Source organism: Sinorhizobium sp. Y406 (assembly GCF_058732025.1).
Genome location: NZ_CM178975.1, coordinates 113,317 through 228,659 on the forward strand (window position 1 = coordinate 113,317; position 115,343 = coordinate 228,659).

Annotated in this window: 92 protein-coding genes, 4 pseudogenes and 1 riboswitch (2 of these 97 only partly in view); of the genes and pseudogenes, 51 read left to right on the plus strand and 45 right to left on the minus strand. The window is 61.4% G+C overall.

Translation table 11 applies throughout. The features are described from left to right. The 5 genes from AC4P1R_RS17550 to AC4P1R_RS17570 form a co-directional block, all read right to left on the minus strand. Positions 1 to 995, minus strand: the 5' portion of a protein-coding gene (locus AC4P1R_RS17550) for an efflux RND transporter periplasmic adaptor subunit (protein ID WP_069460098.1). Its footprint begins 205 nt before the window's first position; the window shows 995 of its 1,200 coding nt (coding positions 1-995); its start codon is at positions 993 to 995; its stop codon lies beyond the left edge, outside the window. Between the two features lie 3 nt (positions 996 to 998). Next, entirely contained in the window at positions 999 to 3,362 is a 2,364-nt protein-coding gene (locus tag AC4P1R_RS17555) for an ABC transporter permease (RefSeq protein WP_069460099.1), read from the minus strand. 4 nt (positions 3,363 to 3,366) lie between these two features. Further along, positions 3,367 to 4,086, minus strand: a complete 720-nt coding sequence (locus tag AC4P1R_RS17560) for an ABC transporter ATP-binding protein (protein WP_069460100.1) — start codon at positions 4,084 to 4,086, stop codon at positions 3,367 to 3,369. A gap of 193 nt (positions 4,087 to 4,279) precedes the next feature. Further along, positions 4,280 to 5,110, minus strand: coding sequence for a universal stress protein (locus AC4P1R_RS17565; RefSeq protein ID WP_069460101.1), 831 nt, complete (start codon positions 5,108 to 5,110; stop codon positions 4,280 to 4,282). 76 nt (positions 5,111 to 5,186) lie between these two features. After that, positions 5,187 to 5,714: an Hsp20/alpha crystallin family protein gene (locus tag AC4P1R_RS17570; RefSeq protein ID WP_069460102.1), complete on the minus strand. Its 528-nt coding sequence runs from the start codon at positions 5,712 to 5,714 to the stop codon at positions 5,187 to 5,189. A gap of 285 nt (positions 5,715 to 5,999) precedes the next feature. Between AC4P1R_RS17570 and ppsA the strand changes: the two genes are divergently transcribed. Next, on the plus strand, positions 6,000 to 8,384 hold the full coding sequence (ppsA, locus tag AC4P1R_RS17575) for a phosphoenolpyruvate synthase (RefSeq protein ID WP_069460103.1): 2,385 nt from the start codon (positions 6,000 to 6,002) through the stop codon (positions 8,382 to 8,384). A gap of 73 nt (positions 8,385 to 8,457) precedes the next feature. On the opposite strand, the gene groL is transcribed toward ppsA, so the two are convergent. Together groL and AC4P1R_RS17585 are read right to left on the minus strand one after the other, a co-directional pair. After that, a complete protein-coding gene (gene groL, locus AC4P1R_RS17580) occupies positions 8,458 to 10,080 on the minus strand; it encodes a chaperonin GroEL (RefSeq protein ID WP_492178364.1) in 1,623 nt (540 codons plus the stop codon). A gap of 200 nt (positions 10,081 to 10,280) precedes the next feature. Beyond that, a complete protein-coding gene (locus AC4P1R_RS17585) occupies positions 10,281 to 11,468 on the minus strand; it encodes an IS701 family transposase (RefSeq protein ID WP_151614010.1) in 1,188 nt (395 codons plus the stop codon). Positions 11,469 to 11,788: 320 nt separating this feature from the next. Here AC4P1R_RS17585 and AC4P1R_RS17590 point away from each other — a divergent pair, with 320 nt between their 5' ends. Together AC4P1R_RS17590 and AC4P1R_RS17595 are read left to right on the plus strand one after the other, a co-directional pair. Next, on the plus strand, positions 11,789 to 12,616 hold the full coding sequence (locus tag AC4P1R_RS17590) for a universal stress protein (protein ID WP_069460105.1): 828 nt from the start codon (positions 11,789 to 11,791) through the stop codon (positions 12,614 to 12,616). Between the two features lie 66 nt (positions 12,617 to 12,682). Next, positions 12,683 to 13,690 (plus strand): hypothetical protein, encoded by a 1,008-nt coding sequence (locus AC4P1R_RS17595; RefSeq protein ID WP_273360601.1) that lies wholly within the window; start codon positions 12,683 to 12,685, stop codon positions 13,688 to 13,690. Here AC4P1R_RS17595 and AC4P1R_RS17600 read toward each other — a convergent pair. Then, positions 13,673 to 14,650: a ribose-phosphate pyrophosphokinase gene (locus AC4P1R_RS17600; protein WP_273360603.1), complete on the minus strand. Its 978-nt coding sequence runs from the start codon at positions 14,648 to 14,650 to the stop codon at positions 13,673 to 13,675. The two genes, AC4P1R_RS17595 and AC4P1R_RS17600, sit on opposite strands and share 18 nt — an antisense overlap. Positions 14,651 to 14,728: 78 nt before the next feature. Here AC4P1R_RS17600 and AC4P1R_RS17605 point away from each other — a divergent pair, with 78 nt between their 5' ends. Next, positions 14,729 to 15,463: a CBS domain-containing protein gene (locus tag AC4P1R_RS17605; protein WP_492178365.1), complete on the plus strand. Its 735-nt coding sequence runs from the start codon at positions 14,729 to 14,731 to the stop codon at positions 15,461 to 15,463. A gap of 9 nt (positions 15,464 to 15,472) precedes the next feature. Further along, entirely contained in the window at positions 15,473 to 16,417 is a 945-nt protein-coding gene (locus AC4P1R_RS17610) for a 1-phosphofructokinase family hexose kinase (RefSeq protein WP_069460109.1), read from the plus strand. Between the two features lie 55 nt (positions 16,418 to 16,472). Here the strand turns inward: AC4P1R_RS17610 and AC4P1R_RS17615 are convergent, their stop codons facing one another. Continuing rightward, positions 16,473 to 18,758 (minus strand): heavy metal translocating P-type ATPase, encoded by a 2,286-nt coding sequence (locus tag AC4P1R_RS17615; protein WP_245314709.1) that lies wholly within the window; start codon positions 18,756 to 18,758, stop codon positions 16,473 to 16,475. A 218-nt stretch (positions 18,759 to 18,976) separates the two neighbouring features. On the opposite strand from AC4P1R_RS17615, the gene AC4P1R_RS17620 reads away from it, so the two are divergent. Next, entirely contained in the window at positions 18,977 to 19,984 is a 1,008-nt protein-coding gene (locus tag AC4P1R_RS17620; protein ID WP_069460110.1) for a serine hydrolase domain-containing protein, read from the plus strand. A 117-nt stretch (positions 19,985 to 20,101) separates the two neighbouring features. On the opposite strand, the gene AC4P1R_RS17625 is transcribed toward AC4P1R_RS17620, so the two are convergent. Continuing rightward, positions 20,102 to 20,761, minus strand: coding sequence for a peroxiredoxin (locus AC4P1R_RS17625; protein WP_069460111.1), 660 nt, complete (start codon positions 20,759 to 20,761; stop codon positions 20,102 to 20,104). A 184-nt stretch (positions 20,762 to 20,945) separates the two neighbouring features. Next, positions 20,946 to 21,048: riboswitch (TPP riboswitch) on the plus strand. Positions 21,049 to 21,113: 65 nt separating this feature from the next. On the opposite strand from AC4P1R_RS17625, the gene thiD reads away from it, so the two are divergent. Next, complete coding sequence (gene thiD / locus AC4P1R_RS17630) at positions 21,114 to 21,929, plus strand: bifunctional hydroxymethylpyrimidine kinase/phosphomethylpyrimidine kinase (protein ID WP_069460237.1); 816 nt, start codon at positions 21,114 to 21,116, stop codon at positions 21,927 to 21,929. A gap of 102 nt (positions 21,930 to 22,031) precedes the next feature. Next, on the plus strand, positions 22,032 to 22,244 hold the full coding sequence (locus tag AC4P1R_RS17635) for a hypothetical protein (RefSeq protein WP_069460112.1): 213 nt from the start codon (positions 22,032 to 22,034) through the stop codon (positions 22,242 to 22,244). A 301-nt stretch (positions 22,245 to 22,545) separates the two neighbouring features. On the opposite strand, the gene AC4P1R_RS17640 is transcribed toward AC4P1R_RS17635, so the two are convergent. From AC4P1R_RS17640 to exoX, 10 genes are all read right to left on the minus strand, one after another. After that, positions 22,546 to 24,915: a polysaccharide biosynthesis tyrosine autokinase gene (locus tag AC4P1R_RS17640; RefSeq protein WP_069460113.1), complete on the minus strand. Its 2,370-nt coding sequence runs from the start codon at positions 24,913 to 24,915 to the stop codon at positions 22,546 to 22,548. A gap of 51 nt (positions 24,916 to 24,966) precedes the next feature. Continuing rightward, complete coding sequence (locus AC4P1R_RS17645) at positions 24,967 to 25,872, minus strand: UTP--glucose-1-phosphate uridylyltransferase (RefSeq protein ID WP_069460114.1); 906 nt, start codon at positions 25,870 to 25,872, stop codon at positions 24,967 to 24,969. Between the two features lie 4 nt (positions 25,873 to 25,876). After that, a complete protein-coding gene (locus tag AC4P1R_RS17650; RefSeq protein ID WP_273360609.1) occupies positions 25,877 to 26,887 on the minus strand; it encodes a glycosyltransferase family 2 protein in 1,011 nt (336 codons plus the stop codon). Beyond that, the gene (locus tag AC4P1R_RS17655; RefSeq protein WP_273360611.1) at positions 26,884 to 27,810 is read right to left on the minus strand and encodes a glycosyltransferase family 2 protein; all 927 of its coding nucleotides are present in this window, start codon (positions 27,808 to 27,810) and stop codon (positions 26,884 to 26,886) included. Before AC4P1R_RS17655 ends, AC4P1R_RS17650 begins: the two co-directional genes overlap by 4 nt. Beyond that, positions 27,807 to 28,796 (minus strand): glycosyltransferase family 2 protein, encoded by a 990-nt coding sequence (locus AC4P1R_RS17660; RefSeq protein WP_069460117.1) that lies wholly within the window; start codon positions 28,794 to 28,796, stop codon positions 27,807 to 27,809. Before AC4P1R_RS17660 ends, AC4P1R_RS17655 begins: the two co-directional genes overlap by 4 nt. After that, positions 28,793 to 30,013, minus strand: coding sequence for a glycosyl transferase family 1 (locus AC4P1R_RS17665; protein WP_273360612.1), 1,221 nt, complete (start codon positions 30,011 to 30,013; stop codon positions 28,793 to 28,795). The genes AC4P1R_RS17660 and AC4P1R_RS17665 overlap by 4 nt, the downstream gene beginning before the upstream one ends. A 100-nt stretch (positions 30,014 to 30,113) precedes the next feature. Next, positions 30,114 to 30,908: an endo-1,3-1,4-beta-glycanase ExoK gene (exoK, locus tag AC4P1R_RS17670; protein WP_273360614.1), complete on the minus strand. Its 795-nt coding sequence runs from the start codon at positions 30,906 to 30,908 to the stop codon at positions 30,114 to 30,116. Between the two features lie 883 nt (positions 30,909 to 31,791). Continuing rightward, entirely contained in the window at positions 31,792 to 32,286 is a 495-nt protein-coding gene (locus AC4P1R_RS17675) for a thermonuclease family protein (RefSeq protein WP_245314710.1), read from the minus strand. A gap of 239 nt (positions 32,287 to 32,525) precedes the next feature. After that, positions 32,526 to 33,551 (minus strand): glycosyltransferase family 2 protein, encoded by a 1,026-nt coding sequence (locus AC4P1R_RS17680; protein ID WP_492178366.1) that lies wholly within the window; start codon positions 33,549 to 33,551, stop codon positions 32,526 to 32,528. Positions 33,552 to 33,696: 145 nt separating this feature from the next. Next, the gene (gene exoX, locus AC4P1R_RS17685) at positions 33,697 to 33,993 is read right to left on the minus strand and encodes an exopolysaccharide production repressor ExoX (RefSeq protein WP_069460122.1); all 297 of its coding nucleotides are present in this window, start codon (positions 33,991 to 33,993) and stop codon (positions 33,697 to 33,699) included. 770 nt (positions 33,994 to 34,763) lie between these two features. Between exoX and AC4P1R_RS17690 the strand changes: the two genes are divergently transcribed. Genes AC4P1R_RS17690 through AC4P1R_RS17705 form a run of 4 tightly spaced genes read left to right on the plus strand, consistent with a single transcriptional unit; the run spans position 34,764 to position 39,083 of the window. Further along, positions 34,764 to 35,444 (plus strand): sugar transferase, encoded by a 681-nt coding sequence (locus tag AC4P1R_RS17690; RefSeq protein WP_069460123.1) that lies wholly within the window; start codon positions 34,764 to 34,766, stop codon positions 35,442 to 35,444. A gap of 54 nt (positions 35,445 to 35,498) precedes the next feature. Next, complete coding sequence (locus AC4P1R_RS17695) at positions 35,499 to 36,761, plus strand: polysaccharide biosynthesis/export family protein (RefSeq protein ID WP_492178367.1); 1,263 nt, start codon at positions 35,499 to 35,501, stop codon at positions 36,759 to 36,761. A gap of 8 nt (positions 36,762 to 36,769) precedes the next feature. Beyond that, entirely contained in the window at positions 36,770 to 38,050 is a 1,281-nt protein-coding gene (locus AC4P1R_RS17700) for an O-antigen ligase family protein (protein ID WP_069460125.1), read from the plus strand. A gap of 25 nt (positions 38,051 to 38,075) precedes the next feature. After that, positions 38,076 to 39,083 (plus strand): acyltransferase family protein, encoded by a 1,008-nt coding sequence (locus AC4P1R_RS17705; protein ID WP_492178368.1) that lies wholly within the window; start codon positions 38,076 to 38,078, stop codon positions 39,081 to 39,083. Between the two features lie 33 nt (positions 39,084 to 39,116). Here the strand turns inward: AC4P1R_RS17705 and galE are convergent, their stop codons facing one another. The 4 genes and pseudogenes from galE to AC4P1R_RS17725 form a co-directional block, all read right to left on the minus strand. Further along, positions 39,117 to 40,097 (minus strand): UDP-glucose 4-epimerase GalE, encoded by a 981-nt coding sequence (galE, locus tag AC4P1R_RS17710; protein ID WP_083265401.1) that lies wholly within the window; start codon positions 40,095 to 40,097, stop codon positions 39,117 to 39,119. Between the two features lie 275 nt (positions 40,098 to 40,372). Then, positions 40,373 to 40,831, minus strand: a pseudogene (locus tag AC4P1R_RS17715) (IS630 family transposase); the annotation flags it as partial. 333 nt (positions 40,832 to 41,164) lie between these two features. Beyond that, entirely contained in the window at positions 41,165 to 41,578 is a 414-nt protein-coding gene (locus AC4P1R_RS17720) for a hypothetical protein (RefSeq protein WP_069460128.1), read from the minus strand. Between the two features lie 383 nt (positions 41,579 to 41,961). Further along, a complete protein-coding gene (locus AC4P1R_RS17725) occupies positions 41,962 to 42,117 on the minus strand; it encodes a hypothetical protein (RefSeq protein WP_492178369.1) in 156 nt (51 codons plus the stop codon). Between the two features lie 26 nt (positions 42,118 to 42,143). On the opposite strand from AC4P1R_RS17725, the gene AC4P1R_RS17730 reads away from it, so the two are divergent. The 6 genes from AC4P1R_RS17730 (at position 42,144) to AC4P1R_RS17755 (ending at position 51,255) form a co-directional block, all read left to right on the plus strand. Then, on the plus strand, positions 42,144 to 44,237 hold the full coding sequence (locus AC4P1R_RS17730; RefSeq protein WP_083265402.1) for a GumC family protein: 2,094 nt from the start codon (positions 42,144 to 42,146) through the stop codon (positions 44,235 to 44,237). A gap of 161 nt (positions 44,238 to 44,398) precedes the next feature. Continuing rightward, on the plus strand, positions 44,399 to 44,959 hold the full coding sequence (gene nusG / locus AC4P1R_RS17735; RefSeq protein ID WP_083265403.1) for a transcription termination/antitermination protein NusG: 561 nt from the start codon (positions 44,399 to 44,401) through the stop codon (positions 44,957 to 44,959). Positions 44,960 to 45,396: 437 nt separating this feature from the next. Next, positions 45,397 to 46,836: a hypothetical protein gene (locus AC4P1R_RS17740; RefSeq protein WP_492178370.1), complete on the plus strand. Its 1,440-nt coding sequence runs from the start codon at positions 45,397 to 45,399 to the stop codon at positions 46,834 to 46,836. A gap of 250 nt (positions 46,837 to 47,086) precedes the next feature. Continuing rightward, entirely contained in the window at positions 47,087 to 48,235 is a 1,149-nt protein-coding gene (locus AC4P1R_RS17745; protein WP_069460239.1) for a glycosyltransferase family 4 protein, read from the plus strand. Between the two features lie 119 nt (positions 48,236 to 48,354). Continuing rightward, positions 48,355 to 49,797: an exopolysaccharide biosynthesis polyprenyl glycosylphosphotransferase gene (locus tag AC4P1R_RS17750; protein WP_273360623.1), complete on the plus strand. Its 1,443-nt coding sequence runs from the start codon at positions 48,355 to 48,357 to the stop codon at positions 49,795 to 49,797. Positions 49,798 to 49,875: 78 nt separating this feature from the next. Next, a complete protein-coding gene (locus AC4P1R_RS17755) occupies positions 49,876 to 51,255 on the plus strand; it encodes a polysaccharide biosynthesis/export family protein (protein ID WP_273360624.1) in 1,380 nt (459 codons plus the stop codon). Positions 51,256 to 51,273: 18 nt separating this feature from the next. Here AC4P1R_RS17755 and AC4P1R_RS17760 read toward each other — a convergent pair whose 3' ends face one another. Continuing rightward, positions 51,274 to 51,507, minus strand: a complete 234-nt coding sequence (locus tag AC4P1R_RS17760; RefSeq protein WP_131820493.1) for a hypothetical protein — start codon at positions 51,505 to 51,507, stop codon at positions 51,274 to 51,276. Between the two features lie 890 nt (positions 51,508 to 52,397). On the opposite strand from AC4P1R_RS17760, the gene AC4P1R_RS17765 reads away from it, so the two are divergent. From AC4P1R_RS17765 to AC4P1R_RS17795, 7 genes and pseudogenes are all read left to right on the plus strand, one after another. After that, a complete protein-coding gene (locus tag AC4P1R_RS17765; protein ID WP_273362018.1) occupies positions 52,398 to 54,113 on the plus strand; it encodes a type I secretion system permease/ATPase in 1,716 nt (571 codons plus the stop codon). Between the two features lie 26 nt (positions 54,114 to 54,139). Then, on the plus strand, positions 54,140 to 55,459 hold the full coding sequence (locus AC4P1R_RS17770; protein ID WP_069460131.1) for an HlyD family type I secretion periplasmic adaptor subunit: 1,320 nt from the start codon (positions 54,140 to 54,142) through the stop codon (positions 55,457 to 55,459). 79 nt (positions 55,460 to 55,538) lie between these two features. Next, a complete protein-coding gene (locus AC4P1R_RS17775; RefSeq protein WP_069460132.1) occupies positions 55,539 to 56,417 on the plus strand; it encodes a sulfotransferase family protein in 879 nt (292 codons plus the stop codon). Positions 56,418 to 56,518: 101 nt separating this feature from the next. After that, positions 56,519 to 58,018, plus strand: coding sequence for a lipopolysaccharide biosynthesis protein (locus AC4P1R_RS17780; protein ID WP_083265407.1), 1,500 nt, complete (start codon positions 56,519 to 56,521; stop codon positions 58,016 to 58,018). A 285-nt stretch (positions 58,019 to 58,303) separates the two neighbouring features. Next, positions 58,304 to 60,946, plus strand: a complete 2,643-nt coding sequence (locus AC4P1R_RS17785; protein WP_273362014.1) for an Ig-like domain-containing protein — start codon at positions 58,304 to 58,306, stop codon at positions 60,944 to 60,946. A 150-nt stretch (positions 60,947 to 61,096) separates the two neighbouring features. Beyond that, positions 61,097 to 61,624, plus strand: a pseudogene (locus AC4P1R_RS17790) (Ig-like domain-containing protein); the annotation flags it as partial. Between the two features lie 2,817 nt (positions 61,625 to 64,441). Beyond that, positions 64,442 to 65,590, plus strand: a pseudogene (locus tag AC4P1R_RS17795) (metallophosphoesterase family protein); the annotation flags it as partial. Positions 65,591 to 65,796: 206 nt separating this feature from the next. On the opposite strand, the gene AC4P1R_RS17800 reads toward AC4P1R_RS17795, so the two are convergent. The 9 genes from AC4P1R_RS17800 to AC4P1R_RS17840 all read right to left on the minus strand — a co-directional run bounded on the left by AC4P1R_RS17800 (position 65,797) and on the right by AC4P1R_RS17840 (position 75,743). Continuing rightward, positions 65,797 to 66,069, minus strand: a complete 273-nt coding sequence (locus tag AC4P1R_RS17800; protein WP_273362010.1) for a hypothetical protein — start codon at positions 66,067 to 66,069, stop codon at positions 65,797 to 65,799. A 90-nt stretch (positions 66,070 to 66,159) separates the two neighbouring features. Beyond that, a complete protein-coding gene (locus tag AC4P1R_RS17805; RefSeq protein WP_069460136.1) occupies positions 66,160 to 67,161 on the minus strand; it encodes a nucleotidyltransferase family protein in 1,002 nt (333 codons plus the stop codon). Next, positions 67,158 to 68,318 carry an aldolase gene (locus AC4P1R_RS17810; protein WP_069460137.1) on the minus strand — a complete coding sequence of 387 codons (1,161 nt, stop codon included), beginning with the start codon at positions 68,316 to 68,318 and terminating at the stop codon, positions 67,158 to 67,160. The genes AC4P1R_RS17805 and AC4P1R_RS17810 overlap by 4 nt, the downstream gene beginning before the upstream one ends. 67 nt (positions 68,319 to 68,385) lie before the next feature. Then, complete coding sequence (locus AC4P1R_RS17815) at positions 68,386 to 69,642, minus strand: cation:proton antiporter (RefSeq protein WP_492178371.1); 1,257 nt, start codon at positions 69,640 to 69,642, stop codon at positions 68,386 to 68,388. 61 nt (positions 69,643 to 69,703) lie between these two features. After that, on the minus strand, positions 69,704 to 70,204 hold the full coding sequence (locus tag AC4P1R_RS17820; RefSeq protein ID WP_492178372.1) for an adenylyl-sulfate kinase: 501 nt from the start codon (positions 70,202 to 70,204) through the stop codon (positions 69,704 to 69,706). A 90-nt stretch (positions 70,205 to 70,294) separates the two neighbouring features. Continuing rightward, complete coding sequence (locus tag AC4P1R_RS17825; protein WP_069460139.1) at positions 70,295 to 72,475, minus strand: pyruvate kinase; 2,181 nt, start codon at positions 72,473 to 72,475, stop codon at positions 70,295 to 70,297. Between the two features lie 82 nt (positions 72,476 to 72,557). Continuing rightward, entirely contained in the window at positions 72,558 to 73,595 is a 1,038-nt protein-coding gene (locus AC4P1R_RS17830; RefSeq protein WP_069460140.1) for a hypothetical protein, read from the minus strand. Then, positions 73,592 to 74,335 carry an AAA family ATPase gene (locus AC4P1R_RS17835; RefSeq protein WP_165614738.1) on the minus strand — a complete coding sequence of 248 codons (744 nt, stop codon included), beginning with the start codon at positions 74,333 to 74,335 and terminating at the stop codon, positions 73,592 to 73,594. The genes AC4P1R_RS17830 and AC4P1R_RS17835 overlap by 4 nt, the downstream gene beginning before the upstream one ends. 109 nt (positions 74,336 to 74,444) lie before the next feature. Further along, positions 74,445 to 75,743 (minus strand): O-antigen ligase family protein, encoded by a 1,299-nt coding sequence (locus tag AC4P1R_RS17840; protein ID WP_069460142.1) that lies wholly within the window; start codon positions 75,741 to 75,743, stop codon positions 74,445 to 74,447. Between the two features lie 889 nt (positions 75,744 to 76,632). Between AC4P1R_RS17840 and AC4P1R_RS17845 the strand changes: the two genes are divergently transcribed. Together AC4P1R_RS17845 and AC4P1R_RS17850 are read left to right on the plus strand one after the other, a co-directional pair. Further along, positions 76,633 to 77,529, plus strand: coding sequence for a universal stress protein (locus AC4P1R_RS17845; RefSeq protein WP_069460143.1), 897 nt, complete (start codon positions 76,633 to 76,635; stop codon positions 77,527 to 77,529). Positions 77,530 to 78,242: 713 nt separating this feature from the next. Further along, complete coding sequence (locus AC4P1R_RS17850) at positions 78,243 to 78,428, plus strand: hypothetical protein (protein ID WP_069460144.1); 186 nt, start codon at positions 78,243 to 78,245, stop codon at positions 78,426 to 78,428. Between the two features lie 121 nt (positions 78,429 to 78,549). Here the strand turns inward: AC4P1R_RS17850 and AC4P1R_RS17855 are convergent. Next, positions 78,550 to 79,024 (minus strand): annotated as a pseudogene (locus AC4P1R_RS17855) (IS21 family transposase); the annotation flags it as partial. Positions 79,025 to 79,796: 772 nt separating this feature from the next. On the opposite strand from AC4P1R_RS17855, the gene queC reads away from it, so the two are divergent. The 4 genes from queC to AC4P1R_RS17875 all read left to right on the plus strand — a co-directional run bounded on the left by queC (position 79,797) and on the right by AC4P1R_RS17875 (position 82,038). Beyond that, positions 79,797 to 80,507 carry a 7-cyano-7-deazaguanine synthase QueC gene (queC, locus tag AC4P1R_RS17860; protein ID WP_492178373.1) on the plus strand — a complete coding sequence of 237 codons (711 nt, stop codon included), beginning with the start codon at positions 79,797 to 79,799 and terminating at the stop codon, positions 80,505 to 80,507. Then, positions 80,507 to 80,863, plus strand: coding sequence for a 6-carboxytetrahydropterin synthase QueD (queD, locus tag AC4P1R_RS17865; protein WP_492178374.1), 357 nt, complete (start codon positions 80,507 to 80,509; stop codon positions 80,861 to 80,863). Before queC ends, queD begins: the two co-directional genes overlap by 1 nt. Then, the gene (gene queE, locus AC4P1R_RS17870; RefSeq protein WP_492178375.1) at positions 80,860 to 81,597 is read left to right on the plus strand and encodes a 7-carboxy-7-deazaguanine synthase QueE; all 738 of its coding nucleotides are present in this window, start codon (positions 80,860 to 80,862) and stop codon (positions 81,595 to 81,597) included. The genes queD and queE overlap by 4 nt, the downstream gene beginning before the upstream one ends. 192 nt (positions 81,598 to 81,789) lie before the next feature. Continuing rightward, on the plus strand, positions 81,790 to 82,038 hold the full coding sequence (locus AC4P1R_RS17875; RefSeq protein WP_069460148.1) for a helix-turn-helix domain-containing protein: 249 nt from the start codon (positions 81,790 to 81,792) through the stop codon (positions 82,036 to 82,038). A gap of 71 nt (positions 82,039 to 82,109) precedes the next feature. Here the strand turns inward: AC4P1R_RS17875 and AC4P1R_RS17880 are convergent, their stop codons facing one another. Together AC4P1R_RS17880 and AC4P1R_RS17885 are read right to left on the minus strand one after the other, a co-directional pair. Then, on the minus strand, positions 82,110 to 82,508 hold the full coding sequence (locus AC4P1R_RS17880; RefSeq protein ID WP_492178376.1) for a response regulator: 399 nt from the start codon (positions 82,506 to 82,508) through the stop codon (positions 82,110 to 82,112). A gap of 1 nt (position 82,509) precedes the next feature. Continuing rightward, a complete protein-coding gene (locus AC4P1R_RS17885) occupies positions 82,510 to 85,230 on the minus strand; it encodes a PAS domain S-box protein (protein WP_273361544.1) in 2,721 nt (906 codons plus the stop codon). Between the two features lie 206 nt (positions 85,231 to 85,436). On the opposite strand from AC4P1R_RS17885, the gene eglC reads away from it, so the two are divergent. Beyond that, positions 85,437 to 86,834 carry an endo-1,3-1,4-beta-glycanase EglC gene (eglC, locus tag AC4P1R_RS17890; protein WP_069460151.1) on the plus strand — a complete coding sequence of 466 codons (1,398 nt, stop codon included), beginning with the start codon at positions 85,437 to 85,439 and terminating at the stop codon, positions 86,832 to 86,834. A 154-nt stretch (positions 86,835 to 86,988) separates the two neighbouring features. Here eglC and AC4P1R_RS17895 read toward each other — a convergent pair whose 3' ends face one another. Further along, the gene (locus AC4P1R_RS17895) at positions 86,989 to 87,978 is read right to left on the minus strand and encodes a sugar-binding protein (RefSeq protein WP_069460152.1); all 990 of its coding nucleotides are present in this window, start codon (positions 87,976 to 87,978) and stop codon (positions 86,989 to 86,991) included. Positions 87,979 to 88,023: 45 nt separating this feature from the next. After that, positions 88,024 to 89,004 (minus strand): NAD-dependent epimerase/dehydratase family protein, encoded by a 981-nt coding sequence (locus AC4P1R_RS17900; protein ID WP_069460153.1) that lies wholly within the window; start codon positions 89,002 to 89,004, stop codon positions 88,024 to 88,026. 176 nt (positions 89,005 to 89,180) lie between these two features. Between AC4P1R_RS17900 and AC4P1R_RS17905 the strand changes: the two genes are divergently transcribed. Together AC4P1R_RS17905 and AC4P1R_RS17910 are read left to right on the plus strand one after the other, a co-directional pair. Further along, on the plus strand, positions 89,181 to 89,954 hold the full coding sequence (locus tag AC4P1R_RS17905) for an ATP-binding cassette domain-containing protein (RefSeq protein WP_225191013.1): 774 nt from the start codon (positions 89,181 to 89,183) through the stop codon (positions 89,952 to 89,954). A gap of 60 nt (positions 89,955 to 90,014) precedes the next feature. Then, a complete protein-coding gene (locus AC4P1R_RS17910; RefSeq protein WP_069460154.1) occupies positions 90,015 to 91,013 on the plus strand; it encodes an ABC transporter permease in 999 nt (332 codons plus the stop codon). A gap of 27 nt (positions 91,014 to 91,040) precedes the next feature. Here the strand turns inward: AC4P1R_RS17910 and AC4P1R_RS17915 are convergent, their stop codons facing one another. Further along, positions 91,041 to 92,243, minus strand: coding sequence for a S41 family peptidase (locus tag AC4P1R_RS17915; RefSeq protein ID WP_069460245.1), 1,203 nt, complete (start codon positions 92,241 to 92,243; stop codon positions 91,041 to 91,043). 267 nt (positions 92,244 to 92,510) lie between these two features. Here AC4P1R_RS17915 and AC4P1R_RS17920 point away from each other — a divergent pair, with 267 nt between their 5' ends. Next, positions 92,511 to 93,002 (plus strand): hypothetical protein, encoded by a 492-nt coding sequence (locus tag AC4P1R_RS17920; protein ID WP_069460155.1) that lies wholly within the window; start codon positions 92,511 to 92,513, stop codon positions 93,000 to 93,002. Here the strand turns inward: AC4P1R_RS17920 and AC4P1R_RS17925 are convergent. From AC4P1R_RS17925 to AC4P1R_RS17940, 4 genes are all read right to left on the minus strand, one after another. Continuing rightward, positions 92,999 to 93,496 (minus strand): anthrone oxygenase family protein, encoded by a 498-nt coding sequence (locus AC4P1R_RS17925; RefSeq protein ID WP_492178377.1) that lies wholly within the window; start codon positions 93,494 to 93,496, stop codon positions 92,999 to 93,001. The genes AC4P1R_RS17920 and AC4P1R_RS17925 overlap by 4 nt on opposite strands. A gap of 67 nt (positions 93,497 to 93,563) precedes the next feature. Next, positions 93,564 to 94,691, minus strand: a complete 1,128-nt coding sequence (locus AC4P1R_RS17930; protein ID WP_069460158.1) for a site-2 protease family protein — start codon at positions 94,689 to 94,691, stop codon at positions 93,564 to 93,566. A gap of 105 nt (positions 94,692 to 94,796) precedes the next feature. Continuing rightward, complete coding sequence (locus AC4P1R_RS17935) at positions 94,797 to 95,096, minus strand: hypothetical protein (RefSeq protein ID WP_069460246.1); 300 nt, start codon at positions 95,094 to 95,096, stop codon at positions 94,797 to 94,799. A 293-nt stretch (positions 95,097 to 95,389) separates the two neighbouring features. Next, entirely contained in the window at positions 95,390 to 96,427 is a 1,038-nt protein-coding gene (locus AC4P1R_RS17940) for a LacI family DNA-binding transcriptional regulator (protein WP_069460159.1), read from the minus strand. A gap of 133 nt (positions 96,428 to 96,560) precedes the next feature. On the opposite strand from AC4P1R_RS17940, the gene AC4P1R_RS17945 reads away from it, so the two are divergent. The 16 genes from AC4P1R_RS17945 to AC4P1R_RS18020 all read left to right on the plus strand — a co-directional run bounded on the left by AC4P1R_RS17945 (position 96,561) and on the right by AC4P1R_RS18020 (position 114,772). After that, positions 96,561 to 97,592, plus strand: a complete 1,032-nt coding sequence (locus AC4P1R_RS17945; RefSeq protein WP_083265409.1) for a Gfo/Idh/MocA family protein — start codon at positions 96,561 to 96,563, stop codon at positions 97,590 to 97,592. An 8-nt stretch (positions 97,593 to 97,600) separates the two neighbouring features. Continuing rightward, positions 97,601 to 98,503 (plus strand): sugar phosphate isomerase/epimerase family protein, encoded by a 903-nt coding sequence (locus AC4P1R_RS17950; protein WP_069460161.1) that lies wholly within the window; start codon positions 97,601 to 97,603, stop codon positions 98,501 to 98,503. Positions 98,504 to 98,565: 62 nt separating this feature from the next. Continuing rightward, a complete protein-coding gene (locus tag AC4P1R_RS17955; RefSeq protein ID WP_273361551.1) occupies positions 98,566 to 99,798 on the plus strand; it encodes a sugar ABC transporter substrate-binding protein in 1,233 nt (410 codons plus the stop codon). A gap of 132 nt (positions 99,799 to 99,930) precedes the next feature. Further along, the gene (locus AC4P1R_RS17960; RefSeq protein WP_273361552.1) at positions 99,931 to 100,833 is read left to right on the plus strand and encodes a sugar ABC transporter permease; all 903 of its coding nucleotides are present in this window, start codon (positions 99,931 to 99,933) and stop codon (positions 100,831 to 100,833) included. Further along, positions 100,830 to 101,657 carry a carbohydrate ABC transporter permease gene (locus AC4P1R_RS17965; RefSeq protein WP_069460164.1) on the plus strand — a complete coding sequence of 276 codons (828 nt, stop codon included), beginning with the start codon at positions 100,830 to 100,832 and terminating at the stop codon, positions 101,655 to 101,657. Before AC4P1R_RS17960 ends, AC4P1R_RS17965 begins: the two co-directional genes overlap by 4 nt. After that, positions 101,654 to 102,787 carry an ABC transporter ATP-binding protein gene (locus AC4P1R_RS17970; RefSeq protein WP_273361554.1) on the plus strand — a complete coding sequence of 378 codons (1,134 nt, stop codon included), beginning with the start codon at positions 101,654 to 101,656 and terminating at the stop codon, positions 102,785 to 102,787. Before AC4P1R_RS17965 ends, AC4P1R_RS17970 begins: the two co-directional genes overlap by 4 nt. A 287-nt stretch (positions 102,788 to 103,074) precedes the next feature. Next, positions 103,075 to 104,088, plus strand: coding sequence for a biotin synthase BioB (gene bioB, locus AC4P1R_RS17975; RefSeq protein ID WP_492178379.1), 1,014 nt, complete (start codon positions 103,075 to 103,077; stop codon positions 104,086 to 104,088). Continuing rightward, positions 104,085 to 105,230 carry an 8-amino-7-oxononanoate synthase gene (locus AC4P1R_RS17980; protein ID WP_492178381.1) on the plus strand — a complete coding sequence of 382 codons (1,146 nt, stop codon included), beginning with the start codon at positions 104,085 to 104,087 and terminating at the stop codon, positions 105,228 to 105,230. The genes bioB and AC4P1R_RS17980 overlap by 4 nt, the downstream gene beginning before the upstream one ends. Next, a complete protein-coding gene (gene bioD, locus AC4P1R_RS17985) occupies positions 105,227 to 105,865 on the plus strand; it encodes a dethiobiotin synthase (protein WP_492178382.1) in 639 nt (212 codons plus the stop codon). Before AC4P1R_RS17980 ends, bioD begins: the two co-directional genes overlap by 4 nt. Next, positions 105,862 to 107,130 carry an adenosylmethionine--8-amino-7-oxononanoate transaminase gene (locus AC4P1R_RS17990; protein WP_273363740.1) on the plus strand — a complete coding sequence of 423 codons (1,269 nt, stop codon included), beginning with the start codon at positions 105,862 to 105,864 and terminating at the stop codon, positions 107,128 to 107,130. The genes bioD and AC4P1R_RS17990 overlap by 4 nt, the downstream gene beginning before the upstream one ends. Beyond that, entirely contained in the window at positions 107,127 to 108,116 is a 990-nt protein-coding gene (gene bioZ, locus AC4P1R_RS17995) for a 3-oxopimeloyl-[acyl-carrier-protein] synthase BioZ (protein WP_492178384.1), read from the plus strand. The genes AC4P1R_RS17990 and bioZ overlap by 4 nt, the downstream gene beginning before the upstream one ends. Before the next feature lie 128 nt (positions 108,117 to 108,244). Beyond that, positions 108,245 to 109,006 carry a GGDEF domain-containing protein gene (locus tag AC4P1R_RS18000; protein WP_492178386.1) on the plus strand — a complete coding sequence of 254 codons (762 nt, stop codon included), beginning with the start codon at positions 108,245 to 108,247 and terminating at the stop codon, positions 109,004 to 109,006. Positions 109,007 to 109,300: 294 nt separating this feature from the next. Next, a complete protein-coding gene (locus AC4P1R_RS18005) occupies positions 109,301 to 110,662 on the plus strand; it encodes a TolC family outer membrane protein (RefSeq protein WP_492178787.1) in 1,362 nt (453 codons plus the stop codon). A gap of 34 nt (positions 110,663 to 110,696) precedes the next feature. Next, positions 110,697 to 112,871: a type I secretion system permease/ATPase gene (locus AC4P1R_RS18010; protein WP_273363434.1), complete on the plus strand. Its 2,175-nt coding sequence runs from the start codon at positions 110,697 to 110,699 to the stop codon at positions 112,869 to 112,871. Continuing rightward, positions 112,868 to 114,160, plus strand: coding sequence for an HlyD family type I secretion periplasmic adaptor subunit (locus tag AC4P1R_RS18015; RefSeq protein WP_492178388.1), 1,293 nt, complete (start codon positions 112,868 to 112,870; stop codon positions 114,158 to 114,160). The genes AC4P1R_RS18010 and AC4P1R_RS18015 overlap by 4 nt, the downstream gene beginning before the upstream one ends. 39 nt (positions 114,161 to 114,199) lie before the next feature. Then, entirely contained in the window at positions 114,200 to 114,772 is a 573-nt protein-coding gene (locus AC4P1R_RS18020; protein ID WP_273363466.1) for a ribbon-helix-helix domain-containing protein, read from the plus strand. A 16-nt stretch (positions 114,773 to 114,788) separates the two neighbouring features. On the opposite strand, the gene AC4P1R_RS18025 is transcribed toward AC4P1R_RS18020, so the two are convergent. Then, positions 114,789 to 115,343, minus strand: the 3' portion of a protein-coding gene (locus AC4P1R_RS18025) for a transglutaminase-like cysteine peptidase (RefSeq protein ID WP_245314714.1). Its footprint extends 354 nt past the window's final position; 555 of the gene's 909 nt are visible here — the last part of the coding sequence; its start codon lies off the right edge, out of view — the gene reads right to left on this strand; the stop codon is at positions 114,789 to 114,791.

The window sequence follows — 115,343 nt, forward strand, 5'->3', positions numbered from 1 at the left end:
CGGAGCACGTCGCCTTCGAAAAGGATAACCTGAACGTCGACGCGATAGCCGTGGCCGAGGGGAGTCCAGCGCTCCGGCGGATCGGCAAAGTCGAGTCTCACGTCCACCCGCTGCTCTTCGATGCCGAGCGCCGAGACCTCGGTCACGGCGAACGGCTCGATCCGCCGCACGGTCGCCTTCAGATCCGGGCCGCCCCAGCCGGTAACGATAGCGTCCTGCCCGGACCTGATCTTGACCGCGTCCTCCGAGAGCATGTTGACGACGATTTCTAGATCCTTGGGATCTCCGATCTCGAGCAGGGGCGTACCGGCTTCCACGACGCCTTCGCTACGGCGCATGACTTGCAGCACAACGCCATCGACCGGTGCCGTCAGCGGAACACATTCACAGTCCCCGCTGCGGCTCCTGATCTCTTGGCGGGAAAGCAGGCGGGACTGGGCCTGTTGGAGCTCGTGGCGCCTGACATTGAGCGCCGCTTCGGCCGTAGCAAGATTGGCTTCCGCGACACTGAACGCGCGTTCGGCGTCGTCGAGCGCCCGCTGCGAAATCGTGTTGCGCTGGATCAACTGACGGGCGCGCGCACGATCGCTCTGCGCAAAGGTCAGGTCGGCCCTGGCTTTGTTGAGTTCGGCTTCGGCAAGGTTGTAGGCCGCTCGCGCGGCTTCGACCGCCGCCTGCTGCTCGGCTTCCGTCCGAGCATCGAGGAAAGCCGGTGCCGCAGGCTCGATCTGCGCCAATTGCGTTTCTCCTGCCTTCACCGCGTCCCCTGCATCCATCGTTATCCGATGCAACTGGCCGCGCAGCGGAGCGTGCAGTGTGTAGACATCGCGTACCCGAGTTTCGCCTTCCTCGTCTATGGTCACGCGCAGCATGCCGGTCGTGGCCGTCGTGAGATCGACCGGGATCGGCTGGGGCCTCAATGCGTAGGCGATGGCGGCTGCCAGCACGCCCAGCAAGCCACCCCAGATCACCAGTCTGCGTTTTGCCACGCTCAAAGGCTACTCCCTCGTTTTCAGCACCGCGATCAGGTCCAGGCGGTCCAGCCGGCGGCGCACGATAGCGGCGCAGGTCAGCGCGGCCGCAAGCGCGATCAGAGCGGCCTTGCCATAGGTGGCGTCATGAAGCACGAGCGGAACGCGGTAAAGTTCCGTCTCGAAGGCGCTCGTCATGTACCAGGCCAGACTGAAGCCGATGACCCCGCCGAGCGGGATGGAGATCCAGGTCAGAATGCCGACCTCGCCGAGAAGAATGTAGGATATCTCCCAACGACTGAAGCCGAGAACGCGGAGCGTCGCGAGCTCGCGCGCCCGTTCCGAAAGGGCGATGCGGATCGAATTGTAGGTGACGCCGACGGAGAGCGTCAGCGAAAAGGCAACGAAGAAGCCGATGAAGATGAAGATGGTTTCGCCCATCGTCTTGTAGAAGGTGTCGATGGCGGCCTGCCGGAAAAGAACCGCCGCGACATTGGGGATGTCCTTGAGCCGAGTCAGCAAGGCCGCGCGGCTTGGCGCATCGACACGGATATGCAGTCCGCTGACGACCCGGCCGTCGCCGGCCAAGCGGTTGAGCGCGGCCATGTCCATATAGGCGGGCGTACCGATATAGGTGTCGAAGATCTGCGCCACCGGCAGGTTCACGCGATGCTGGCGCCCTTCCAGCATTTCAATGGCGACGGTGTCGCCGGTTTCGACCTCGAGGAGTTCGGCAAGCTTGCGCGAGAGAACGAGCCCGTCGGGCGGGACCTCGATGCGACCGCGCTCGTTGTCGAAAACCGGGCTCAAAATTGCGCCCTGCGGTACACCGATAATGCCTTGTCGCTCGACAAGGTGTCCGTGACCAATGCGTGTCGAAACATAGCGGTAAGGCTCCGCAGCCAGCACTCCAGGCAGGTTCTCGAAGCCCCTGACCGTGTCGATCGGTTGCAGGTCGCTAAAGGCTACGGATGCGTCCTGATGCTGCCCTCGCTCGAAGACGGTTTCGACGAGGGAGTCGATGGCGTCCACCCATTGCAGCGCCATGATCAGCACGGAGATGGACATGGCGAGGCCGAGACTTGCCAGGAATGCCCGCGCCGGCCAGCGGATGATGCGCCGCAGGATCATCCGCGACGGTTCGTCCAAGGCACCCGCCAGCGCAGTTCGCGAGGCCCAGCTGCGCCGATAGATCGGCGGGGAGGGTGGCAGCATTGCCTCTGCCGGCGGCAGGCGTACGGCGCGACGCACAGCGAAGAGGCTGCCCGCCAGCGCGGCGGCAAGGCTGATCGCACCGGCGATCACGAAACCGTCGGGGCTCGGCCGATAGAGAAGGAAGGGAAAGCGATAGAACTGCGTATAGAGCTCGGTATTCCAATGGCCGAGCCAGGCGCCGAGAATGGACCCGATCAGGATGCCGAGCGCTCCGATGGCGAGGACCATCTTGGCGTAATGCCAGCCAATCGCCAGGTTGCCGTAGCCAAAGGCCTTCAGGAGACCGATTTCCCGGCGCTCGGTCTCGATCAGACGCGCCATCACCATGTTCGTCAGGAAGGCAGCGACCGCAAGGAAGATGGTCGGCATGATCTTCGACATGTTCTTCTGCTGAGCGATCTCGCTCTGGAGGAACCAGTTCGAAGTCTGGTCGGCGCGCCCATAAGCTCCGATGCCGCCGAAGGGGGCCAGCAGGCTGTCGAGACGCCGGATGACGTCCCTGGGGTCCGCGCCCGGCAGCAGGCTCACGGTCACGCTGTTGAAGGCAGATTGGAGGTCGAAGGCGGCCGCCAGCGCATCTCTCCCCATCCATAGAACGCCGAAACGCTCGTCGTCCGGCATGAGCCCACCCGGGGCGATGGCATAGACGAATTCCGGGCTCAGCGCAGTGCCGACCACCTGGAGCCTGCGTTTGTTTCCTCTGAGGATTGCGTCGAAAGTGTCGCCGGGCTTCAATCCATGCGCATCGGCGAAGGGCTCGCTGACGACCACCTCGTCCGGCCGGTTCGGGTCGACAAGACGTCCGGAGCGGATCACCAGCGCGTTCAGGAGCTGCGGCCCGTGCTCGGGGAGCGAAATCAGTTGGGCGACGACCGGCTCGGAATAGCCGGGCATGTCGAGGAGGGCGCCATCGACGATACGCGTTTCGGCCAGCCGCACGCCCGGCATTTCGGCGATGTCGCGTCCGAGATACTCGGGAGCGCGTTTCGCCCGGGCGAAGACGTCGGCGAAACGGGTCCGTTCGTAATAGGCGGTGGTGGTCTCTTCGAGCGCTTCAATGGTGGTCAGCGCCATGATGAGCAACGCCGTGCCTGAAGCGATCACGAGAGCGATCGCCAGGACCTGGGCCTTCAACTGCCAGAGGCCACGGAGGAGTTTTTGGTCGAGACTGCTCATGATACTACCAGGAGAGTTCGGCTGGCGCGCGCTGAACGGTGTTTCGCCGCGTCTCGACGATGCGCCCGTCGGCGAAGTAGAGCACGCGATTGGCAATCTCGGCAATCACCGCATTGTGGGTTATGAGCGCCGTGGTTGTTCCGAGCTCCCGATTGATCCTGAGGATCGCATCGAGCACGAGAATGCCCGTCTTGCTGTCAAGTGCACCCGTGGGTTCGTCGCAAAGCAGCAGGTCGGGCCGCTTCGCGATGGCGCGGGCGATGGCGACCCTCTGCTGCTCGCCGCCGGAGAGCTGTGCGGGAAAATGATCCATCCGGTCGGCGAGGCCGACCATAGCCAGCGCTTCGCTCGGCGGCATCGGATCTCTGGCGATCTCAGTCACCAGCGAGACGTTTTCGCGCGCGGTCAGGCTCGGAATGAGATTGTAGAACTGGAAGACGAAACCGACATGGTTGCGCCGGTAGAGGTTCATCGCGCGCTCCCTGCCAAGCAAAAGGGCACGGTCGCGAAACAGGACCGTGCCGCTTGTCGGCGTATCGAGGCCGCCGAGAATGTTGAGGAGGGTCGATTTGCCGCTTCCGGAGGGCCCAAGCAGCACCATCAGCTCGCCCTCACGGAGCTCGACGTCGACGCCGCGCAACGCATGGACCTCCACCGTTCCCATGCGATAGGTCTTGGTGAGATCGCGCGCCTCAAGGGCTATGGCCGGTGTCTCGTTCTCCACCGATACTCCCTGGTTGGCAAGGCATCGCGGCTACTCATGCCTCCTGGAATTGACCCTGGGTTAAGGACAAAGACATGTGTCTGTTTGGACGCGCGGCGCTGCAGTCCACGAATTCGCATCCGGGTGTCGTGCAGAGAGATAGCGCCCCATCTCCGAAATGGGAGATTTCAAGAGGTTCTTTGTTTCTCAGCGCTCACCGCGCCATCAAGACGGGGAGTTTCGTTTCATCGAGCATCGATCGGGTTACGCCACCGAAGATGAATTCACGCAATCGGGAGTGGCCATAGGCGCCCATCACGATGATATCGGCGGACACATCGACCGCGTGCTGCTGGAGAACCTGCGCCACCGTCTTTCCGCCGCTCGGCAATGCATCGACCGTCACATTGATGCCCTGTCGGGCGAGATAGGCGGCAACATCCGCACCGGGTTCATCGCCGCTCCCCCTGAGCGATGCCGTTGGATCGACCATCGTGACGTGTACGGAATCGGCCTTGGTCATCATCTCCAGCGCTTCCCGCGCAGCACGCGCGGATTGCGCCCGTGAATCCCAAGCCAGCAGCACGGTCTTAGGCTGCAGCGTCGGCTTTGTGTCGGGCGGGATCAGCAAGAGCGGGCGACCGGACTGAAGCGGCCCGCCGCCGACAACCTGTCGCTTCAGATCTGCATCGGCAAAGGCATCGGGGCCAACCAGGAGGAGATCGCAGTAGATCGACCGTTCGCCTATATCGTAGTCAGCTGCCGCAACTTCCGAATAGACGCTGTCGACATCGTAGGAGATTTCGCGCCGGCCGAGCAGGTCGCGTGCCTGCCTGACGCGTTCCTTTAGCGCCTGTACGCTTCGGTCGCGTTGCTCCACCCATGCCGGGGTCATTGTCGGATAGCGCCCCATCGGTTCTGGCGCCCACGCCGCGACGAGCACGCTCAGATGCGCGCCGGCCTGACCGCAGAGATCGGCGGCAATCCGCAGGTCCTCGTCGCCGCGCGAGGCGCCGATGACCGCGAGTATCGTCTTGAAAGACATGGGTTTCCTCCATTTTAAGCGGCGGCGAGACGCGTCCGCGCGGGAGCGTTTCGCCGCTAGAAACATAGGCCATGCGCTAGGCGGCTTTCACAGTGATCTTGCGCTCCTTCTTTTGCGCGTCCTCGCTCTTAGGCAGGGTGATTGTCAGCACCCCCTTTGCGAAGGCTGCCTCGACCTTGTCGGTGTCGACGCCCTCCGGCACCTGGAAGGCGCGCTGAAACGATCCATAACGGCGCTCGGAAACGAAGTACTCCTTGCCCTTCTCTTCCTTCGTCTCCTGCTTCTTGCCCTTGATCGACAGGCTCCCGTTCGAGATCTTTACCTCGATGTCCTTCTCCTCGATGCCGGGCAATTCGGCGGTGATCTCGTAAGCCTTCTCCGTCTCCGCGACGTCGACAGCCGGGGCGATAGCCCATTCCGGAATGCGCGGCATGCGCTGCATGAGCGCGGACCCGAAGGGGCGGCGCCAGAGCGACGGGGTAAACTCGTCGAACAGGCGGTCGATTTCGGAGCGAAGGCCTTCAAACGGAAGCCATGATTCTGCGCCATGCTTGACCGCTTTCTCTTCCGTCTTGACGGGAAGTTTCGTTGCTTTCTCAGCCATGACTGGTCCTCCATGGTGTGTGAGATTTGGCCGTGGTCGGATTGGAACGCCAAGCCAACTGGCCGCTTTGCCATCGCTTGGTTGCTGCCAGTTAGGGCGATTTAACTGCCGTCTTTGGATCTGCTCATTGATCGGCGTCAAACATCGATGCAACTTCGCTCGTCGGCCTTCGAATAGATCGGCCACAGGCCGGTTAGCGCCGGGAGAACCTTCCGCTTTGATGGACATCAACGTCGCGCCGGCCCAGCAGGACTATTGTCTGAGTGCCAAAGACGGGAGAGATGAATGATCGCAGCAGTCATCTGGTTCGAGAATGTGCATCGACACGAGATTGCCAGGGTCGGCGGCAAGAACGCTTCCCTCGGAGAGATGATTGCCGCCCTGTCTTCGCGCGGCATCGAGGTGCCTACCGGCTTTGCGACCACTGCTGAGGCCTATTGGCGCTTCATTGACGCAAACGGTCTGCGAGCGCCAATCGTCGCCCTGCTTCGGAACTGGGAGAGCGGCGAGGCGTCGCTTGCCGAAACGGGCGCCGCGATCCGCAAGACCATCCTTGCCGGACGCTGGCCCAACGACATCGAAGAAGAGATCATTGCCGCCTATCGCGAACTCTCGCGAAAGCTCGACGTCGGGGTCGCTTCGGTTGCCGTTCGTTCGAGCGCCACTGCGGAAGATCTGCCGACGGCGAGCTTTGCCGGACAGCAGGAGAGCTTTCTCAATGTCGTTGGCGAGGGCGCCCTGATGGATGCCTGCCGGCGCTGCTATGCTTCGCTCTTTACCGATCGCGCCATCAGCTACCGCAAGACTAACGGCTTCGACCACATGAAAGTGGCGCTGTCCGTGGGCGTTCAGCAGATGGTTCGTTCCGATCTCGGCGGCGCCGGCGTCATGTTCTCGATCGAAACCGAGACCGGCTTCGACAAGGTCGTGCTGATCAACGCCACCTGGGGGCTCGGCGAATATGTCGTCAAGGGCGTTGTCGATCCTGACGAATATCGCGTCTTCAAACCGCTGCTCACCGATGCGGCACTTGCGCCGATCATCCAGAAGAGACGCGGTACCAAGGCCAGCAAACTCATCTATGGTGACTCCGACGCGCCGACGCGCGGCGTCCCGACGTCGGCAGAGGAACAGGCGAGCCTCGTCTTGAGCGACGAGGAGATCTTGACGCTCGCGCGATGGGCGGTCGCGATCGAGGAGCATTACGGCTGCCCGATGGATATCGAATGGGCAAAGGACGGCCGCCACAACAGGATTTGCATCGTGCAGGCGCGGCCCGAAACGGTGCAGGCGAGAGCGGCCCCCGGACTGCTCCCGACGTATCATCTCGGCAAGAAGGGCCGCCTCCTGGCAAAGGGATTGGCGATCGGCAATGCTATTGCGGCAGGGCCGGTGTGCCTGATCGACCGTCCCGAAGACATCGGCGAATTCGTTGATGGCGCCATTCTCGTCACCACGACCACCGATCCCGATTGGGTGCCGGTGATGAAGCGTGCTTCGGCCATCGTCACCGACCATGGGGGCCGCACTTCCCATGCCGCGATCGTCAGCCGGGAGCTCGGCGTCCCGGCAATCGTCGGAGCGGAGAATGCGACGGAGGCATTGCGCCCCGGGACCGTCGTCACGGTCTCCTGTGCCGAAGGTGACGAGGGCTTCATCTACGAGGGACGTGCCGAGTTCAAGGCGGAGACGATCAGCCTCGCGGAGATACCCGAGACGCGTACGAAAGTGATGCTCAACCTCGCTGATCCGCAATCCGCCTCGCGCTGGTGGAGGCTTCCCGCCGACGGGATCGGTTTGGCACGCATGGAATTCGTGATCAGCAATGCGATCCAGGTCCACCCGATGGCACTCGTGCACTTCGAACGTCTGAAGGACCGACTGGCGCAGGAGAGGATTGCCGCACTGACAGCGGGCTATCCGGAGAGGACCGACTATTTTGTCGACCAACTCGCACAAGGGCTCGCACGGCTCGCCGCTGTCGCCTACCCGCATCCGATCATCGTCCGTATGAGCGATTTCAAGACCAACGAATATGCCGGCCTATGCGGCGGGGCGGAGTTCGAGCCGCAAGAAGAAAATCCGATGATCGGCTTTCGCGGCGCATCGCGCTACTACTCGCCGAAATACCGCGACGGCTTCGCGCTCGAGTGCCGGGCGATCAAGCGGCTGCGCGAGACGATGGGTTTTCGGAACGTCGTCGTCATGATCCCGTTCTGCCGCTCGGTGGCCGAGGCGGAAAAGGTGCTTGCCGTCATGGCCGAAAACGGCCTCGCGCGGGGCGCCGACGGCCTGGAGATCTATGTCATGTGCGAAATACCCTCGAACGTCGTCCTGGCGACCGCCTTTGCGCGCTCTTTCGACGGCTTTTCGATCGGCTCCAACGATCTGACGCAACTGACACTCGGGGTCGACCGCGACTCCGCAGATCTCGCCCCCTCCTTCAATGAGCAGGACGAGGCGGTGAAATGGATGATTGCTAAGGTCATCACCGATGCCAGACAGGCCGGGGCGAAGATCGGTCTGTGCGGTCAGGCGCCGAGCGACCACCCCGACTTTGCGGCCTTCCTGGTCGAATGCGGCATCGATTCCGTGTCCGTCACGCCCGACAGCTTCGTCGCGGTGAAGGGGATCGTGGCAGCGGCGGAGAAGGCGAAAACGGGAGGGTAGAACGAAATCGTCCACGTCGCGGTTCAGGCCGCGTCGGCGTGGCCAATTCCTTTGAAGGTTGTTGGGGCAAGGACTACGCCTGCATCGCGGCCTCGGACAAGCCTTCCTTCGGCACTTCGGGGATTTCGGTCATCGTTGCCTCGGTCAGCAACAGAACGCTTGCAACGGAAACCGCGTTTTCGAGCGCAACGCGGACGACCTTCGTGGGATCGATGATGCCGGCCGCGACCAGGTCGACATAGACTTTCCGGCCCGCGTCAAAACCAAAATTACCTTTGCCCTCCAGCATCTTGGCGACCACCACACCACCGTCGGTCGACGAATTTTCGGCGATCTGCCGGGCTGGCAGCTCCAGCGCCCGCCTGAGGATCTGGACGCCTGTGCGCTCGTCTCCCTCGCAAGCCTTTTCTTCTTCCTCGACAGCCCGGATGCAGCGTAGCAGGGCAAGTCCCCCACCGGGCAGGATGCCTTCGGCCACGGCGGCCTTGGTCGCGCTGATCGCATCGTCGAGCGCCTCCTTCTTCGACTTCAGCTCCGCCTCGGTCGCAGCCCCCACCTTGATCACGGCAACGCCGCCTGAAAGCTTGGCCAGTCGCTCTTCGAGCTTCTCGCGATCGTAGCTGCTGGTCGTCGTCACTATTTCTCGCCGTATTTGCTCGGTGCGCGCACTGATCGCCTTCTTGTCTCCGGCCCCGCCGATGATCGTCGTAGTCTCTTTCGTGACGACGACTCGCTCGGCGCGGCCGAGCTGCTCGAAAGCGACGGTTTCGAGAGTTATGCCCAGCTCCTCGGAGATGAGCTGACCGCCCGTGAGAATGGCGATGTCCTGCAGCAGCGCCTTGCGGCGGTCTCCGAAGCCCGGCGCCTTGACCGCGCAATTCCTGAGCGTTCCGCGCATCTGGTTGACGATGAGCGTCGCCAGCGCTTCCGTCTCGACATCTTCGGCGATGATCAGCAGCGGTGTTCCGGATTTCGCGACGGCCTCCAGCAATTGCACGCAGTCCTTGAGGGAGTTGATCTTTCGGTCGAACAGGAGGACCGCCGCTCCTTCGAGCACGACCTCCATTCGCTCGGCGTCGGTGACAAAATAGGGTGAGATGTAACCGCGATCGAACTGCATGCCCTCGACCACCTCGAGAATGGTCTCGGTCGACTTCGATTCCTCGACGCTGATCACGCCGTCGTCTCCGACCTTTTCCATTGCCTCGCCGACCAGCGCGCCGATCTGCGTGTCATTATGGGCGGAGATCGTCGCGACCTGCTCCTTCTCGCGCTTTTCTGAAACGGGACGGGAATTCTTCTTCAGTTCGGCGATGGCACGTTTCAGGGCTCGGTCGAGTCCGTGCTTGATGTCGATTGCGCTTGCACCCGCGACGACGTTTCTCAGGCCATCGGCGAAGATCGCCTGAGCGAGGATGGTCGACGTGGTCGTCCCGTCGCCAACGATTTCCCCAGTCTTTTCCGCTGCCTGCCGCAGCATCCGTGCCCCGAGATTTTCTTCAGGATCCTTGAGATCGAACTCCTTCGCAATGGTCACGCCGTCATTGCAGACGATCGGGATTCCCCACTTTCTTTCGATCAGGACGGCCTTCGAGCGGGGGCCGAGCGTGACGCGTACCGCATCCGCCAGTTGCGTGGTGCCCCTCAAGATCTTCTCTCGAGCCGCAGAATGGAAAAGCACTTGCTTGTGAGCCATGTTCCCACGCTCCGTTCCCTAGTACTACAGTTGCAAATGACCTCGTTTTCTGTAATGGGCGAGCATGGCCTGCGCCTGATGGGTTCGTCGCCAGAGAGACCAGGCGAGAATGAAAGCCCGCTTTGCGGGCTTTCGCATGATCAGCCGAGCGATGAGGGTGCGGATTTCGGCAACGGTGGGAATGAGTCTGAGCTTACGCGTCAGGCAGCGATTGGCGGATTTGGACTCGTTTCGTTCGGTTTGCCGCAGGTCGCGCGGCGTAGATCGGCGCCGAGCTTGGCGAGGAAGGCGGCGGCCGCCATGACGAGCGTCATGTGGCGATGCCAGCCGTGCCAGGAGCGGGCTTCGCAATGGTCAAGGCCGAGATCATCCTTGGCGCGCTGGAAGCATTCCTCGATTGTCCAGCGCAAACCTGCCGCCCCGGCCAGTTCCGCAAGCGTGGCCTCGGCGGGCGCAAAGACCAGATAATAGCTGAGGGCGTGCGGATCCGTGCGGCTTTTGCGGATGAGGACATAGCGGGCATAGCCTTCCTCAACGGCATAAGGCAGAGCTATGCGTGCCCAGTGATAGAGACGCAATCCCTTGGCGCCTTCACCGGCCGGACAGGCGGCCCAGGCCGCAGCGGGCAGTTCCCCGGCCATCTCTTTCGGATCCGTCTGCAGCAGCCCCTGATCGGTCAGCATCCGTAAGGTATGGTTGGAGCGCACCGCAAGCACATAAGGCTGCCGACGCTCCTCGAGCATCCGGCGCGTCTGGTAATCGCCGCCATAGACCGCATCAGCCAGAACCCAGGCGCATGGCACACCACGATCAAGCGCTTCAGCCAACATGGCGCGCGCCATCGCCGGCTTGGTCAAGAATTCCGTCTCCTGGGGAATACCGGCCGCCTTGCGCCGCGCCTGGTCTTTCGCCCAGGCTTCCGGCAGGTAGAGCCGTCGGTCGATCAGTGTCTGGCCAAAGCGGCTGGCATAGGCGACGAACACGCCGATCTGGCAGTTCTCGATGCGGCCGGCGGTGCCCGAATACTGCCGCGCCACCCCCACCGAATGGGTGCCCTTCTTCAAAAAACCGGTTTCGTCCACCACCAGCACGCCCGATCGATCGCCGAGCGCCTCAATGGCGTAATCGCAAACGATGTCGCGCAACCGGTCCGCATCCCATTGCGACCGCCCCAGCAGTGCCTGGATCCGCCACGGGCGCCCAAAGCCGGCTTGCTCGGCAAGAAGCCAGCCGGTTTTGCGCTCAATCCCCGACAAGAGCCCGTCGATAAATGCCCCGCAGCCCTCCCGCGCCTCGGAACGGCGGAACACCATGCCGAGACGCGCCTTCAGCGCCGACAGTTCCCCTTCCCAGGAAATCCCCGAACCCGACCATTCCGAAACAGACATGCCAAATCCCCTTCAAGAAACCCCTTGAAGAGAATCATGATTTGCCTTCATTTACAACTGTAGTACTAGTGCATCGACCGGAGAATCGTACCCGATTTTCGGAAAGCTCGATGCGCAGGTTCAAAGAGTCACAGTGACCTTTGCGCCTCGGAAGAGACACGCGGCGCTGTGATGTATTTAAGCGCAGGGTGCAAACGGCGCTTTGACGCGCATCAAAACGGCATGCGATCGACTCGCGGCCGATCCCTTGACGCCGGTCAAGGCGGGTGGCGCGGTCGATGACTTATTCTCGCCAGTGACGAAGAATTGAGGCCGCTGCGATGATCTACAACACAATACTGGTACACCTTGGCATCTATAACGGCGCAGCACCGCAGTTGAAGTTCGCCCGTGAGCTCGCCTCCCGCTTCGACGCGAATCTGATCGGCTTCGCCGCGGGCGATATCCATCCGATCACCGCACCGCCACCGGGCGTGATCTTGGACGACGAGTTCCTTCGCCTCGAGACAAGGGAGATCGAACGGCGGCTGGTGGCGCTCAAGGCTGAATTCGAGGACGACAGTGAGCGGGAAGGCGGCGGCTCACTCCGCACGACGATCGGCGATCCGACCCGGGAACTGGCCATCGCCGCACGGGCGGCGGATCTCGTCATTGCCGGGCTGGGCCTTGGAAGCCGCGAATGCGACGGCCGCGACGCCGTCGATCTCGGTGAGTTGGTTCACTCCGCCGGCCGGCCGGTTCTCATCCCGCGGGACGATCTCGAACCATTACGGGCCAACAGCGTCGTCGTCGCGTGGAAGGATGCCCGCGAGGCGAGACGCGCAGTCGTGGATGCGATGCCATTCCTCGTCCATGCGCGGGAAGTGCTTGTTGCCACGATTGCCGACCGCGATCAGGATCTGGCGACGGCCAGTGCCGGCGATGTTGTCCGATACCTGGTCAACCACGGAGCGAGAGCCCGTGCGGAAGTCTTCAGCCCCGGCGATCGCCATGATGGCGAGGCCTTGGCGGACATTTCCAGGCAGAATGGAGCGGATCTCATCGTATCCGGAGCCTATGGACACACCAGGTTTCGCGAGTGGCTATTGGGAGGCGTGACCCGTTCTCTCCTCACGGAAGGAACTCTGAACCGCCTCATGTCGGCTTGAGGTCCCGATGGCGAGTGAACGATGTGGCGTGCCGAGCGTTGAGCGATGGGAAGCAGGACTGAAGCGATGACGGCACTGGGTGCCAAAGTGCAATTCCTCGCCGACCCGGCGTCCTATTTCGACCCTCCGGGCAGGATCATGACGAAGGAAACCCATATGTCCTGGGTTTTCATCGCCGATTGCTGGGTGCTGAAGCTGAAAAAGCCAGTAAAGCGAGCCTATCTGGATTTCAGCACGATCGCAGCACGAGAATTCTATTGTAACGAGGAACTCCGGCTGAACCGGCGACTGGCCCGCGACACCTATCTTGCCGTCAGACCGCTTTACTGTAGCGAAGACGGCTATCTGACATTCAAGCCGGCTGAGCGGATTGCCGATTGGCTCGTCGAGATGCGACGGCTACCGACCGACGAGATGCTGGACGCCCGCATTGGGGCGAGCCGGATTGCGCCCGACGAGATTGCCGGCATCGCTGACCGACTTGCCCGCTTCTATAGTGACAGCACGCCGGAGATCGCCGACGGCCCGGTATATATCCGACATCTACTCGAAGAACATGAGATAAACCGGGAGACGCTCCTGCGCCCGGAATTCGATCTGGCGACCGCCGGAATCGATGCATTGATTGGATGGGTCGGCGCGGGGCTCAGTGACATGCGCAGCCTGATAGAGGCGCGCATAGCGCAAGGTCGGATCGTAGAAGGGCATGGGGACCTCAGGCCGGAGCATGTCTGCCTCATCGACCCGCCCCAGGTCATCGACTGTCTCGAGTTCAATCGCGCTATGCGGATCATCGATCCTTACGACGAGATGAACTACCTGGGGCTCGAATGCGAGGTGCTGGGAGCCGGCTGGATCACGCCACTGCTTCTGTCCGCGCTCGACAAAGTACTTGGCGAACGACCGGACGATCGCCTGATCGCTCTTTACGGCGGATTTCGTGCTTTGCTGAGGGCAAGGCTCTGCCTCGTTCATCTTCTGGAGCACCCGGTACGCAAACCGGAGAAGTGGCGGCCTTTGGCGCTTGCATATCTCAATGCCGCCCGGCAACGCATGTCACTCGTCGTCGCCTAAAAGCGCGGAAATCGAGCCGCCGTCGGCGAGCCGGCGGATGGTCTCGGCAAAAAGCGGAGCGCTCGGGATCACCTCGACAGAGGAGTGAAGGAGGTCCCTCTCAAGCGGGAAGGGAGCCACGGAATCGGTCACGATGGTCCTCTCGATTGCGGGATGCGCCAGCGCCGCTTCGGCGCCCTTGCCGAAGAGCCCGTGTGTCACAACCGCGTAAACGGCCTTGGCACCCCGCTGCCGACACGCTTCAGCAGCCCTCAACATCGTGCCGCCGGTGCTGATCATATCGTCCACGATGAAGACGTTCGCGTTCTCGACCTCTCCGGCAAAGAGTTCGCCGGAAACAATGCCTCGGCTGCGGCGCTTTTCGAGAAGGCCGAACAGCGCAGCCTTGCCGGACGCGCGTTCATATGCCTCCTTGAGCAGCTGCGCGCGCTTAACGCCACCGCTGTCGGGAGAGAAAATCGCAACCGACCCTTCGGGGACCTTTTGCGAGATGCGTGAGGCGAACATGCCCTTTGCACTCAGATGTAAGGTGCGGCAGCGGAAAGCGTTCTGAAAGGCCGCGATATTGTGTACGTCGAAAGCCACGAGCTGATCGGTGCCGACGGCCTCGAAGAGCTCAGCCACATAGCGCGTCGTCACGGGATCACGCGCTTTGGTTTGCCGGTCCTTGCGCGCATAGGCAAGGTACGGGACTACAGCGGTAACCCGCGAGGCGCCGTTTTCGCGACAGGCGGCAATGAAGAAAAGCAGCTTCAGGAGCTTGTCATTGGCCGAACCATCCCTGTTGCCGTTGAGCGCATGGATGATGAAGACATCTTCGCCCCGCACGCTGACGAGCGGCCGCGCCTTGTGTTCGCCATCCTCGAAATCGCGTTCTTCGTGCGCCGCGAGGGCAACCCCGGCGTTCGCGGCGATTTCCTGTCCGAGAGGTCTCGTTCCGTTCAGTGCAAAGATGCGCATGGGCAACACCATGAAACAAAGGCGCAATGCGTTCCTTGACCGTGGTCAAAGGCGCGTGGGCACAGTCGAATCCCGCAATTGACCCGCGTCAATCCTGGCTCGCACGGGGTGACTATACTGGAAACGTCGATCTGGCGCGGGAGTTGCAAAATCATGCAGGCAAAGGATTTCATGACCCGAGGCGTCATCAGTATAAGCCCCGAGCACAGCGTTAGCCATGCCGCGCGCATTATGCTCGAAAACCACATTAGCGGTCTGCTCGTCCGAGACGATCAAGGCCAGCTACTTGGCGTATTGTCGGAGGGTGACCTCCTGCGGCGCGCCGAACTGGGGCCGGCGGCGTGGAGGAGTTCGACGGAAAAACAGCATGCCTCGGCAGAGCGTTTCATCAAGAGCCACAGCTGGCAGGTCGGTGATGTCATGACGCGGAAACTCGTCACGGTCGACGGCGACACGCCGCTTGACCGCGTCGCTGCCATCATGGCGGCCAATCAAGTCAACCGTGTCCCTGTCATGCAGGGCGACGAAATCCTCGGCATCGTCACCCGCAGCGACATCCTGAGGGCGGTGGCCACATCCGTTCCGGATGTGGCGGCGAGCGGGGACCAGGCGAAGCGGCGCGCGGTGTTCACGCGGCTGACGAGTGATCTCGGACTTGATCGCGAGAGCATAGACGTCACCGTCGACGATGGTATCGTCTGCCTATGGGGCGAGGTCGAGAGCGAGGCCAAGCGCGAGGCGGCCCGGGTCGTGGCCGAGAAGATCGGCGGGGTCGGTTGCGTCAAGAACAGGCTTCGCGTTGTTTCGAGTTGAGGACATTCGATGACGGAACCCAGACCGAAGTCCGTACTGGCGATCGCACTGAACCCCACGATCGACGTCTCGAGTGAGGTCGACCGCGTGCAGCCGACCCGCAAGATGCGGACGCGTAACGAGCGCCGCCAGGCCGGCGGTGGCGGCGTGAATGTGGCGCGAGTCATTGCCGAACTCGGCGGGCGGCCCGAACTCCTGATCCTAACCGGTGGCGCAACGGGTGCAATGCTCGAGGATTGGCTGAGGAAACTGTCGATCGATCTGCACGTCGTGCCGATCACCGAATCCACGAGAATTGCCTTTATGGTGCAAGAGAAGGAGAGCGGCTTCGAGTATCGCTTTGTTCCCGAAGGGCCGGAAGTGTCGAAGGAGAACCTTGCGAATGCCTTGGAGATCGTCAAGCGCTTCAACGGCGACTTCGTCGTGGCGAGCGGCAGCCTGCCTCGGGGGGCGCCGGAAGACACCTACGCGCGGATGGCCGAAGCGGCGGCTGCGAACGGCGCCAAGGTTCTGTTGGATTGTCCGGGATCGACCTTGCGGGAGACCTTGGGCAGGGCTCCCATTCTGCTGGTGAAGCCGAGCATCGGCGAGTTGGAGACGCTGGTCGGCCGCCGTCTCAACGAACACGGCGTCGGCGAAGCGGCGGCGACGCTGGTCAAGAATGGCGCCGCCGAATATGTCGCGGTCACCATGGGTCGCGAGGGTGCCTGGCTGGCCGGTCCGAATGGAATCCTGCGCGTACCCTCGAAACATGTGGTCGTCCAATCCGCCGTCGGGGCCGGTGACAGCTTCGTCGGGGCGGTGGTCTGGTTCCTGATGCAGGGCAAACCGATGGAAGATGCGTTCCGCTTGGGGGTGGCCGCGGGTGCGGCCGCTGCGATGACGCCCGGCACCGAGCTTTGCAGGCGCGACGATGTGTTCGCCATCTACGAAGCCGAGGCAGGGCGTTCTTGATCGCCTGCGATCCGGAGACGAACGGTCGTCTGTACCGTCCGCGGGGTCATTCCTCTCAACCGTCCTCGAGCATCCGATAGATTTCCTGCTCCTGGGCGAAATGCAGCCGCGTGATTGCTTCGAGGCCGTGGAGCAGCCGCTGGATTTCGTAGCGTTGCGCGGGGCTTGGCCCATCCTCGCCGAGTGCCTTGCGAAGCGAAGCCAGGCTGTGTACCCGCCGCCGGATCTCCATATGCGTCCGACTCATGCCCGCAAGCGCGTCCGGCGTGTCCGTGCTACCACGCAGTTTCGGATAAAGTTCTTCATCGTCCTGCCGCTCGTGCTGAAGGAGACGTTGCCTGAGCAACACGTCCAGATCCGCAAGCTGCCGGCGGAATTCAGGTCCCGGCAAGTGCCCGACGCGTTCGGCCGTGTGGCGGATTTCGTCCACGACGTCGATCAAGTCACGATGCTCCTCTTCCAAACGCAGGAGCTCCGCATGCGGCAGTCGCGGTCGCTTTCTCCAGCCGTGCACCGGCCCTGCAAGGGCGCGCAATGCATTGAGGATCGCCACCACGTCGATGAGTTCCTGCAAGAGTGCGCCTTGGACCGGGGCCAGGTAGCCGAGTGCCGCCGCGATCATGCCGGCAATGGACAGGCCCATGCCGGCATAGACGCTCTGAAGGGCGATGCGATGCGAGCGCCGGGCGATCCGGATCGCGCTGACGAGGCGGTCGAGCCTGTCCACGAGAATGACGACGTCGGCCGCTTCGGAGGACGCGGCGGCGCCGCGCGCACTCATCGCCACCCCGATATCGGCGGCGGCGAGCGCCGGCGCGTCGTTCACGCCGTCGCCCACCATCATGACTGGTCTCCCCGAGGCCTTTTCCGCCTCGACGATCCGGGTCTTGTCCTCCGGGGTCAATTCGGCCATCACACTGTCGACTTGGAGGAAGGATGCGAGGATCTCGGCCATTTCCGCACGATCGCCGGTAGCGAGCACGATACGCCGGGCCCCAGCCTCGCGCAAATGCCGGAGCACCGAGCCCGCCTCGGGCCTGATCTCGTCCGCCAACAGGAACGCGCCTGCCAAGGACCTGTCCACGGCGACGAGGACGGCGACGAAACCGTCTCTAGCGATCCATTCCCGGATCTCTCGAGAAAAGCCGCTCGCCTCGACACGCGCGCTCACGAAATCCCAGCCTCCGACGGCGATCTCGTGACCTTCTACGTAGCCGGTCACTCCGGCTCCCGCCGTCTCGCGGGAAGCGGAGGGTGTGGAAAGTTCAAGTCCGCGTTCGCGCGCCGCCGCGACGAGCGCCCGGGCGATGACATGGTGGGAACCCTGGTCCAGCGATGCTGCAAGGCGCAGTACCTCGATCGGATCGAGGTCGCCGCGGCATCTCGCGTCGATCAGCCCGGCCCGGCCGTCGGTGATCGTGCCCGTCTTGTCCAGAAGCACCGTTTTCGTGTTGGCCAGCATCTCCAGGGCGCCGCCACCTTTCACGAGCACGCCTTTGCCGGCGCAGCGCGACACGCCCGAGATGATTGCCACCGGCACGGCAAGGATCAACGGACAGGGCGTGGCGACAACGAGGACGGCAAGCGCCCGGATCGCCTCCCCGGATACGGCCCAGGCCCCGCCGGCAAGCAGTAGCGTGATGGCCAGAAAAACGAGCGCGTAGCGATCCGCGAGGCGCGCCATCGGTGCCTTGGCGGCCCTTGCCGCCTCGACCAGTCTTGCAATCGCGGCGTAGGTGCTCTCGGCTGCCGTGTGCGATGCAGTCATTTGGAAGGCATCGCCGGCATTTAGTGTGCCGCTCAGCACCGGTTCGCCGGACCGCCGGCGGACTGGCAGGGCCTCTCCGGTCAGAGCCGACTCGTCGATGACGGCGACATTGCCGTCCTCCACATTTCCGTCCACCGCCACGACTTCTCCTGCACGCACCAGGATGCAATTGCCGGCCGTCAGCGCGCCGACGGGCACCTCCTCCCATTGCCCTTCCGCTAAGCGCATGGCGGTGCTCGGCGCCCGATCAAGCAGCGCCGTCAGCTCGCGCCGCGCCCGCCGCTGCGCAAACTCCTCCAATGCCTGCCCGCCCGTGAACATCAGCGCGACGATGCTGCCGGTCAGGTATTCTCCAAGGAGAAGCGCGCCCGCCATCGCGAGTGCGGCGATGATGTCGAGCCCGAATTCCCTTTTGCCGAGGCTGATCGCGATCTCGGTGATGAGGCTCGTCAGCACAACTGCGGTGCCCGCAGCCCAAGCGGCTGTGCTGATCTCGGGCCGGCCGGCGAACCAGGCGGCGCCGCCCGTCAGCAGCGCCGAAGCAATCAGCGCGAGGAGAAGGCGCCGGCCCAATTCCTCTCCCTGCGAAATCAGTTTGGATAAGCGGTTCGGCGTCAAGTTTTCTCCTTTGCAGGGGACAAGAATATGCGAGGCGCCTTCCGGCGCCTTGACCCTGCGCAAGTCGTCTGCAAGCGCGCTTTTTAGGCCGCCATGTCGAGTAATCGCTCAAATTGTCGTGAGCCGGGCGCCCACCGCATGGCTGTGCAGCGCTTTGGCTCTAGGTCGTGGGCATGATCAGGTTCGTGGCCGTTATTCTATCGCTTCTGGTCTGCGTTTCGCCAGTGATCGCGCAGCAGACCTCCGCTGTGCCGGGTCTTCTCAAGAGCCTCGCAGGACGGGACGATCTCAAGTCCCTGAAGACGATCATCGTCGCCCAGGACGGCGAAGTGGTCGCGGAACAGGGCTATCGCGGCCATCGGCCATCGGAATCGACCAATATCAAGTCAGCGTCGAAGTCGATCATCTCGGCTCTCGTCGGCATCGCTATCGACAAAGGTCTTCTTACAGGACCCGAGCAGAAGATCGCCCCCATTCTCAAGTCGGACCTGCCTTCCCCGGCCGACCCGCGCATCGGCGACATCACGATCGGCAACCTGTTGTCGATGCAGGCGGGATTGGGCCGACTGTCCGGCCCGAACTACGGGCGCTGGGTTTCAAGCCGCAATTGGGTTCGTTTCGCACTTGCGCAGCCGTTCGACGCGGAGCCGGGAGGGAGGATGCTCTATTCGACGGCGTCGACGCATCTCCTGTCGGCGATCCTGACGAAAGTTGGCGGCAAGTCGACCCTGGCCCTTGCGCGCGAATGGCTGGGCCCGGTCGACGGGTTTCGCATCGACGCCTGGTCGCGGGATCCGCAGGGGATCTATCTCGGCGGAAACGAGATGGCCATGACCGCCCGCTCTCTGCTCACCTTCGGCGAGCTCTACCGCAATCGCGGCCGGACGGAGGATGGGCGCCAAGTCATCCCGGACAATTGGATCGATCTCTCCTGGCAGGCACACACGAATTCGCGATTTTCCGGCGACGCCTATGGCTACGGCTGGTTCACCCGGCAGATCGGCGGCGAAGACGTGCATTTCGCCTGGGGTTACGGCGGCCAGATGCTCTATATCGTGCCGGACTTGAAGCTGACCGTCGTGATGACCTCCGAACAGGATGGGCCTTCCGCCCGTACCGGCTATCGAGACGCACTGCACGGCGTCCTCGCCGACATCATCGACACGCTGGAAGCCGACTGATGAAATCCTCCGCGCTCGTGCATCCGCAGTAACGTACCGCGCGGCTCAAAAAAGACCGCCACGAAACACGTGGTTTCGCGGCGAATGATGGTATCTATCCCCGGTTGGCCGGCGGTCTCAAGCCGTCGGCTGCTTGGTCTTCCTGAGATAGGGTAGAACCGTCTCGAAGGAGCCGAAGCGCTGGACGGCATCCTCGTTCGACACCGCGGCCGTGATGATGACATCCTCGCCCTGTTTCCAGTTGGCGGGCGTTGCCACCTGATGCTTGGCGGTGAGCTGGATCGAATCGATCGCCCGCAGGATCTCTTCGAAATTGCGGCCGGTGGTCATCGGATAGCTCAGCATCAGCTTGATCTTCTTATCCGGACCAATGACGTAGACCGACCGCACGGTCGCATTGTCGGCAGGCGTGCGGCCCTCGGAAGTGTCCCCGGCGTCGGCCGGCAGCATGTCGTAAAGCTTGGCCACCTTGAGATCGCGATCGCCGATCAGCGGATATTCGACATCAAAGCCCGTCGCGAGCTTGATGTCGCCCTTCCACTTGGCATGGCTCTCGACCGGATCGACGGAGATGCCGATGATCTTGACGCCGCGTTTGCGGAATTCGTCTTCCACCCCCGCCATGGCGCCGAGTTCGGTGGTGCATACGGGCGTGAAATTCTTCGGGTGAGAGAAGAGGACCGCCCATCCGTCACCGACCCATTCGTGGAAATTGATCGTGCCGTGGGTCGTCTCTGCGGTAAAATCGGGGGCAGTATCGTTGATGCGCAGGGCCATGATGTGCTCCTTTCGTGTCGGAGGAATTGCGCAAGAATAGCGCAAACGGCAAAGTTTTCGAGCGCGAAACGCGTCGTCGCTCCCAGCAGTGAGAAAGATCGTCCGGCTTCACGTCGACCGGCTCGTGCGCCAGTGCCGCGGCCGCATTGCGTTGACACTCCGGGGCTGCTGACGCATAGAATGCCGGCATTCCGAGGGGAGCGCCTGACGGCGCTGAGACGGTGGTGAGCCGGACCCTTGAACCTGATCCGGGTCATGCCGGCGTAGGAACGGAATGGGTCGCCCTCGGCAAGCCAAGCCAATTCTTCGCCTTACCGGATCTCCGTGACGTGTGTCGGGAGTTCGATAGATGATGCCTCCTCGCCCCATTGCGCCGGTGGCGCTCACCATTGCCGGATCGGATTCGGGCGGCGGTGCCGGCATCCAGGCCGACCTCAAGACCTTCTCGGCGCTCGGGGTTTACGGTGCAAGCGTCGTCACGGCGATCACCGCGCAGAACACCAGGGGTGTTGCCGCCGTTGAGGACGTCTCGGCCGGAATGGTGGCGGCACAGATGGAAGCTGTACTTAGCGACCTTGACGTGAAGGCGGTGAAGATCGGCATGGTGTCGCGACGGGAGACAATTGCCGTCATCGCCGATGGCCTGCGCCGTTACGGCAGGCTTGCGGTCGTCGACCCGGTGATGGTTGCAACCTCCGGCGATCGTCTGCTCCACCCGGGAGCGATCGCAGCACTCATCGAAGACCTGCTGCCTCTGGCACTCGTCGCGACCCCGAACCTGGCCGAAGCGGCACTTCTGACCGGCCGTCCGACCGCCGAGAGTGAAGGAGAGATGGTGCGCCAGGCCGAGGCGCTCTTGAAGACTGGAGCCCGTTCCGTGCTGGTCAAAGGAGGACATCTGCCCGGTGGCGACGCCACGGACTTCTTCCTCGATGGCCAAACGTTGCTGCGTCTGCCGGCATCGCGCATAGAGACACACAATGATCACGGTACCGGCTGCACCCTTTCAGCTGCAATCGCCGCGGGCCTCGCTTCGGGGCTACCGCTCGCCGAAGCGGTCCGCGCAGCCAAACATTATCTGCATGGAGCAATTTCCGCCGCCGACGACCTGAAGGTCGGGCAGGGGCGGGGACCGGTGCATCATTTCCACCAATGGTGGAACTCTTAACGTCAAATTGGGAGGCATGCCAGCCTCATGCCCTGCTATTGCCATGGTTGAGCCGGAAAAGGCTATCGTCTATGGTTAACGAAAGACAGCGGGTTCAGCGATATGCACTTTCTTGCTCGTCGACTGGAGGCTTTCAATCGTGACGAACTGCCGGACTGGCGGCAGTCGCCAAGCCTATTGTGGCGTGCACTCCTGTTCGCGCCCCGGCTGATCGAATATTTCCTGTTTTACCTTCTGGCGTTCGGCGCCCTGATGGCGGCGATCGTCTTCATGGTTGCGGCGTGGATCGTCGGCCTCGACCGCAAGTCCAATTGAATCAGTCGCGCGGCGGCGCCTGCCGACCTGAGGTCCCGCACGGTAGAATTCTCACACGTGGAACATCGGCGGCGACATTGACGACAGTGCACGCGCTGGCGGCAAACCAGGACTTCGGTCGTCTTGCGGGCGATCCGAGCGCGCTCTACCGTTCAATCCCCAATTCGTCGCTTCTCGTGCGTGCCCCGATTAGCCTCGCTCTCAAACATGGAACACCCGCTCGAAAGCGAAGGCGGCGATGACGCCGCCTTCAAGTCCCTCGAAACAGATTTCAGGCGGAGGCCGCTGAAGGACTCGCGGGTCAAGCGGCCGTGTAGCGGGCCTCGGGTACATCCGGCTCGATGTAGTACTTGCCGTAACGATGCCGGTATTTCTCTGCGCCGTCGAAGTCGCTGTACTTCTGCAGCTCCTTCATATCGGTCTTGTTGAGAATGACGCCGAGAACCTTGGCATCGATCTGCGGCTCGGAATTGAGGAGATCGCGCACGAGCCTTGTGGGTGTCCTGCCCCATTCGACGACGAAGAGAACGCCGTCGGCGAGCGGCGCGAAGGCCTTCGCATCGACCACGGGGGCGAGGGCTGCGAGGTCGACGACGACATAGTCGAAGGAATTGCGGGCGTTCTCGATCAGCCCCGCCATGGCAGGCGATGCGAGCAATTCATTGCTCTGATGCCGCCTTTCGTTCGATGTGCCGCCGCCTGCAGGCAGGATTGCGAGCTTGGAGCGCTGATCCACCTTGATGCCCGCGGGCCAAGTGGCCTCGCCCGTCAGCACTTCCACCAGCCCTCCACGCGGCGCAGGCGTGATCAATCGGGTCAGGCCGGGCTTGCGGATATCGGCGTCAATCAGCAAGGTTCTCTTTCCGCTCGCGGCGAGAAGCGCCGCAAAGTTTGCCGCCACGACCGATTTGCCCTCGTCGGGCAGCGCGGAGGCGATTGCGATCACCCGGCTCTCGTTGCCGGGCAGCATATGATCGCAGGCGAGTTTTGCATTCCGGAACGTCTCCGCGAAAGCCGAGCGTGGCGCGTCGACGACGAGGCGCGAGAGCCGCGGGAACGGTAGAGAAGTTTCCTCGGCTTCGTGTGGCGGTCGGTCGGAGCCGAATCGCGCCCGCACGAGCTCCGTCGCTTTCTTGTGCCGGGATCCGACCAGGGGCAGGTAACCGAGCGACCGGTGGCCGAGGGCCGAGCGTACGTCACCTTCCAGGCGGAACGTGCGTTCGCGGAATTCGAGAAATGCCGCATAGGCACCGCCGACCAAAAGTCCGAGCACCGCCGAAAGCGCGAGCGTCATCGTCTTCTTCGGGCTCGAGGGTCCAACCGGAACACCGGCCTCGGAAATGACGCGAGCCTTGGCGATCGGGAAGGAGCGCTGCTGTGTCGCCTGCTCATAGCGCCCAAGATAGGACTCGTAGAGCGACTTCAGCGCCGCCGCTTTCTGTTCCAGACCGCGCAATTGCACCAGCGATTGGCTGGCATCGGAATTCTTGCCGGTAATACCTTCGATGCTCTCGCGCAGCGATGCCTCGCGCGAGCGGGCGACTTCATATTCGTTCCGGTAGCTGGCGGTCAGCTGCTTCAGTTCCTGATAGATCTGCCGCGCGATGTCCTCGCGCTCCCCGCGCAGCGAGACGGCCTGGGGATGATCCTCCCCGAAATTCTCCGAGACTTCGCGTTCGCGCTTGCCAATGGTGAGATAGCGGTTGCGGAGCTCCTTGATCACGGAATTGTCGCCCTCTTTAGGGGAGATGGTGGCGTTGTTGACTGCGCCCTCCGGTCCCTGATCGACAATCGATTTGTACTGGTTGTAGCGTGCGGAGGCGCTCGCCGTGTCCGCCTGTGCGACGATAAGCTGACTGTTGAGATCGGAGAGCTGTTGCTCGGACATCAGTTCGCCGCGAGCAGCCGTCAGCCCCTTCTCGCTGCGGAAACGTTCGACCTCGAGGGCCGCCGTCTGCGAGCGCTGTCTCAGGTCGTCGAGCCGCTCCTGCAGCCACACCGTCGCCCGCTCCGTCGCTTCGAAATTGGCGTTCAACTGATCCGTGAGATAGGCGTCGGCATAGGCCCGGGTCACCGTCGCCGCGAGTTGTGGATCGCTGGAGCGGTAGGCAAGGGCCACCACCGAGCTTCGTGACACGCGCTCGACATTCAGTGCCTGCTGGAGGAGCGCGGCCGCCTTCAGCCGACGTCCGTTGCGCGCAGCTTCTTCCGAGACAGCCGGTCCGCTCGAAAAGACATCGGCTGCCGACTTCACCCAGCCCATGACGATCGCGACCGGCGAACGCGGCGGATTGAGGATCGTCTCGTTCTCCGAAAGTTTCAGCGTGTCCACCACGCGCAACGCCAGTTCGCCGGACTTCAGGATTTCCACGGCACTCGCGATCTGATTGTCGAGCAGCTGGCTGTTCGTGGGTGTTCTCTCCTCCTCGGCATATTTCGACAGATCATCGTCGAGAAGGATGCTCGTCATCGAGGTATAGAGCGGCGTCGTGAAGAGGAGATATGCGGCCCCGAGCATGATGAAGAGCACCACGAAGCCCAACACCAACCGCGCCCGGCGAACGACGGCGGCAAAAAGCCGATCGAGATCGATAAAGCCGTCCGGCTGGTCGTCGCGGGGTATGATGCTCAATGGGACACTTCTCTGTTTCATCGGGGCCGCTCTGTTCATATTTTTCTCCGGTCCTCTTCCGGTGGCCGTAACCGGCCACCGGGAACCTTCTTATGCCGCGCGGGTGCGGCTTTCGTGAGACAGGACGATTTCGCGAACAGACTGGAACACGGTTTCGCCGATATCCGCTCTGGCAAGCGCGAAGGTGACGTTGGCCTCGATGAAGCCCTGCTTGGAGCCGCAATCGAAGGTGCGGCCTTCATAGGGATGAGCGTGGAAGGCTTGCTCGGCCGAAAGCTTGAGCATGCCGTCCGTCAATTGGATCTCGTTGCCGGCGCCGCGTGGCTGGTGCGTAAGGATTGAGAATATCTCCGGTTGCAGGATATAGCGGCCGTTGAGATAGTAGTTGGAGGGCGCCTTGCCGGGCGCCGGCTTCTCGACCATTTCGCTCACGGCGAAACCGTGCCGCACAGCGTCGCCCTTGCCGACAATGCCGTATTTGGAGGCGTCTTCGGGCGCGCATTGCTCCACGCCGACGACGTTGCCACCGACTTCGCGGTAAAGCTCCATGAGCCCGGCCATACAGCCGCGCTGGCCGAAGGAGACCATGTCCGGCAGCAACAGCGCAAACGGCTCGTCGCCAATGAGATCGCGGGCGCACCAGACCGCATGGCCCAGGCCGAGAGGCGCCTGCTGGCGGGTGAAACTGACGGATCCTGCCTTCGGCAGCATGGCCTCCAACTCGGAAATCTGCGCCTCCTTGCCCGAGCGCGAGAGTGAGGAAATGAGCTCCGGAGCGTCGTCGAAATGATCCTCGATTGCCTGCTTGTTGCGGCTGGTAACGAAGACGACGTGCTCGATTCCGGCTTGGCGCGCTTCGTCGACGGCATATTGCACCACGGGCCGATCCACAATGGTCAACATCTCCTTCGGCACAGCCTTCGTGGCTGGAAGGAATCTCGTTCCGCTTCCGGCCACGGGGATCACTGCTTTCCTGACGGTCCTGATACGGTCCATGGTATCATCCTTTGCTCGTATGGGGGGCTTTGCCCAAGGGGGATCGTTCGGCCGCCGCCGTCATGGCGGCGGGATGCTTCGGCCGCGCCGTCAGGCGGCGCAGCCGGGCGGCGATCGGCATGCTTAGATGCCGAAGCGCAAGCGGGTCGGCGAGCGCGGTCCTCAGCGCGCCGGCCAATGATTTCTTCTTCAACTGGTCGACGAGGACAAGAAACGAACGCGCCTGGCGGAAGCCGCGTTTGCGCTTGCGCTGCATCCGTTGGGAGAGGGGATCAAGCGCGTAGCGGCCGAGGAAGAGTTCGTCGGCGGCCATCATCGCGTCGATATGCTCGACCCTCAAGAGGCGCGAGATCGAACCTTCGCGGATATGATAGGCGTAGCCGGCGGAGGGCTCCACGGCGCAGCGCCCGCCGCAGGCAAGCGCGGAGGCGAGTAAGACATAGTCTTCGCCGATGCGCAGCGCCTCGTCGAACCGCAGGCCATGCGCCTCGAGAAACCGTCGCTGGAAGACCGGCTTCATATAGCCGAAATTGTGTTCCGAGCGGAAAATCACATTCGACTCGATGAAGGCGGGGAGCGTCAGCTCCTCGAGTTCCGCGAGCGCCGCTTCCGGGAACATTCTGACGCTGCCGCCATCGAGGGAGACAACATCGAGATTGTCGACGACGATCTGCGCCTCGGTGGCCTCGGCGCGGTCGACCATTCGCCTCAGCCGCAGCGGCTCCACCGTGTCGTCTGCATCGAGAATGGCGATCCACCGGCCGCGCGCCGCGGCTAGGCCGGCATTGCGTGCGCCGCCGGGTCCACGGTTTCGCTCAAGCGCGATCAGCCGTAGCCGAGGGTGCTGCATCGCTGCGACGACGGCAGCGGTCGTATCGGACGAGCAATCGTCGACGACGATCACCTCCGTGGAGATGCCCTCCTGGGCCAGGGCGCTGTCGACCGCGCGCCTGATCGTGTCGGCAGCATTGAAGGCGGCGACGACGAAGGACACGTCGGGGCTTGCTTCGTTCATCGCGACGGCGCCTCCCGAACTCCATACTGCTCGATTGCTTCATGCCCAAGAAGGCCGCTCACGACGCCGGCATGGAGAAGGCCGCGCAAGGCGTAGCGATAGCGCTGAACCGGTGCTGGAAAGGTGACCGCGGCTGCCAGCGCGCAATAGCTGAATTTCGCGGCTGCAAGCGCCAGATCGCGAAGTTGGCCGAAGCCATTCGCCTTTTCGGCGAGCAGCCGGCCATGCGTCTGCCCGGAGCGGAAGCGCCGTTTCGCCAGCCAGGAGAGCGAGGCTCGCGCTTCTGTAACCGGTTCATGGACCCAAGCCTCCGGCGCGAAGGCGATTCGTCCGCCAGACCGGTGCATGCCGGTGAAGAAATCCGTGTCCTCGCCGCCGCTTCTGCCGAGCGCAAGTTTGAAACGACGGCCATCGAGCGAGGGTGCCTTGAGCTTGAGCAGGGCGTTGCAAGTGTAGCCTGTGCGGATATCTCCCCCGGCCCAGACCGGCAGCGTCGAATGGAAATCGCCGCGGCGCATCCAGTTCGGCGCCGATCGGCCATAATGCGCCCTCACGGGGCCGAGCACGGCATCGGCGCCCGTGGAGCCGGCGGCCTCCAGGAGCCGCGTGAGCCATTCCGGCGAAGCGGTCTCGTCGTCGTCGATGAAAGCGAGAAAATCTGCGGTGCTGTTATCGAGGCAGGCATTGCGGGCGATCGAAATATTCGATGCAGGACAGTGTAGGTAGGTGATCTCAAAAGGCAGCGAAGGTCGAAAGGTTTCGACGAGCGCCCGGGCGCTCGGCGTCACATCGTTGTCGGCGACGATGACGGCCACCAGTGCGGCCGATGGCTGTTTTATCGCCGCGAGAGAGCGAAGCGTTTCGGCGAGTTCCGGCCGGCGGAACGTGCAGATGCCGATGTCGATCCGAAGTTTCTCGCTCATCGTGTCGCCCGGTCCCGGAATGAGAGAAGCTCCCGCCAGAAGCCGGCGGACCAGGCGATATGCATGACCATAGCCGAAACCGCCGCAAGCGGGCCGTAGGGATTTCGCTGACCAAGCGCGATCCACACGCCATAGCCGAGGCATGCCGCCGCCCAAACGCCCAAGGGAATGATGGCGGCCCAGTTGATGATGGCGAGAAACGCGCCTACGGCGACTGGCGCCACGGCCATCGGCAGCATCTGCCGCACTCCGGGCATGGCGCGGTGTTTCAGGAAATTCCTCGCGCGGCCGCGGCCATAGCCGAAATATTGGCGGAAGAGCGGACCGATCCTGGTGCGTGGATAGTAAACCATGGTCGTCTTGTCGGTCATCCAGATGCGGTAGCCGGCCTTTCGCAAGCGGTAGTCGAATTCCGCATCCTCGTTGTGGCTGAAGCTTTCGTCATAACCGCCGATTGCCCGGAAGGCATCGATACGCATCAGCGCATGGTGACCATGCTCGACCCAGTGGCCCGCCGCCCCGGTCCGGTGTTTCGAGCCGCCATTGCCGAGCTTGGAATTCTGGGCGACAGCCGTCGCCTTCTGGAAGATGCTGTGGCCGACGGTCTCCATGGCAACGACGACCGAGTCGGCCTCAATGGCGATCGCTTCCTCCACGAGGCGCACGCAATAGTCGTCCGGATAGGTGGCGTGCGCATCGATGCGGATCAGAAAATCGGCGCCGCTGCCGAACTCGGCGACCGCAAGGTTGATCGCGGCGCTCTGGATGCGTTGCGGATTGTCCAGAAAGAGGAGGCGCGCATCCTCCGCGGCAAGGTCGCGGACGATCTCGCGTGTGCCGTCGGTACTGCCCCCGTCGGCTACAACGATCCTCGCATTCAGCGGATCGAGGGAAGGACGAAGCTTCTCGACGAGAGCCTCTATATGCATGGCTTCATTGAGGCATGGGATGACGATGAGGCTCGAGGTCGAACGGGCCGGGGTCATGGCATTCCACTTTCATTGTGGCGGGCATTGTGTCGGGGCGCGGTCATTGCCGAGGCCGGTGCGAATGCGTGCGGTTCGCGCGTGAGTGCGGCCAATCGCTGCACCAGCGCCTCGCAGTCGGCGCGGTTGAAAACCCAGGTTGTTGCGTGGCACTGCTCGATGCGCGCTGCGGCATCGGTGAAGCGATCCGGCGTCATTGCCCCGACAAGGGCGGCAAGGCCTTCGGCACTGGCTTCCTCGAGCACGAGACCGATGTTGCGTGCCGAAAGGAAGCGGGCGGTTTCGGTTCCCCGCATGGCGATCGGTACTCGCCCGTAGCGGCAACCCTCATAGAGGCGGTTCGGCAGAAGCCAGGCGGAGTTTTGGCCTTCCTCGAAAAAATCGATGGCCCAAGTGAAATGCACGCCGCCATAGATTTCGAGGAGGTCCTCCGGGTTCCGATAGGCGCCGCCGAAGTGCATGAACGGCTCCAGTTGAACGAATCCTTCGAAATCGTCGAACTCGGAACGGGCGGGGCGGCCGCGCAGGACGATTTCGAATCGGCCCTCCATCTTTCTGGAAAATTCGGCGAGAAGTGCGAGCGATTTGCTGCAGCGCAGCGCGCCGAACCAGCCGATTTTCCATGGTGTGGCGCGCGGCGGATAGATTCCCGTCCCATGTGCCGCTTCTTTCGCGTCCGAGATTTCGAGCACCTTGTTCTCGATGAGTATCGGCGTTGCTTCGAGGTGCGACAGAGGGCGGAAATAGTGTTCGACAAACGCAGGCGAACTGGTGATCAGCAAGCGCGCGTCACGACCAAGACTGCCTTCGGCGGCGCGCAAGGCCCGTCCGATCATGTCGTCGCGCAGCATGAGCCGGTGAATATCGAGGCATTCGTAGACGATAGGAACGTCGCCGCCGAAGAGTGCCGCGGCCCGTCTTGCAACGGCGAGCATTTCAAGATTGCGGGCGATGATCACGTCAGGCTTGCGAAGGTGCCCAAGCTTGCGGTTGAGCGACAGGCATGCGCCGGCCACGGCGCCGATCCGCTGCAGGAAGCGGCCGTCGGCGGTCTTGCCGAGCGCAACCGACATCACGCCCTCGATCGCCGCAAGCGGATTGTCGCTACGGCGAAAACCCGCCAGCGTGATCCTGGCCCCGCCGCTGATGAGCGCAAGGGTCCTGCGCCGCACGGCAGGGTCGGCAAGATCCTGTGCCAAGTAAAGTATCTGCAGCATGAAAACGTCCGTTTTCCTGCCCAACCCGGGGGCGAGCTTAATCCAGTTTTTTGTGCATCGCAACATTATGTTGCAAGTGCTCAGCAATCAGTGGTTTATCTCAGTCCAGCCGGCATGCCACCGACTCAGCGAATTGACAGTCGTCGCCGGCGGCCGTGAAGGCTACTCGGTCAACCTCGAGCTTCGTCGGCTCCCTATAGGCAAACGTGCCCATCCAATCGGTCAGGGTGTCGGTTCCCCACAGGCTGAAAAAGATCTTCTGGGCGTTGACTGGAATCTTGGCGGGATCGTTCACTTCGTGCACCAATTCGCCATTGACGTAGTAGCGAAGCCGGTCTTTCTCCCAGACGAAGGCGTAGTCATTGAAGCCTTGGTTGGCACCACCAGGTACATCGGCGAGGAACTCGTTGCCGCCCTTGGCCGAGACATATTGATTGACCTGCACCTTTGCAGTGTTCTTGCCGAGCACCTCGAAGTCGATTTCGTCATGCGGCTTCTTGTTGGTGGGACCTATATAGGTAAAGAAGGCTGAGTTCAGCCCCGATCCGTCCGCCGCCTTGATCCTGGCTTCATAGGTGCCGTAGCCATAACGCTTGCGCGTCTGGATCTCGCCACAGGCGTAATTGCGGTCCCCTTCCTTGCGCTCCTCGAAGGTCAGTTGCAGCACTCCGTTCACCACCTTCACCTGCTTCTCCGACCAAGTGCAATTTTGAAACGTGCCATTGTTCCAACCGTCCGAGATAAACCAGAACTTGCGGTCGAGCCGATCGAAATCGTCCAGGAAGGACGTGCCGTTGGCGCCCTCCTGGGCCGCGGCAATATGTCCGATGCCAACGACAGAGAACGTCGCGGCGAGAGCGAGACGATAGTGGCGCTTGAGACGGTCAATGTTCATATCGCGCTACCTTTCTGCGGCGAACGGCTCCCCGGCGTGGATGGCGCGGAAGCCCTTCGGTGCTTCGAATGGAACGTCGCCGGGAAGGACTCCCCGGGCGGAGGCTTGTCTTCGGGTTTGCGATGCACCGCGAAGAAACATTCGCTTCGATCACGATTTCAGTCGCTCCCCTACTGGGCAGTGCCGCAGCCGCGGCCGTTTCAACAGAGCAGACTTGAGCCCGCAGCCGGTAAGCTAGGGCACTTGCAGAGAAAAAATATGGCATCACGGCGGAAAACCGGATGCAAACCCCTGCAGCATGACACCTGGTTGGTATGAGGGGCCGCGATATCGCAGCGGACCGCCGAACCCCCAGCCTGCCAAATCCCTGTTTCGTAGCATGTTGCGGAGGTTGTGCCGGCCGGAACTCTGAGCGTAACGACTCGGTGCAGCGGGACGCCCGATCCCCGTGCCTGCGCTGACGTCCATGTCGAGTTTGGAAGCTCTTTCCGGGGTGCGGACCGTGGAATGCGGCAATGTTTGGGCAGGATTCATGGGCGGTCGATTCGCGTGCGGGTGAGGCGGTTCACAACCACAGAAGGAATGGGAAGAGTGCCACGGCGCTACCCTACGGGTGCAATGGCGCCTGCAATTGCCCCTAAAATGGTACTGGAAAATCGCCAAAAGTGCGTTCATATTGCTTGCATACTTTAATGTTTTCATCACGAGAGTAGGCCCGCCCTCCAAAGGCGGGCCAATTTTATGTGTGCAATTACAGTTGCCTAAGCGCCGAATGATTCACGTCCGCTGTTTGGTGTACTTCTTCGCCGCAGACGTATCCGCACGCCTTACGAGGCGTGAAGCCGCTGACGAGTCGCCTTGCTTTCCGCTCACCGCTCTGTGGTCACTGCGCGTCTTCGGTTCTCAAGTCCTCTCGGGTGATCCGCTCCGGGCGCCCGCCTTGGGGCTGTCCGCGCCAAATGCCGATGCCGGCCGATTGGGCCATGGCTTGGGCCGCGGTATAGAGACCTTGGTTGAGGTTTGCCCGCTCCAACGCATTGCCCGTCTCGACCAACCACCGATTGACGTCCTCGCCGTCCGCGCGAAAGCAGGTCGCAACGAAGCGGCCGTAGCGGTCACGCGCGACGATCTCACAGCGTGTCGGGCGGGAGGCGGAAAGAAAGATGTTCAAGGCCCGCGCGGATACCTTTCCGCACTGATAATCCGCTCCCGTTTCGTCGAGGCAGACCTGCCAGCCCTCCGGCGCGTCGACGCCGCTCAACTGAATGCGTTCCCCGGCGATTTCGATCGTATCACCGTCGATCACGATGGCGTCGCCAACGATCGGTTCCGACGCATGTGCGTTGCCTGTGGCAATCAACAGAGCCAATGCAACCATCGACCTCGTGGCGCAAGACCAAGGGCAACCGCATGCCGGCACTGCTGCTCGCGGGAGGGAGAGGGCCCTATTGCCGAAGGTCTTTGCAGCCATCCCCATGCGCATCATGCGACATCCCCGCGAGTCGTTGCTGACGGCGATAGGGTAAGGTATGGCGGGGGCGCGGCGCATCCCCTAAAACTTAGGGTTTATGTTGCACTGCACATCTTCGGACCTCGCGACGTGATCTTCGCAGGGCGTTATTCCGCCCGGTCGGTTGCTGGCCCTTGCAACAGATAGCGCACCTCACCGGCGCCGCCGAGGGCGACCGGCGCCGGTGAGCGGGCAGGGCGAAAACGCTCTGTCTTGTCGGCAAGGATTCCGCCTGCGATCGCCGGTAGGGCGGCCGGATGGGAGAAGGCATAGGCGAGCGCGCTTGCGAGGCCGCCTTGCTTTTTGAGATCAAGGAAATGCCTGAGTTCGTAGCGGGCGCGGACATGGCGCTCGTGCCGCCTGAAAGCAGCTCTTTCGTCGCTGGTCAGGTTCCGCTCGGAAAGGATGTTCCGATCGGCCTCGTAGAGGCGCTTCAGGTCGATGGTCCTGTGGCGGCCGCTGAGCGAATTCCCTCGAACCAGCGCGGCATAGCCGCAACTGTAAATGATTTTGTAGCAGGCGCCGCGCGCAAGTGCCCGTGCGTAGAGTTCGTAATCCTCCCCAAGGCGCAGGGTCTCATTGTAGCGAAGCCGATGCTTATCGAGAAAGGATCGCCGCATCAGCGGCTTCAAAAACCCGATCTCGCCGCGGCGGACGCCCCGCTGGGATATGTTGCCGTCGACGAATCCGATGAGGTCGAGAGGGCGAGGGGTGGCCGCAAACCGCAGAATCTTGCTGCGGATATTTGCCACCTGCTCTGCATCTACGAAGGCGATGTTGTCGGCGATGAAATCCCAATCGTCGTGCGCCAGCAACCCCCGCAGCCGCCCGGGCAGGAAGAAGTCGTCCGCATCGAGCACCGCCAGTAATGGCGACTGTGAGATCGCAATCGCATGGTTTCGTGCCGCGGCCGGCCCGCGGTTCTCTTCAAAGCGGACGACGACAAGGCGGCCGCTACCGTCGTCGACAGCGCGCGCCGCGGCAACGGTGCCGTCGGCGGAGCCGTCGTCGATCACGATGATTTCGGCTGCTTCTGGCTCGGCGAGGGCGGACCTGATGGCTCTCCCGATCGTATCGGCGGCGTTTTTGGCGGCAATGATAACGCAAACATTCGTCGGCGCGGCTGCGGTCATATGGGGCCTCCAGTGGTCATTGAACGCGGCAGTGCAGCGTCCGCTCGACGGGCGAGCGAGACCATGCCGGCCGATCATGACGCAATCGCGTCAGGCGCAGAATTTTTTCTGCTTCCAAATGATTCGGGAAGCCCGCGGTCCCCGGTCAGGAATTGAAATGCCGCGGACGGCCTACCCTGCGCAGGGAAAACTTGGCGGACTGCTTTTCCTCAGTCGCCGCCTCGGTGGCTGCTGCCTGTATGGTAGGGGAAAGTTTGCGACGCTCGCGAGCCTCCTTCCAGATGAGAAATAGCACGCCAAAAAAATACCCGACCTGGATGAGCACGGCACAGATCAGCGTCTGAACCGCCGTGGAAGCGAACGATCCGGTCAGGTAATAGGTCGCGATGGCGAACGCCACCAACGCGCCGAGCATGCTCACAAAAAAACGCGGTGCGAACATTCGGCTATCCTACTCTCCCGCTCTCGGATGCAACCGTCATCTGCCTCTACTCCCATCTGCACTATATTAGTGGTGGCTTGTCTCTTCAACACGCAAAAAGCTATCCTGCGCCCATTTTATGCCGCAAATCTTTCCATCGGCTTTATGAGGCCAAATCAATTAGATAAATCCTTGCGCCCGCACCTGAATGCAATCAGTGATGTGTCTGCCAGATCTATATGTATATCGTATCGGGGAAGCCGTCTGCAGCCGGTTGACTCGCCCGGCCGCCCCTAAAATCAAGGGGGAAGGCGTCAAACCCTTCTGATTGCAGCGTCTTGTCGGCGATGTACGGTCTGCCTGCTGCGATCAACTTTTGTTACAATCGCAGGACTGCGTCGTCGAGAAATGTGCACCGCAAAATCATGTTGCATTGCACCAATTCTCTCCAAAATTGCATTCCGTCAAACTCCGCCGCGGCTTCTCGTTTCGAATCCGAGTGAAAATCCGCCGCCGAAAGTACAAAGCGGGTGCTAAAACAAGTAAGAGAGCTGATCAGTGCTTTGTCATGACAAAATAGTGACAAGAACGCCTGATTGGAGATTTAAATTTACTAAATTTTGATTTGGGCGATGTTCTCGGGGCCTAACCACTCCTGAAAGGGCTCGGCGCGTGGTGCCTGGCCGGCGCCATATTCGACCTTCAAAAAACAAATTCTCACCATACACTCGTTTTAGATGGCTCCCGTCCTCCGGGACCGACAATCGCCAAACGTAAATGGAGTCAACTCTATGAAGTCCGCGACACGCTCGGCCAGTTCGCCTTTTTTCATCTCCCAGGACATGGGCGCAGCCCGGCCGATTGGGGGGATATCCAAACGGAGTTTCGACATACTGATTGCTTCCCTGGGACTCCTCGCCCTCAGCCCGCTTTTCCTGCTTCTGATGGCTTTGGTAAAGTTGTCGGACGGTGGAAGCGCATTTTACGGACATCGTCGGATCGGTCTCAACGGTCAGGCCTTCAGATGCCTGAAGTTCCGCACGATGAGGGAAGACGGCGACCGTGTGCTGCAGGAGTATTTCAGGGCGAATCCCGCCGCTTACGAGGAATGGCGTGCGACCCGCAAGCTTCAGCATGATCCGCGCGTGACGGTTCTCGGCAGCGTGCTGCGCAAGCTCAGCCTTGATGAGTTGCCGCAATTGCTCAATGTGATTCGCGGCGAGATGAGCCTCGTCGGTCCGCGCCCGGTCGTGGAAGACGAGCTCGAGCTCTATGACGCGGCTGCGGTCTATTATCTGCGCTCGCGACCGGGCCTGACGGGTCTCTGGCAAATCAGTGGCCGGAACGACGTGTCCTATGCCGCCCGCGTGGCGTTCGATACGCACTATGTGGAGAACTGGTCGCTGCTCACCGATCTCGTCATCGTGTTCAAGACAATCCCTGCCGTCTGCTTCAGCCGCGGCAGCTATTGAGACTTGGCGTTGTCCGAGCCGCCGGCGTCACGTCGAGTAATAGGAAATCCAGAAATGCCTTCCATCAGAATTGCAGCGAAACCTGCCTCACCCCGCACGCTCTTCAAGTGGGTCCGTCTCGCTATCGTGGCAGCGGTCGTTTGCGGCGCGAGCGCCGTGCGGGCCGAGGAATATCGACTTGGAGTCATGGACAAGTTGCGTGTCCGCGTCGCTGAATGGCAGACCGCCGAAGGTGCCGTGCGTGACTGGTCGGCCGTCAGCGGCGAATACACGGTGGGTGCTTCGGGCAATCTTTCACTCCCTTTCGTCGGTGACCTGCCAGCCTCCGGCAGGACGACGGTGGAGCTCGCCGAAGATATCGGCGACAAGATACAGAAGCTTTTCGGTCTCAGGGATCGCCCCTCGGCCTCGGTCGAGATGGCGCAATACCGCCCCGTCTATCTTTATGGCGAGGTGCAAAACCCAGGAGAATATCCCTATGCACCGAACATGACAGTGCTCAAGGCGATCAGCCTTGGCGGCGGGTTGCGGCGCGCCGACAATGGTCAGCGTTTCGCACGCGACTATATCAACGCGGCGGGTGACTCCGCCGTGCAGATTGCCGAGCGCAACCGGCTGCTCATCCGACGCGCGAGACTTCTCGCCGAAATCGGCAAGCAGGATGAGATTGCGCTTCCTGAGCAATTGAAGAATTTTCCCGGCGTCGACAAGCTGCTTTCGAGCGAAACGGCGCTGATGCAATCGCGCGATAAGCGACAGCAGCGGCAACTCGCCGCGCTTGGCGACCTCAAGTCGTTGCTGCAAAGCGAGATCGAATCGCTTGCCAAGAAGTCCCAGACCCAACAGCACCAGCTCGAACTCGTCACACAGGACCGGGATAATGTCGACAGTCTGGCGGACAAGGGATTGGCACTCGCTCAACGCAAGCTCTCGCTCGAGCAAAGGGTTGCCGACGTGCAGTCTTCGCTGCTCGACATCGACACCGCGTCGCTCAAGGCAAAGCAGGAAATGAGCAAGGCGGCCCAGGACGAAACCAATCTGCGCGACGATTGGGATGCACAGCTTGCACAGGAATTGCAGAATACCGAGGCCGAACTCGACGCACTGACGCTGAAGCTCGGCACCAGCCGCGATCTGATGACCGAGGCGCTGACGCAATCGGCAGAGGCAGAACATCTGTCTGCGCAGGCCGCAAACATTACCTACACGATCATCCGGGAAAAGGACGGAAAGCCGACCGAGATCGCTGCGAACGAGACTACCCAGGTGCTGCCGGGTGATGTCGTCAAGGTCAATGCCCTGGTGGCGATGCAGTGAGCGTGGGGTTGAGGATCTCGAAGGCGAGCCTCATCACCCCGGGGGCGAATAGGCTTTATGGGACTGCAGCCGTCGCCCTTTCGCTCTTCGTCTTTGCCTATTCGACCCGCTTTGGGCAGATTTCGATTCTGCTCTATTACGGCCTGTGGCTTCCGCTCGTCCTCGTCGACTACAAAAAGGTCCTCGGCAATTACGGCAAGTTTCTCTGGATCTTCGCCTTCGCCGTGTTCGCCTGCCTTTCGATGTTCTGGTCGGCAGCGCCGGGTGTCACGCTGCGAACAGGCGTACAATATCTGAGCCAAATCGTCTGTGCCTTGATCGCCATGCGGGTGATCGACATCCGCACCCTTTCCCGCGGCATGATGGCCGGCGTTGCCATCGTGCTCGTCTATTCACTGCTGTTCGGCATCTATCACTATGATCCGCTCGACGGCACCTATAGTTTCGTCGGCGCCTTCGCCTCGAAGAACCAGTTGGGCTTCTACGCCTCGCTCGGCATCTATTTCGCATTCGCCGCGGTATTCATCCTGGGGGAAGGGGCCGTGTGGCGGGCGGTCGCCGCGGTCACCGGAGCGATTTCCGCCTATTCGCTCTTCGCTTCGCAATCGGCGACCTCGGTCCTGACCACGGCTGCGATCCTCGGGCTTTGCCTTTCCATGCGAGCGATAACGGCGCTGAGGCCAGCCAGCCGCAAAGGCCTGTTCCTGGGAATTGCCGCGTTCGCTGGAGTGGCTGCATTCGCCTTGATCTCCAGCGGCGCCTTCGATCTGGTTCTCGGCGCCTTCGGCAAGGATTCGACGCTGACCGGGCGCACCTACCTGTGGCAACAGGGCATCGACGCGGCGAAGACCGCCCCCATCTTCGGCATGGGTTATCAGGCCTATTGGGTGCAAGGCTTTGCCGAGGCCGAACGGCTGTGGGAAGAGTTTTACATCACCGCCCGCAGCGGCTTTCATTTCCACAACACCTATATTGAGACCGCCGTCGAAACAGGACTGGTCGGGCTCGTGCTCTTGAGTCTCGTACTGTTTGCCGCCGTCTTCGGACAATTGAAGCGCGTGCTTTCGGCGAACCGTGACCCGGAAGCCATGGTGCTCTTTGGCGTCGCGGTGCTGCTCCTCATCCGATCCTTCGTAGAGATCGATATCCTCAATCCCTACCACGTCGGATCCTTCCTCATGTATTTCACGGCGGGCAAACTGACGGTGGCAAGCAAGCGCCCCACCCCGGCCTGGATTTGGCCCGGCGAGGAGGAGCAACCCGCCTACGGGCGCCGCTCGACGGCCTGAAGGCGGGAGAGAGGGGGCGCAAACAATGGGGACGATCCAGGCAATCCAGTACTTGCGGGCCCTGGCGGCGCTTGCGGTGGTCGCCTTCCATGCGGCCGAGAACACCGGCCATCACTTCGTGATCGGTGCGGCAGGGGTCGACGTCTTCTTCGTCATCAGCGGCTTCATCATGTGGGTTATCAGCGCGCGGCGGCCGGTCACGCCGGTCAAATTCCTCGCCGATCGCGCGCGGCGCATCCTGCCGATCTACTGGTTTGCGACGGCGATCATGGTCGCGGGCGGCCTGGTGGGCCTTTTTCCGAACCTGGTCGTCACGGCCGAACACGTCGTTGCGTCCCTGCTTTTCGTTCCCGCGCGCTCGCCGAGCACCGGTGAGATCTGGCCCGTTCTCGTGCAAGGCTGGACGCTGAATTATGAAATGTTCTTCTACGCGGTCTTTGCGGCCTCGCTCGTCCTGCCGCGGTTCTGGCGTTTGCCGGCGGTAGCGGGATTCTTCCTCGTGCTGGTGGTAGCGGGCTTATCCGTCACCAGCGAAAATCCTCTTTTGCTCACCTATACCCGTCCCCTCGTCCTTGAGTTCGTCGCCGGAATGATCATCGGTGCATTTTGGCTGGAGGGGAGGGTGCCGCCGCTCGGCGCCGGGCTCGGGCTAGTCGCCTGTTCATTCGGCGGCTTTGCGCTCATTGCGGGCCTGAGCCTGCCTTTTGATGAACGCTTGACCGGGCCGCTTTCCGTGGCTCTCGTTGTCGGCGCGCTTTCGCTCGAAGCGCATGGGCGAGTTCCGACTGTGCGGATACTGAAGCTTCTCGGCAACGCGTCCTACTCTATCTATCTCTGGCACACCTTTGCGATTTCCGTCGTGGCGAAGGCAGGCACTCTGCTCGACCTCCATTCGAAGCTCTCGATGGTGATGGCGACAGTCACGGGAACGCTCGTCGGCATCGTCGGCTATCTGCTGCTCGAGCGCCCCCTGTTGCAGCGCGACCGGACACCGCCGCCTGCCCCGGGCCTGGCAGGCGGCACCGCCGAATAGGCGCAGTTGACGCCGCAGGGGGTGGCAACCTGCTTAGCCGTTTTTGCGCGAATGCCAGTTCCAGGCCGACTCGGTGATCGCCGCCAGATCATATTGCGGTTCCCACCCGAGCACGCGGCGGGCCTTGTCGTTGTTGGCGACGAGCGTCGTGGAATCGCCCTCGCGGCGACCGGCGTAACCGACACTGAAGGGACGCCGCGCAACCTCCTCGATTGCTCCAACCAGTTCCTTGACCGTCGTGCCCGTGCCGGTTCCAAGGTTCAATTCGACGCTTTCGCCACCTTCGAGCAGGTAGTCGACGGCACGGACATGGGCATCCGCAAGGTCGAGCACGTGGATATAGTCGCGCACGCAGGTGCCGTCACGCGTGTCGTAATCGGTCCCGAAAACCTTGAAGCCCGCACGCCGGCCGAGGGCCGCATCGATCGCCAGCGGAATCGCATGGGTCTCCGGCTCGTGCCATTCGCCGATCCGGCCCTCGAAATCGGCCCCGGCAGCATTGAAATAGCGCAGGATGACGGACCGAAGCCCTTTGTACAGGCCGTAATCCTTCATTGCCTGTTCGCAGATCCATTTTGTGCGGCCATAGGGATTGATCGGCGCCTGCTTGTGCGACTCATCCATCGGGACGCTGTCGGGAAGGCCGTAAGTGGCGCAGGTGGAGGAGAAGACGAAAGCATCGATGCCTGCGGCGAGCGTCGCCGACAATAGCGTCAACGTGCCGATGACGTTGTTATCGTAGAAGGAGACCGGATCCTTTACGGACTCACCGACCTCGATCATGGCGGCAAAGTGCAGGATGGCCCGCGGCTTGTGGCGTGCGATCACCTCGTCGAGACGCGGACGATCACGGATGTCGCCCTTCTCCAGCACCCCCCAGCGGACGAACTCCTCGTGACCGTTGGAGAGGTTGTCGTAAACGACGGGCTGGTAGCCCTTTTCGGAGAGCCGGAGACATGTATGGGAGCCAATATAGCCGGCGCCGCCGACGACAAGGATGTTGTTGTTCTGCACGGGTAACCTCGGTGTATGACGACTCATGTTCAGTGGGCCTATACGCCTCGCAACGAATAGCGGCGAATTTCCAACACATCATGAATGTGTCGGGCGAAATACCGTGAAAGCGCTCCCTGGGTTTGTCGCTGGGGAGGGCAGGGTTCATTGCTTTTACTCACCTTTTTGGAGACCCTTCAAAAAGGGTAGCGACCCGATGCTCCAATAGGTTCGGTCGCTTCAACCCAGATTTAGATTTGAGGCAAAGAAAGAAGGGCCCGCTTGCGCGAGCCCCTATAGGTCATGGTGCCAAGCCGGCCATTCTTCAGGGGCGGGCCGGGCTGGGTGCGATCGAGCGCCTGGATTTGGCTCTTCTCATCGACCGACAGCACGATGGCATGGGCCGGCGGGTAGACGTAGAGGCCGAGGACGTCTTTGAGCTTGGCGACGAACTGCGGGTCGTTGGAGAGCTTGAAGGCCCGCCAACGGTGGGGCTGAAGACCGTGCGCCTTCCAGATGCGGCGCACCGCGCTGGCGCTGATGCCCGCCGCGGCCGCCATCATGTCGGCAGTCCAGTGCGTCGTCTCGCCCGGCCGGTCGGTAAGCGTCAGCGCCACCACCTGCTCGCTGATCTCCGGCCCGAGCGGCGCAATGCGCGAGGGGCGCGTCTTGTCTCGCAAGAGACCCTCGAAGCCCTCGGCGGCGAAGCGCTCCTGCCAACGCCACACGCAGGTCTTCGATTTGCCGGTCTTCTTTTGGTTACGCCATCATGACGAGGCAGGACATGCCGGTGTGACACGTCGTCGTCTGCGGCTCGCTCGAGGAACTCGGTTCGCTTGCCGGGCGGCTGATAATCGACAATCCCAACATCCGCAAATTCTCGAGGAATGTCGTCGACGCTGAAGCGGGATTGGCCCTACCGCCGAGGTGAAGCTCTATGCCGAAGTCAGAAAAAGGTTGATCCTATTGTGGATTTGAACCCACCGCCGGGGCATCGCTGCCGACGTCATGACGTGGGTCAGCCAAGCAAAACGGGCGCTGTCGCCAGCCACGCACGGGTCAGTGCCTGTCTGCAACAGGCCGACGCCTCACTTCTTTTGTTTCGAGCTGGTGGCCTCGAAGGCGAGTGGAGAAGTGGGGCCTATAAGGTTTCTTGCGCCGAAAGTCTGGCGCCGTTCTTCGATGATCTCGAGATTGCGGATGAGCGACATTGCCTCCTGGAGTTGTGCCTCCAGTTGTGCCAGCCTTTTTCGGGCGGAAATGATAGCAGCGGAAAACAACAGCATGTCGGCAACAGTAACGACCAGCGCCGCTGTAAGGCCGTCGACCTTGAGAAGGATGAATGTAACGGCTCCGATCAACACGGCCATGGCTCCTAGCTGCAGCGCTCGGCTACTTCTAAGGAAAAGAACCGGAGGCAATGTAGCAAGCAGCAGCAGAACGATACCGGCCACGCCCACTGCCCGATCGATGTCCGTTATGGCGACTGCAATAGTGTCCATGAGCAATTTCCCGCTGCCCCAAAGTCAACCATCCTACTGACCGCGAGTTCCACACGCACGACTCGGCAAAGGCCAGGAGCCTCTTCGCGCCCGCGCGTGAAAGGAGCCTTCACAAAAGCTTCATCCGTGACGGATAAGGTTGTTCCTCGGCAGGTATCCAAACATTGCCGAAGCTTATGCGCTTGAAAAATAGCACTTTGACACGCCGGCAGTCATCACGCTGATCCGTCTAATCCTATTGCGCGCTCGCTCTACTACGGTGGTAGTTAAGTTCGCCTTTTTTATAGGGTCGATCAGCAAAAAGTGTCAGCTCGTTAATCACCTGTTCCCGGTGTTTACGCTCTAGTGCTGATGGCACGGAGGTCCGCGAACCTGTTATGTTCTCAATGGCTGCTGGCTCGACCGGACAGCGACGAGGAAATGCTCATGGATGCATGGGCATCGCGGGCGATCATCATGCAGGTGAGCGCGTGAGCGCGGTAGGTATCTCCGGAGATCGTGCGCAGGCCCTTCAACCGGCGCTGGAACGACAAAGACATGGCCATAGCACTTTTGGAGCTTGATGATGCAGAGCTCGACTGACAGCGCAGTTGCTAGATCGGATCCGGCACTCCTGGATGTGCGAGAGATCTGGGATTTTCTTATACGGCGATGGAAGTTGATAGGCTGCATTGCGACGCTCACCTTTGCCGTCTTTGTCGGCGCATCCTATCTCGTTCCGCCGTCATACACCGCAGTTGCGGAAATATTGCTTGATGCACCGAAGGACTACATTTCGGTTCAAGACCTCAATCCGGACATTCGCGACAACACAACCTATGTTGAAAGCCAAATTGCGTTCCTGAGGTCGGCGTCGCTGCTGCAGAAGGTGGTCGATAGCGAAAAGCTAGCGGAAGACGAGAATATCGGCGGGAGTGCCTTGGAGTGGCTTAAGGGAGCCCTGGAGGTTTCGCGGATCGGTCTCGCCGATGTGATCGAGCTCACGGTGACCTCACACGACCCGAAACAGGCAACCGCTCTTGCGAACGCGATCGCCCAGGCCTACGTGGTCGACCGCATCGAGTCCCGCTACGAAGGTGCCAAGAAAGCCTCCACATGGCTCAGTGAACGGGCGGCCGTCCTACGGGAGGAACTGAGCCGTTCGGAGGACGCGGTCCAGAAGTTCCGCATGGAGAATAATCTGCTGGCGACACGATCAGGCAGCCTCACCGAACAACAGTTGTCCGAACTGAATATCGCGCTAATCAACGCCCGGGCCGAGTCGGCGACAAAGCGATCCAGATTCGAGCAAGCGGAGAAGCTGCTGCAGACGGGCGGGGATACGCAGACGATCCCGGATGTGCTGCAATCGGTCGTGGTCACGGCGCTGCGTTCTCAGCATGCTTTGGTTACTCGGAAGGAAGCCGACCTGCTGTTGAGGTATGGCGAACGACATCCGGAGGTGATGACCGCGCAGGCGGAGCGCCGGGACGTTGAGGAACAGATCGCGGCGGAGATCCAGCGGCTCATTGGTAACCTGAAGAACGAGCTCGAAGCAGCCGAAGCGCGCGAGATGGCCCTCGCCCGCGCGCTCTCATCGGTATCCAATCAATCCGAGATCGAGGATCAGGTCGGCGTCCGACTGCGTGATCTGGAGAGGATTGCGGCTGCTAACAAGGAACTCTTCGAGACTTTCTTGGCGCGCGCCAAGATCGCCGAAGAAAAATCCACGCTTCTCAACAGCGGCGTCCGCGTGATCACACGCGCCGAAGTTCCCAATGGCCCGAGTTTTCCCAACAGGCCCCTGTTTGGAGCCCTGGGTCTGGTCTTTGGGGTCGCGCTGGGCGGTGCCGGTGCGCTTCTGCGCGAGTTGTTCTCATCCGGTTTCATGGCAAAGCGCCAGGTGGAAGAAGTGCTGGCAGTTCCGGTTCTCGCCTCGCTGCCCAGGATGACTGACTGGACAGGAGCAGGAAAGGCCAAGGCGCAGCCCGTTGCCTATCTGGAGCGCAAGCCGTTGTCCAGATACAGCGAAGCGGTACGGCGATTGCGGCTGGGCATCGATGGCACCGCTGAGGCGGAGGTCCCGCCGCGTCTCATGTTGATAACCTCGGCGATGCCGAATGAAGGCAAGACTACACTCGCGTTGAGCCTCGCCTATTCAGCCGCCGCCGACGGCGAGCGAGTCCTGGTGGTGGATGCCGACCTGCGAATTTCAGCTGCGACGGAGTTCTTCGGCATGCGCGAAGAAGTGGGGCTGGTCGACCTTTTGACTTTGCCGGTCGATTGCGCAAAGGCGATCCATCTGGATGAACGTTCCGGCATTCATGTGCTGCCCGCTGGCGCGAGGACATTGAATCCTCCCGCGCTTCTTGCCTCGATGCGCATGCGCGCGGTCCTGGAAGAACTCCGGAGCGCCTATGACACCGTGATCATAGATGCGCCGCCCGTCGGACCCGCTGCGGATGCCTCGATTCTTGGACGGCATGTCGACAAAACCGTTTTTGTCGTGAAGTGGCGCGAGACCTCGCGCGAAGCCGTCGCCGAAGGAATTCGGCACTTGGGCGGGCGATCGAAGATCGCCGGCATTGCGCTCACCATGGTCGATGAGCCCAAGCTACCCAAGTACGGTCGATACGTGTCGCTTGAAGGTAATGTTTCCGATAGATACTATCTAAACTAAAGACGTGTTTCTACCATATAGTATCAGTTGGGATTTAATAGTATTTTGTTATGCAGTTTTTGCGTCAGAATTAACATAGTTAGTTTGTAAAAAACGTATTTGGTCGCGTAGGCGAAATTGATGTCTTGCTTGATGCGGCCCTCTAGCACTGGGGTAGCGCTATGAGAAAAATAGAATCAGCATCTGGCTCCGTCGCGGAACCGCTCAAAGGCGATGATGCAGACAGTGCTCGTTGGTACGTGGTTCAGACGCATCAACACTGCGAGAAATTGGCAGAAAGACACCTGTCATCCCAAGACTACCGGACCTATTTGCCGAAAAGGCGACGAACCGTTCGCCACGCGCGCAGAATCAAGACATCCTGCTCCGCCTATTTTGAAGGTTACCTCTTCGTAGCATTGGATGTTCGTAAGCAAAGATGGTCGCCAATAAATTCAACGGTTGGGGTTCGAAAACTCGTCATGACCGAGAGAGGGCCGATTCCAGTCCCCCAGGGTGTGATCGAGTCTCTGATTCTGGCAACAGATAATGATGGATTTTTGCATTCTAAGTGCCTGTTGGAACCAGGGCAGAAGATTCGTGTAACAGACGGGCCATTCACGAACCAGCTTGGAACACTGGATTATGTTGGGAGGTCTGGAGCAGTACGAATTCTTATAGATATCATGAGTAGATCTGTTCCAGTCTATCTTGATAGAGATAAATTTCTTTCTTTGAAATGAATAATACTGTACTTGGTATTATGTTTTGGTAGGCCTTATTAGGGTTCTGGGGCGTAATTTGGGCTGGCGATGAGTGACACGACTCACCGTCAGTGCGGCAGCTTGTAAATGCGCCAGAGAGTGCCCGTCCGGAAGGCTGCACGAAACCGCTGTTTAGCGGGCTGCAGCAGGTCGCCGATGCGAAAACCACTCAAACAAAAACGCTACCGTCATTCCTCCGAACGTGGGCGCCGTGATCGGCTTGAGCCCGGGAGCACAGCATGAACTTACGACAGGCAAATGCCCGGCGACGGGTTCCGACCAAGGTGGCGCCTGCCAAGCTTGATGTGAAGAACATGGACGCATCCAGTTCAGACCCAACTGCTTTGCCGACAGGCAATCCGACTTCTGCTTTGCCAGTCGCCACTGTTTTGTTTCGAGCGTTGGATGACGCAGGGGTGAGATATGGCCTTGTCCAGGACCTTTCGAGCTTGCCCGAGGCGCTTGCCGGCCGCGACGACCTCGACGTGCTCCTGGACAAGCAGGATTACTCGGTGTTCTGTTCGATCATGGCCGAACTGGATGGCCGGCGCGGCGTAAGCCTCTCCTGCTACGACAATGTCTGCGCGGGTAGAGAGGATTGGTTCGTTCCCGACTTTTCGCGAGGTGCTTATCTTCATCTCGACCTTCACGTCGGAATTCGTATCGGTTGGGAGTTTCGCAAGCGCTACCTGGCTTTTGATTACGCGACGATCGAGCGGTGGGAGCCGGCTTCGATCGCGGGGGTCTCCATTCCGGTCGTCTCTCCAGAGGACGAAATCCGAATAGCGATCGCCCGGTTCGCCTTTCGGTTATGGACGCCACCCTGGAAACAGTGGGTGGCCATCCGCGGAGGGTGCAAGGGTCAAGTGTCCCGCCTGTCCCCGGCCCCGGGCGAGCCTGGGACCTACGTCATCGAATATGATCGCGGCCGCAGCAGAAGCGTAAGCTGCAGAATTCGGCCGAGCGAGGACGGCATACTCGTGCATTGCGGAGATTTCGCAAGGCTCAGGCGCTCGCTCCGACGCAGATGCGGATTCTCGGGTGTCAGCGGCGTGGCGGATGCCGCGGTCCATGCTGTCCGCAAGGTCTCCTATCTTGCCCTGAGGCTCGTCGGCCGCGTCATGCCCGGGGCCGTTGCGCCAAAGCGACGTCCATGGGCCGGTGGCCTTGTGGTCGCGCTCGTTGCCCCGGACGGGCTGGGAAAGAGCACTCAAGTGGTCCTGCTCACCCGGCTATTCCGATGGAAGTTCGGCTGCGAGCGATGCTATGTCGGCACCGGTGAAGGTAGAGGATGGTGGCTACGCAAGGCGCTGCAGCGCATGGCGTTTCACCGCGGGCGCGAACTCAAGGCGATGATCCAGATTGAGGGGCAGGCGCCATTTCAACGAAACCGAGCAACGGGGAAACTGCTATCGGCGGGGCTGGCCCTCTGGGGTGTGTTGATCGCGATCGAACGGTACGCCGTTGTGAAGCGCGCGCACCGATGGGCAGCACGGGGCGTGATCGTTATCAGTGACCGGTGGCCGCAGAACCTCCGGCAGGGATATCTGGACGGGCCGGCGATACCGTCGAACCTCTCCTTCGCGCCGGGTGTGGCCTTGCTAGCGCGCTTCGAAGGCCAACTCTACGAAAGGATGGATGCATTGAGACCCCACCTGACGCTGCATCTCGTGTGCGATTACTCGGTCTCCGAAAGACGAAAGCCCGGAGAGATCAGTGAAAAGGGGTTCGATGCGCGGCTGGCTCTGATGGCCGAACTGAGGGGTCTAAACAAGGACATCAGGACCATCGACGCCAGCGCCAGCGCCGAGACGGTCAAGCGGGAACTCTTCAAGGAGATCTGGCAGTTCCTTTAGAAGGTCGCGGTCGATGCTTGGCGCCAACGACGCCCTTGGGAGATGCTGGGCCTGCCCCCATCCGCTCGTCGACTGATCTGAACAACAACCCGGCAATGCCGGACCACGGCACATCCTTGAAATCCAATTTATTCCTTCATCGGCCTATCAGCGATCGACTAGCGCACCGGCCCGAAAACCCAATCTTCGGGGGACGCGCGGCGCTGTAGGCGTTGACTTCAGGCGTACAGTTTAGGGGAGATTTATGCAGATGAAGATCGTTCATGTCCTGACCCGGCTGCTTCGCGGTGGTTCTGAGGAGAACACGCTGGCGTGTTGCAATGCGCAGGTAAGGCGCGGCCACGAGGTGTTGCTGGTCCATGGCAATGAATATGATGCCGCCCTGCAGGCTGCAGTTGCTAAGACACTGCAGGTGGTTCCTCTCGAGATGCTCGTTCATCCGCTCTCGCCGTCCCACGATATCGCGGCCATGGGGCAACTCAGCCGGCTTTTCGCCGAATGGCATCCCGACATCGTGCACACCCATCAAAGCAAGGCCGGCATCGTTGGTCGCCTTGCGGCGAAACGGGCACACGTCCCTGGCATCGTACATGGCGTTCATATCCTGCCTTTTATGCATGTCGGCAATGCGCAAAAGCTAACATTCCTGGCGGCCGAACGCGTAGCAGCCAAATGCACGCGCGCTTTCATCGATGTTAGCCAGTCGATGCGTGACATTTGCATTGCTCACCATATCGGCAGTCCCGATCAGCACCACGTCGTGCACTCCGGCTTCGACCTCTTGCGTTTCTCGCAGGCGCACCGGCCGGACGAGGCGGCGCGGCTTCTGGGGATCATGCCCGGCGCATCGAAGCCGCCGGTGGTGCTGATGCTTGCGGCACTGGAGCAGAGGAAGCGCCACGTCGAGTTCATCGATGCCTTTGCGCAGGTCATAGAGCGCGTTCCGGATGCCCGGCTGATTCTGGCCGGCGAAGGCCCCGCACGACCCGATGTGGAGGCGGCGATCCAGCGATCCCCGGCCGCAAGCAGCATCCACCTGCTCGGTTTCCATTCCGAGCCCGAGCGACTGATCAACTTGGCCGATGTCTGCGTGCTGACGTCAATGCGCGAAGGGTTGCCGCGCGTGGTGATGCAATACCTGGCGGGCGGGCGGCCCTGCGTGGTCTCCCAGTTGCCCGGGCTCGACGAGGTCGTGAAGCACGGCGTGAACGGCATCGTCACTCCGGCCGCCGACGTCCGCGCCGCCGTGACGGCGGTTGCCGATCTTCTCGAGAATAACCCATACCGAGCGCGGCTTTCCGAGGGTGCCAGGCGCACCGATCTTTCGTCCTGGGGGCTGGACACGATGTGTGACAGGGTCGAGACGGTCTATCAATCCGTGCTTGGCACGCTGCACTAAGCGAGACTTGGCTCCCCAAGCAGAGAACGCAATGGGACGGGCAGCCGCCGAATCCGTCACTTGGCGACCGCCACCTCGAAGCGGATTGCCCTCCGTTCTGCTCCATGAACGGCGATGAAATGATCCAGACAACTCCCGGCCCTTGGAGGTGTATCTTGACAAACACTCAAGCATCGATTGGGTCCTTGCCTCCCGTGCGGACCACAAGCCAGTTCCGGGCGGAACGGTTCAGCGATCGCAATGTCTTTCTCTTTCTCGTCTGTTCATTGGTTCTGATAGGCGACCTGTGCATGATCATTAGCGCAGTGATCGTGACCGAGTTCTACGCGAGCAGCCTCGAAGGCAGCCCCCGCCTTGCCTATGTGGTCCTGCCTGCCTATCTGCTTGCCGCCTGGAGGCTAGGGGTTTATCGCCGCACAGTGCTGCGGACAGTCCCGGCTTCTATTGGAAGCGCGCTTTTGTCCCTTGCAGCGGCGCTTGGTCTGTCGCTTCTCGCCTCATATGCGTTTCACGCTGCGGACAGCGTTTGGCGCGGCGAGACGCTTTTCTTCCTGGGCCTCGCGGCAGTTGGCCTCGTCTCGCTGCGCTCGGGCGTTGCAGCAGGGCTGCACCACAGGGACGAGGAAACCGCGCCAAGGGTTGTCTTGCTCGGAGATGACAGCGTCCGTTCGAACTGCGACCGCAGCGTCACCGCCACGATCGACGTGCGGGCGTGCAACTGGCGGCCTTTGGAGAGCGACCCGAATTTCCTCAACGACCTGTCGCGGTCTTTCGCTGGGGCAGATCGGGTCGTACTCTCATTCCGCGCCCTCGACGAGCGTCGCGGGTGGGCGCGTCTCTTGGCGCAAATCGGGATCGAAACTGAATTGCTCGAACCCGATCTTGCGGATCTGAAACCCCTGGCTCTTCGGTATTTGGACTCGACACCGACTCTGGTGGTCTCCACCGTACCGTTGACGGTGGGCAAGCGCGCGCTCAAACGTGGTTTTGATCTCAGCCTCGTGCTGCTTGCGGCGCCCGTGGTCGTGCCGCTCGTCGGTGTCCTGGCGGTACTCATCCGACTCGATTCATCCGGACCGGTGTTCTTTGTGCAGAGGCGCATCGGCACCAACAACCGCTATTTCAACTGCATCAAATTCAGGACGATGCGCACCGATTTGACCGACGCTGCCGGCAATCGGCTGACCGCGCGTAACGACCCGCGCGTAACGCGACTTGGACATTTCCTGCGTCACACGAGCCTCGATGAACTGCCGCAGCTCTGGAATGTCGCCAAGGGCGAAATGAGTCTCGTTGGGCCGCGGCCGCACGCGCTCGGGGCCACGGCCGAAGGCGCGCTTTATTGGGAGGCCGTGCCAGCCTATTGGCAGCGACACACGGTGACGCCCGGCCTGACGGGACTTGCCCAGGTCCGGGGATTTCGCGGCCCCACGGAAAGACGGTGCGACATCGAGAACCGGGTTGCCTCCGACTTGGAATATATCCGCACCTGGTCGCTGTGGCTCGACGTCAAGATTATCTTCAAGACCTTCAGCGTCCTCATTCATAGCAATGCGTTTTGACGTTTCCCCGTCCGCCTGGAAGCGCGCTTCATCGGGCATTGCGCAACGGGACAGCATCACCTCGGGAGAATAAGCGACATGAACTTGCGTGTTGATCGATCGTTTCTGGCTTCACTTTTTGCAAAGAAGGACCAGAGCCGAATCCGTTGGCCCGACCCTGGCGGCGGGCTCGATCTCCTGCAACAGGGATTTCGTGCTGCCGTCTTCGTCCTTGCTCTGCTCGCTGCCGGTTCTTCCCGCGCGGACGGCTACGAGCTCGACACCGGTGACATCGTTCGGGTTTCGGTCTTGGGCGAGGCCGCCTATCCGATGGAGGTCGTGGTCGATGACCGAGGCTCGATATCACTTCCGCTCCTCGGGGACATCCGGGCGCGCGGTCTGACGACACTTAGCCTCTCCCAGGAGATCCAACGCTCGTTCCAGGAACGGCAACTGATCCTCGATCCCTTTGTGAAAGTGGAGATTGGCCAATATCGTCCCTTCTTCATATCCGGTGCTGTCGCGCGCCCCGGCTCCTATGCGTATCAACCGGGAATTACGGTTCGTCACGCGCTGGCGATTGCCGGCGGCTTCCGCCCGACCACTGCGGGCGAGACCGTGCCGGCCCTGACGATAGCTGATCTGCGTAGCGAGCGCGCAAATCTGACGATTGAAGAATATCGCCTGAAAGTACGCTTGGCCCGTCTTCATGCCGAGGGCCGGCTAAAGGAGGCCCTGCTTGCCCCTCCGGACCCACCCATCGAACTTGGCGAGGGCTTGATCGCAGACATTGTCGCAACCGAACAGGCGCAATTGCGGGCGCGTCTTATTGCCTTCCACAGCGATGTTTCGCATCTTGAAGCCTCCATAAAACGGATGAAAAAGCAGGCGGAGATGGTCGCTACTGCGAAGGATGAGCGCGAGGCCGCGATGAAGAGTCAGCTCGACGAACTGGAGTCCGTCAAGACCCTGCGCCAAAAGGGTCTCATGACGAATTCGAACGTCATGGCGCTCGAAAGGGCCCATAACAACTACCGCGTCGACCTTGCCCAGGCGGAACTTCAGGAAACCCGCGCCCAGCAGGATATCCTCAACCTGGAGAGCGAACTGCGGAAAAAGCGACAGGATCGTGAATTCCAGGTGATCTCGGATATCCAGGATACGCAGGTGTCCTTGGCAAAGCTGCGAAGCCAACTGAAATACGTAACGGACAAGCTTCTGTTCGTGTTTGAATATGGTGAGCACAGGAGCTTTGAAGAACTCCATGACTCGGTGAAGATCTCAATATTCCGGCGCAATTACCAGGGAGCGCGCGACCTTGTCGCCGATGAGAATACGGAAGTGAGGGCGGGGGACGCCATCGAGGTCTCCGTTGTCGCCAACAAGGGGTTCTACGTACCGGGCGCAGCCCAATCCGGTCGGGCGGGGAGCGCCGATGGTGCAGCGAGGCAAGCGCATGGGCGCCTCACCGGCCACTGAAAAGGCGCAGCTTGCAGATCACTCGGCTTCGGTGCGCGCCTTAAGGAGGCCGGTCAATGAACCGGACTGGATTGTCGCAATCGCCATCAGAGTGAGGCAGATCAACAAAAATGGGCTGGCAATGCCCATCTGCCCCACGAGATAAATGGGGGCGCCAAAGAGGACGAGGACGGAAGACAAGAAAAGCCATGCGAGGTGCCCGAAGCACCCTCCGAGGTAACCGATCGTCAACAGCACTGCAAGTTCAACCACCTGGCAATCCTTCATTTGGCCGAGCGTGGCTCTTGCCTGATTCGCATCCTATACCACTATTGCAGCACTTTAGCTCAAAAGAATGAAAATTCTGCAACAGTCCCTCGGCATTTGAACCGATCTGGGGTGCCTCCCCCTTCGGCACGCCGATCTGAATCGATTTCAGAATCATGATGTCTGCGCAAGGCAGGGGAGATAAGAAAGTGCGGCGGATCCTGTTCGCCCAGCTCGGCACGAGTCTGGGCTTTATCATGTTGCTTTTTGGATTTGCCTGGTTTGTCCAGTTGCGTTTCCTTGATCTCCTCGGCCCGCTCAAGGCGCTCCTGGGGTCCTGGGGAACCTTTCTACCGGATCGACCCGGTGTCAGCGGTCCCGAGAGTGCGAAGCTCGGTATAACTGATCTCACTCCGGCGGCTACGGTGATGGTCCTCGGAACCGCGCTTGTCGTTTTGACGAGCCACCTACGCGCGGTGCCGCGCCTTGCAAGGCCGATTGGCAAAGAGCTGTTGCGGCCGAAAGGTCGCCGCAGAAACACGCGCCGCAGCCGTTATCGCCGCGGCCTCACCAAATGGCAGATTGTTGGGGTGGTCCTGGTCCTCATCGCTCTCGCGCAGGCCGGATTGGTGGCTCGTCTTGTGCCTGAACCGCTCGGCGATGCAAGCGGTGGGGCGCTTACCGCCCTGACCGGGTACTTGCCTGGTGTCGCGTCGTTTCAAGACGTGCTGGGCGCGGCGGACGGGTTCCCGCTCTGGCTGATGGCGGGAAGCCTCGGCCTGTTGCTGCTGCTTGCTCCGGAACGGCAGAGGCGGACAGGTGTTTCGCAGCATCCACCGACGACGACGCTTCCCGTTTTCCTTGCCGGACGCGGCAAGCCGGCGCCGGGCTCGGAGTTGGCGAGTGCCCTTGGCTCCTGCAAGGGAGCGCTTGCAAGCGTTGCGCTCTTCAGTGGCGTAAGCAACATCCTCATGCTGAACGGTGCGGTCTTCATGCTGCAGGTCTATGATCGCGTGCTGCCCAGCCGCAGCGTTCCAACGCTGGTCGGCCTGGCAATGCTGGCCGGGATTCTCTTTCTTGGGCAGGCCATCATCGACATCGTGCGCGGACGCGTCATGACCCGGATCGGCACCGAACTCGACGCGTTGGTATCAGGACGGGTGTTCTCCGCGATATGCAGGCTGCCCCTGCTGGTGGGGCATCAGGGTGATGGGTTGCAGCCGCAGCGCGATCTCGACAGCGTCCGTACATTTCTTTCCGGCCCCGGGCCCAACGCGCTTTTCGAGCTGCCCTGGCTCCCCTTCTACCTGGCGGTGATCTGGAGTTTCCATCCGATCCTCGGGATAACAGCCATATGCGGGGCTGCCATATTGGTTCTCCTCACGGCTGTGACCGAATTCCTCACACGCAACCCCGCGGGCGCGGCGGTTTCGACGGGCGTCCGGCGCAATATTTTGGCCGATGCGAGCCGCCGCAATGCGGAGGTCGTCGCAGCGATGGGCATGGGAAGGCGCCTGCACGATCAATGGCAGGACGCAAGTCGCCAGTGCCTCGCCCAGCAGCAGCGCGTCAGTGACGTCACCGGAGGCCTGGGAAGCGTCTCGCGGGCGCTGCGACTGATGCTCCAGTCGGCGATGCTCGGCGTGGGCGCCTGGCTGGTGATCCACGGAGAGGCGACCGCGGGCATTATCATAGCCGGGTCGATCCTTGTCGGTCGGGCGCTTGCCCCCGTCGACCTTGCCATCGCCCATTGGCGCAATTTTGTGGGTGCCCGCCAGAGCTGGCGCAGGCTCAGCCAGTTGCTCGCCCGCCTACCCCCGGATGCGCAGCCGATGGCGCTTCCGGCGCCAAAATCGAAACTGACCGTAGATCGGGTCATGATCGGTGCGCCGGGCACGCAGCGGGTCGTTGTCCAAGGCATCGAGCTCAATCTGGATGCCGGGTCCGGGCTCGGCATCATCGGACCAAGCGGTTCCGGGAAATCGAGCCTCGTTCGCGCGCTTGTCGGCGCATGGCGGCCGTTAGGGGGCTGGGTAAAGCTGGATGGAGCGGCGCTCGATCAGTGGCCGCCGGAGCAGCTTGGCCGCCATCTCGGCTATCTGCCGCAGGATGTCGAACTTTTTGCGGGATCGGTGGCGGACAATATCGCCCGCTTCGATCCAAATGCCGACCCCGGTGCCGTCGTGGCCGCCGCCCGTGCGGCGGGCGTTCATGATCTGGTCGTCAGCCTGCCCAATGGTTACGAGACCCAGATCGGGGAGGGCGGCGCCGCTCTTTCGGCGGGACAGCGTCAGCGCGTGGCGCTCGCGCGCGCACTCTACGGCAACCCGTTCCTTGTCGTTCTCGACGAACCGAATTCCAACCTCGACGTCGAAGGTGAAATCGCGCTCGCTGAGGCGATCCGGGGGATCAAGGTGCGCGCCGGCATCGTCGTCATCGTCGCGCACAGACCGACTATCCTCTCCGAGGTGGACTTCGTGCTGGCGATGAAGGAGGGGCAGATGCACATGTTGGGGCCGCGTGAGCGGGTCCTGGCAAAGCTCTACCCGTTGCAGCCAGCCAATAGCGCCAATGTGAAGCCCGTTGCCATCTCGCCGAATCGGCCGAATTGACAGCGTTCAAGGAGAGATAGCCGCACATGGCAGACATCGGGACTAGAGAAGCGCAAGGCAACCGGCGGTCCATTCAACGTAATCTGATGGGAGGAGTGACGGTCATCGCCTTGCTCGTCGGCGTTGTTGGCGGCTGGGCCGCAACCGTGGACATTTCTGGCGCGGTTATCGCGCATGGCGCGGTCGTCGTCGAGAGCAACGAGAAGAAGGTGCAGCATTCGACCGGGGGCATTGTCGGCAAGATCTTCGTGCGTGACGGAAGTCAAGTCAGCACCGGCGATCTGCTCGTTCAGCTTAGCGACGTCGTTCCCCGTGCCAATCTCGCTTTCGTGACGAAGAGCCTGGACGAGCTCTACGCCCGCAAATCCCGTCTCGAGGCCGAGCGAGACGGAGCCGAGCAGATGACGCTTGCTCCGTTGCTCGAGAACCGGATGGTCGCCCCCGAGGTGGCGACGCTGGTTGCCAGTGAAAAGCGCCTGTTCGAGCTGCGCAGCGTCGCGCGAGCCGGAAACAAGGCGCGCCTTCACGAGCGCATGGAGCAGCTCCGCAAGCAGATCGAAGGCCATTCGGCACAGGAGAGGGCAAAGGCCAGGGAGATCGAGCTGATCAACAACGAACTCGAGGGCATTCGCAGCCTCGTCAAACAGAAACTGGTGCCGATCTCCAAGCTGACCGCCTATGAGCGCGAAGCGACGCGGATCGAAGGTGAACGAGCGCAGCTTATCTCGAACATTGCGCAGGCCAAGGGCGCGATCGCCGAAGTGCAACTCCAAGTGTTGCAGCTGGACAAGGAATTTTCAAGCGAAACGGGGCGCGAGCTGCGCGAGGTCGACGCCAAGATCGCCGAGTTCGAGGAACGCGAGGTCACGGCAGAGGACCAGCTGGCGCGCATTAATATTCGCGCGCCCGCAAGCGGTACCATTCATCAATCAACCGTGCACACCGTCGGTGGGGTGATCGGTGCCGGCGAATCGATCATGCTGGTCGTGCCTCACTCGGACGCGTTGACGGTCGAGGCTAAGGTCGCCGCTCAGGACATCGACCAGTTGCTGGTCGGCCAGGAAGCGCTGCTTCGGTTCACCGCTTTCAATTTGCGCAGCACGCCGGAATTGACCGGGACGGTATCGATGGTCGCAGCCGACATTACCCGCGATCAGCGCACTGGCGAGAGCTACTACGTGGTGCGTATCAGCCCCCATCCCGAAGGCCTGAAAGGGCTCGGCCAGATGACGCTCGTTCCCGGAATGCCGGTCGAGGTGTTCATCCGGGCCGGTGAGCGCAAGGTGATCTCGTATCTGATGAAGCCTCTGACGGATCAAATGATGCGGGCTTTTCGCGACCAGTAGATACGAGGCGCGGCGGGGTCGCCGGTCAATTCCGGCCGTATCCCGATCCGTAACAAGATTTAAATGGGGGATTTCGCACATGATTGTAACGAAGCTCAGACCTCCGATTTTTCTGATCGGCAATTATCGGTCCGGAACGACAATCACGCAGAAGCTGATCGGCCTGCATCCGGACGTGGTGACCTGGTACGAGCCGAGAACGTTATGGCTCTACGCCGATCCGGGGCGGCACCATGATGAATTCGGTGCAAGCGACGCCACGGAAAAGGTGATCCGCTATATTCGCGGCCGTTTCCTTGAGTTCCAACTGCGGAACGGAAATCGCCAGATCATGGAAAACACGCCGTCAAACGTTCTGCGCGTCGCCTATGTCCATGAGATCTTTCCGGAGGCCACGTATCTTTACATCACGAGGAATCCGTTCTCGTGCATTAATTCCATGGAATTGAAGTGGCAGAGAACAAAAACCCTGAAAGGTCTGCGGAGAACCCTGGCCGCGACGCCGCTAACGCAACTGCATTATTATGTTGGCGGCTTTTTCAAGCAGATGTTCGTGAAGAAGATCCTGCGCAAGAAATACACGCCGATCTACGGTCCGCGCTATCACGGGATCGATCGGGATCTGAAGGAGCACGGCAAACTGAGGGTGATTGCGCGTCAATGGGCGCGCTGCAATCGAAAGGCAAGGGAGGATCTCGCGAAACTCGGGGAGGGACGGGTGCTGACGATCCGCTATGAGGATCTGATCCAGGATACCGAAACTACATTGCGACGCATCTATGGTCACTGCGGACTGGCCTGCACCGACGATATCGTCCGCGCTGCCAAGGAAATGGTCGATCCCGGCCGGCAGGAAAAATGGCTGCGCCTCGAGCCGGAAAGCTTGCGGACAATCCTGCCAGAGATCGAGCAGGAAATGAGCATTTACGGTTACGATCTCCCCCCAGCCCTTCGGTGAATCGCGAAGAGGGGGAATTGCTTTCAACAAGCGGATCGCGGCCCGACCATCCTGGACCCGACAGCGGTCAGCCTGGGGCGGCCAATCAGGGAGATCAAAGCGTGAGCGACGTCCGACAGGGTTTGGCGAAACGAAGTGTGGTGGGCATGTTCTGGACGGCATTGTCCATGGGAGCGCTCGCTGTGGCGGAGCTCGTCGCGCTCCTGGTTCTGGCACGGCTGCTGTCGCCCAATGAATTCGGTCTTTACGCCGCGGCGCTGGTCGTCATCAAGTTCTCAGCGATCTTCGAGGGTTTGGGTGTCGCCCCAGCGATCGTGCAGCGACCTGAACTCGAGGAGCGCCATTTGCGGGTCGGATTCACCTTATCGCTGATCCTCAGCATTTTCGTTGCCGGTCTCGTCTGGACCACCGCGCCCGCCATCGCAGATGTGCTGCGACTTCCTGAGCTGGCTCCGGTGGTCCGCATCTGCTGTATCATCTTCTTATGCCAAGGCGTCGCAATGGTGGCACAGGCCTGTGCCCAGCGGGCGCTGCGCTTCCGCTGGCTGGCGGCGGTCGACGCTTGCGCCTTTGCGATCGGCTTCGTCATAGTCGGCCCCGTGCTTGCCGTCCTCGGCTTCGGAATTTGGGCGCTCGTCGGCGCGCTCGTCACCCAGCACTTCGTACGCATGCTCGCCATTCTTGTCGGCCAGTCGCACCCGAAACGGCTGATGCTGGAACGTCGCGCGATCGGTGAACTGCTCTATTTCGGCGGCGGTTTTACGCTCGCGCGTATCTTCAATTACCTCGCAAGCCAAGTCGACAGGCTTGTCGTTGGCCGCTGGCTCGGGGCCGAAGCGCTCGGCGTTTACTCACTCGCCTCCCAACTGATGACGACACCCGCGGTTATCGTCGGTCAGATTCTCGACCGCGTCCTCTTCCCGACGATGGCCCTCGTCCAGCAGGAGCAGACACGGCTCGCCCGGGCCTATCGAAGCTCCGTTGCGGCCTGTGCGCTGCTTGTTCTGCCGGCGAGCGTGGTCGTGGCGATCGTGGCGCCCGAGATCGTGCTTGTCCTGCTCGGCGCGGGATGGCAGGGGGTGGTCGCTCCCCTCCAGATTCTGGCCTGCGGGATGCTGTTCCGCACCAGCTACAAGCTCAGCGACTCCGTGTCGCGGGCGACCGGCGTCGTCTATGCCCGAGCTTGGCGCCAGGCGATATTCGTGACCGCCGTCGCACTCGGCGCCGTGATTGGGCAATCGTGGGGGGTGACAGGCGTGGCGTTCGGCGTCGTCGCGGCCGTCGCAACAAACTTCATGCTGATGGCGCAACTCAGCTTGCGGGTCACGGGCCTTTCCTGGTTCGAGTTCGCCGCTGCACATTTCCCGGGAATTGCCCTGGCGGGCGTGGTCGGATCCGGTGTCTGGGTTACGGCGGATCTGCTGCGCCAGGCTCAGGTGACGCCGCTAACCATCCTGCTCGAGGTGGCCTTGCTGTCCTGCGCCGCGGGTTTAGTGCTGTGCTCGGTCCTGCCGGCGCTGTTCCTAGGTCGGGATGGGCGGTCAGCATTGCGTTTGGTCGCCGGCATGGCGCCATGGCTGCAGCGCAGCCGCCCCGGATGACTGGAAGGAGCTGTCGATCCGCCGCCGACGCGCATGGGCGCGATGACGCGGTGATCCGCCAGAACTGAACTGCGAGCCATTGTCATGCGGCCGTCGTCGCAACTCCGACGGCCGCCTGACAATGGCTCGCGGATTTATTCCACGAGAGAGTTTTCATCCTTTCCGCCGCTGCAGGGGGGGCGCCTCTGCTGCAGATACGCCGAAGAGCGCGATCGCGCCCCACGTTGCCTTAGTCGCAACCCACTACACTCAAACCGGAAACAACCAGCGCAAAGGAGATGTGCCATGGCTGGTACGAAACCCGCGATTACTGCCTTTAGCGTCGATTCCGGCGTCCAAGGCGACCGCCTGACCAATGACAGGACTCTCACGCTGATCGGAATTGCCGAGCCGAATCTGACGCTGCGCATCCTGGTCGATGGCATCCTGCTGGGAACGGTGATGGCCGGCGAAGACGGTAACTGGAGCTTCACGACGCTCGAGCTTTCCGACGGCGGCTACAGCTTCACTGCCGAAACGGGAGAAGACGGCGAGCGGCAGAGCTCCGATCCCTTGGAGATTTCGATCGACAGCGACACCCCCGCCCCGGAATTCACTTCGATTGAGCCGGCCGACAATAGCTTACAGCTCTCCGGGACTGCCGAAGCGGGAGCGAGTGTCGATATCTATCGAGACGGCACGTTGATCGGAACGGCGACGGCGACCTCCTCCGGTTTGTGGGGATACCTCGACACCGGCTATGGCGGCGGAAGCACTTCCTACAGCGCCCGGGCCACCGACGCTGCCGGCAATACGGCGGAGACTGCGGACGCCGTAACCTATTCACCGAACGAGGAGCCTGTGCTGGCTTCGGATCAGTCGGCGGATGGAGCCGAACCGGCTCAGATGGCGACCAGCGTAACCGCCAGCAGCCCCACCCCAACGACATTCGAGGCAAGAATAGCCGCTGCCGGAGACGACATCGAGCAGCGAGAGTCGGGCGGGATTTCCAGTAATGTCTCGGATCTTGAGCTGGGCTACGATGGTTCTACGCCCCACATCGTGGGGCTACGCTTCACCAGCATTGACATTCCTCCGGGCGCCATAATCACCAGTGCCTACATCCAGTTCACGACCGATGAGGTGAGCAGCGGTCTGGCAGCGCTTCGGATCGAGGGGGAGGACACGGACAACGCAGGCGACTTCACGACCATCAAGTTCAATGTGTCGTCACGCATTAGGACGGACGCGTCGGTATCCTGGGACGTGGACGCCTGGACGACGCGTGGCGAGGCTGGCGCTGCGCAGCGCACCCCAGACCTCGCCGCCATCATCCAGGAGATCGTCGACCGTGACGGGTGGGCGGCGCTGAACGATATCGTGCTTCTGATCACCGGTACCGGTACACGAACGGCGAAGTCCTTCGAGGGTAGCGCTGCGGCGGCGCCGCTCCTCCATATCCAATATTATGTACCTCCAGCGAGTGATCCCGTCGCCTTCAACAACCCGGCCGACGCGGATTCCGCGACCAACCAGATCGCCGAACTGGCCCCCGAAGGCACGAAGGTCGGCATAACCGCCTCGGCGAGGGACCCCGATGCCGGAGATGCGGTCACATACAGTATTGATGATGCGCGCTTTGTAATCGATGCCACCACCGGCGTCATCACCCGTTCGGGCATTGGCATCGTCGATTTCGAAACCGAAACGTCGATCACACTTGCGGTTACGGCGACCTCGTCCGACCGGAGCACCGCGACCCAGACCTATACCCTCAATGTTCTCAACAGCCCGGAGCCGGTCACGTTCAACACGCCGGCGGACGCCGACCCTGATAACAACAGCGTCTCTCAGGATGCGGCCGCAGGTTCGAAGATCGGGATCACCGCTTCGGCGACAGACCCCGACGCGGGTTCGGCGATCACCTACAGCGTTAACGATTCCCGCTTTGCCATCGACGCCAACGGCGTCATCACCCGATCCGCGACGGGCACGCTCAACGCCCAATCGGAACCGTCGATCACATTGACGGTAACTGCGAGGTCCAGCGATCAAAGTGTCGCGAACTACAGTTTCGATGTGAACGTCACGGCTGGTGCGAGCAATCAACCTCCGACATCGCTGACCCTGGTCAAGACAACGCTGACCTCGCAATGGTCGCCGGCAAGCCCAGATCCCTCCGGAATCGCCTATATCTCTCATCTGGGCAGGCTGTTTGTTTCCGATGGTGAGGTCAACGAGATGTCGATCTTTACCGGCAAGAACGCCTTCGAGATGACCCTCGGGGGCCAGCTCGTGGGCTCGTTCTCCACCACGAGCTTCTCGGACGAGCCGACCGGCGTTGCCTACAATCCCTTCAATCGCCACCTCTTTTTTACCGATGATACCGGCACCAGAAGCGTATATGAGCTCAACCCCGGCTCGGACGGGCTCTACAACACGTCCGATGATGTCGTGACCTCATTCAAGACATCCGCATTCGGGAGCAAGGATCCCGAAGGGATAACATACGATACCAAGCGCGGGGTCCTGTATATCGCGGACGGCGTGGGCGACACCATCTACACGGTAAATCCCGGCGCGAACGGCAGGTTCGACGGCGTATCCTCGGTCGGTGGCGATGACATCGTGTCGAGTTTCTCCGTTGCGTCGCTCGGAATCAACGACCCTGAAGGCGTGGAGTACGATCCTGCCCACGACCTGCTTTACGTCATCGCGTCGCGGACCAAGGTGGCAATGGTAACGCCGACGGGAGAATTGCTGGGTACACTGGATATATCCGCGGCCGGTGCCCGCAGTCCGGCCGGGCTGGCCCTCGCGCCGAGCAGTGGCGATGCGAATAAAATGAGCCTCTACATCGTCGATCGTGGCGTCGACAACGACTCGAACCCGAACGAGAACGACGGAAAAGTCTACGAATTCCTGATCGACAACTGGCTGCTGGCTTGAGCGGGAAAAGACCCGTGATGGTCCGCGTCATCCAAAATCGCACACGTGCGCGATCAGGCATGCTTCCGGGTGACCGGAGGCTTGCGGAAGACACCGGCACCTTCCCGATTCTACCCCGTCCGGGACTAGCGCAAGCAAAGGAGATTCGACATGGCTAGATCGGTTCGATTTCCTGGCATCAAACCCGCAATCACCGAGTTCAGCGTCGATTCCGGCATTAAGGGCGATCGGTTGACCAACGACCCGACGGTCACATTGAACGGCACAGCCGACCCAAGTGTGATCGTGCGCATCTATGCCGATGGGCTTCTTGTGGGTACGACGAGGTCCGACGAGACCGGCGGTTGGAGTTTCACGACTCCCGATCTTGTCGACGATACCTACGGCTTCACGGCCGAAACCGGCAAGGGCAGGGACCGGCAGATCTCCTATTCCTTCGTCGCTTCCATCGACAGCTTCATTGCGACGCCGGAGATTGCCTCGGCCACGCCGGATGAGACTGGGCTGCTGCTGACAGGTACCGCCGAGGCGGGAGCGAGTGTCGACATCTACCGCAATTTCACCTTGCTCGGTACGGTGGCTGCGGCAGCCTCGGGTCTGTGGGAATTCCTTGACGCGAGCTATGCAGGCGAGAGCGTCAGCTATAGCGCCAGCGCGACGGACGCAGCCGGCAATACTGCCGGCACGACGGCTGACCTCATCTACCCGCCGCCTCTAAACGCAGCACCGGTCTTGACCAGCCCTGTCTCGGTATCGGTCATCGAGAACCAAATTGCTGTGCTCGACCCCCGGGCGAACGACGACGCCGATGCCGATGGGGCAGGGCTTTCCTACGCCATTACGAGCGGCCCTGATTCTGCGCTGTTCTCGATCGATGACGCCTCAGGCGCGCTCGCCTTCGTGTCGCCGCCGGACTTCGAAAATCCGGGCGATGTCGATCGGGACAGTATCCACCACGTGCAGGTCACGGTAACTGACTCGGGCAGTCAGACGGATAGCCGGAATATATCAGTGACCGTGACCGATGCGGAAGAAGATGCGCCGCAGGAAATGGAGCAGGCGCGTTTGGCAACCGGCACCGACGAGACAGCGACCTTCTCTGCCATGGCGGGCGAGAGCATTGCTACCGAAAGCAGTGCCACCCCGACCATCTTCGAGGCAAGGGTCGCGGCCAGCATCGACGACGTGGAGGAAAATGCCAAGGGCACAGTTACCCTCAACAGCAGCGATCTCGAACTGGCGGTCGATGGCACGAAGATCCAGACCGTCGGGATCCGCTTTACCGGCATCGACATCCCGCCAGGCGCGATCATCACTGGTGCCTATATTCAGTTCACGACCGACCAGGTGAGCACCGGCGCGGTATCGCTGTCGATCCGCGGCGAGGATGCGGATGACGCGACCGCCTTCACGACCGCGAAGTTCAGCGTATCGTCACGCCTCACCACCGACGCAGCCGTCTCTTGGTCGCCGGGGGATTGGACCGTCCGTGGCGAGGCCGGTTTCGAGCAACGGACGCCGGATCTCAGCGCGATCGTACAAGAGATCGTCGATCGCTTCGGTTGGGCAACGCTCAACGGCATGGTCTTTCTGATCACAGGCAGCGGCACGCGCAACGCCCGGGCCTATGACAGCAGGCCCGAATCGGCGCCGCTCCTCCATATCGAATTCTACGTTCCGTCAACCGGCGATCCGGTCGTGTTCAACAGCCCGGCGGATAGCGATCCTACCGCCAATCAGATCGCCGAACTTGCCGCGGCCGGCGCCCCGATCGGCATTACTGCTTCCGCAAGCGATCCCGACGCCGGCGATATAGTCAGGTACAGCGTCGATGATCCCCGCTTTGCCATCGATCCGAACGGCGTCGTCACCCGGTCGGGCTTCGGCATGCTCGACTTTGAGACCGAGACGTCAATCACGCTGACGGTGACGGCCACCTCGTCCGACAGAAGCACCGCCACCCGGACCTACACCGTCAACGTTCTCGACAGCCCCGAGCCTGTCGCGTTCAACACGCCGCCCGACGCCGACCTCGAGTCAAATCGCCTTGTGGATAATGCTGCCGTCGGAACCCGGGTCGGGATCACAGCCTCGGCCAGAGATCCCGATGCCGGATCGATCGTCACTTACAGCGTCAACGACAACCGCTTTGCAATCGATGCCAATGGCGTCATCACCCGCTCGAGCATCGGCACGCTCAACGCGCAATCCCAGCCGTCGATTAACCTGGTTGTCACGGCGACCTCGTCCGACGGAAGCACGGCCACCGAAAGCTTCAGCGTCTCCGTTGTAAGCAACGTCACGTCGACGATCCTGGAGAGGAGAGTCATGACAAGCGCCGACGATGTGGAGGAGGGACCCACGGGCTCAATGTCGATTGCCAGCAGCGATCTCGAACTGGCGGTCGATGGCAGCAGCAATCAGACGGTTGGCATACGGTTCACGGGGCTTGACATCCCAAAGGGCGCAATCATCACCAAGGCCTATATCCAGTTCACCGTTGACACCGTTACGACCGGGACCGTATCGCTGATGATCCGTGGCGAGGATGCGGATGATGCGGCGGCTTTCACTACCGCCAAGTTCAACGCGTCGTCACGCTTGATGACCGACGCGGCTGTAGCCTGGCAGCCTCCGGATTGGACCACTCGCGGTGAGGCCGGCCTTGCCCAGCGCACGCCTGACCTGGCCGCGGTCGTGCAAGAGATCGTCGACCGTTTCGGCTGGGCGGCGCTCAACGACATGGTGTTCCTGATTACCGGCACAGGAACCCGCAACGCCCGGGCCTACGATAGCCGGCCCGAAGCGGCGCCGCTGCTTCACCTAGAGTATTACGTACCGCCGGCGAGCGATCCGGTCGCCTTCAACGACCCCGACGATATCGACGCCACCGCCAACCAGATCGCCGAATTGGCCACCGAAGGCATGAAGGTGGGGATCACCGCCTCTGCCAGTGATCCCGATGCCGGCGACACGGTGACCTACAGCGTCAACGACTCGCGGTTCGCCATCAACTCCAGTGGGGAAATCACGCGTTCGGCTATTGGCTCGCTTGATTTCGAAACCGAAGCGCTGATCACGCTAACGGTGACGGCGACCTCGTCAGACCGAAGCACGGCAACCCGGACGTTTACGCTGAACCTGCTCGACAGTCCGGAACCGGTCGCCTTCAATACGCCGGCCGACTCCGATGCAACCGCCAACCGGATTCTCCAAAGCGCTTCCGCAGGCACCAGGGTTGGAATTACGGCCTCAGCTAAGGATCCGGACGCCGGCGCGACGGTCACCTACAGCATCAGCGACTCGCGCTTCGTCATTGATGCCCAGACGGGCGTCATCACCCGTTCCGGCACAGGAACGCTCAATGCGCAGCTTGAGCCGTCGATCGCCCTCGCGGTAACGGCGACCTCGTCAGACGGAAGCAGTGCGACCCAGGCCTACACGGTCGACGTCGTTTCGCAGCTAGGACCGCAAACGCTGTACCGTTTCGCCATCTTCGGCGACTATGGCGATACCGACTTGTCCGGTGAAAAAGCGGTTGCGGCGCTCGTAAAAAGCTGGAACGTGAACTTCATTCTAACGGTCGGCGACAATGTCTATGCGCCGCAGACACTCGATAACGCCGTTGGTCAGCAATTCCACGAGTTCATCAGCAATTACCGCGGTGCATTCGGTAGCGGCAGTGCCTTCAACCGCTTCTTCCCGACACTCGGCAATCACGAATATAACGACGGAAATGTTGCCGCATATCTCGACTATTTCACCCTGCCCGACAATGAGCGCTACTACGACTTTCAGATCGGGCCGGTCCATTTCTTCGCTCTTAACAGCGACAGTGATGAGCCGGATGGCCGGAGTTCCACGTCGACCCAGGGCCAATGGATGAAGTCCATCCTCGATTCGTCGAATGCGAGCTTAAACGTCGCCTTCTTCCATCATACGCCCTACAATCCAAGCGGCAGCACGTCCACCATGCGCTGGCCATTCGAGCCCTGGGGCGTCAACGCGGTGTTCGCCGGCCACCAGCACAACTATTATCGCGAGAACCGAGACGACAATGGCGACGGCGTTCAACTCCCCTATACGACCACGGGTCTCGGGGGTGCCGGGCGCGACGTTCCAGATGTTGGCGCAAGTCTCGTGACGGTCACGGACGCCGGGATGCTGATCGAATTCTATCGCGTGAGTAACTTCAACGGCACGACAGCAACCAGCGTTCTCACGGACTCCTATTTTGTCCCGACACCTGCGGGACGTGTGCCGACGATCGTCGATGGCGGGTACGTGCTGAACGGCACCAGCGGTGCCGATTATCTATGGGGGCTCGGCGGCAATGCCACCCTGATCGGCGGGCGTGGAAGTGATACGCTCGTCGGTGGTAACAATCAGAACCTGTTCGCATTCCACACGGGCGACGGACAGGACACAATTTTGAATTTCCGCCCAGGCGCCGCAAGCGGCGACGTGTTGGATTTGAGGGCCTACGGGATCCAGAACGCAAGCGCGTTCCGCCAGATTGCCACGGACCAGGGCTCGAATGTCCTGGCGAATCTGGCCACCGGTGATCAGCTCCTGCTGCTCGGCGTGCACCTCAGCCAGTTCCATGACGACAACTTCCTGCGCAACGATCTCCTGCTGTCGTGAAAGTGACTTGAAATAAAATAAAAAAGCCGGCGTTCCCGCCGACTTTGATGCGCGCTACAGTTGCCATTGCGCGAGCGGGATGCGCTCACATGCGTTCGCGCATCGCTCTGTTTGGTTTTGAACATATCAGAGGCTCCTTTACGCCGCGCTTCATGCCGGATAAAGGTGCCTCTTCCATCTTTTTAAGTTGCCACGGCTGCGGAAGTCTAGCCCTTCCACGAGTTCTTCTTGAGGCCCAGGAGCTTCTGAAGTCCGGGAGGACCGTAGTGGTAATGATTCTTGTCCCCCCAGCCGTAGCCGGGGCGTGAGCCATTGGACTTGGCAATGGCGCGCGAACTCAGGCTTGTGCCAAGCAGAAGGGTGATCGCTGGTGGTGTAACCACGGCAAACCGCCCGGCCTTCTTGAGAAAATCTCTCCTTGCCTGCGCTTCCGTTTCCAGTTCCTCTGGGACCTTCTCTGAGCCGTTTTCATGTTCCATCGCCGTGGCTCCTTTGGAAGTACTTATAGATCAAATTGAACGTAGCATTTCAGCATGTGTAGCGGCAATCAATGTCTTGGGTGCTGCTCCTTAGATCTTCGAGCGTAGACCCCTGTTCGAAAGGATTAGGCCTATACGGCGTGCGAGATCGACCGGGTTGCGGCGCGCCAATTCTTGGGCACGCGAAAGCCGCCTCAAGCCCCATATCACGTTGCCGGCAAGGCGCAGCGGCGCGCCGACGACTGGGTGCCTGACGGTAAACACGCGTCTCCAGTGCTGCAGGCGCGCCGTCAGGCACCCGGCGCTCTCGACGGGTATTTTCGTGCCGAAGAAGTGGTGCATGGACAGCAGTTGCGTGTCGAGCGCATTGCGAGTGCTCTTGTCCAGCATCGCCTTGCGCAGCTCCGCCCAGTCGAGATGCTCACTGTCGGACAATCGGGCCAGGTCGTACAGGTGCCGGAGATCCATTCGCCCCCGCCAGTAGTCTCCCTCCTTGATGAGGTCATGCATGATCCAGTGCATGGCGCGGGCCTGAGGAAGAGGAATCGTCACCAGAAGGCCATTCCGCTCTGTAGGCTGCTGGCGCAGGAAGCCGTCCGGCCGGTACGGCCGGAGCTCCAAGATACCGGCATCCTGCGGACGTGACATGCCGCGATCGTCCGGCACCTGACGGTAGCCGCGCTCTTCGAGGCAGGCTCTGGCGGGGGCCTCTTCGTCGGCTTCCACGGCGATATCGAGATCACTCGTCATCCTGTTGGGCAGCCGCTCGACCGGGGAAAGAAAAATCGGTATGGCTCCCTTGAGCAGAATTGGAACGATACCTGCACCATTCAGAGCGGCAACGGCTTCGCTCAACTGCTCCCTTAGCCTCAGGTTGCGGTGCCGGTTCCGGTCGTGGATGAAAGCGAGATAGTCATGCACATCGCGTGGCAGCCGGTTGATCTGGCCCGACTGTGCGAGAGACGCGAACAAGGCGGGCGTGAGCAGCGTGTGGTTTGCAAGTGCGACCACCGCCTCCCACTCGGCCTCGTCGGCTACGCGGCCGTGAAGGCCGGTGACCAGGGAGTCAAGCGCCTTGCCGGCGCGCATCATCGGCACGCTCCCTCGATCAATTCGACGGCATCCTTCAGCCGGGAATAGGTGAGACGGCAGATCCGTGCCGATCCGATCACCTGCGTCAGTACATCAAAGGCGGAGCTGCTTAGCTCCCGGCCGGGCGCAAAGGCACCGTTGAGCAGACCGCGCAACGCACCGACCGGATCCACCGGGGCGAGATGGGAGCTGGAGGTGCTGTCCCTGTGGAGCAGAAGCACCCAATCGATGGGCCGGGGCGACAGCGACCCTAGCGAGAATTCCTTCGGCACGACGTAGCGCACCCGCTTTCGGTCCGGGCGTCTGAAGACCGGCTTCGTATAGAGGTTGGGATAGTGTTGGCCGAGAAGAGGCCATGCACCCGACTTGACGGCGGCGGCAAATGGAAGGCCGACACCTTGCCCATCCGCGTTCAAAAGCGTGACATCATCCGAAACGAAACCGAACCCCGCATGGGCCAAGGCCAAGGTCAACGTCGTCTTGCCGGCGCCCGGATCGCCGCAGAGCAGGACCAGGCGCTCGCTTCTGGAAAGTGCGGCGGCGTGGAGGGCCAGTTCATAGGTACCGTGCTTGAGCGCTTCGGCCAGCAATTCCCCTTTCAGCACGGTGGCAATCTCCTCGGGGACGCAGGTCCGAAGCCATTCACCGTCGCGAAACAAGTGGATCCGGTCCCCATGATCGACCAGCTCAAAAAGCGTGTTCGCCTTCTCCTGTTGTACCTCAAGGTGGCTGAAGACGGTGATCGCAGGGAAGGCATGGGCCGCCGGATAGACGATCCGGATGGCACGGCCCGCAACGGCAAGCGTTTGGCTCAACCGGTTGTCAGGGCAGGTGGAGATCGATGGGGCCGGAGGCCTAATCAAACCCAGGCGTTCCCATTCGTCGAGCGCGGCCCGGACGTGTTCCTTTGCACTGACCGGACCAAGACGGCCACGCAAGATCCTGCGCGGGATACTCTCCGGCGGTGCACCTTCCTGCAGCGCGAGCCAGATATCGGCGGCCGTCTCGCTTAACGCGAAGATGGCGCGCTGGGATGCGCTGAAAAGAATGTTCTGACCGTGGAGGCGCACAAGCTGCGCCTGGGTCACAAGACCGGGCTGCACGTGATCGGCCGGTACCGGTACGGCATTTCGTTCAATTGCCTCTTGCGGGATCATCCCATCCTCCCTGCCTTCCTGCGGGAACAGCGTCAAAGGTCGACTTGCGGTAACATGTGCGCTGCACTCACTCTGCCGGTAGCCGCGCCAAAGGCGCAAAAACCTTCGGATCGCGCACCAGCCGCCAGCGTAGCCACAACCCGGTCGCAAGCGAGGTCAGGATCGAGGCGAGCACCAGTGCGGTAAACATGCGGTCATCGATGATGCCGGCAGCGTGGGCGACGCTCGCCAGCACGATGCCCGGCCCGCCGCGGGTATTCATGGCAATGCCATAGTCGAGGGCCCGAAGCCAATCCGTCTCGGCGGTCCTCGCGGCGATCGTGCAGCTTGCAAGCTTTATTGCTGTGCTGGCGGCGATGAACAGCAGGGTGAGGGTGCCGTCAAACTGCTGCGCCAGGTCAAGTCGCTGCCCGACGAGGGCGAAATAGATCGGCACGAAGAACCAGATCGTGATATCGGCTATGTGCTGTTTGACGGGAGCCAGGTGGCGGGAGGGCAGTCGCGCCATTACAAGACCCGCGACGAGCGCGGCAAAAACAATGTTCACCTCCAGCAGGCTCGCGGCGGCGACGAAGATCAGACAAAGCAACATCGTATACCCGGTCAAAGACGCTTCGCTCGACTTCCCGACGACCCATCGACGGATCGCACGCACGCCCGCTGGTGCAAAGAAGAGCGAGACGAGCACGAAAGCGGCGGTAACGGCGATGACACGGGCAATACCTGCAGCATCGGTGGCGTCCCCGTGCTGCACCGCCGTGGCGACGGCAAGGATCGTCCAGAGGATGAGGTCCTGGATCGTCGCCGCGCCGATGATGTTGCGCGCGAACGGCGTGCTCATCAGACCGAGGTCGAGAAAGATGCGCGAGATGACCGGGATCGACGTGACCGCCACTGCGATGCCCATCACCAGCTGGAACGCGAAGGATTCGCCGAGTTGCGTGTCCGCAAACAGGGGTGCAGTCGCGTAACCGAGCGCGAACGGGATGATCAGCGCGCCGACTACGAGTGCCGATATGATGCGACGTGATCCTCCCGCCCCGTCCGCCTGCATGTTGAAGCCCGCAGTGAACATTAAGAGCACGAGGCCGAACCAATAGAAGGCGGACAGAAGCGGGCCCTGGGCGGGGAAGCCGGCAAACACCCATTGATGCGCGACTGGCGAAATGACTCCAAGAACCGACGGTCCAAGGACAATTCCACCGACGATCTCGCCGATCACGCGCGGTAGTTTCAGACGCTCGAATACGTGGCCGCCGCCGAGTGCGCCGACCAGCAGCAGGACCAGAGAGAGGAAGAAGCGGGCAAGCTCGGAATCGCTCATCATGCCACCAGAGGCGCTGAGGCGTGCAAATGCTGGGGACGACGCACTGGCGGCCCCCGGACTATGCGCGAACATACGAGGCGACGATACGCCCGGCGAGTTCCTCGAGGGAATGGGCTTCGGTATCCAGCACCAGGTCCGGATCGTCCGGTGGTTGGTAGGCGTCGTTGTAGCCGATGAGGGTATCGATCTCGCCGCGCATCGCCCGGCGGTAAAGTCCCTTCGGATCTCTTTGCGCGCACCCCTGGATTGAGCAGGAGACGTAGCCCAGCGTCAGGTTCTTTACGTTTTCACGCACGTGATCGCGCGCATCCTGACCGGCCGTCAGGGCGGCGACAACGACATTGAGGCCGGCATCTGCCGCCTTGTTGGCCAAATGCACTAGCACTGAAACCACACGCAGCCGGCTTCCCGTGCCGAAGCCCAGTCCCTCGCCAAAGAAATCGCGGACCTCGTCCCCGTCGAAGAGAATGGCTGGAATACCGTTCTTCCTGAGATCTGCAACGACGCGGGTCGCAAGCGTCGTCTTGCCGGCCGAGGTTGGCCCAAGCAGCCAAAGCACGCTTCCACCTTGCGGGTCAGAGTCTCCCCGCCGAACTTCAGGGTCCAGTGCCTGCATTCCTTTAGCCATCGTTTCTCTCCAACCCGTGAACTATTCCTGGAACAGCGAATGTTTCATCATCAATTCGGCGCGCACAATGTCCTGGACCTCGGAGCGCATCATCCAGTTCGGCAGCGCCTCTCCCGCCATCAGCGCGCGGCGAATTTCCGTGCCGCTGATCGGCCTGGCGGACTCGCAGGCCTTGAGGTCGACATAGCGCTCTGACTGTAGGTCGTAGCCAATGGCGCCGAAGAAGATCGGCACTATCCCCAGATCGCCGAGTTCATCGAACAATTCCCGGCCGGCATTCGGCCCGTAGAAGCTGCCGACACCGGAGTGATCGCGCCCGATGATGAAATGGGTACAGCCCATGTTCTTGCGGCAGAGGGCCGTGAAGACCGCCTCGCGCGGGCCGGCAAACCGGGGATAGGTGATGAAGCTTGCGAGCACCACCTTGCCGGACGGGTAGACGCCGTAATCCAGCATCGCCTGATAGCCGTCGAGGATGAGATGCGGAAGAAAATCCCCGCGCTTCGTAGGCCCAACGATCGGGTTGATCAAAAGGCCGTCCGCGTAGGTGCGCTCCAGCGCCTCGATCTGGATCATCTCGTGGCCGCGGTGGACGAGATTACGGGTGTGAAAGGCGACCACCCGGCTCCAGCCTTTGTGCGCGAAAACGGTTCGCAGCTGCGCCGGGGTGAGGTCGTAACGCCGGTAGGGCAAGGGCAGTGGTTGAACGAGCGTGACGTTGCCTGACAGGAAATGTCCGCCACGGATCAGCACGCGGGCGACGCCGGGATGCTCGCGCGAGTCGGTACCGAACCATTTGCGGGCGAGAAGATGCGGGTCGAACTTATAGGCATCGGTAATTTCGAGGAGCGAGTGCGGCGCTCCGCGGTTGGTGGAGAGCAGCACGCGATCGCCTCTCCGGTGGCGGTCTGCGACCTCCTTCGGGACCGGTAGCAACATCGGCATTGTCCAGACCAGGCCGGACGGGAGCCGATTGAACTCCAGCACGCTTTCCAGGCATTCCCTGTCCATGAAACCGCGAAGCGGCGAAAAGGTGCCGCGGGCAATCTGCTCGACATCGGTCAGTTCCTCGTCACTGACCATGAACGTCGGCAGGTCCGTCAGCTGCGGATTTTCACCTGGGGCGATCGTCTGACAAATGAGACGCCCGCCATGCGGCTCGACGCCGCCCATCAGCGACGAGGCACGGACGCGAATGGGTCGTGTGCCGGCACTCATGTTGCGCTGGAATTGCTGGGCAACCTTCACCACCATGCGCGCGCAGTTCACCGGATATTCGCCGATTGCGGTTTCGGCCGCCAGAACCAAGCCGTCGGCTCCGTCGGAGAGGGTGTTGTAGATATCGTTGACCTCCGCGCGCGTTGGTGTCGGCGCGCTTGTCATCGACTCGAGCAGATTCGTCGCGACATAGGCCTTCGCGCCATGCGCTTTCGCGTTGCGGATGATCATTTTCTGGATTGCGGGGATCTGCTCGATAGGCACTTCCCGGGAGAGGTCGCCGCGATCGATCAGGATTGCATTCGACTTTTCGGCAATTGCCGTGAGATTGCGCAGGCCGCTCATGCATTCGATCTTCGAGATGATCACTGCATCGCTGCCCGCGAGTGACCGAATGACATCGACGTCCGACGCGCGATGAGCGAAGGAAAGCGCGAAGTGGCGAATGCCCAAGCGGAGGCCGATGGCAATTGACGCACGATCCTTCTCGGTCAGCGGCGGCATCTCGAGCGGACGCTGTACCGTCACGGCCTTGTTGGGCCCGATCTCCCCACCGTTGAGGATTCGCAGGACGACTTCTTCACCCCGTTTCTCCACCACCTGCGAGAGAACCGCGTTGAAATCGATGCTGATGAAGTCGCCGACATTCAGCTGGCTGACGATATAGGCCGGGTAAAGGCTGATACTGAATTGGTCGCCAGCGACCGGCCGGGCCCGAGCCGTGAAGAACCGGTTCTCCCGCACGGTCACTTTTCCGTCGGCCAGTGGGCCGGTACGGACCTGCGCGCCTTCCGTGTCGAGGCAAAGAGGAATGGATGTGCGCTTCTGGACGAATTCGACGATTCTCTCGAGATCCTCGACCTTCGTGTGCGACAAGTTGAGGCGCAACAGCGAAGTGCCGGCGCGCTCCAGCCAATGGATTACCCGGTCATTGAGGGAAGCGGGGCCTAGAGTGCACAGGAGCTCGACTTCATTGGCCTTCATGATTCCTACCTTTGCGTCCGCTTTTGTTTGTGGCACCGGGGTGAAGTTCAGCCGCCGAGACAGCTGATCAGGGGCGATCGCCTCAAGCCTCGTCGTCCGAGAATCGGGGCACGTCCGGATGGGCGAGAACCCAGCGCCTGCGCGCCGCGTCCCAATAGTCGCGAGCCTTAGCGCCTTTCAGCAAGACGAAGCCGGAAGGCGGGAGCGGCAAGTCGGGCGGGAGCGGCTCGTCGGGCAGCCACAGGATGGCGTTGCCACCGCTCTCAATCATCCTCTTCCAGGTTCGTTTCAGCCGCGGAAAACCGCGCATGTTGGCGGAGCTTAGCGCGAAGATGGATTTTCTGATCCTAAGCTTGGGCGCTGCATCGGCTGCCTTGATTGGGGCTTGGTGGGTGAGTTCGCCCTTTGCGATATAGCTATTCATACGAACCAAGGATTGGTCGATCGTCACGACCTTCTCCCGGCCGTCCCGATCGTTCGACGCCGGGTCGAGGCTGACCCCGGCGAAACATCCATCAAAGAGACAGTCCTCGATAACGCCGTTGAGCAAGTAATCGTTTTCAACCGCGTCGTCCCGAATTTCGCTCAGCCAGCAACCCTTCAAGTGGAAACCGTCCGCCCCGTCGGCCAGTCGTATGCCATCCCAGCATCGGCGCGCCCGCACGCCTTCGACCGTCGCTCGCGAAGTGCCATCCCTGACAAGCAGTGCGGCACTGTTGCAGTAGGTATCGCGCCAATCGGTCGCGAGCGGCACTTCGCCACCGAACCGCCCCCCTATGAAATGCACGCCGGGGCAATTGCGGATTACCAATGGGTAGCGATTGACCGGCAGCCACCCCACGTCGCAGCCGACAAGCGCGTTCGGATCGGGGTTGCGGCTATTGGCTACGATAAAGGAAGCATCGCGAGCATCGATCGTCATTTCGGCCGGCAGATCGCGAATGACTTTCTGTTCGTAGCCGAACTCGCCGCTGAGCACGATCGGGATATTGTCCAGATGGCCATCCGAACCGACGAGTGCCCGTCCGACGCCTGTGGGATAGGACCCTGAGACCAAGGCTAAGGCGGGACAAGCGCTCACGAGCCGCAAGAATGAGCGGCGATCGATGTTCGTGCTCATAGGCTTTCTGGAGGAACCGGCCCGTGCCTGCGGCTGGCCAAGAGGGTGGCTTCGTACGTCCTGCAAGCTATCTGTTCGGGTGAAGCCGATGCGCTCGCATCGACCGTCGCCAGCATCAGTGCGCAAGCTGACGATACCAGCGGTTCGCCGATCTCCGCCTTCATCTTGCGATAGGCGCCATCAGCCTTTGCCCAGAGCGCAGTCTCGCCACTGGCGGCTCTTTGCAGCCGCGAGGATCGGTCGCCTCTGGTCCGGAGGCGATCCTGTGCGAGGTCGGGATCGCCGCGAAGGTCAACGAAAATAATGTCTTCCACGCCAATCGCCGACAGGATGTCGAGCCAGCTCTCCGACGTTCGTTTCTGCCTGCTCTTCAGGAGGACCGACCAGAAGCCTTGCAGCAGGCCCTGATCCAATATCGTTATGGATCCGCTTCTGGACCTCTCGGCATGGATGTAGGCGGCCACCGTCCAGAGATTCCAGGTGACGCGGATGAGATCAGTGGCTGTCTCCTGCTCGCCTTGAGCCACGAAACGAGCAATTCTTGCGGCAATCGAACGAAAATCCTGTTTGAACAACCTTGGGAGAACGAGGCCGACCCTATAGAGTTGCCGGCCCAGCAATGTTCTGCTCTCCATGGCTATTTTTGCCTCGCTGACCGAGTGTCCGCTGTGCTGCAGGTGCAGGGCCAGGTGACGCGAGGCTGTTGTTTTTCCGATTCCAGGCAAGCCGAAAAATTCCACGAATTGAATGCCTGCGGGAAGGCGAGCCGTTTCGCGAGTGGGCCGATGGCGGGTTGCCGCGCTGCGCAGCTCATGGGACGGCATTAGGCTCGGTCCTAACAGATTTCGGCTATCGCATATGTGCGGGGACGAAGTCTTGCCGGTGCGTCGTGGCGCTGGCCGGTGCCTGTTCTTGCTCTTCGGAGCTGGCGTCGAGCGACCGCTGCATGCCGCGGTATCCGATAAGTAGCGCCAGGGGGATCCAGAAAAAGGGGGCGGTAGACGGGCCGAAAGAGTCGCTCATCTGGTTGGCCAGGACGTAATTCCACACGCACACCGCCGTGCCAAGCACCATAACATTGGTGCTCTTGGCGTAGGTGCTCCTGCCTTTGCCAACCAGCGTCGAGACGACGGCGATCACAAGATAGGTCAGCACCAATAGGACCATGACCGTGATCAGCGCGACCCCCGGAACGCCCAGCGTGCGGAAATATTCAATGAACAGATTGTGGCTGTGGGGAGCAATGTCGCCGATCGGCTGCCCTGCACCCACGCCTGTGAACGGATGCGCCAGACCCATGTCGATGGAGATGGACCAAAGCCGCTCGCGCGAAATGATCGAATGGGCTTCGCCGCCGGACAGTTGGGTCGTCAGCAGGCGGTGGGCTCGCGGATTGAGGGACTGCAGCAACAGCAAGGCCGCCTGGAACGCCAAGGGAGCGGCGACAGCGCCCGCGATGATCGCCAAAGGCCGCTGCCTACGAACTGCAAGATAGATTGCGTACAAGACAAAGAAGAGGCCAAGTCCGATGACAGCGACGACGAAGTTGGTCTTCGAGCCCGATTTGACCAGTCCGAGGAGCACGGCGATGAGAGCGCCGAGCAGAAGAAGCCGGTGTTGGCGTGAGATCATGAGCCTTGCGGCGACAAGCGGCAGGCCCGCCGACATGGCTATTCCCAACTGGTTTGCGTGCTTGAAATAGCCGGCGGCTCTGTCGGCGAACTTGGCGCCGCCGAGCCCAACGATAACGAGGCACGCGGTTGCCGTGCTCATGATGATCATCGCGGTTACGAGTCTATCCACCACGACCGCACCATTCGGCCTGCTGGAGATCGCTGCAATAGCGGGAATAGTGGCGAAACCGAAGATCTGCGCGAAAACCGCTCGCATGGTCCGCATCGGATTGCCGGTGTAGAGCATCGACAGCAGTGAGAGGATGATGATGAGGCCTGCGGTTGTCAGCAGAGCGGCGGCCAGGGCGGCTTCGTTTCTATGAACACGTCTTGCGACTTCACCATAGGACGCGATGCTGATCAGGGCGCAGAACAGGGCGAGGAGGAAGGATATCGAACCATCCGTCCCCGCGATCCGTGTGGCGCCGGGAAACCATATAGATGCGACGAGCAAAATAAGGGAGATCTGGAGCAAGGCAGATCCGACCTGGCCACGTTAGGGTTTACACTTGGCGGTGGTTCGCGATTGGGAGGCGGTCCCAAGGCTTGGAATGCCAGTCATATTCGAGCGCGCCCGATCCGGGAAATTGCGAAAATGTGAGAAACTGTTCGGAAAAGCCCGTTCCGCCAACGCCTTTCGATGAATGTTATCTGGAAGCAATAATGAAATATGCTGCCGCAGTGCGGGTGAATGCATCCGCACCTCTAGGACTACGCGGTTACCCGCCTCAGGCGATATGCACATTTCGGGCCGATCTGCCTGGAAGCATCAGAATAAGGCGAGGACCGCGTTTGTTCAAGTTACGCCATTAGTCTTAGCCGGAGTGACACCGGGTGTCGAACGGTGTAGCACCGGCAGGTGAAGACCGCCTGCCACCAAACGAAGTCCGCCTCGCCGCCGCCGCCAGGAGCGACCTTTCCGGCAAAATCCCGGCCGGGTGCTTCCGCGAGGGTCTCTTCTACCAACTTGCGACCGTGGACATGCCGCCGCTGGGCAGCAGGCAAAGATATAGGCCGGCTCTACGGTCATTTCGCCTCGCTTGCCGCACATCGCTATGGTCGCGTGGAGCGAGACACTTCCGCCGATCTCTCCTACACGACCTCACTCAATCGCTCCAATGGTGATCGAGTAGGAGTCATCAGCTTCATCGCGGAGGTAGTTCGGCTTGATGCCCGGCAGATTGCCTGTGTGCCGATTATAAGTAGCCGAGCACCTGTCAATACACTCCTTTAGCTGATTGCAGAACGGTTAGGCGGCGTTGTTCGCACGCGCCGGCCGGAATAAAATCTACTGTCGAATGCAGATCCTGCGCGGGGTCGCGCGAGGCCCGGAGCGACGCGGCAAGCACGTGGAGGAAGTCTCTATGAACACGGCGCCCTCGAACGGCGGCGACCCCAATGGAACGCCGCTTCCGATGGCGATGGCAGGTCGGGCCCATGGTTTGACGGTTCGGGCGGATGTCCTCGTCCTGTTGCCAGACCCCAAAAGCGCGCGTGCCTGCCTGGAAATCGCCGAGGACGCTGCCCGCGCCATCGGCGGAATTTTGGCCGCCGCCCATGTCGGGGCTGACCCGGACGCGATGATTGCGGCCCCCGAGGAAATCGATGTGCAGAGGCTGCGCGAGCTGGAGGAGGGTCCATCCCTTGAACGGCTGGAGCGCGTGGCGCGCACCTTTGAGGCCTGGAGACAGGAGAGACCGGATCGCGAGGAGGTTCCGCTGGATGATTGCCGCGGCGATCTAGCCTCCTGTGTTCGAAGCGAGTGTTTGAGGAGCGATTTGGTCGTCACCCCGGCCCATGGCAATATGGACGCACGCGATGTCTTCCATGACGTGCTCTTCAACGAGGGCAAACTGGTTCTCGTTCCGCCGGCAGAGGGTTATGCCGGCAACTTCCTCAGGCATGTGGTGATCGGCTGGAAGCCGCATGCACATGCCGAGGGTGCCGTGCTTGCCGCGCGACCATGGCTGTTGGCGGCGGAGCGCCTTACCGTCGTCTGTATCGACGATACCGCCAATAGTCGCAATCAAACTACGGCAAGAGATATGCTTGCACGGCTCGACCTCATTGGCGAAGTCGTCGCGATCCGCTCCGACCGGCGGCCCGTAGGGCAGACGCTTGGAGATTATGCGGTCGCAGTGCAGGCAAGCTGCCTGCTGATCGGCGCCTATCGGCACAGCTATCTCATGGAACTGCTATTCGGCCGCGTCACGCGCTATCTCCTGGCGCATGCGCGCTTGCCGCTGATGATGAAGCACTGAAGGCCGAGGCAGGCGAGGCCAGCGCGCCGGATGTGCCTCAAATCGCCTCGTTCAAGCAAACTCAGTCCGGGCAGCAAAGTGTCCACTTTTTAGCGAGGTGACACCAGGCACCGCAAGATGGCTTTCTGACTGCGTCGAGCCGTCACACGGAAATGTCCAGTCCCGCCGACGATCGGACGGACGAGCTCAGCAGCATATGCTTTCCCACCGCCCTCGACGCACTCAGGCGATGGATCGTCAACGGCGCGGATCAAGTCATCTACGCCCGGACCGAAAAAGCGCCAAAACGAGCTCTCACAGCATCATGACAGCGCCGAGTTGTGTACTGTTGCGTCCTAAAGGGCGCGGGGCGCTGTAGCATTGTCGGGGACACCGAAGACCTTGCCTTTGCGCGAATGTGGTCTCTGAGTATCCTCGACAGCAGAAACCGTTCGGAAAATCCTTCGAGTGAAACTTCAATCACTGCCTATATTACGGGCAATCGTCCCTCGTGCCGCTTACCACGGATGTACTGGCACCGGCATGAGGTGACGGCGAAAGGTCGGGGAAGCCCGGCTTTTTTTGCCTGGATGGGCCTATCCCCGCCGGGCAAGCTCTGTGACTCGGCGATCATCCGTATTGCTTAGCTCGCGTGAGCAACTGGCATAAAATTCAGTGGATGCTAATTTTAGCTCTAGGCAAAGATCAGGCACAGAACTTTCCGGGAGGCTGCAATGCACAAGGACGATCCTCTGATCAAGCAAAAGTTGGCGCAGATCGACAATCATCGTCGCCATGCGACATTCGCGGAGGACCGAGCCTATATGCTGTTGGAGGATGCTAAGTATTCGTATGAGCACATCGCGCGTCTGAAGCGCGAGATTCTTGAAATCGAGAGGCGTCTAATAACTGTCCGCTAGAGCGGAATTCGATCACGCTGCATCATAGGCTGCGGCTGCGAAATAGTTGGCCCAGTCGGCCCGAAGCTGATGAGGTGGAACGGCCCTTCTCAAATGGCATCAGGGCGACCGGTTTGGTTGGAATCCGCCGCGAATAACCCAACGTCCCCACATACAGGGGATTCCAAACCCGCTCGTCGCCGATCCACACCTTCGTGTCACCGAAGTCGATCTGCATCTGATGGCCCGGCGCCGTCTCGAAGCGGACCGTCGCCCGCTTCTGTGCCTTTAGCTCTCGCCGCCACTGCCGTACGCGGAGCTCCACAGGAACGCAGACCGATGATAATTCCGTGCTCGCTCGCCAACTCTTGGCGGATCACATCCGCATTGCCATCATGCCGGAAAAAACGCTCGCGAAGCCAATCATCAAGTCCGTCGAACGCACTGCGCCGGGCAGGCTGTTTAAACGGTACAGCTCCGCCCTCTCGAAGATATCGGCGAACGGTATTCCGTGCGCATCCAAATTCTTTCGATAGACGTTTGCTACCCCAGCCAAGCTCGTGCAGCCGCAGCATTGCCACCACTTCGCCAGCCTGAAGCATATCCCCGCCCTGCATCGTTCGCGACAAAGGATTCCATAGAATCGCGCTCGTCGTCCATTCCTCCTCGTTTTGACACGAGGGGTCAGTTCTTCGCTTCGTTAGGGGGTGAGTTTTTCATTTCGCCCGACACTGCGGTTGGACGCAAATCGGAAAGGCTCCGATCTCTATTGCCGCAGCAATGGACGCACGTTTCGACTGAAGCCGACGCCCGATAAACGGTGCGAAATGCGAATTAGCGCGTTGTCGGCGGAAGAGCAAGGGAAGCTTATCGGAAGATATGGCGGGCGCGGCGATGCGACTAAGGCAGTGGCGCAAGTTGCATATTTACCGAAGTCACGATTTTAGGCTTTGTTATCCGCCTGATGGCAACGAGCATTGTGGCGTCGCACCGGCGCGGGCTGACCGCGACCCTTTGCGAGGTGTCCTGCCCCAACCAACAAGGAACCTGCCTGGCGGTATCTGCGATGCGGAAGCATTTGGGGCGACAGCGGTCACAAGCCCCATGACCTGTCCCCAGGCTGTTGACCGAACTCAATTCAGCAGGGCTGAAAATGGCGGAAATCACAAGGAGGCGACCCACTTCCTTCGGAAGTGAGACTCATTTGCGGCCGCAGTAAAGCCACGTCGCCCGCCGCAGGGACAAACCTGAGGAGCTTTATCATACCGGGTATAGGTTTTCTTGCTGCTCGTCTTGCCGATGGCCATTCACAAACCGTCCCCTTTGGCCTAAAAGCCGGACAGAAACACTCCGGTCGCAGCCTACCCGGTCAAAACAAGGACACCTGTTATGAAAACCATAGTCATCTGCTCCGGCGGATTGGATTCCGTTACGCTCGCCCACAAGGTCGCCGCGCAACACGAGCTTGTTCGGCTCGTCTCCTTCGATTACGGCCAGCGGCACCGCAAGGAACTGGATTTCGCCGCCGCTTGCGCCAGGCGTCTCGGTGTGCCGCATCAGCTCATCGATATAAGCGAAGTCGGCCGGCATCTCACCGGTTCGGCCCTGACCGACGACGTCGAGGTGCCGGATGGGCATTATGCGGAAGAGACGATGAAGACGACTGTCGTGCCGAACCGCAACGCCATCATGCTTGCGATCGCCTTCGGCGTCGCCGCCGCCCGCAAGGCCGAGGCAGTGGCGACAGCGGTCCACGGCGGGGATCATTTCATCTATCCGGACTGTCGCCCAGGGTTCATCAATGCCTTTCAGTCGATGCAGGACCATGCGCTCGAGGGATATGCGGAGGTGAGGCTTTATGCACCCTACGTCAATGTCTCCAAAGCCGACATCGTTGCAGACGGCGCGAAGCACGACACGCCCTTTGCCGAAACCTGGTCCTGCTACAAGGGCGGTCTGCGCCATTGCGGCCGTTGCGGCACCTGTGTCGAGCGGCGCGAGGCTTTTCACCTCGCCGGCATTGCTGACCCAACGGACTATGAGGATCCGGAATTCTGGACCAAGGCCATCGGCGCCTTTGCTGCAGAGGAGGTTAAATGATGTTCCGCATCACCAAGGAATTCCATTTCTCCGCCTCGCACCAGCTGAAGAGCCTGCCGCCGGAACATCAATGCGCGCGGCTGCACGGGCATAATTACATCGTCGAGGTCGAGCTTTCGGCGGAGACGCTGAACCAGCATGGTTTCGTGCGCGACTATCACGAACTGGCGCCGTTGAAGCACTACATTGATGAAACCTTCGACCACCGTCACTTGAATGACGTGCTCGGCCACGACCAAGTGACTGCGGAGTGCCTGGCGCAGCATTTCTTCGAATGGTGCAAGGCGCGATTTCCGGAAACGGCCGCCGTGCGCGTCAGCGAGACGGCCAAGACCTGGGCGGAATACAGGCCATGATCGGCACACGACCGACCGAAATCCGCGTCAGCGAGATCTTCGGGCCGACTATCCAGGGCGAGGGCGCGTTGATCGGACTGCCGACCGTGTTCGTCAGGACCGGCGGCTGCGATTACCGTTGTTCCTGGTGCGACAGCCTTCACGCCGTCGACAGCCGCTATCGTGACGAGTGGCGCCCTATGTCTACGGAGGAGGTGTGGCAGGAGGTCACGGCACTTTCCGGCGGCACGCCGGTCGTGGTTTCCCTGTCGGGCGGCAACCCGGCAATTCAGCCGCTTGGAGACCTGATCACGTGCGGCCATGCACAGGGATATCGCTTCGCCCTCGAAACGCAAGGCTCGATCGCACGCGACTGGTTCGCCGATCTCGACGTGCTGGTGCTCAGTCCCAAACCGCCATCGAGCGGAATGGAGACGGATTGGGATGCGTTCGGCGCCTGCCTCGAGGCGAGCGGGGGTAGGCCACAGACGATTCTCAAGATCGTGATCTTCGACGAGGCAGATTATTCCTATGCGCGTAATGCCGCAGCACGCTACCCGCAACTGCCCGTTTATCTCCAGCCCGGCAACCACACGCCGCCGCCACCCGAGGAATTCGATGCGCCGATCGACATCGAGGGCGTGATGGAGCGCATGCGCTGGCTGGTCGAGCGCGTCACGGAGGACAGATGGTTCGAGGCGCGCGTGCTTCCGCAGTTGCACGTCCTTCTTTGGGGTAACAAGCGCGGCGTGTAGATCACATCTACATACCCGCAGCATTGCGCTGCCATCGCGATCCCGCAGGCGTTTTGATGGACGAAGCGTGGCATTTCGGCTTGTCGATGTTACAGTCATGACATAAAACGTTACCGCCGCGTTAACGGCGCCTGTCACCCACACTCCAAGCAGATTCGAAAGAATTTTTAATGCCACGAGAAGGAGACATTTATGTCCATTTCCCCCACCCTTGGCGAAGAACAGGTCCCGATCTCGCTCGCCATCGATATTGCCGCCCGCGTGAGGGCCGCCCGTGAGGCAGTCGGCTACAGTATCGAGGACCTTGCCGTCACCTGTGGTCTTACCAGTATCGAGATAAGCAACATCGAAAGCGGGGGCGAAAGCGATCCGGGGAAACTGAAGCGCGTTGCGACTGCTCTTCAGGTACCGATTTCGCATTTGCTGCCAGGCGAGGTGTAGAGGGCCGGGCCGGGCGGCTGCCAGTCCATCCGACAAGATGGATTTGCCGACAGCCGCGACTGCATGTCTCCTTATATCAACTTCGGTTTAAGGAGACATGCAGCAATTTGGGTTGAAAGCAGGTTCCGGATGCTTCGGATCAGCGCAGTGGCATCGAAGGGTTTCGTCAGGCACGGCAGTGTCCTGTATCGCTCCGGGAGATCCGACCTCGCATAGCCGGTCAGCAGCAGAATCGGCACATGCCGCTCGATCAACTCGTCGACCAATGGATAGCCGAGTTCGCCGCGCAGATTGAGATCCAGTGTAGCAACCTCGAAAAGTTCCGTTCGTGAGGCCGCGATCGAGGCGCTGAGGGTTGTGAAGGGGCCGATGACGGCGTAGCCGGCGGCGACGAGGTCTTCCTCGATCTGCAATGCGACAAGAAATTCATCCTCCACGACGAAAACGCGGTCTTTGCCGGCCGGGTTCATCTCAGGGCGTCCTGGGATGGGGAACGTCGATGGTGCATTTCAGACCCTCCGAGGCGAATTCAAGCCGCACTTCACCGCCAAGATCCGAGGCCACCACCCGCTCCAACAACAGCCGGCCGAATCCGTTTTGTTTCGGTTCCGGGACGGGTGGGCCGCCGGTCTCCTGCCACGAGACACGAAGGCGTCTCTCTTCAGGGTCGACACTCCACGCGATTGCGACTTTGCCGCTCTTAACAGAGAGCGCACCGTGCTTGGCCGCATTGGTGGCAAGCTCATGCGCGGCCATTCCGAGGGTCAGCGCATATTTGGGCGGCAACATTGTCGTTGGTCCCGATAGCGAGACGTTGCTCCCGCTCGCGTCGCTGTAGGGGGACAGTTCGTCGAAGAGGACCGTTTCAAGCGAAACCCCGGACCAGCTCGCTTCGGCAAGACGGGTGTGTGTCTGCGCCAACGCCCGTATGCGTGCATTGAACGAATCGCGCGCCTCGCGCAGCTCCGGGTTTGTAGAGAAGGATTGACGCGCGATCGAACTGACGATCGCAAGGGTGTTCTTCACCCGATGGCTGAGTTCGGCGACAAGAAGGCTGCGCTGGGATTCTGCTTCCTTGCGCTCGGTTATGTCCATGCAGACACCGGCCAGCTTGGGGGCACGCCCGGTTCCCGGCAGCGAGAACTGCCCAAAGGCCTCCACCCATCGGATCGATCCTTCAGGAAGTTTGACCCGGTAAATAACATGATAGTTTTCGTGGGTTTTCAGGGCCTTGGCGATCTCCAACTCGACAAGGGGAAGATCGGCCGGATGAATGTCCCGTTTGAAATCGGCAAGCGTTCCGCCGAAGGTTCCCGGCTCGAGATGATGAAGGGACTCCAGGCCGGGCGACCATATCACGTGGCCGGTGCCCGTATCCCATTCCCAGGCCCCCATTCGCCCCGCCTCCAGTGCGATCTGAAGCCGTCGCTCGCTCTCCTGCAGCGCTTCTTCCGCCACCTTGCGTTCGGTTATGTCCACCGATGCTGCCACGGCGCCGACCACCGCGCCGGTGGCATCGCGCAACGGTGTCGCGTTTCCAAAAATGTGGCGCATCGAACCGTCTTCGAAGCGGATTTCTTCTTCGAAATTGGGGACCTCTTCGCCCCGCGCAGCCCTTTGAACGGGTAGTTCATCGGCTGCCAATAGCCGTCCCTGCGAGAACACTTGGAAATTGTCTGGTCCCTCGCCGGCTGGCGCGGACAGCGACAAATTGCTGCCGGAAGGCCGCCGCAGGAGGTCGTAAGCCGCACGGTTGCCGGCGATTTCCGTACAATCCGGCGAGCGGGTGATCCAGATCAAAGCGGGCACTGCCTGCATGATCGCCATCAATTCTGCGGCGCGCTCTCTCTCCATTGCCTCTTTCCGGCGCAACTGCTCCTCCGCGCGTTGCCTCGCCTCTTCGGCGCGGAGGCGCTGGATGCTGAAGCCGAGTTGCCGGGCTATGGTCATCGCCACGCTGGTTTCACTGTCTGCGAAGGCATGCGGCAGGTCGTAATAGGTCATGAATTTGCCGATGAGCCGCCCTCCGGCGACGAGTGGGATGAAGCCGAGCGCGTGTATGCCCTCCGCCTCGACGACCCGTCTCAGTTCCTGCGAGATGTCAGCCACGGCGATGTCTTCGATGTATATCGGCTCCGGATCCTTTTCGTCGGCGGCCCAGGGAGAATGCCCGTCGACCGCCTGCCGATATTGATCCGAGAGGCCGCGCCACGCGACGAAACGCATCGTCTCGGACTTGTCGAAAAGCAGTATGGACGCGCGCTCGCAGGAGAGGGCACTCTGGATGGCGTCCAGCGACGCATCGTAGACTTCTTCGATGTCCTGCGCCCGTTGCTGCCTTTCCGCGAGGCTGTAAAGGGAGGCCTGTTCGCGCAGGCGCGCCGCCAATGCTTCCGTTGCGCGCTTGTGTCCGGTGATGTCCCGGGCAATCTTCGACGCCCCGATGATGCTGCCGTCAGCATCGCGCACGGGCGAAACCGTAAGGGAGATGTTGACGAGGCTCCCGTCCTTCCGCCGGCGCAAAGTCTCGTAATGGTCGATGCGCTCGCCACTGCGGATGCGGCTGAGAATCATCGGCTCTTCGTCTTGATAGCCGGGCGGCATGAGAATGGTGATCGATTTGCCCACCACTTCATCGGCGGTGTATCCGAACAGCCTTTCGGCCCCCAGGTTCCAACTTGTGATCGTGCCGTTCAGATCCTTGGCAACGATGGCGTCATCCGAGGATTCGACGATTGCGGCGAGATAACGGGAGTCGTTTTCCGCACTTCTGCGCTCGGTCATGTCGACAAGGAGATTGACGGCACCCGAGAGCACCCCGGCCTCGTTGAAGGTCGGTGTCGGATAAGGGAGAACCAGGGCGGTCGTCCCGTTCGGACGGACGGCGAGCAACTCCTTTCCCCAGATCGGCCGACCCGTCTCCAACGCTATCGCCATTGGGCACTGATCGTGCGGCAGCGCCGTCCCGTCAAGCCGCTGCAGCTTCCAACACACGCACCAGCGGTCTTTTCCCACCGTCGGTTCCCGCCCGGCAAGGTCGACCGCGGCGCGGTTGAAATAGGTGACATATCCGTCTGCGTCCGTCATATAAACGGCGACCGGAAGGGCATCCAGTGCCGTCCGAAAGTCTGGTGAGGCAAGCACCCCCGCGTCGGCCATCAGGCACGAGGGCAGTATATCCGCGCTGCTCATAGTTCCCTCCGAGCGCCCCGTAACACGGGTGAACGCGGCCAACATCAGCTTTGTTCCGGATTGCCCCAAAAGAGGTAAAGCGGCTTCATGCCATAGTAGCAACACAGGGCTGCACTACAGTTGCCGGACTCCGACGCCAGGTTGAAACCGAAAAGCTGTCACAGGAGCGCGGGGGCAAATCCAACTTCAAACTGGAGACGATCTGAATGAGCAGATTTGTGCTGAACGCCGTAGGTAAACCGCTCTATTACAGCGGCAGCTCCACGGCATGGTTTTCCGCCACCGGATCCGGCCCCATGCTCTACGGAACGGCTGGCAACGACTCGATGTGGGGCGACAGCTCCGTGAACGTTACGATGATCGGCGGCAAGGGCGACGACATCTATTATCTCTATTCATCGATAAACCGCGCCTATGAGGCTCCGGGTGAGGGCGTCGACACCATCAGCACCTGGATGAGCTACACCTTGCCGGAAAATTTCGAGAACCTGACCGTCACCGGCGACAATCGCTTCGCCTTCGGCAACGACCTGGACAACATCATCAAAGGCGGCTCAAGCCGCCAGACGATCGACGGTGGTGCCGGCGACGACGTCCTGATCGGTGGGGGAGGTGCCGACACCTTCGTCGTCGCCCGCGGGAACGGAAGCGACCTTATCACGGATTTCAACTTCGATGACATCGTCCGCCTAGACGGCTACGGATTTACATCCTTCCAGCAGGTTCTCGCCAACGTGGCCCAGGAGGGGATGGATCTTCGGCTCAATCTCGCAGACGGCGAGAGCCTGGTGTTCAGGAACACCACTGCCGATCAGTTGCAGGCGAACCAATTCCGGTTGAGCCTCGATCGCTCCGTGCTGACGCAGACGTTTTCCGACGACTTCGACACGCTGCAACTGCACGACGGCACGAGCGGCGTCTGGGACCCCAAGTTCTGGTGGGCCCCGGATAAAGGTGCGACGCTTACGGGGAACGGCGAACTGCAATGGTATATCAATCCGAGCTACCAGCCGACGGCGTCCGCCAATCCGTTTTCGGTCAAGGACGGAGTGCTGACGATCACCGCAAAGCCGGCTTCCGAGGCAATCCAGACCGAAATCGAAGGCTACGATTACACGTCGGGCATGCTGACGACGCACTCGTCCTTCGCACAGACCTACGGCTATTTCGAGATCCGGGCCGACATGCCGGATGACCAGGGTGTGTGGCCGGCCTTCTGGCTGCTGCCCGCCGACGGCTCCTGGCCGCCGGAACTCGATATCGTGGAAATGCGCGGGCAGGATCCGAATACCATCATAGGCACCGTCCATTCCAATGAAACCGGCTCCCAGACCAGCATCGCAAATGCCGTGAAAGTGACCGACACCAGCGGCTTCCATAAATACGGGGTGCTTTGGACCGAGGAGGAGATCGTCTGGTATTTCGACGACGCAGCGATTGCCCGCGCCGACACACCGTCGGACATGCACGATCCGATGTATATGATCGTCAACCTGGCCGTCGGAGGCATCGCCGGCGCGCCGAACGACGGGCTCGCCGACGGATCCGAGATGAAAATCGATTACGTCAGGGCCTACTCGCTCGACGCTGATTGGCATATCTGAGCGGTGGACGGGCCGGCGGCGTCGTCGCCGCCGCTCTACAGCGCCGTGCGTCTTTTCAGGCGCGCAAAGGTCGCCCGCCGTAACACTTTGAAACTGCGCATCGGCCGGATAATCGGGTCCGATTTTGGGGCCGATGCGCCGGCCGCAATTCGGCTCACTTCTGGATGCAGGTGTCGGCCGTGTCCTTGGTGCATTCGTCGAGGCCGGTATAGACCGGATCCTCGACTGGCTTGCCGGCGATGAGGTCCAGCATGACCTGCGGGGCCTTGTAGCCCATTTCGAACGGCCGCTGGCCGACGAGAGCGGTCACCAGCCCTTCCTTCGCGATGGCCACCTCTTCACCGATCGTATCGGCCGCGCCGATGACGAATTCGTTGTTGGCGATCTTGTCGGCCATCGGTCTGAACAGATCGCGGTAGGGCTGCGGCGCTCCGAACAGAGGCCATCCGCCCATGATGCCGAAGGCATCGAGGTCGGGATTGGCGGCCAGTATGTCGGTCATCGCCTGCACGCCCTTCGCCCCATCGTCATTGGTGAAGACCGGGCAGCCCGCCACTTCCGTCCATCCGCCTTCGCCCTTGAGCTCACCCAGGTCCTTCTGGCCGGTAAGGGCATCCCGCATGCCCTGGGCCCGGCGCAGAATGTTGTCGGCGCCCGGATTGCCTTCGATCGTGCAGATCTTGCCGCCGTCCGGTTTTGCCTTCTTTATGTACTCGCCGATGCGATAGCCCATCAGATAGTTATCAGTGCCGAGATATGTCTGGCGCAGTGACGAATCCTCGGGGGCAAGGTCGGCGTCGACCGTCATGACAGGCACTGTCGGGTTGGCGGTCTTCAGGGTCTGGGCGATCAGCTTGGCATTTGACGGCGAAATGGCGATCGCGGCCGTATCGGGCTTGCTCAGCATATCCTGAACGATTTGCGCTTCGCCCGCTTCGTCCGATGTCGATGCAGGTCCGGTGTAGAAGCACTCATATTCGGAATCCTGATTTTCGCTGTTCCACTTCTGACAGCCTTGGTTGATTGCCTCGAAGAACGGGTTGTCTAGGCCCTTCACGACGATGACAAGCTGCTTCTTCTGGGCCAGAGCCGTTCCCGCGCCAAGCGCAAGGACCGCTGCGGCAAGCAATAATGCCTTCCTCATTCTCTCCTCCTTTGGACAAGCGGACCTCCAATGTCCGCGGCGAAATCAACCCGGATACCAGACAATACGTCGATCATCCGCTGTGCGCTCGTACTGCCAGGCCGAGTCGATGAGCTTTTCGAGATCATAGCCGGGCTGCCAACCCAGCAGGTATTTGGCCTTGCTGTTGTCCATCCAGTTTGAATGGAACCGGCTCGGTATTTCGACGGAACGCAGGCCGCGGGTGCGGGCAAGATAGGTCGCGACTTCGCCGTAATCTACCGGCCGGTCCATAGAGATGTTGAAGAGTTGGCGCACCGCACGGGGATTGTCGATCGCCGCGAGTATCGCCGACACAAGGTCATCGACATGAACGAAGTTGCGCTTAAGCGGCCGGCCGTCGGCGTCTCGGAGCAGCGGAACGGTGCCGTCCTCCGCATAACGCTTCGCGTCTGCCTCGGGAACGAGGTCCTTCCATACGGGACCGCCGAACACGTTGTCGCCGAAGGACAGGGTATATTTGAAGTCGTCCTTCTCCATGATCCATGGCGCGCGCAGGCAGCAGCCGTTCACGCCATATTGGATGCCGTATTGCTCGAGCATGACTTCCTCGAGCACCTTCGATAGGGCATAGCAGCCCGGATAGGCGCGGTGCGCTGCCGCTTCGGTGATCGGCCCCTGATGGCGATAGTAGAAGTGGCCGATGCCGGCGTCGCCGCCGATAAGAATGAATTGGCTGGCCGTCGCGCTCGCACGGAAGCCCTCCAGGAGCCAGAACAAGCCCTTTACCGTCACGTCCATGACTTGGTCGGGGAGTTCCTTGCAGGTGGCGAGATGCACGACATGCGTAACGTCTTCGAGAGCTCGCGCGACTGAAGCGCGGTCGGCAATCGAGCCGCGTGCCACCTCGACGCGTTCCGCTTCGGCAAACAGCCGGTTGTGGCAGAGCGCACGGATGCGGGCATCGAGAAAACGCGGATCGTCAAGCAGCGCCGCGATGAAGTGCCGCCCGACCTTGCCAGTTGCTCCGGTGACGAGGATCAGCATGCCGACCTCCCGCTGATAGCTAATATGCGCTTACTTCGCGCGTCAACGGGTATTCATATTACAATATGTAAAATGCCGCAGATGCGGCTCAATTTGTAGGACAATTCATTGACGCTATCGCTCGCTTTTGCGTAAATGGGCTCGTGGTCGTTGGGAAGGAACGTGGCGGCCATAGCGTGCACGTTCTGGTTCTGGGAGGCTGGACGGCGGTGGCGGTTCTCGAACTTGCCGATATTTCCAAACACTTCGGCGCCATCCAGGCGGTCAGTGACGTTTCGCTGACGCTTCAGCCGGGCGAAGTCGTGGGGCTGATGGGGGACAACGGTGCCGGGAAGTCCACGCTTGTCAAAATGATCGCCGGCAATTTCCGGCCGAGTCATGGCACGATGCGCATGAATGGTGTCGAACTCGTGCTTCATCGTCCGGTCGAAGCGCGCCAGCACGGAATTGAAATCGTCTACCAGGATCTCGCGCTTTGCGACAACCTCACTGCGGCAGCAAATGTCTTTCTCGGTCGTGAGTTGCGCCGAGGCGTCGGACCAATAAGCATCCTCGATTACAAGGCGATGTATCGTCGCGCCGGCGAAATTTTCAAGGAACTGAAGTCGGAGACCCGGCCGCGCGATCTCGTCAAACAAATGTCCGGTGGGCAGCGGCAGGCCGTGGCGATCGCGCGCACTATGCTCTCGGAGGCCAAGATCGTACTTATGGACGAGCCGACGGCAGCGATTTCCGTCCGGCAGGTCGCCGAAGTACTGAACCTGATCCGCCACCTGCGTGACAGCGGCATCGCGGTCGTGCTGATCAGCCATCGCATGCCGGATGTCTTTGCGGTCGCGGACCGCGTCATCGTGATGCGTCGCGGCAGAAAGGTAGCGGATAAGCCGATTGCCGCCAGTTCGCCGGAAGAGGTTACGGGGCTGATCACCGGCGCACTCGAAAGGGCATGACAGAAAGAGTGTGGGCAAAAGCCGATATAGAGCCGGCATAGAAGAAAGCGAAGGGCGTCCATGGCAATCACCTTGGATCGGGCAGTCGGCCAGAGGCAGCAGTCGTGGCTCGGCTCGATACTGTCGAGTCAGACGTTCTGGGTTCTGATAGCCGTCATCGCAGCCTGCATTTTCCTTTCATTTGCGACCGACACTTTTGCAACATCGCGAAATCTCTACAACATCACCCGGAACTTCACCTTCGTCGCCATCATCGCGCTCGGCATGACATTGGTGATCATCACCGGTGGTATCGACCTTTCGGTCGGATCCGTGCTCTGCCTGTGCAGCATGGTGCTCGCCGTCACCATGAATGCGGGCTACAGCCTCGAGGTAGGCATTACCGTCTCCATCGGGACGGCGATGATTATCGGCGCGTTCAACGGCGTATTGATCGCCTATCTCGGGTTCCCACCCTTCGTGGTCACCCTCGGCATGCTGTCCATTGCCCGCAGCCTGGCCATGGTGGTGTCGAACAACACGGTGGTTTTCCAGTTCGGTCCTGATCACGACCTGCTTCTGTCGATCGGGGGCGGGGCCTGGTTCTTCGGTATAGCCAATCCGGTGATCTACATGATCGTTCTGGCCGTGCTCACGGGTTTCGTGCTGCGCTGGACCCGGTTTGGTCGCTATGTATTCGCAATAGGCGGAAACGAGCATGCCGCACGGCTGACCGGCGTGCCGGTCAATCGCATCAAGGTGACGGTCTACATGATCTCCGCGATTGCAGCCGGCGTCGCCGGCATCATCCAAACCGGCTGGCTTGGCGCCGTCACGACCAATATCGGCGCCGGCATGGAGCTTCAGGTCATTGCCGCGGCGGTTATCGGCGGCGCCAATCTTGCCGGCGGCGTCGGTACCGCCTCCGGAGCCCTGATCGGCGCCGCGCTGATCGAAGTCATCCGAAACAGCCTTGGCCTGCTCGGAATCAGCGCCTTCTGGCAGGGCACGTTCATTGGCGGCGCGACGATCCTGGCTGTCCTTTTCGACCGGATCCGGAACCTTCGCCAGAGTGACTAGAGCCTAAGCAGGTTCCGCTAAGGGAACTCAACCCTTGGCAAGGATGCGCTGCATCTCCTCCATGGCCGCGTCGAGTTGTGGGTCGCGACCATTGGCAAAAGGGAGGCTGAATGGCACGGGAATATCCGGCTCGACCCCGCGCCCTTCGAGCCGCAGGCCGTTCTCGATCACAGCGTCCGAGACGGCTACTTCGAGCAGGCTGTCGTCGGGAAGGATAAAGGCACGCCCTGCAAGCAGCGCCCCGGCCGTGCGCGTTCCGACGAGTGGTATGCCGTTTGTTTTCAGTGCATAGGCGAAGAGCTCGAGACCGCTTCTCGCGCCATCATCGATGATCGCGACGACCGGCCGGTGCCACAGGGCATTGGCTACCGTTTCTTTCCCACTGCGCGCGATCAGCCGGAAGTTGGGTACGCCGCCGACGAAGAGTTCGGCCGCGTCCGGCGGCCCGCCGCCCCAGCGCCCGCGCAGGTCGACGACGACGCCCTCGGCATCCTTGAGGCGCCCGGTGGCAAGTGCGCGGGCGACGATCTCAAGTCCATCGGACGTGGAGAGCGTCCAGAGGCGCAGATAGCCGATGCGACGCCCCTCGCGCAGCTTCATCTCTATACTCTCGTCGATCGCCTTGGCGAAGGACTCCAGCGGGCGCATACGCTCCACCGTCACGGTGACGATGGAGGGTGGTGCATCGCGATCGCGGCGCAAGGCGATCTCGACGCTCTCTCCGACTCTGTTCCGGAAGGAAGCGATCTCCCTGTACGGGGCTCCGTCGACAAGCAGGATCTCGTCGCCGATCCGGATGCCGGCGCGGTCCGCCGGGCCGCCGTCATAGACATCGCTGACGAACCGTGCGCCCTCTTCGAGCCGCGTCACCATCCCGATGCCGGTATAGCTGACATCGCCGTTCGGCGGAAACACGCGCCTGATATCGTTGCGGATCGCGAAGCGGAAGATGTCGGAGAGTTCGTAATAGTCGATCGTATCGCTGGTGAAGCGGGCGGTGTGCGAAGCGCCGAGACTCGCCAATACGGTGTCGATTGCGGTGTCGACGCGCGCCGCCGGGCTGTTTTCCGTCAGTGGATCGTCCGCATCCTGGATTTCCCGCCGTACCGCTGCGCCAAACCGCTCGAGGGCAGAGGGGTCGTAGAAATTGTCGAGCACCAATTCGACGGCGCGGTCGAAGACCGGGTGACCGGAGCGGGGCGGCTCAAGCGCGCGGCCCGGCTCGGGCATGACGAGCAGCAGGAGCACGAATGATAGGACGCCGAAAATCTTCACTTCACACGAACCATTCCTTTTGCTGCGGCCAGTATGCCGAAGACCGCGGCCGGATTTGAGGCTTCGCTACAACAAGATTGTGTGAAGACGTCGTGTTCGCGTGTGTTCGCCGCCGGCATCATACCGAGGAACGCCCGCCACGGTAGGAAAGAGCGCCCTTTTGGAACAACTGCGGGTAGCTGTGGTTACAGGCAAGCAAAGATATCCGACAATGGAGCGATCATGGTTCTCTACCTTACCGGCCTCGCGACCCTGCTGCTCACGGCACTGAGCCTCGGGCCGTCCTTTGCGCACGTGCTCGAGGCGCTGCCCAGATTGACACGTTGGTCCCCTGAACTCTGGCGGGAGACGACGGTTTTCAACGGTCAGTTCGCGCTTTTCGCAATAGTCGGCGGGCCCTTGGACGTGGCAGCCATATTGGTCGCGTTTCTTCTTGCTTATCTTCTGTCGAATGAAAAGCTGGCTTTCCGATTTTGCCTGGCCGGCGCCGCTTTGATGGCGGCCGCGCTGATGGCGTGGTTCGCCATCGTGGCACCGGTCAACTCGGAGTTGGCCACTTGGCAACCCGGCCCCGTACCGCAAGACTTCAATGCCGTGCGCTGGCGGTGGGAGGTCGGCCATATGGTCGTAGCTGCGCTGAAGGCCTTGGGTTTCGTCTTTCTCTGCATTGCACTGCTAGCGCCCCGCCTGCGCCGCCTCCGCGCTTACAATTAGAGAGCCACGGCCGTCACGAGCAGCACGAGGCTGACCAGGCCGAAACCCGCCCGAACCGCATGCGAGAGTTCCCACCGGTCGCGAAGGGCGGTCCAATCCATCTGCTGCAGTCCGGTGCTGCCTGGACCTCCGAGTGTGAAGAAGCGGGCGCTGGCTGCGCTGAGCTTCGTCGACCCAAGCCAAAAGTTGTTCAGGGGATGGATCAACATCCAATAGGTCAGGTGCATTGCCAAGAGTGCAACGAAACCGGCGCACAGCAGCCAGAAGGTCGGCGTGCCGGTCGACGATAACAAAAGGAGTACCAGGACAAGGAGCAATGCGATCGGCTCGGCCGCGCCGGCGATGGTAAAGCCGGGATAGTAGATAGGCTGGATCGCAAGATACTCCTGCTTTGTAAGCCGCAATTTCCCGGGCCATTCAAGCGCATGCGCGAGAGCCAGCGCCGTGGCTATCGCCACGAGCACGACCATCGCAACCTGGAGTGCGAGAAACATGCCACGACTCCCGTTTCTCGCGCCGAACCGCTCAAAGCGCAATCGGTTCCCTATTGTTTCTGGTGTTTCAGATCCGTGCGTCGGGCTTGCCCCGGCGCAAATGACCAAAGCGGAAGCCGCCTGCCGCGGCGGCGCGCACCATCATCATCTCCCCGATATTCTCGTGCGTCATCAGACCGACGAGGTGGTTGTGGCTGTCAACGACTGCAACGGCTGGCGAATTCGCCTGCTGCATCAATCGCAGGCTTTCCTCGAGACGCTTGCGGAAATGGACGGTCGGCACGTCCTGGCGCATCGCCTGAACGACCGGTGTGGCCGAGCCGCTGTCTTTCAGGTTCCGGATGATGTCGTCGCGTGTGAGGAGCCCCATGAAATGTCCGGCGCCGTCGACCACGGGGAACTCGCGTTGCGTCGTCGCCAGCAGGCTCTCGATCGCCTCGTCGATGCTTGCCGACCGTTCGAGCCGTGCAAATTCCGTGATCATCACATCGCCGACCAGCACGCTGTCGGAAAGATCGCGGATCTGCGCGTTCTGAGCCTCCGCAGTCGCGGCCAAGTAGACGAAAATGCCGATGAATATCAGCAGCGGGTTGTAGAAGAGGCCGACGAAGCCGAAGACGAAGGCAAGGCCCTGGCCGATGGTGGCGGCGACCTGGGTCGCGCGGGACCAACTCATGCGAGAGGCGAGCGCGGCACGCAGCACGCGGCCGCCGTCCATCGGGAAGGCCGGGATCAAATTGAAAAGGACCAGAAAGATATTGACTCCGGCGAGCCGTGCCAGGAAGCCAAGCTGCGGGTCCTCGATGTCCTGTATCTGTTCCATGCCCACCGTCGTGCCGAGCAGCAGAAGAAGAATGCCGGCGATCGCCACATTGACGAGTGGGCCGGCAATGGCGATCAGGAACTCCTCCTTCGGTTCTTCCGGCATGCGCTCCAGGCGCGCGACGCCGCCGATGGGCAGCAGCGTGATGTCGGGTGTTTTGACGCCGAAGTGACGGGCAACGGCAATATGGCCGAATTCATGCAGAACGACGCAGACGAAGATCGCCAGCACGAACGCAATGCCTGCAATGGCCGCAGGAGTGCCGCCGATGCGATAGTGCATCAGCCATATCCAAGCAAGCAGGATCGCGAAGGTCACATGCACGCGGATCGCGGTGCCACCGATCGTTCCGATTTTGAAGGACCAAGCCATCAATATGCTCCTGCGACTTGTCCGCTCAGACTCCGTCCGAACGCCGGACACAGCTTCGAGTTTACGCCGATAGCAACCGGTTTAACATTCGTCGCACCTTCATTCTCAATAGGCTCTTGGAGGTACGAACAGGCAAATCGTCCTGCCGTGGTCGTCGCCGGCAGCCGAGCACCAGTGATATTCACCGTCCGGCGAGATGCGCACCCTCCTGTCCGCATAGGGAACCACTTCGCCGGTGGCATTGATGATATAACCTTGGGGCCGTTCACTTATCGCCGTGTAGCTGACGTGACGGCAGTCGAAATTCGAGCAACATGAATAGGGGTATGTCCAGCCGGAGGGCGCGTCATGGCCGTAGGCGACGGTGGCTGCTGACAATCCGACCAGCGCAAAGAAAATCCGCATCGTGATCTCCTTCCGCAGCGGGGACATCATGGGACGCAATTCTCGCCCGGCCCCGCTCTGACCTCTTGTAATCGATCACTTCGACATGCGATGACTGTGTAGTACCGGTGATCGACGGGAACGATCGCCAATTCTCCAACGAGAGACAGGGTCAGAACCGACAGCGTTCGACTTATTAATCGCAGGATCCGCGAAAATGATCCACCAATCGCCGTTATATTCTGATTCAGGCGAATTGACGTCCCGCGGCCGATCCGAGTGTCGCCTGCAAACCCCGGTTCCATGGAGCGTGCTCAAGACTTGTGCGCCCGAAAAGCATCGCTCTCGCCGTCCACCAGTTCCATCGGCCACAGGCGATTGACCGGCGCATCCGGATAATGCTGCGTGAAAGCCGGCATGCTTGAGAGCAAGGTCTCGGCCAGCGCTATGCCGAGGTCATGCAGCGACAGGCGGAAACAGGTAAGCGATGGCGAGAGAAAATGCGCATGCGGACTGTGCCGGCCGATTACGGCAATGTCGCTTCCCGGTCTGACGCCAGCCTCCGAGAGCGCCCGGTATAAGCCGATTGCGATCGTTTCGTTTATCAAGACGATGGCCGTCGGGCGCTCTTCCAGCGCGAGAAGATCACGGCCGATCTGATAACCGCCGGCTTCGTTCGGGGTCGAACGGAACACGAGCTTCTCCTCGAGCGTCAGTCCGTGCGCGGCGAGAGCCTCGCGGCATCGCTCGACAAAGATATAACCAAGATTGGCGTCATCGTGGGGCCTTGTGATCGCTATGCGGCGGTGTCCGCGCGCAACAAGCCGATCGATCGATGCTTGCGCCATGCCCTCGAAATCGAGGTCCAGCCAGGGCTGGCCGGCGTCGGTCAGGGTTCGGCCGAGCGTGACGAAGGGGATGTTGCGTTCGGCCAGCAGCTGGACGCGGGCGTCTTGGCGCTGCGTTGCAGAGAGTATGAGTCCGTCGGCAAAACCGCGCGCAACGGCGCGGCGCAGATATTCCGCCGGATCCTCCTGCGAAGAGCAGAGTAGGGCGACAAGGTCGAGCTTGTGCCTTGCAAAGACCTCCTGGACACCGTCAAAGACGCTCATGAAGAAGGTGTCGCCCTGTCCGTTGATCTCCGTCCCTGTCTGAATCATGAAGCCGATGATGTTGGTTGTGCCCTGTCTCAGACTGCGGCCCGACTGGTTCGGCACGTAGCCTAATTTCCGGGCTGCCTCCAGCACGCGGTTGCGCGTTTCTTCCTTCACGTCGGGGCGACCATTGAGCGCGCGCGAAACGGTTCCGATCGAGATGTCCAGATGATCCGCCAGGTGCCGAATTCCCTTCATGCAGATTACATCCTCCTCCGGTATCCGCCGGTTTCCGAAATCCCTATTGACATGTTTCGGAAACTGCTCATAGTTCCGTAAACGTTTACGGACGACGAAACAAGGCGAAATCGCAGGTTAGTGGAGGAGAAGCGTGATCTTGCGCGCAGTTCTGTGCGGGTGCGGAGCTATGGCCAAGGGCTGGGTCAGGGCCATCGCCGCAGACCCCGGACTACAGACGGCAATCCGGATCGTCGGTCTCGTCGACGTGAACCTTGACGCCGCCCGGAAGTTCGCCGGAGAGTTCAGCCTCCGTGATGTCGTGATCGGTTCCGACCTCGAGGCAGTGCTCGCGCAAACGCGGCCCGACATTCTCTTCGACATCGTTGTTCCCTCGGCACGGCTGGAGGTCGTCGCCGTCGGACTGCAGCACGGGTGCCACGTGCTCAGCGAGAAGCCGATGGCGACCTCGCTTGCAGACGGCCGCGAACTGGTGCGGTTGGCCGCGGAGGCCGGTAAGCTTCACGCCATCGTTCAGAACCGCCGCTTCGTCCCGGGCATACGCCGCATCCGCAGCTTCATCGAAAGCGGTGCGATTGGCGATATCACGGCGATCCATTGCGATTTCTTCATCGGTGCGCATTTCGGCGGTTTCCGCGAGGAGATGGAGCATGTGCTGCTCCTGGATATGGCGATCCACACCTTCGACGCCGCCCGATTCCTCGCGGACAGGAAACCGATCGCAGTCTATTGCCACGAGGAGAATCCGCGCGGCTCCTGGTACGCGCATGGTGCGGCCGCCACGGCCATATTCGAGCTGGAGGGCGACGTGACATTCACCTATCGCGGCTCCTGGTGCGCGGAAGGCGCGAACACGAGTTGGGAAAGCGAATGGCGCATCATCGGCAGCCGCGGCACGCTGCTCTGGGATGGCGCCGATCATTTCCGGGCCAGCAAGGTCGCCGGCACCGAGGGTTTCCTGCGCGAGCTCGCACCGATCGAAGTGCCGGCGGCTGCCGATCACCGCCGGACACAGGGGCATGCCAGCGTCATTGCCGATTTCGTCGCGGCAATTCAAGAGGGCGGAAAGCCGGAAACGGCAGGCGACGACAACATTAACAGCCTTGCCATGGCATTTGCGGCGATCGAGAGCGCCCGGAGCCGGCAGCGCGTCACAATCGAATGAGGCCATCGATGAACAATCCCGCCAACTCCATCCGCATCGGCACCATGGTCAGCGCTACCAAGGGCGAGGCGGCCAGGCGGATTGCAGAGATCGCCGATCTGGGTTTTGAAAGTTTCCAGCCTTTCTTCTGGCAAACCACCGGTGGCCAGGATCTAGCCGAACTCGCAAAACGCTGCCGAGAGGCAATCGGCGAGCGCGACATTACGATTTCGACGATCGGCATGTTCGGCAATCCACTCGAGGAGACGGAGATCGATCTTGAGACGCTTGAGGGGTGGAAGGCATGCATCGACAATGCCCATCACTTCGGCGCGACCTGCGTTGCCGGTTTCACCGGCAGAATCCGCAACCGTCCTCTGACCGACAGCCTGCCGCGCTACCGCAAGGTCTGGCGCGAGCTAGCGGCGCGCGCCGCCGATAAAGGCGTGAAGATCGCCTTCGAGAACTGTGCCATGGACGGAAACTGGGCGGCCGGCGACTGGAACATCGCCCACAATCCGGATGCGTGGGAACTGATCTTCAACGAAACCCCGGACGAGCACATCGGCATCGAATGGGAACCGTGCCACCAAATGGTCTATCTGATCGACCCGCTTCCGCAGATACGAAAGTGGGCGCAGAGGATTTTCCATGTGCACGGCAAGGATGCCACGATCCGCTGGGACGTCATTCGTGAGCACGGGATCTTCGGCAAGGAACAATTCGTATTCATGCGCACGCCGGGCTTTGGTGACAGCAACTGGACCGACATCGTCTCGGAGCTGAGGCTCGCCGGCTGGACCGGCTCGATCGACATCGAAGGCTGGCACGATCCGGTCTATCGCGATGCGTTGGAGATGACGGGCCAGGTCCGCGCGCTCAATTATCTCAAGAGCTGCCGGGGAGGCGACTTCGTCGATCTTCCGGCCTGACCCCAATCCGGCGGTTGGCATGGAGGAACGCTGCCCGCCGGACAACACGAGAGGAGGAATTCATGCGTATTCGCAGACGTGCCATGCTGGGGGTGATCGCCCTCGCCAGTATCTCCCTGCCGGCTCTTTCCGCGCATGCGGAGGATGTTACCATCACGGTCTGGTCGCTGGATCGGGACATTCAGCCGGCGCCAAACCTGATCAACGATTTCAACAAGCTCAATAAGGGAATCAAAGTCGAATATCGCCAGATCCAGTTCGACGACGTGGTCAGCGAGGCAATGCGTGCCTATTCGACCGGCCAGGCGCCGGACATTATCGCCGTCGACAATCCCGAGCACGCGCTCTTTTCGTCGCGCGGGGCGTTTCTCGATCTGACCGGCATGATCGCCGCGTCCTCCGTCGTCAAGCCGGAGAACTATTTTCCAGGGCCTCTGGCATCCGTAACTTGGGAAGGAAAACTCTACGGCATTCCCAAGGCCACCAATACGATTGCGCTCTACTACAACAAGGATATGTTCAAGGCGAAAGGGCTGGACCCGGAAAAACCGCCGCAGACCTGGGACGAACTGGTGGATGCGGCGCGCAAGCTGACCGACCCGGCGGCGAATGTCTACGGCCTCGCCTTTTCCGCCAAGGCGAACGAGGAGGGGACGTTCCAGTTCCTGCCCTGGGCGCAGATGGCGGGTGGCGGCTACGACAACATCAACGCCGAGGGCGTGGTCAAGGCACTCGACATCTGGAAAACGATCATCGACGAGAAGCTCGCCTCTCCCGATAGTCTGACGCGGGGCCAATGGGATTCGACGGGGACCTTCAATTCCGGAAATGCCGCGATGGCGATTTCCGGCCCGTGGGAGCTCGACCGGATGATGCAGGAGGCGAAGTTCGACTGGGGCGTGGCGCTGCTCCCGGTGCCGGAAATCGGCGCCGAGCGATCCTCTGCGATGGGCGACTTCAACTGGGCGGTCTTCTCCAGCACTAAGCACCCGGAAGAAGCGTTCAAGGTTCTCGAATACTTCGTTTCACAGGACGAGAGGATGTTCAAGGATTTCGGTCAGTTGCCGGCCCGTTCCGACATTGCCATTCCGCCGGCCGGCGAACCGCTGAAGGACGCGGCGCTCCAGGTGTTCCTGGAGCAATTGAAATACGCCAAGCCCCGCGGCCCGCATCCGCAATGGCCGAAGATCTCAAAGGCCATCCAGGATGCAATCCAGGCGGCGCTGACGGGCCAGATGAGCTCGAAGGACGCGCTGGACCAGGCGGCCGAGAAGATCAAGGGCGTTCTCGGCTGAGGCGAACTGCCGCTCTTCGAGCGACAGCAGGCAGTCACAGGCGGATCGTCGTCAGTCGCTCCGCCCGAATTTCCTCCCGAGGCGGCGATCCCCGGCTTAGGCCGGGGGTCGTCCTGCGGGCGAGGGGTGAATATGAAGAAGATCCTATCCAGCGTGAAGGACGGCACAGGCTTCGACATCGGGCTTGTCCTGTTGCCACTTGTCTTCCTGTTCGTGATGTCCGGGCTGCCGCTCGTCTACAATGTGGTGATGAGCTTCCAGGAAGTGGACATGTTCAGCCTCGGCAGCTTCGCCCGGCCCTTCGTCGGCTTCAAGAACTATGTGGATCTGTTCGCGCAGCCGGAGACCCGGCCCATCCTTTTCAATACAGCGCTTTTCGTCAGTGCCTCGATCGCCGGCCAATTCGTCATCGGCTTCGGGCTTGCCCTGTTCTTCTGGATGAATTTTCCGGGTGCGTCGTGGCTGCGCGGGCTTTTTCTCGTCTCCTGGGTAATGCCTGGGCTCGTCGTCGGCGCCATCTGGAACTGGATACTCTCGGGCGATTTCGGTGTCCTGAACTTCTTCTTGCGGGAGTTGAGCATCATCGATGGCAACATCTTCTGGCGCTCCGATCCGCACTATTCGCTCTGGGCGGTGGTCATCGCCAATATCTGGCTCGGCACCTCGTTCAACATGATCCTGCTTTCAGTCGGGCTATCGGGTATCCCGAAAGACCTCTACGAGGCGGCCGAACTGGACGGAGCCACCATGCTTCAGCGTTTCTTCACGATCACGCTGCCGATGATGCGCTCGACGATCGGCGCGATCGTTGCGCTCGGCCTGATCTTCACCCTTCAGCAATTCGATCTCTTCGCCGGCATCACCTCGGGGGGGCCGAACAATTCGTCCAACGTCACCCAGTACTGGGCCTGGGATCTTTCGTTCCGGCAGTACGACTTTGCCAAGGGCGCGACGATATCCGTGATCATGATCATCTTCGTGATGATCGCTTCCGTCGTCTACGTGCGCTCCACACGCCATGAGGTGCGAGGATGAGTGAGCAAATCCGCAATCGGCTGCTGCTGGGGGTCGCGCTCGTGCTCGCGGCGATCTACCTCTTCCCGCTCTATTGGATGTACGTCACGGCGCTGAAGACCGGATCCGCGATGTTCGCGACGCCGCCGAAATTCCTGCCGAGCGATCCGCAGTGGAGCATCTACGCCTATGTCTGGGAAAGCCGCAATATGGGGCGCTACCTCTGGAACTCGCTGGTGATTGCCGTGGGCGCTGTGTCGCTGATCGCGGTGCTCGGAGTCGGCTGCGCCTATGTGCTCGCACGCTATCGCAATGTCTGGATCGACGTCGGCCTGTTCCTGATCCTGATGTTGCAGGTTCTACCCGCCTCCTTGATGATCACGCCGATCTTCGTCGGCTTTTCGCAGGTCGGGCTCCTGGAAACGCCGCGGCTCGCGGTCGTCCTGGCAATCGCGGCAAAGAGCATGCCCTTCTTCGTGGTCCTCGTGCGGGCCGCCTTCATGAGTGTGCCGATGGAGCTCGAGGAGGCGGCACTCGTCGACGGCAATTCGCGTATCGGCGCCTTCTTCAACATCGTCCTGCCGCTCGCCCGAAACGGCATTCTCGTCAGCGCCATTTTGATCTTCATGCAGGCGTTCGGCGAATTCGTCTATTCGAAGTCGCTGATACAGGCGGTGGAACTCCAGCCCGCAAGTGTTGGTCTGAACACCTTCATGGGGCCGAACACCAACGAGTGGAACAACATCATGGCTTACGCCACGATCTATGTGACGCCGGTTCTCGCCGCCTTCGTTCTCTTGCAGCGCCGCATCGTCGCCGGCCTCACTTCGGGAGCCCTCAAATGACCTTTCAGATCGAACTCAACGGCGTCAACAAGTTCTATGGAGCCTACCATGCGCTCAAGAACATCGATCTTGCGATCGAGAAGGGGAGCTTCGTTGCACTCGTCGGGCCGTCAGGATGTGGAAAGTCCACGCTGCTGCGCTCTCTTGCCGGGCTGGAAAAGATCACGACCGGAGAGATGAAGATTGCCGGCGAGCGCATGAACGATGTACCACCACGCAAACGAGATGTCGCAATGGTCTTCCAGTCCTATGCGCTGTATCCGCACATGACGGTGGAAGAGAACCTGACCTATAGCCTGCGCATCCGCGGCGTAAAGAAGGCGGAAGCACGCAAGGCCGCGGAAGAGGTAGCGGCGATCACCGGCCTCACCGGCTTGATGCGGCGTTACCCGCGCGAACTCTCCGGCGGTCAGCGGCAACGGGTCGCGATGAGCCGAGCCATCATCCGCCATCCGAAGGCATTTCTCTTCGATGAGCCGCTTTCAAACCTCGACGCCGCGCTGCGGGTGCATATGCGGAAGGAAATTCGCGCGCTGCACGACCGGCTGCACGCCACCTCGGTCTATGTTACGCACGACCAGATCGAGGCTATGACCATGGCCGACCACGTCGTCGTGATGCGCGACGGGGTCATCGAGCAGCAGGGCCGACCGCTCGATCTTTATGACCGGCCGGCAAATCGGTTTGTCGCGGGCTTTATCGGCTCGCCGGCGATGAATTTCGTCCCGGCGACGGTCGGCGAAGACGGGAGACATGCGGTCCTCGATTTCGGCCGGCTCACGCTCGGCGAGGGGCTCGCGCCGGGTACGGCGGTGACCGTCGGGATCCGCCCGGAACACATCAGGATGGTTCCAGCCGGTGAGGGCGACTTCAACATGCCCGTCGACACCGTCGAGTCCACCGGCTCGACGACCTACGTCACTTCGGCCACGCAACCGGAACTGACGGTCGTCGAAAACGGTCGCGGCGCGCTGCGGAGCGGTGACGTTATCGGATTGGCAATTGACCCGGCGCAACTGCACCTGTTCGACGGCGATGGGAAGCGGATCGAAAAGACCCATGGCAGTGTCGGCGGACCTCGGCGGCTCCAGCCTTTGGAAACCGCACGGCCGCAGCGGATCGGTGTCTGACAGTCCGGCCCTGCCCAGTCTTCATGCTCTTGTCGCCCGACTGACCATTTCAGCGTGTGTTCTACGGCCCAAGGCGAGAACGTAGTTCAGTGGCTACGGCTCGGCAAAAACCCAAGTCCGGCAAGACGGCTTTCGCCGGGAACAGCCAACATCCCGCCGCACCCGAGATATCGCAGTAGCGCAGAGTTTGCGCAAGTCTCGCCGACTCGCTTCGAGCCCGGTTGTCCTCGACGAGAATTATAGATAATCAAGAATCAGTATCTATGATGCGTGAGGGGGATGGCAGGATGACGAAGATTCGGGTTGCGAACACGGGGGAAGTGGCGTCACGCGACGCCGACGTGGAGCGGTGGACGCTCGTCGACGCGAAAAAAATCTATAATTCTCCATTTAGCGACCTATTATTTCAGGCCCAATCCGTCCATCGCGCGCATTTCGATCCGAACGCCGTGCAAATGAGCCGACTGCTCTCCATCAAAACCGGGGGATGTGCCGAGGATTGCGGCTATTGCAGCCAGTCGGCGCATTACCCGACCGGGCTGAAGGCCTCGAAACTGATGGAGGTCGAACGCGTCATCTCCGAGGCGCGCAGGGCCAAGGAAGGCGGCGCGACGCGCTACTGCATGGGCGCCGCGTGGCGTAGCCCGAAAGAGCGCGACATGGAGTCGATCACCGCCATGGTGCGCGGGGTGAAGGCGCTCGGCATGGAGACTTGCATGACGCTTGGCATGCTGTCGCCGGCGCAATCGGAACGGCTCGCCGACGCAGGCCTCGACTATTACAACCACAATGTCGACACGTCGGAGCGCTTCTACGGCGAGATCATCACCACGCGGACGTTCGCCGACCGGCTGGAGACGCTCGCCAACGTGCGTGAGGCCGGGATCAAGGTTTGCGCCGGCGGCATCCTCGGAATGGGGGAGACCACCGACGACCGCATCTCGATGCTGGTCACCCTTGCCAATCTGCCCAGCCCGCCCGAAAGCGTCCCGATCAACATGCTGATTCCGATCCCCGGCTCGAAGCTTGCGGACGCGCCGTCGGTTGACCCGATCGAGTTCGTGCGCACGATTGCGCTTGCCCGGATCCTGATGCCGGAAAGCCATGTCCGCCTGTCTGCAGGACGGACCGGGATGAGCGACGAGATGCAGGCGCTCTGTTTCCTTGCCGGCGCCAATTCGATCTTTGTCGGTGAGACGCTGCTGACCGCCGACAATCCCGGGGAGGATCACGATGCCGCCCTGTTTCGCCGCCTGGGGCTGAGGCCCATGGCGCCCACGGAACAGGAACCGGCCGAATGAGCGTGGATTTGCTCGATCGCTACGAAAAAACCCTGGCAGGGCTCGTACGCAGAGGACGCCGCCGCATCCTTGCTGCCCCGAGTGGCATCGACTTCACGTCGAATGATTACCTGGGGCTCGCCGATTCCCCACGCCTGAAGACCGCGATTACCGCGGCGATCGAGCGGGGCGTGCCGGTCGGCGCCGGCGGATCGCGACTGCTGCGCGGCAACCATGCCGAACATGAGGCGCTGGAGGCGGAGGCGGCGGCATTCTTCCGCGCCGAGCGTGTGCTGTTCTTCGGCAGCGGCTATGCGGCCAATGCTGCCCTTTTCTCCGTGCTGCCCCAGCGAGGCGATCTTATCGTTCACGATGCGCTGATCCATGCAAGCGCCCATGAGGGGATTGCCGCCAGCAAGGCAGACGCGCTTGCGGCACGGCACAACGACGTCGACGCCTTTGCGGACGCCATCGGGAGATGGCGCCGCGCAGGGGGGCGGGGCCACCCGTGGATCGCCGTCGAGAGCCTCTATTCCATGGATGGCGATCGTGCCCCACTCGCAGCGCTGGCCGCACTTGCGGACCGGCACGACGGCTTTCTGGTGATAGACGAGGCGCATGCGACCGGTGTCCACGGCGCAGGCGGCCGCGGCCTTTCGGAGGCGCTCGAAGGCCGAGAAAACATTGTGGCGCTGCATACCTGCGGCAAGGCGCTTGGAGCCTCCGGCGCCTTGCTCGGCGCGAGCCGGGCGCTTTGCGACTACATCGTCAATCGCGCCCGCGGCTTCATCTATTCGACTGCGCCGTCGCCATTGACGGCGTCCGCCGTTCGCGAGGCATTGAAGATCGTCGCCGACGAGCCCGAGCGACGCGCAACCCTCGACGGTCTCAGCCGCTTCTCGAACGAGGCGCTTGCCACCATCCTCGGCATGGAAGGCAGCGGATCGCAGATCCTGCCGGTGATGATCGGAGACAATGTGCGCGCCTTGCGGATCGCGGCGCGCATGCAGGCGGAAGGCTTCGACGTCCGCGCGATCCGTCCGCCGACCATTCCGGAGGGCACGGCGCGCCTCAGGATCGCGATCACCCTGAATGTCGGGAGAACGGAGATCGCCGGCATGCTGGACAGGCTGAAGGCCGTGATGGCGGAGGAGTTGCCATGACGCTGCGCCTCGTCGTCACCGGGACCGATACGGGCATCGGCAAGACAGTCTTCGCGGCCGCGCTGACGGACGCCATTGCGGGCTATTACTGGAAGCCGGTGCAATCCGGTCTCGACGGCGAAACCGACAGCGAGAGCGTCCGCCGACTGGGCCGGATTGCCGCAGAGCGCATTCTGCCGGAAACCTACAGGCTCGCCACGCCGGCCTCTCCGCATCTTGCGGCGCGGCTCGATGGCGTCACGATCCGGCCCGAGAACCTCTCTCCGCCTGCGGTCGACGCTCCGCTGGTGGTCGAGGGGGCAGGCGGTCTCATGGTACCGCTTACCGAATGCCTGCTCCTCGCCGATCTGTTCGAGCGCTGGCAACTGCCCATCATCCTCTGCGCCCGCACCGGCCTGGGTACGATCAACCACACCTTGCTGTCGCTCGAGGCCCTGCGCCGCCGCTTAATCCCTGTGCTCGGCGTTGCTTTCATCGGCGACCGGCAGGCAGAAACCGAGGCCATCATTGCCAAACTCGGTCAGGTCCGCGTTCTCGGACGGCTGCCGCGGCTCGACCCGCTGACGCCGGATGCACTGCGGCGAGCCTTCCGCGACAATTTCGACATCAACCAATTCCGCGAAATTCCGGCATGAGCAATTCTCCCGTCTGGCATCCCTTCACCCAGCACGCACTCGAGCCGGCGATGAAGCGCATCGTCGCCACGGAGGGCGCCTATCTGGTGGACGAGGACGGTGCGCGGATACTGGATGCCATCTCCTCGTGGTGGGTCATCATCCATGGCCACCGCCACCCGGCGATCATGGAAGCGATCCGGCGCGCGTCGGAAGCTTACGATCAGATCATCTTTGCCGAATATACGCACGAACCGGCGGAGGAACTCGCGAAGGGCCTGATCGAGATCGCGCCCGCCGGGCTGAAGCACGTATTCTATTCCGACAGCGGCTCGACGGCGGTGGAAGTCGCGCTGAAGATGGCGCTTGGCTATTTCCACAACATCGGCAAGCCCCGCAGCCGCATCTGCGTGCTGGAGCACGGCTATCATGGTGATACGATCGGGACGATGTCGGCGGGCGAACGCGGCGTTTTCAATGCTGCCTACGAGCCGTTCCTCTTCGCCGTCGACAGATTGCCGTTTCCGGATTCTGGCCGCGAACAACACACGCTGGACGCCTTCGAGACCCATTGCGCCTCCGGCGAGATCGCGGCATTGCTCGTCGAGCCACTGGTGCTTGGTGCCGGCGGCATGAAGGTCTATCCCGCCGCCACACTTGCCGAATTGAAGCGCATAGCCGAGCGGCACGGCACCCTGCTGATTGCCGACGAGGTGATGACCGGCTGGGGCCGGACCGGCAAGCGTTTCGCTTGCGAACAGGCGGACATCGTGCCGGATATTCTCTGCACGTCGAAAGGCCTCACGGGAGGTGCGCTGCCGCTGGCAGCTACTCTTTGCACCGCGCCAATCTTCGACGCGCATCTTTCGCGTGATCGCAGCCGGACGTTCTTTCACTCGAGTTCCTATACCGCCAATCCAATCGCCTGCGCGGCAGCTCTCGCCAATCTCGGGATATGGAAGACCGAGCCGGTCGCAGAACGCATCGCGGCACTGGCCGGCGGCCAACGCCGGCGTTTGCAGCGCTTCGAAGCCGATCCCCGCTTTCGCGACGTCCGCCAGGCCGGCACGATCGCCGTCCTCGAACTCGATGTGCCGACGGGTGGATATCTGTCGGATGTCGGCCCTCGTCTGCGGGCATTCTTTCGCAAGCGTCAGTTGCTCATCCGCCCCCTTGGCAACGTCATTTACCTGATGCCGCCCTATTGCATCACGGAAGCCGATCTGGACCGGGCCTATGACGCGATAGACGAAGCGGCCTCGGCCCTCGCAAAGGGGCAGTTGTGAGGAACGTCCGGTCATCGCGCCTCGCCGGCTTCGGCCATGCCCTGCCGGCACGACGTGTCGACAATGGCGAAATCGAAGCAAACCTCGGTCTCGAGCCGGGCTGGATCGAACGGCGGACCGGCATCCGGACCCGCTATTGGGTCGGGGAGGCGGACACCCTCACGGGTCTCGCCGCCAAGGCCGGCGAAGCCGCGCTGGCCGACGCCGGCATCGGGCCGAGCGACATTGCTCTCACGCTCCTCGCGACGTCCACGCCCGACCATCTTCTGCCGCCCTCGGCGCCGCTGCTCGCGCATCGGCTCGGGCTCACCCGCTCCGGCGCCATCGACCTTGCCGGCGCCTGCTCGGGGTTCCTTTACGCGCTGACGCTTGCCGATGGTTTCGTGCGCGCGCAGGGCAGGCCCGTGCTCGTTGTCGCCGCGAACATATTGAGCCGCCGGATCAATCCGGCGGAAAGGGCGAGTGCGGTGCTCTTCGCCGACGCCGCCGGCGCCGTCGTGATTGCGCCTTCCGACGATCCGGAGACGGGCGTCATTGGCGTTGACCTCGCTTGCGATGGAAGCGGCTACGACCTGATCTCGATCGCTGCGGGCGGCAGCAGCCGACCGTTTTCACCGGAGATCGCTGCCGAAGAGTTCCTCATGACCATGCGCGATGGCCGGGAGGTGTTTTCCCGGGCCGTGGAGATGATGACCCGCTCCTCGATCCGCGCGCTCGCCGCCGCAGGCCTGCGTCCGGCGGCAGTCAGCCGGTTCGTGCCGCATCAGGCGAATGTCCGGATCTTCGACGCGGTCTGCAATCAGCTCAGCATAGACTTGTCGAGGACGGTACGGACGATCGAGGAGCACGGCAATTCGTCGGCCGCTACAATACCGCTCTCGCTCTCCGTGGCTCACCGGGCGAGACCCTTCGCCCCCCGAGAGAAACTCCTGATGACGGCGGCCGGTGCGGGATTGGTCGGCGGAGCGGTGGTCTTTGGCGTCTAGCGGCAAGCTAACGCCCTCCTCTCCGAATGCATTCCGCCGTACCCATAAATTTGTAGGTATCCGCGCAAGGGAATATGCATAAGAGTGCGTTAGACCGGTCGACGTCAACGAATCGGGAGCATGGAATCGTGCAGCGGGAAACTCCGTTCAAAGCGCAGAAGGACTGGCGGGTGGTGCGCTATGCTCTAACCGGCATCGTGGGGTTTGTCGTGCTGGCCCAGTTGCTGACCTATCTGAGCCTGGTGGCGCTCGCCGATAGCCCCCACATCGCCGCAGTGGCGGCGGCGGCCCTCGTCTCATTGCTCTTGGGGGTCCCCCTGATCGTGCTTGCGGCAATTCAATCCCGCCGCGCCGAACGATTTCGCAACCAAGTTAACCATGTCGTCTCCCGCGACAGCACCACGGGTTGCATAACCGCGCGCGGCCTCGTTCAACACGTCAACGGCCTGGAACGCCGGCACAGGCGCTCCGGCGATCCGTTTCAAGGTGCCCTCATTCACGTGCGAGTCAACAATCTCGACGAGATGGCCGCGGGCTTTGGGCCGCAATGGAGCGACGAACTTTTGCAGTTCGTGGCGTCGACCATCAGCACCTCCATTCGTCGTGAGGATATCGTTGCGCGGACGGGACCGGCGAGCTTCGACGTTCTGCTGTCGGGCGCCAGTGAGTCGGACGCCAACGAAGTCTGCGTCCGCCTGTCCAAAGCCCTGGCGGCCTCGCATTTCGCCGCGGACGGGAAAACCGTCGAACTGGCCCTGAGCGTAGGGGGCGTCCTGTTCGAGGGAAGCATCGACCTGGAGAGGCTGCACCGATTGGCGGCCACGCAAACCGTTGTCATTGCAGAAGAATCCTCCTCGTCCCCGGAGCTGGCGCGACTGCCCTCTGCCTGAGCCGCACTCTTGCAGGCAAGGTGAATTTGCGCCTGGTTGCAGGGTACGGTTGTTCTATTTTTGCAACAAGCTGCGGCGAAAACCGTGGGAATGCGTCGTGAGTCCTGAAATCGATATCCCTCTTTTTGCCGCAATGTATTATCTGGCCAGTTTTAGATTTTAATGCTCGACGATTTGGATTTGCAGCGTTTTCGCTGGCAGGGGGATTGATTGAAACCGGGTAATATTCTCAAGGGCAGCCTGTTTTCCATTCTGCTCGCGTCGACTTTTTTTGCCGGCGGTTCTACGCAGGCCATGACATTGCGCGAAGCCTTGCAGGTCGCAATGGAATCGAACCCCGAGATCGGCCAATCCATTGAAAATCGTGAGGCGATCGAGTTCGAACTCCGGCAGGCGCGCGGACTCTACTTGCCGAGCGTAGATCTGGAGGCTTCGACCGGCGCCCGTCACCTCGAAGATGGCAGCCGGCGGGCCGCTTCCATCGAAAACGATCCGCTTTATCCTTCGGACGTCGGCATCACCATCACGCAGAAACTGTTCGACGGCGGCGGTCGCCGTGCCGAGCTGGAACGGCAGGCGGCGCGTGTCGACAGCGCCTCATTTCGAGTCCTGGAAAGATCCGAAACGATCGGCTTGCAGATCGTTCGCGAATATTTCGAATACATTCTTCAGCAGCAGATCGTCGAGGAGGCGCGCCGCAACGTCGCTGCGCATCAGTCGATCCGCTCCGACATCGATTCGCTTATTTCGGGCGGAAGACTGACCCAAGCCGATCTTCAACAAGTCGACGAACGGCTGCTCTCGGCGAAGGCGCGGCTGATAGAGGCGCAAGAAGCGCTGGATACGGCGCAGATCAGCTTCAATCGCCTTGTCGGTCAGCCGCTCACAAGCCCGTCCATGCCGAAATCGGTCGCGGCCGCCTTGCCGAGAACGCTGGAGACGGCGATCGGCATTGCACGCACGAACAACCCGCGCATCAAGGCGGCGGACGCCGATATCAATGTCGCGGATTCGCAGGTCAAGGCGGCGAAATCGGACATGCTGCCTGAGATCGTCGCCGAGGGGCGGGTTCGCACCGGCAACGACATCGATGGCTCGACAGGCAACACCTGGGACGCTCAGGCGCGGATCGTTGCCAGGTGGAACCTCTATCGCGGTGGTATCGACATCGCCAACGAGCAGGAGCAGATGCGCCGCGCGAGCGAACAGCGGCTGGTCTTTCACCAGGCGCATCGCGAAGTCGAAGAGGCCGTACGCATTTCCTGGGAACGGCGCGCAACTCAATCCGACCTCTCCCGCACGCTGAGAGCGCAGGCACAGGTGAATGACCGACTGGTTTCCTCCTATCGCGAGCAGCTTGCGGTTGGCCAGCGTTCGCTGCTGGACGTGCTCGGGGCGCAGAACGCACGCTTTAATTCGAATGTCCTGGCGAAGACGGCGCAATATGCCGCATTGTTCTCGGAATACCGCCTGCTTGCGGCCACCGGCCAGCTTCTTGCGACGATGAACATCAAGGCGCCGGCACAGGTCGATGCCTATGCGCGCAACGAGTTCAATGTCCCTGCGCCCCCCGCGACCGAGACTTACCGACGCGTGCCCTCCCGGCAAACGAACGATCTGCCTTTGGATCTGCTTGCGCCAATCCGGCAGAAATAATGCCCTTTGCCAAGGCACCTGATCGGTCATACTTATGCAAAGCGTTGACACGCGAGCAAAAACCGGACCGGTACTGACCGGCTTCACGACCGCGTTCAAGGAGATCTGCATCTTCTTGAACCGGCCGTCGTCGGAAACTGTGCTTTTTTCGGACGTGCCGTTCGACGCCCGCTCGCCCGGTTTCGAGGACGTGTCGCGTCTTGCGGAACGCGCCGGCCTTGAGGCGGAACTCGTCACCCGACGCGCTTGCGCCGGCCGCAATTTCCACCTCCCGCTTCTCCTCGTCTTCCGCGACGGCCGCTCGGTTGCGATCCTGGAGGAGAGCCCCGGTGGAGCGCTGAGCTTTTCGAATGCGTCGTCTCCCGATAGCGAGCTCCTCCGTTTCGCGGACTTGCGTCTGGATGATGTCGCCTATGCCGTTTCGTTTTCGGCGACCTATCTGAATACGACAGCCGGTCCGGGGGTGGGAGAGGCACGGGACATCGACCGGCGGCATTGGCTGACCGCGACCGTCAAGCCATTCTGGCAGGCCTATGCGCAAGTCGCGCTCGCGGCGTTCTTCATCAACGTGCTCGCCTTGGCGACGCCCCTGTTCACGATGAATGTCTATGACCGCATCCTCCCCAACAAGGCGATCTCGACCCTTTGGGTCCTGGCGCTCGGCATCAGCGTCGCCATCCTTTTCGATTTTCTGTTGAAGACGGTGCGTGCTGCACTGATCGACTTTGCGGGACGCAAGGCGGACCTGAAGCTTTCCTACCTGCTTTTCGAGAAGATCCTGCATGCAACGCTCGCCTCACGTCCGCAATCGACGGGCGAATACGCCAACCGCGTCATGCAATTCGAGTTCGTGCGAGAATTCTTTACCTCGAATACCGTCAGCACCCTCATCGATAGTCTTTTCGCCTTCGTCTTCATAGCCGCCGTCTATGCTATCGCCGGATGGCTGGCAGTCATCCCGGCGATCGCCTTCGTCTGCAGCGTGCTCATCGGTTATGTGGCGCAACGCAAGATCGGAAACCGCGTTGCCGCGGCCTCGAACGAATCCGCCCAGCGCCAGGCCATGCTCGTGGAAACGATCGGCGCTATCGAGACCGTCAAGACGCTGCATTCGGAGAAGTTGCTGCTTCGCCGGTGGAACGAGCTCGGGAAGCACTCTTCGAACACGTCCGAGCAGATCAAGCACATTTCCTCCTGGGCTTCGCATGCCACACAATTCGTGCAGCAACTCGTCACCGTCTGCATTGTGGTGGCGGGGGCCTATGAATTCACCTTGGGCAACATCTCCACCGGTGCGATCATCGGCGCCAGTATGTTGGCTGGACGGGCGGTCGCGCCGCTCGGCCAGATCGCCTTGACGCTTGCGCGGCTTCGCCAGGCACTTCTGTCGTTGAGAATATTGAATTCCGTCATGGAGCAGCCCGAAGACCGGCCGAACACGGTCGGCTTCGTCAATCGCGACATTCGCGACGGAAGCATAACTCTTGCCAATGTGGATTTCGCCTATCCCGGCAGTGACCACAAGGTCATCCATGGCATGAACGCGAGCATCAAGGCGGGCGAGCGGGTCGGCATCATTGGCCGCATCGGCTCCGGCAAGACGACGATCGGCCGGCTGCTGGCCGGGCTCTATGCCCCGAGTGCAGGCCGTATATTGCTCGACGGCGTCGACATCCGGCAATTCCACCCGTCGGTGGTGCGCTCGGCCGTGTCTTTCGTCTCGCAAAGCTCGGATTTGTTTTCCGGCACCGTCAAGGACAATCTGCTGATGGCCAATCCGACCGCGAGTGATGAGGACATGGTCAAGGCGGCCAAGCTTGCGGGCGTGGACGATTTCGTATCGCATCACCCGCGCGGTTATGACATGCCGGTCGGCGAACGTGGTTCGCAGCTTTCCGGCGGGCAGCGCCAGGCGGTCGCCATTGCGCGCCTGCTCCTTCGCAAACCGAAGATCGTTTTTCTGGACGAGCCATCCGGCGCCATGGATCTGGCCAGCGAGCGGGACCTGATCAACCGGCTCTCTACCGTCTTCGGCGGGGATGTGACCGTCTTGATCTCCACCCATCGGCATAGCATGCTCCATCTCGTCGATCGGCTGCTGGTCCTTGATCATGGACGCATCGTTGCCGATGGACCCAAGTCGCAGGTGATCGAGCAGTTGCAGAAGCGAGGCGGAGCCACCAGCCCTGCGCCAGGGGTGAGCGCATGATCACCGGATCGACCGAAAAGCCGCCTTTGGCCGCGCGTGCGGGACTGCTCGTGATCGCTCTGCTCATGACCTCTTTCGTGGCCTGGGCAGCAATCGCCGAAGTGGATGAGATCGCCCGCGGTGAGGGAAAGGTCATCCCTGTATCGAAGACGCGGATCATCCAGTCGAGCGAGCCGGGCATCGTCCAGGAAATCGCCGTCCAGGTCGGCCAGGTCGTTCGGCGCGGCGATCTCATTCTGAGATTGGACGACACGGTCACCGGATCGTCGCTGGGGGAATTGGAAGCCAAGGCACGCTCGCTGCGCGCGCAGATAGCGCGCCTGGAACTCGAGGAGTCGGGTGCCTACGACGCCGACTACAAGTGCCCGGACGACATCGCTAAAGCAGCGCCGGGCGTATGTGCGAATGAGGAGCAGTTGCTGCGTGCCAAGGCCGGCAATTTCAACAACAAGCTTTCGGTCATGCAGGCTCGTCGTGGTCAGCGGCAGAAGGAGCTTGCCGAAGCGCAGGCAAATATCGCGCGGCTCACCGAAAACCTTCAGGTGACGGAGCGCGAACAGGACCTGCTGGCCCCGATGGTGAAGCGCAAGCTGGTTGCGCAGACGGAATTATTGAGGGTCGAAAAGGAATTGACGGACACGCGCGGCCAACTCGCCCTGGCCAAGGAGTCGATCGGGCGACTGGAGGCGGCGGTCCGGGAAGCCGAACTGCAGGTGATGGAACTATCGCTGCAGCTCAGGCAGGAGGCTCTGGCCGAAAAGACCGATGCGCTCTCCCAGCTCTCCGTGATAGATGAGACGATCCGAGGCGCGAGCAGCCGGGTTGCAAACACCGACATCCGGTCGCCGGTCGACGGGATCATCAACACTCTGGACGTGAACACGGTCGGCGCCTATGTGACCCCCGGCGCGGTGATCGGCGGCGTCGTGCCGACGTCCGAAACGCTCCTCGTGGAAGCGCGGCTCTCACCGCGCGACGTCGCCTTCGTCCGCCCCGGACAGCCGGCCCTGATCAAGATCTCGGCCTACGACTTCTCGATCTATGGCGGTCTTGGCGGCGAAGTCGAGACCATAGGGGCGGACAGCCTGGTCGATCCGAATTCGGGCGAAACCTATTACCTGGTGCGCGTGAAGACCGACAAGGCGGCGCTCGAGAAGGATGGCCGCGACTATGCAATCATGCCGGGCATGATCGCCTCGGTCGACATCATGACAGGAAAGAAGACGATTCTTACCTACTTGATGAAACCCATCAACAAGGCGCGTGAGGAAGCGCTGCGGGAGCGCTAGCGCATGGGGGATGTTCAGGCGACTAACTCAGCAGAGGACATGAGCGCGCTACGCTTTCGCGTCGTCACGGTCAGCGGGCAGCGGCGCGGCATCAAGCTCGAGGCGATTTTCTGGTCGGTTCTTTCGGACTTGGCCGCCGTGAGGCGGGTGAAGCTTGCCGACATCGTTGCCGAATGCGAGCAGACGTTGGATGAAGGGGGAAATCTGACGGCGAGGCTGCGCTATGTAGCGGCGAGATACCTGCGCGAGCAACTGGCTGACGCCCGGGAGCGCAGTAGCCTTTCGGTCGTCACCGGCCAGGTGCACGCCTGTCCGTCGCCAGCATTCGCGCTCGCGGCGAACAGGCGCATCGTCGCTTACAACCCGGCCTTCCTCACCTTTGTGCAGTCGCGCTTTCTCGGGTTCCAGGCCTCTCCGCCGGCGCAAGGCCTGCGACTGGCCTTCGACGTGCAGTTCGCCGAACTGGTAGGACGGCTCAAAGCTTCCCCTGGCGAACCGCAATCGGCCGGCTTCACGATCGGAATCAACGAGCATGTCGCCCGTGGCCGCCTGAATGCCGCGCTTGCATCCTTGCTCGGCCAGGATGTCATTCTCGGGTTCATCCTGGCGTGATCGGCGTGTCCGCGGTTTACCGCAGTGTTCCTTCGCCCGGCATCACGTCGGGCAAAAGCGGGGCCGCCGAGGCGATCTTGTCGCTGCCGGTCCTGATGCCATGGATCCAGGTCCGGTCCGCGCTCACCGAGAAAAGCGGCTGGTATTCGGGAAGCGTGCTGTCGAGCTTTACCTCGTTGCTCAGGTTGTCCAGGATGAAATAGCCTTGGCTCGTCATGACGGTGAGCACGGCGTGATAGAGATTTCGCCGCGTGTCGCGAAGGACGACGATCGACATTGACCGTGGCGGCAGCCCGAGCTCCTTAAGGGCAGCCATTTTGAGGATGGCATAGTCCTCGCAGTCGCCCTTGCCACGCGCCAGAATTTCGGCGGGAGCCGCCCAGTAATCTCTTTTGCCGTAGTTCTGCGCGTCCGGTTGGTAGCGCACAAGCCAGTTCACTGTGCGGTTGATGCCGCTCAGCTTCTGATGAAAGCCCGATCCGGCGGCGTTGGCCATCGCCTTGCGGAGGATCGCACTTGCCTCGCATTGCCGCGGCGTGTCGCAGGACTCGAAATCGGCTTCCGTAATGCG

Excerpts from the sequence above, each read along its gene's own strand:
- AC4P1R_RS17810 (WP_069460137.1), bottom strand. The coding sequence starts at position 68,318 with ATGATCCCGCAAGAGGCAATTGAACGAAATGCCGTACCGGTACCGGCC.
- AC4P1R_RS17825 (WP_069460139.1), bottom strand. The coding sequence starts at position 72,475 with ATGAAGGCCAATGAAGTCGAGCTCCTGTGCACTCTAGGCCCCGCTTCC.
- AC4P1R_RS17970 (WP_273361554.1), top strand. The coding sequence starts at position 101,654 with ATGACCTTTCAGATCGAACTCAACGGCGTCAACAAGTTCTATGGAGCC.
- AC4P1R_RS17555 (WP_069460099.1), bottom strand. The coding sequence starts at position 3,362 with ATGAGCAGTCTCGACCAAAAACTCCTCCGTGGCCTCTGGCAGTTGAAG.
- AC4P1R_RS17915 (WP_069460245.1), bottom strand. The coding sequence starts at position 92,243 with ATGCCCGAGCCGGGCCGCGCGCTTGAGCCGCCCCGCTCCGGTCACCCG.
- thiD (WP_069460237.1), top strand. The coding sequence starts at position 21,114 with ATGCCTCCTCGCCCCATTGCGCCGGTGGCGCTCACCATTGCCGGATCG.
- AC4P1R_RS17930 (WP_069460158.1), bottom strand. The coding sequence starts at position 94,691 with ATGGCTTGGTCCTTCAAAATCGGAACGATCGGTGGCACCGCGATCCGC.
- queD (WP_492178374.1), top strand. The coding sequence starts at position 80,507 with ATGTTCCGCATCACCAAGGAATTCCATTTCTCCGCCTCGCACCAGCTG.
- AC4P1R_RS17805 (WP_069460136.1), bottom strand. The coding sequence starts at position 67,161 with ATGATGCGCGCCGGCAAGGCGCTTGACTCCCTGGTCACCGGCCTTCAC.
- groL (WP_492178364.1), bottom strand. The coding sequence starts at position 10,080 with ATGGCTCACAAGCAAGTGCTTTTCCATTCTGCGGCTCGAGAGAAGATC.
- AC4P1R_RS17960 (WP_273361552.1), top strand. The coding sequence starts at position 99,931 with ATGAAGAAGATCCTATCCAGCGTGAAGGACGGCACAGGCTTCGACATC.
- AC4P1R_RS17965 (WP_069460164.1), top strand. The coding sequence starts at position 100,830 with ATGAGTGAGCAAATCCGCAATCGGCTGCTGCTGGGGGTCGCGCTCGTG.
- AC4P1R_RS17720 (WP_069460128.1), bottom strand. The coding sequence starts at position 41,578 with ATGGACACTATTGCAGTCGCCATAACGGACATCGATCGGGCAGTGGGC.
- AC4P1R_RS17955 (WP_273361551.1), top strand. The coding sequence starts at position 98,566 with ATGCGTATTCGCAGACGTGCCATGCTGGGGGTGATCGCCCTCGCCAGT.
- AC4P1R_RS17745 (WP_069460239.1), top strand. The coding sequence starts at position 47,087 with ATGAAGATCGTTCATGTCCTGACCCGGCTGCTTCGCGGTGGTTCTGAG.
- AC4P1R_RS17940 (WP_069460159.1), bottom strand. The coding sequence starts at position 96,427 with ATGAAGGGAATTCGGCACCTGGCGGATCATCTGGACATCTCGATCGGA.
- AC4P1R_RS17645 (WP_069460114.1), bottom strand. The coding sequence starts at position 25,872 with ATGGACCGTATCAGGACCGTCAGGAAAGCAGTGATCCCCGTGGCCGGA.
- AC4P1R_RS17660 (WP_069460117.1), bottom strand. The coding sequence starts at position 28,796 with ATGACCCCGGCCCGTTCGACCTCGAGCCTCATCGTCATCCCATGCCTC.
- AC4P1R_RS17900 (WP_069460153.1), bottom strand. The coding sequence starts at position 89,004 with ATGCTGATCCTCGTCACCGGAGCAACTGGCAAGGTCGGGCGGCACTTC.
- eglC (WP_069460151.1), top strand. The coding sequence starts at position 85,437 with ATGAGCAGATTTGTGCTGAACGCCGTAGGTAAACCGCTCTATTACAGC.
- AC4P1R_RS17590 (WP_069460105.1), top strand. The coding sequence starts at position 11,789 with ATGATCTACAACACAATACTGGTACACCTTGGCATCTATAACGGCGCA.
- AC4P1R_RS17990 (WP_273363740.1), top strand. The coding sequence starts at position 105,862 with ATGAGCAATTCTCCCGTCTGGCATCCCTTCACCCAGCACGCACTCGAG.
- AC4P1R_RS17925 (WP_492178377.1), bottom strand. The coding sequence starts at position 93,496 with ATGTTTCTCGCACTCCAGGTTGCGATGGTCGTGCTCGTGGCGATAGCC.
- AC4P1R_RS17690 (WP_069460123.1), top strand. The coding sequence starts at position 34,764 with ATGAAGTCCGCGACACGCTCGGCCAGTTCGCCTTTTTTCATCTCCCAG.
- AC4P1R_RS17830 (WP_069460140.1), bottom strand. The coding sequence starts at position 73,595 with ATGAGCACGAACATCGATCGCCGCTCATTCTTGCGGCTCGTGAGCGCT.
- AC4P1R_RS17775 (WP_069460132.1), top strand. The coding sequence starts at position 55,539 with ATGATTGTAACGAAGCTCAGACCTCCGATTTTTCTGATCGGCAATTAT.
- AC4P1R_RS18015 (WP_492178388.1), top strand. The coding sequence starts at position 112,868 with ATGATCACCGGATCGACCGAAAAGCCGCCTTTGGCCGCGCGTGCGGGA.
- AC4P1R_RS18005 (WP_492178787.1), top strand. The coding sequence starts at position 109,301 with ATGACATTGCGCGAAGCCTTGCAGGTCGCAATGGAATCGAACCCCGAG.
- AC4P1R_RS17725 (WP_492178369.1), bottom strand. The coding sequence starts at position 42,117 with ATGTCTTTGTCGTTCCAGCGCCGGTTGAAGGGCCTGCGCACGATCTCC.
- AC4P1R_RS17885 (WP_273361544.1), bottom strand. The coding sequence starts at position 85,230 with ATGAGCAGCGCGGATATACTGCCCTCGTGCCTGATGGCCGACGCGGGG.
- ppsA (WP_069460103.1), top strand. The coding sequence starts at position 6,000 with ATGATCGCAGCAGTCATCTGGTTCGAGAATGTGCATCGACACGAGATT.
- AC4P1R_RS17705 (WP_492178368.1), top strand. The coding sequence starts at position 38,076 with ATGGGGACGATCCAGGCAATCCAGTACTTGCGGGCCCTGGCGGCGCTT.
- AC4P1R_RS17625 (WP_069460111.1), bottom strand. The coding sequence starts at position 20,761 with ATGGCCCTGCGCATCAACGATACTGCCCCCGATTTTACCGCAGAGACG.
- AC4P1R_RS17585 (WP_151614010.1), bottom strand. The coding sequence starts at position 11,468 with ATGTCTGTTTCGGAATGGTCGGGTTCGGGGATTTCCTGGGAAGGGGAA.
- AC4P1R_RS17785 (WP_273362014.1), top strand. The coding sequence starts at position 58,304 with ATGGCTGGTACGAAACCCGCGATTACTGCCTTTAGCGTCGATTCCGGC.
- queC (WP_492178373.1), top strand. The coding sequence starts at position 79,797 with ATGAAAACCATAGTCATCTGCTCCGGCGGATTGGATTCCGTTACGCTC.
- AC4P1R_RS17665 (WP_273360612.1), bottom strand. The coding sequence starts at position 30,013 with ATGCTGCAGATACTTTACTTGGCACAGGATCTTGCCGACCCTGCCGTG.
- AC4P1R_RS17935 (WP_069460246.1), bottom strand. The coding sequence starts at position 95,096 with ATGCGGATTTTCTTTGCGCTGGTCGGATTGTCAGCAGCCACCGTCGCC.
- AC4P1R_RS17895 (WP_069460152.1), bottom strand. The coding sequence starts at position 87,978 with ATGAGGAAGGCATTATTGCTTGCCGCAGCGGTCCTTGCGCTTGGCGCG.
- AC4P1R_RS17880 (WP_492178376.1), bottom strand. The coding sequence starts at position 82,508 with ATGAACCCGGCCGGCAAAGACCGCGTTTTCGTCGTGGAGGATGAATTT.
- AC4P1R_RS17680 (WP_492178366.1), bottom strand. The coding sequence starts at position 33,551 with ATGACCGCAGCCGCGCCGACGAATGTTTGCGTTATCATTGCCGCCAAA.
- AC4P1R_RS17850 (WP_069460144.1), top strand. The coding sequence starts at position 78,243 with ATGCACAAGGACGATCCTCTGATCAAGCAAAAGTTGGCGCAGATCGAC.
- AC4P1R_RS17695 (WP_492178367.1), top strand. The coding sequence starts at position 35,499 with ATGCCTTCCATCAGAATTGCAGCGAAACCTGCCTCACCCCGCACGCTC.
- AC4P1R_RS17815 (WP_492178371.1), bottom strand. The coding sequence starts at position 69,642 with ATGAGCGATTCCGAGCTTGCCCGCTTCTTCCTCTCTCTGGTCCTGCTG.
- AC4P1R_RS17635 (WP_069460112.1), top strand. The coding sequence starts at position 22,032 with ATGCACTTTCTTGCTCGTCGACTGGAGGCTTTCAATCGTGACGAACTG.
- AC4P1R_RS17565 (WP_069460101.1), bottom strand. The coding sequence starts at position 5,110 with ATGTCTTTCAAGACGATACTCGCGGTCATCGGCGCCTCGCGCGGCGAC.
- AC4P1R_RS17610 (WP_069460109.1), top strand. The coding sequence starts at position 15,473 with ATGACGGAACCCAGACCGAAGTCCGTACTGGCGATCGCACTGAACCCC.
- AC4P1R_RS17755 (WP_273360624.1), top strand. The coding sequence starts at position 49,876 with ATGAACTTGCGTGTTGATCGATCGTTTCTGGCTTCACTTTTTGCAAAG.
- exoX (WP_069460122.1), bottom strand. The coding sequence starts at position 33,993 with ATGTTCGCACCGCGTTTTTTTGTGAGCATGCTCGGCGCGTTGGTGGCG.
- AC4P1R_RS17675 (WP_245314710.1), bottom strand. The coding sequence starts at position 32,286 with ATGGTTGCATTGGCTCTGTTGATTGCCACAGGCAACGCACATGCGTCG.
- AC4P1R_RS17750 (WP_273360623.1), top strand. The coding sequence starts at position 48,355 with ATGATCCAGACAACTCCCGGCCCTTGGAGGTGTATCTTGACAAACACT.
- AC4P1R_RS18020 (WP_273363466.1), top strand. The coding sequence starts at position 114,200 with ATGAGCGCGCTACGCTTTCGCGTCGTCACGGTCAGCGGGCAGCGGCGC.
- bioD (WP_492178382.1), top strand. The coding sequence starts at position 105,227 with ATGACGCTGCGCCTCGTCGTCACCGGGACCGATACGGGCATCGGCAAG.
- AC4P1R_RS17800 (WP_273362010.1), bottom strand. The coding sequence starts at position 66,069 with ATGGAACATGAAAACGGCTCAGAGAAGGTCCCAGAGGAACTGGAAACG.
- AC4P1R_RS17920 (WP_069460155.1), top strand. The coding sequence starts at position 92,511 with ATGGTTCTCTACCTTACCGGCCTCGCGACCCTGCTGCTCACGGCACTG.
- AC4P1R_RS17640 (WP_069460113.1), bottom strand. The coding sequence starts at position 24,915 with ATGAACAGAGCGGCCCCGATGAAACAGAGAAGTGTCCCATTGAGCATC.
- bioB (WP_492178379.1), top strand. The coding sequence starts at position 103,075 with ATGACGAAGATTCGGGTTGCGAACACGGGGGAAGTGGCGTCACGCGAC.
- AC4P1R_RS17595 (WP_273360601.1), top strand. The coding sequence starts at position 12,683 with ATGACGGCACTGGGTGCCAAAGTGCAATTCCTCGCCGACCCGGCGTCC.
- exoK (WP_273360614.1), bottom strand. The coding sequence starts at position 30,908 with ATGAACATTGACCGTCTCAAGCGCCACTATCGTCTCGCTCTCGCCGCG.
- AC4P1R_RS17770 (WP_069460131.1), top strand. The coding sequence starts at position 54,140 with ATGGCAGACATCGGGACTAGAGAAGCGCAAGGCAACCGGCGGTCCATT.
- AC4P1R_RS17600 (WP_273360603.1), bottom strand. The coding sequence starts at position 14,650 with ATGCGCATCTTTGCACTGAACGGAACGAGACCTCTCGGACAGGAAATC.
- AC4P1R_RS17980 (WP_492178381.1), top strand. The coding sequence starts at position 104,085 with ATGAGCGTGGATTTGCTCGATCGCTACGAAAAAACCCTGGCAGGGCTC.
- AC4P1R_RS17650 (WP_273360609.1), bottom strand. The coding sequence starts at position 26,887 with ATGAACGAAGCAAGCCCCGACGTGTCCTTCGTCGTCGCCGCCTTCAAT.
- AC4P1R_RS17655 (WP_273360611.1), bottom strand. The coding sequence starts at position 27,810 with ATGAGCGAGAAACTTCGGATCGACATCGGCATCTGCACGTTCCGCCGG.
- AC4P1R_RS17730 (WP_083265402.1), top strand. The coding sequence starts at position 42,144 with ATGCAGAGCTCGACTGACAGCGCAGTTGCTAGATCGGATCCGGCACTC.
- AC4P1R_RS17910 (WP_069460154.1), top strand. The coding sequence starts at position 90,015 with ATGGCAATCACCTTGGATCGGGCAGTCGGCCAGAGGCAGCAGTCGTGG.
- AC4P1R_RS17845 (WP_069460143.1), top strand. The coding sequence starts at position 76,633 with ATGAACACGGCGCCCTCGAACGGCGGCGACCCCAATGGAACGCCGCTT.
- AC4P1R_RS17950 (WP_069460161.1), top strand. The coding sequence starts at position 97,601 with ATGAACAATCCCGCCAACTCCATCCGCATCGGCACCATGGTCAGCGCT.
- nusG (WP_083265403.1), top strand. The coding sequence starts at position 44,399 with ATGAGAAAAATAGAATCAGCATCTGGCTCCGTCGCGGAACCGCTCAAA.
- queE (WP_492178375.1), top strand. The coding sequence starts at position 80,860 with ATGATCGGCACACGACCGACCGAAATCCGCGTCAGCGAGATCTTCGGG.
- AC4P1R_RS17620 (WP_069460110.1), top strand. The coding sequence starts at position 18,977 with ATGATCAGGTTCGTGGCCGTTATTCTATCGCTTCTGGTCTGCGTTTCG.
- AC4P1R_RS17570 (WP_069460102.1), bottom strand. The coding sequence starts at position 5,714 with ATGGCTGAGAAAGCAACGAAACTTCCCGTCAAGACGGAAGAGAAAGCG.
- AC4P1R_RS17875 (WP_069460148.1), top strand. The coding sequence starts at position 81,790 with ATGTCCATTTCCCCCACCCTTGGCGAAGAACAGGTCCCGATCTCGCTC.
- AC4P1R_RS18010 (WP_273363434.1), top strand. The coding sequence starts at position 110,697 with ATGCAAAGCGTTGACACGCGAGCAAAAACCGGACCGGTACTGACCGGC.